The organism is Cetobacterium sp. ZOR0034 (assembly GCF_000799075.1).
GTDB lineage: Bacteria > Fusobacteriota > Fusobacteriia > Fusobacteriales > Fusobacteriaceae > Cetobacterium_A.
In genome coordinates this window covers 1-102,363 of sequence record NZ_JTLI01000001.1, presented here as the reverse complement: position 1 = coordinate 102,363, position 102,363 = coordinate 1, and the positions used below count along the sequence as shown (strand labels likewise).

Sequence of the window (102,363 nt, the reverse complement as noted above, 5' to 3'; positions counted from 1 at the left end):
TGCCGCTTATCGGAGTCGAACCAATTACCTACTGATTACAAGTCAGTTGCTCTACCAGGTGAGCTAAAGCGGCATCCCTTAGACATTTATAATTATACCCTATGATATATAAAAAGTCAACATTTTTTTTAAAAAAAAGAAGTAGAATATTTCTCTACTTCTGACTTCCTTTGATTTTACTAGGTTTTTCAATTATTTTTTTAATTGAATTAATAACTCTCTATATTGTTTTATCATAACTTTCGTCATTGACTTCTTTATTAATTGATACCATTTAAATTGAACTGACTCCATTCCTCTAACAGCATCTGCAACCATTCTTGTTAGAAACTCTTGCTCTTCATATGAAAGTTTTAGCTCCATTCTATCTTTAGAATCTGCTATAGATTTTACATAATCTAAAAATTGTCCTACATTTTGCATTCCACTATTTACATCAAACTGCTTTTTTATTTCTTCTATAAATTTAGATAAGAATTTTTTTGTACCTTTATCTAAAGTTACAGAATATTTTCTCTTTCCTTTTCCAATTTTTTGAATTGAATTCATCATTCCCATCATAGATGACATTGAATTCATTTGCATAGGATTCATGTTATTTGGGTTTAATTTTTGTGCCTTCATCAGTTTCCTCCAAAATTTTATATTTTTCCAATAAGTTTCTCTATTGCTTCTTTTTTTATAGCTCCCTCTCGAAGTATTTTGGGAACATCTTTTGTTAAATCTATTATTGTTGACTCTACACCTAAAGGAGATTTTCCTCCATCTATAATTATATCTACTCTTTCCTTAAAGATTTCATTTAACTCTTCATAACTTCTAGGAGTAGACTCTCCAGATATATTTGCACTTGTTGTTGGAAGAACTCCACCTACAGACTCTATTATATACTGTGCTAATTTTAAAGCTGGTATTCTTACTCCAACAGTTTGTCCTCCTGAAACCATTATATCTGGTACACTATTTCTTTTATTTAAAATTATTGTCAATGCTCCTGGCCAAAATTTTTCTGCCAACTTTACGACAATCTCTTTTTTCTCTTCATCTACTATTGCTACTTTTTCTACATACTCAACTTTACTTAAAAGTGCTATCAATGGTGAATTAAAGGCTCGTTCTTTAGCCTTATAAATTTTTTCAATTCCTTCTAGTGATTTCAAACTTGCTCCAACACCATAAACAGTATCTGTTGGATATATTATTATTCCATTTTCATCTAAGATTTTTTTTATAAATTTTAAATCAATGTTGTCTTCTTTATATACAATTCTTTTCATAATAAATCCTTTTCCTTAATATTTATTTATTATAAAATAATTCTAACATATAAAAATAAAAAAAGCTAGTATAATACTAGCTTTTCTATATGCTTTTACTTTTCAAATAACTCAGATACAGATTCGTTATTAACGATTCTTCTAACTGCCTCTGCAAGAATTTCATCTACAGATACAACTTTTATCTTATCTATTTTCTTAGATTCTGGAAGTGCTATTGAATCTGTTATAATAACCTCTTTTAAACAAGAAGCTTGTAATCTTTCAATAGCTGGATCAGAAAATACTCCATGAGTACAACAAGCATAAGCTTCTACAGCGCCTCTTGCCATTATAGCTTCAGCTCCATTTGTTATTGTTCCTGCAGTATCAATCATATCATCAATAAATATTGCAACCTTACCTTCAACCTCTCCAATTAAGTTCATTACTTCTGACATATTTGGTTTTGGTCTTCTCTTATCAATAATTGCTATTTTACAATCTAGCCATTCTGCTAATTTTCTAGCTCTTTTTACTCCACCGATATCTGGAGATACTACTACCACTTTTTCTCCTGATAATCCTCTAGCTATAAATGACTTAGCTAGTAAAGGTAATGCTTGCATATGATCCACTGGAATATCGAAGAATCCTTGGATTTGATCAGCATGTAAATCCATAGTTACGATTCTTGTCGCTCCTGCTGTTGTTAATAAATTTGCCACTAATTTAGACGTGATCGGCTCTCTAGGTCTTGATTTTCTATCTTGTCTAGCGTATCCGTAGTAAGGAATGATAACGTTTATCGATTTAGCTGATGCTCTTTTTAAAGCATCAATAAATATTAATAACTCCATTATATTCTCGTTTACTGGCTCAGATGTAGATTGAACAACAAATATATCTCTACCTCTTACCGTTTCTCCTACACAAACATAAACCTCTCCATCTTTAAATCTAACAATCTCAACATCTCCTACTGAAGTCCCATATTTCTCAGCTATTTTTTTAGCTAACTCCACGTTTGATGTTCCGGCAAAAATTTTTACCCCAGGTCTTTCCATTTTTTCTATTTCCTCCAATCAAATTTTATAACTTGTTTACTTCTTGATACCGCTAACGCATTTTCTGGAACATCTTTTGTTATTACAGAACCTGCTCCAACCAACGCATTTTCTCCTATATTTAAAGGAGCCACCAACATGGTATCACTTCCTATAAAAGCATTTTTTCCAATTGTGGTTTTGAATTTATTTTTACCATCATAGTTACAAGTTATTGTACCTGCACCTATATTAGTTTTTTCTCCGACTGTAGCATCTCCAAGATATGTTAAATGTCCTGCTTTAACACCCTTTTCTAATACTGATTTTTTTATTTCTACGAAGTTTCCAATATGAACTTCCTCTTTCAGATGTGATTTAGGTCTCAAGTGTGCAAAAGGACCTATTGTCACTCTATCCTCTACAACACTTTCTTCTAACACTGAACTTTCAACTCTTACATTATTTCCAATGTTACAGTCAATCACTCTTGTATTCCCTAAGATCTCACAATTTTGACCTATTACTGTATCACCTTGCAATAAAGCTCCTGGATAAATTATTGTATCTTGACCTATTTCAACACTTTCCTCTATGTAAACACTATTTTTGTCAATGAATATTACTCCATTTTCCATATGTTTTTCATTTATTCTATTTTTCATTATACAGTTTGCTTTTTCTAACTCTATTTTAGAATTTATACCTAAAATTTCATCATTATCCTCTAATAAAAAGGCCTCTACTTTTTTTCCATCCCTAACATTTATTGCAATTACATCTGTTAAGTAGTATTCTCCTTTTTCATTTTTATTATCAATTCTATCTAAAGCTGATAATAAGTCTTTTGATTCAAAACAGTAAACACCCGCATTTACCTCTTTTATAGCTCTAATCTCTTCAGATGCTTCTTTTTCTTCAACAATTCCTATAACCGTTTCATTTTCTTTAACAATTCTACCATATCCAAATGGATTTTCATATATAGAAGTTAATATAGTTGTTGTAGCTCCTGTTTGTTTATGATAGTTATATAACTCTTTTAAAGTTTCCTCTCTTAACAAAGGAGTGTCTCCACAAAGTATCATTACTGTCCCATCAAAATCTTTCAACTTATCTTTAGCTTGAATTACTGCATGGCCTGTTCCTAATTGCTCCTCTTGAACTACATACTGCATATTTGGAAGTACTTTCAATACCTCTTCTTTTTTATGCCCCAATATAAGTATATTTTCAATAGAACCAATTTTACTGCATGTATTAACGATTTTTTGTACCATCGGTACTCCACAAACTTTATGTAAAACTTTTGGCAGCTCAGATTTCATTCTTGTTCCTTTTCCTGCTGCTAAAATCAGTGTCTTTAAACTCATCATACCCTCCATTTTATTCAACTTTTACATTGTACCACAAGATTTAACATTTTTGCAAAAAAAAATATTTATAATTATTGAAGTTTTTCATAAGCTTCATTTATCTCTTTAAATTTTCTTTCGTGCATCTCTCTAATTTCGGCATCTGCATTTGCATATCTATCTGGATGATGTTTTTTTGCTAACTCTCTATACGCTTTTTTTATCTCTTCAGGTGTAGACCCTTCCTTTACTCCAAGAATCGCATAGTATTTACTTTTGTCTTCAAATGTTCCAAACGGATTGTTTTGGTAACCACCTTGATAACTTCCACCATACTGATTTCCTTGATTTCTAAACATATCCTCGAAATCTTTTTGAGTATAAGATTGATAATAAAAAGTTTTTTTTCTTGGATTTTTTTTATTTATAAATTTGTTTATAAAGTATCTAATCACTAAAAACATAAGAATTACTGGGAAAAACTGAATTACCATAACTCCAAAAAAAGAAATTAGTAACATTATAAAAAATAGTGCTGGCAATGCTGAGATTGCTCTATTCATCCCAAACAATATTGCTATTACTAAAAAAATAGCCGCTGTTAAAACTAATGCTATTGATATCATTATTTTCTCCTTGATTTTTTACTATATTATAAAATAAGGGAATAGATTTTCTATCCCCTATTTTTATTTACCCTTAATTTTATCTTTTAAATACTCTATCTTTTCTTTAATCTCTTTATCTCTTGGGTCAATTTCATAGGCTGCAATATATTCATTTAAAGCCTTTTTATATCTTCCTAAAAACTCATACTCTTTAGCAAAATCAAGATGTGCACTATAAATATCTAAATCTAAAAATATTGCAAAATCATAACTATTTATAGCCTCTATTATTTTTCCTGCTCTAGAATACGCATTACCTAATAAGAAGTATACAAAAGCATCCCCAGGCTTTTTATCTAAAAATATATTAAAATATTTTATACTTCTTGTATAGTTCCCCAACTCATAATTTAAATATCCAATAAACCCAATTGTTTCGCTATCTTTTTTTCCTAAAGCTCTTAATTTTTCATAGATTTCTAAAGCTCCATCACAATCTCTTTTATAAAAAAGAATTGTTCCTAACTTTTCTAAGTTTTCAATATCATTAGGTTTTGTTAAAAGCTCAAATCTAATCTCTTGTTCCTGGTCTAATAACTCTTCTTTACTTATATCTATTCTCTTTAGTATTTTTTTTCTTAGCATTTTAATCCCCCTTAGGTTTTTTAAAACTACTCTCCTGAAAAATTATATCATATTTTTGCTTTTTATTTAAGAGATTTTAAAATAGTTTTAAATAAAAAAAAGAGCCTAAGCTCTTTTTTAACTATCTTATAATGCTGCTTTTGCAGTTTCTGCTAATTTAGCGAACTCAGCTGCATTGTTTAAAGCGATATCTGCTAATACTTTTCTATCTAACTCGATTCCTGCTCTCTTTAATCCGTTCATTAAAGTTGAGTAAGTTAATCCGTTGATTCTTGCAGCAGCGTTGATTCTGATGATCCATAATTGTCTCATCTTTCTCTTTCTAACTTTTCTATCTCTTGTAGAGAAAGCTTCCGCTCTCATTACTGCTTGTTTAGCTTGCTTGAAAACGTCACCTGACGCTCCTCTAAATCCTTTAGCAGCTTTTAAAACTTTTTTATGTCTTCTTCTTCTAACTATTCCAGTCTTAACTCTCATTTACTTATCCTCCTAAAATTGGTTCTTTAACAATAATATTCCTAAAGAATTATTATCTTCCTACTCCGTATGGTAATAATCCTTTTAAGTGTTTCTCTAATGTAGAAGTGATTACTGTATCCTTCTTTAATCTGTTCTTTCTTTTTCTTGTTTTCTTAGTTAAGATATGGCTCTTTCCTGGCTTCTTAACAACGAACTTTCCTGTTCCAGTTACTTTAATTCTCTTTCTAGCACCTCTATGAGTTTTCATTTTTGGCATTGTAATGTTCCTCCTCTCAAATCTTCACTATTTTTTTGGTGATAAGATCAAATATTTTTGCTTATCATTATATTTTTTATCAACATCTGCGATTTCAACGAATCTTTCAGATATTTGATCTAACATTTCAATTCCTTGATCAGCGTACATTCTTTCTCTTCCGTACTGAACAAGAGTTATTTTAACCTTGTTGTCCTTCTCTAAGAACTTTGTAACATGAGCTATTTTTGTATCCATATCGTGCTGATCTATTCTAGCTCTAAACTTAACCTCTTTAACAATAACTTGCTTTTGGTTTTTCTTAGCTTCTTTAGCTTTTCTAGTTTGCTCGTATTTATACTTTCCATAATCCATTATTTTACATACTGGTGGCGCAGCATTTGGAGATATTTCAACTAGATCTAATTCCTTTTGCATTGCTAATTCTAAAGCTTCTACAGCCGACATGATTCCTAATTGTTCACCAGTTTCAGAGATAATTCTTAACTCTCTACCTCTTATTTTTTCGTTGATTCTAACTTTGTCCGAAATAATAGACACCTCCTATTAACTATCAAATAAAAAAAACAGGATATAAAATTCCTGTTAAACTCAAATAATTATTAAGGCTAGCCCTAAACAAAAATTTAAATACCTTTATGTAGGTCATGCCCCACAAGGTGAGAAACAGGAAGTTTCTTCTTGATAAATCTTATTAATTGTCTTTAATAATTATAACATAATTATACAAAAAGTCAACTTTATTTTTTATTGATTTTATTGAGGTCCTCTTTATTTTGAGGACCTCTAATTATATTACTCTTCGCTTGAAGAAGTTCCATACTTTTCTATAAGTTCTTTATTCTCATTTTTTTCTTTTTCTAATTGAACTTTTTTTATAGAAAGTTTTATTCTTTTCTTTTCAGAGTCAATCTCAACTATTTCAGCTAAAACATTATCTCCTACATTGAATACATCTTTTAAATTTTTGATGAAATCTCTAGATGCTAACTGAGTTGGAATAAATCCATCTACTCCCTCTCCTAATTTAACAAACATTCCAAAGTCCTGAATATTTTTTATCTCTTTTTCTATTCTATCTCCAACTTTATAATTTTCTAAAGCAGTTTCCCAAGGATTTTTTGTTAAATCTTTGATGCTTCCTTTTATTTTTTGTCCTTCTAAATTTAATTCAGTTACTTTAAACTCAACTTTATCTCCTTTAGAATATCTTTTATTTCCTGACCATGCAAAATCAGAGTTATGAATAAATCCATCTACTCCTTCTTCAACTTCAACAAAAATACCAAAAGGCTTTACTTCCACTACAGTTCCTGTTAAAGTAGATCCTACTGCATACTTTTCTGTTGCATCTTTCCATGGGTTTGCACTTAATTGCTTTATTCCTAATTTTAACTTTCTTTCAGTTGGATTCAATTCAGTTATAACAACTTTTACCTCATCTCCAACTTTAACAAAAGCATTAACATTAACTTTTTTATTTGCCCAAGAGAAATCAGAGGTATGGATTAACCCTTCTACACCTGGTAATAACTCAACAAAAGCTCCATAGTTAACTACTCTAGTTACTTTCCCTGACACTTCAGAACCAACAGCATTTTTTTCCGCTAGTATTTCCCACGGGTTTCTCTTTAATGCTTTTATTGATAATCTTACATTTCTTTTTTCTTTTTCAATTTCTATAATTTTAGCTTCAATTACATCACCAGTTTTATATAACTTTTGTAAATCCACTGTTTTTTTCCAATCTATTTCTGATATATGTATAAACCCTCTTACTCCATCTAACTTTACTGTTAGTCCAAAATCTAAAACCTCTAAAACTGTAGCTTTAACAACACTGTCTAAAACTAACTTATCTATCGCCTCTAACTCTTTAGCTGCAACAATTTCTCTTCTAGATAAAAGAATCTTTTTACCTTTTTTATCCTCTTTTACATCCTTTATTACAACAGAAACCTCTTGTCCTAAGAAAGAATCTCCTTGGTCAAACGGAATCTCTGATAATGAATTAGGTAAGAATCCTTGTTGGAAGAATAGCTCAACAACATATCCACCTTTTACTCTTTTTAAAATTTTTCCTGTTACAATCTCTGCGTTATTGTAAGCTGCATTTAATTTTTCAGAACCGATTTCCATATCGATTCTTCTTTTTGATGCAATTAAAACCAGAGAGTCATCCTCTTCTAATTGTGAAACTATTAGAACTTCAACTTCGTCTCCTACAGAATATCCTGCTAATTCCTCTGTTCTTACTCTTACAGCTTTCGGTTCTCCGGCTACCTCTAAATATGTGAAGTTTCTGTCTGTATTTACAATTGTTCCAGTTACTTTTCTTTTTAGCTCCTCATCCTCTTTTATTGGCATATACTCATTTAGTAATGCTTCAAAATCTTCATAGTAATCAAAGTTAGACATTAAAGTTCCCCCTTATTTTATTTTCTATTTTTTTTATGATATCTTCTGGAGTTGATGCTCCCGCTGTTATCCCTACTTTCATATTTTCTGAAAATAAAGTTAAATCTAATTCCTTTTCATTTTGAACTAAATAACTATTTGTATTCTCAGCTAAAGCCACCTCTAGAAGTTTTTTACTGTTCGAGCTTTTCAAATCTCCTATTACAATAACTATATCACATGTTCTAGATAACTTTCTAGTTGCTTCTTGTCTTTCGCTTGTCGCTCCACATATCCTATCAAATATCTGAGCATTTGAATAGTATTTTTCTAAATATTCTTTCATCTCTTGAAACTTTTCTTTGTTTAAAGTTGTTTGAGTTAAAACTGTATATCTTTTACTTCTATCCAAAGAACTTTCTTTCAATTCATCTATATTTTTTAAAACATGTATCTTTTCTCCAAACGAAATAATACCTTTTACTTCAGGATGGTCTTTATCACCAATAAATATAATCTCGTCTCCTTCATGTTCTCTTTCTATTAGAATCTCTTTTATTTTATCTACAAAAATACACGTAGCGTCCTTTATTTCAACTTCTTTTCTCTTTAATTTCTCCATTATTTTAGAAGTTGTTCCATGAGCTCTTATTATCACTACGTCTCCTTTTTTTAACGGATCTTTATCTTCTAAAATATCTTCTTCATCTAAAGTTATAAAACCAATATTTTCCATCTCTCTAACTACATCTTTATTATGTACAACCATACCTAAAATATATTTATTTACATTTTTTCTTTTAGCTATTTCATAACAAGTTTCTACTGCTTTTTTTACGCCAAAGCAAAATCCCATTTTTTCAGCTCTTATTATTTCCACTGATTTTACTCCTCATTAAACTTTTTTACTTCAATTAAGTCTATTAGTTCCGCGATCATTTCATCCTCATCGCTACCATCACACTCTAAAGTTAAAACTCTTCCTTGCTCTGCTGCAAGAAGCATCAACCCCATAATACTTTTTCCATTTATAACTTCATCTTCAAAGATAACATTTATATCTGCATCATATTTACTTGCTGTTTGAACAAATAAAGAAGACGGTCTAGCATGTAATCCTGCTTTATTTTTTATTGTTACTTCTACTTTTTTCATACTATATTTCTCCCTTCTATTTTATTTAAATATTCATTTAGTATTTCTTTTATCTCTTCTGAATCTTTTGCTTTCAACATCGCAAATTTTACATCTTCTAATTCAGAAACTCTAATTTTCCTAACCAGATTTCTAATTTTAGGAATGTATGCTGGTGCCATACTCAAATCTCTTACTCCTAAACTCATCAAAGCTATTACAGCCTGATCTTCTCCAGCCATTTCACCACATACAGATATTTTTTTATTTTTTTTCAAAGCAGCAATCGTAACCATCTCAATAGCTCTTATAACAGCAGGATCATAGCAATCGTACAGCTTCTCTGCAATCGGACTATATCTATCTGTAGCTAAAATATACTGTGTTAAATCATTCGTTCCTATCGAAAAGAAATCTACATAATCTGCAAATATATCTGCAAGCATTACGTTTGATGGTACCTCTACCATCATTCCAATCTCTATATCATCTTTAAAACTCTTACCCTCATTTAAAAGTTCTTCTTTACACTCTTTAACTAAATCCTTTGCCTCATTTATCTCTTTCAAATTAGTTATCATTGGATACATCATTTTTATATTATGATGCTCCGCCGCTCTTAAGATTCCTTTTATCTGATTTTTAAACAACTCTTTATTAGATAGAGTTAATCTCATACCTCTACATCCTAAAGATGGATTTTCCTCATCTACCATTTTATAATATGATAACTTTTTATCTGCACCAATATCTAAAGTTCTAATAATTATTGGTTTATTAGGCTGGCTCTCTTCAAATTCATGAGCTATATTTTCATATATCTTACGCTGCTTTTCTTCGTCAGGAAACTCCTCTGCATCCATATATATCAACTCTGTTCTTAACAAACCTATTCCATCAGGTTTTTTTCTACAAACTTGAGCTATATCTAAACGTCCTCCTATATTTAAATGTAAATAGACTCTTTCTCCATCAAGAGTTATACTTTCTTTATCTATTGATTCTTCGATTTCTTTAATTTTATTTCTATATCTATTTTTATCCTCTTCACATCTATTTAGTGTTTTTATATCAGGGTTCGTTATTACTTTTCCTTCTAAAGATGTGGTATCTAATATAATTTGATCTCCCCAATCAACTGAAAATATATCATTTCCACCCATCAAAGTTGGAATCTCTAACGCTTTTGTTAATATTGCTGTATGAGATGTCTCTCCCATATATTCCATTATTATTCCGTTTAATTTTATACCACTATAATAAATTTTTAAAAGTTCTGACGGAAGTAACTCTCTCAAAACAAGAATTTTACCATCTAAATTAGAATCAACACTGTCTTCTGATGTCAAATTCATTATAATTCTCTCACTGATATCTTTTATGTCTAAAGCTCTTTGTTTATATATAGGGTCTGCTATTTTTTCAAACATCTCTATATATTTATTAGAAACTTTTTTCACTACAGATTCAGAGTTATTTCCCTCTTTTTTTATTCCTTTTTTTATATCTGTTATAAACTGTGGATCATCTAACATCATTATATGAACTGTTAATATTTGCAAATCCTCTTTACTTATTTTTCCTTCTAAATTACTTTTAATTTGTTTAATATCATTTTTTGCTTTCTGAACTGCACCTAAAAATCTTTCAATCTCTTCATCAATTTTATCTGACGAAATTTTATAATTTTCAATATCTATCTTTTTTTTTCTCTCTATATAGGGTTGTCCTATAACTATTCCAGGGAAAATACTTTTACCTACGATAACTCCCATTTTACTCACCCCTTGACTATTAATTCTCTAAAAAAATTATACCGTATTTCTCTTTTTTTTTAAACTATTATTTATTCTTAATTTTTTATTTTATAATTCTTTTTTTATTTTTTTTTAAAAAGTTATTGACTTTTATTTTATTTTGTATTATATTAATTTCAAGTTTAGCACTCCACAACAACGAGTGCTAATAAAAAATTAAAAAGGGTGATTCTATGGTTGTCAGTGATAGAGAAAAGCTTGTTCTTAGTGCCATTATAGATTTCTATTTACTTTCTGGAGAAACAATTGGTTCTAGAGCACTCGTAAAAAAATACAATATCGATCTATCCTCTGCAACAATAAGAAATGTGATGTCTGATTTAGAGGACATGGGATTTATCGTGAAAACCCACACTTCTTCAGGTAGAATTCCCACTGATAGAGGATATAAATTTTATCTAGAAGAACTCTTAAAAATTGAAAAACTTTCAAGAGAAGAACAAGCTAGAATAAATTCTGTTTATGAAATCAAAATGAGAGAACTTGATTCAGTTTTGAAAAAAACTTCAACTCTTCTTTCAAAGTTAACTAACTATGTCGGAATAGTAATCGAGCCTACTCATAAAAAAGAAAAGATAAAAAAAGTTGAACTTGTACATATCGATGATTATATGGCTATGGCTGTTATTGTTATGGAGAACAAAAGTGTTCGTACAAAAAAAATCTTTTTTGACGAAATGTGCAGTCAAGATGAACTTGCTAAGCTTTCTCAAAGAATTAATAATGAAATTAAAAACCATCTTATCGAATCTCATGAAATCGAAAAAATTATAGATTTTGTATATAGTGAGGTAGAAGGAAAACTTTTCTTAGAAAATTCATCTGAGATTTTCAAAGATAAGCAAGTCAATGAAATTAGTGATGTTCTCGACATTTTTTCAAAACGTGAAAAAATCAAAGAACTTTTCGAAGAAGCAATAAGTTTAAAACCATTTAAAGAAGGAGAAGTCAATGTCATCTTCGGTGAAGAACTCGCTGTAAAAGGTTTAGAAGATTATAGCTTTGTTTATTCAGTTTATAATATGGATAACTCTCCTGGAGTTATTGGAGTTATGGGCCCTAAACGTATGTCTTACTCAAAAACAATGGGACTTATTCAACATGTCACTAAAGAAGTTAACAAAGTTATCAAAGAAATAAGTAACGAAGGAGATTATAATGACAGATAAAGATATAAAAGATGAAATAATTGAAGAAACAGTAGAAACAGCTGAAAACACAACTGAATCTACTTCTCAAAACACTGAAATGGAAACATTAAAAACAGAACTTGAAGATTGGAAAAACTCTTACTTAAGAAAACAAGCTGAATTCCAAAACTTCACAAAAAGAAAAGAAAAAGAGTTTGAAGATTTAAAAGCTTTTGCTTCTGAAAAGATTGTTGTAAAAGTTTTAGATATAGTTGATAACTTAGAAAGAGCTATTGCAGCTTCTTCTGAATCAAAAGATTTCGATTCATTAGTTAAAGGAGTTGAATTAACTCTTTCTCAAATGAAAAGTACTGTTGCTAGTGAAGGTGTAGAAGCAATCGAAACTGATAAAGCATCTTTCGATCCTCATCTACACATGGCAGTAGCTGTAGAAGATTCAGCGGATCATGCTAACGATGAAATAATCGCCGAATTCCAAAAAGGTTATAAAATGAAGGGTAAAGTTATCAGACCCTCAATGGTTAAAGTTTGTAAAAAATAAATTGAAAAAATTAAAAAAATTCAGATATATTAGGAGGTTTTTTAAATGGCAAAAATTATAGGAATTGACTTAGGAACTACTAACTCGTGTGTATCAATAATGGAAGGGGGATCTACTACAGTAATCTCTAACGCTGAAGGAGCTAGAACAACTCCATCAGTTGTAAGTATAAAAGAAAACGGAGAGATTATCGTTGGAGAGATTGCAAAAAGACAAGCAATAACTAACCCTACATCAACAATCTTATCTATCAAAACTCATATGGGAAGCGACTACAAAGTTGATATCCACGGAAAAAACTACACTCCACAAGAGATTTCTGCAATGATTTTAAAGAAATTAAAATCAGATGCTGAAGCTTACTTAGGAGAAACTGTAACTGAGGCTGTTATCACTGTTCCAGCTTACTTTACAGATGCTCAAAGACAAGCTACAAAAGATGCTGGAGTTATCGCTGGTTTAGATGTAAAAAGAATTATCAACGAACCTACTGCTGCTGCACTAGCTTACGGATTAGAAAAAGCTGGAAAAGAAGAAAGAGTATTAGTATTTGACCTTGGTGGAGGAACATTCGACGTTTCAATCCTTGAAATCGCAGACGGTGTAATTGAAGTTATTTCAACTTCAGGAAACAACCATCTTGGTGGAGACAACTTCGATGATGCTGTAATCAAGTATTTAGTTGAAGAGTTCAAAAAAGAAAATGGAATCGATTTAGGTAATGATAAAATGGCTTACCAAAGACTTAAGGATGCTGCTGAGAAAGCTAAAAAAGAACTTTCTACATTAATGGAAGCTCATATCTCTTTACCATTCATAACTATGGATGCTACTGGACCTAAACATTTAGATATAAAATTAACTAGAGCTAAGTTCAACGACTTAACTAGAGATTTAGTTGAAGCTACTCAAGTTCCTACAAAGGATGCTTTAAAGTCTGCTGGATTAAATCCATCTGATATCGATGAGATATTATTAGTTGGAGGATCAACAAGAATTCCTGCTGTTCAAGAGTGGGTAGAATCATACTTCGGTAAGAAACCAAACAAAGGAATCAACCCTGATGAGGTTGTTGCTGAAGGAGCAGCTATTCAAGGTGGAGTTTTAATGGGAGACGTTAAAGATGTATTACTTCTTGATGTTACTCCATTATCTTTAGGAATTGAAACTTTAGGAGGAGTATTTACTAAGATTATCGAAAGAAATACTACTATCCCTGTAAAAAAATCACAAGTATTCTCAACTGCTGTTGATAACCAACCAGCTGTTACAATCAACGTTTTACAAGGAGAAAGAGCAAAAGCTGCTGACAACCATAAGTTAGGAGAATTCAATCTTGAAGGAATCCCAGCTGCACCTAGAGGAGTTCCTCAAATCGAAGTTACTTTCGATATCGATGCTAACGGAATTGTTCATGTTTCTGCTAAAGATTTAGGAACAGGAAAAATCAGTAACGTTACAATCTCTGGTTCTACAAACTTATCTGCTGATGAGATTGAAAGAATGAAAAAAGATGCTGAAGCTAACGAAGCTGAGGATAAAAAATTCAAAGAGTTAGTTGAAACTAGAAATAAAGCTGATATGTTAATCGCTTCAACTGAAAAATCAGTAAAAGATTACGCTGAAAAAGTAACTGAAGATGAGAAAAAAGCTATTGAAGAAGCTATCGAAGAACTTAAAAAAGTAAAAGATGGAGAAGATAAAGACGCTATTGACGCTGCTATCGAAAAATTATCTACAGCTGCTCACAAATTAGCTGAAGAAATCTATAAAGATGCTCAAGCTAACCAACAAGGTGGAGCTAATGCAGGAAATAACGCTCAAGATGACGTTGCAGATGCTGAGATAGTTGACTAATATTACTAATTAATATATACTTTACTTAAGGGATAGAGCTACTCTATCCCTTATTTTAAGAAACGGAGGATTTTTTTAAATGGCTAAAAGAGACTTTTATGAAGTTTTAGGAGCTACCAAAGGTGCTTCTGATGTAGAGATAAAAAAAGCTTATAGAAAAGCTGCTATGAAATATCACCCTGATAAATTTAGTGGAGCTAGTGAAGCTGAAAAAAAAGAAGCTGAAGATAAATTCAAAGAGATTAACGAAGCATATCAAGTGCTTTCAGACGAAAATAAGAGAGCTCAATATGATAGATTTGGACATGCTGCTTTTGAAAATGGTGGAGGCGGTGCTGGAGCTGGTGGATTTGGCGGTTTCGGTGGCGGATTTGAAGATTTAGGAGATATTTTCGGTTCATTCTTCGGTGGTGGAGGTGGATTTGGCGGTTTCGGTGGATCTCGTCAAAGAGGACCTGAGCCTGGAGAAGATTTAAGATACAATCTTGAATTAACTTTAGAAGAAGCTGCTAAAGGTGTAGAAAAAACATTAAAATATAAGAGAACTGGTTCTTGTGGAACTTGTCATGGTACAGGAGCTGAAAAAGGTTCTAAGATGAATAAATGTTCTAAGTGTAACGGTACAGGAACTATTCATGTTACTCAAAGAACTGTTTTTGGAAATTTCCAAACAACTCAAGAATGTGATGCTTGCCATGGTAAGGGAGAAGTTCCTGAGAAGAAATGTAAAAAATGTCATGGTACTGGTATCGATACTGAAGTCGTAGAAAAAACTATCAAGATTCCTGCTGGAATTGACGATGGACAAAAATTAAGACTTTCTGGAATGGGTAACGCAAGTACAGAGGGTGGACCTAATGGAGATCTATATGTTTACATCTCTGTTAAACAGCATCCATTCTTTGAAAGAAATGGAGTAGACATTATATGTGATGTTCCCGTAACATTTGCTAAAGCTGCTCTTGGTGGAGAAATCGAAATACCTACATTAAACGGTAGAAAAACTATTAAGATTCCTGCTGGAACTCAAAATGATAAACTGTTTAAAATGAAAGGGGAGGGAATTAAAAATCCTAGAAGCCCTTATACAGGTGACCAAATAGTTAGAATTAAAATTGAAGTTCCTGTTAACTTAAATTCTGAGCAAGAAGATTTATTAAGAAAATTTGATGAAAGTTTAAAAGATAAAAATCATAAAGATAATAAAAACTTCTTCGATAAACTAAAGAACTTCTTCTCTTAAATTTTATTGAAAAGAGAATAACCTTATGGTATACTTGTCTTAGAAAAATATTATTTAAGGGGGCTATAATATGAACGAATTATTTGCTAAGTATGGTGGTATGATTCTTACATTTGCTATTTGGGCAGCTGTATTCTACTTCTTACTTATCTTACCAAACAAGAAAAAGCAAAAGAAACACCAAGAGATGTTAGACTCATTAAAAGAGGGAGTTGACGTTATAACTTCAGGAGGAATAAAAGGTACTATTACTAATATCGGTCCTGAATTCTTAACTATTAGAGTTGATAAAGGTGTTAACATCCAAGTGCTTAAGAATTCTATAACAAGAGTTTTAAAATAAAAATATTTACAAAAGGATGGGATGGATAACTTTCCATCCTATTTTATTATTCTAAATCGATGGAGAGCAATTATGAAAAAATACCTTATATTTCTTATGGTTTGTTTATTTTCTCTAACTATTTTTGCTAACGGTACTATTCAAAGAGTTAGAATGAACAACAACCCTGCGCAGTTAGTTTTTGATATTTCAAGTCAAGTTAAACCTAAGTTTAATAGCAACTACGACGAATATAATCGTCTACTTTTTTTAGAAATTGAAAAAGTTAAAATGAATACCAAGTTTAATCCTTCAAGCTATATTGGAAAAAGTATTGAAAAAATAGATTTAATTGATTATGGTACAAATGTCGGATTCTTTATTAAATTAAAAAAAGGAGCTGGTCACAAAGTTTACTCTTTAGCTAACCCTCACAGAATTGTTGTAGATTTAAGACCTACAACCTCTTCTAAAAAAGAGTTTACAATAGCCATTGATGCTGGACATGGTGGAAAAGATCCCGGAGCAATCGGTTTCAAAAAATATAAAGAAAAGGATATTGCCTTAGCTGTAGCTAAAAAATTACAAACTAGATTATCAAAGGATTTCAACGTTATTATGACAAGAAATACTGATGTATACCTTACTCTTTCTGAAAGAAGTCGAATAGCCAACAGAGCTAAAGCAGATCTATTTGTAAGTTTACATCTGAATGCATCTAATAATGCTTCTGCACAAGGAGCTGAAATCTTCTATTTTTCAAAAAAATCCTCACCGTATGCTGAGAAAATAGCAGCCTATGAAAATAGTTTCGGTGAAAAATATGGAGAAAAAACTGGAAGTATTGCTCAAATTATGGGAGAATTAGCTTATAACAAAAATATGGAAAAATCTATTAATATTGCAAAACCATTAAACTCCTCTTTAGCTAAAAGATTGAATTTGAGAGATCGAGGTATTTACGGAGCTAACTTTGCTGTTCTTAGAGGATTTAATGGACCCGGAATTTTAGTAGAATTAGGTTTTATCACAAATAAAGATGATGTCACAAAATTATCAAAAGATGCGAATCAAAATGTTATGGCTGATGAATTAGCAAATAAAATTAGATCATTTTTCTATTAGGAGGAATCTATGTCGAATAAACTAAAAATTTTTTTAGTGGTTTTAGCATCTATTACTATTGCAACTGGAATATATTCAAATGAATTAAATAAAAAAAGTGAAATAGTTACTCCTATTTCTACTCCAGCTAGAGAGGCTATTAGACAAACTGAAGTCACTACCCCTATTTTCTATCCTGATTTAAAAGCTGGTAAACTTTCTTCTCAAGATATTATTTTGGATTCTAACTTAAAATACAAAGAAAATATTTTAAAAAATATCATTGAGCAGCTTACTTTAAAATTAGAAGAAATTAATATTTTAAAAAAAGAAAGCTTTAAATACGAAGTATATGTAAAAAATAGAATTATTTACTTAGATTTAGATTCTAAAATTTTATCCTCAGCAAAAAATCCACAAGAGGAACTACTTATAATCTACTCTTTTGTAAATAGTCTATTAACTCCTGGAGGAGCTGATACAGTTGTTCTTCTTATAAATGGAGTTCCTACAGATAAAGTTAACTTTATCAACATTAATAAAAGTTATAAATTAAACAGTAATATATAATTTTTTTAGGAGTTTCATTTTACTGAAACTCCTTTTTCAAAATTTGGAGGACGTTTATGAATATAGATTTTTTCAAAGAAGAAACTAAAATTATTCTTTCTAAAAAAAGATATGAACACTCTCTTAGAGTTTTAGACACTGCTCTTGCTTTAGGAAAAATTTACAACGTTGATTTAAATAAACTTGCTATAGCCTCTATTCTTCACGACTATGCTAAAGAATTTAAAAGAGAAGATCTTATAAATATTTCTAAAGAATACTTTCTAGATGAAGTAGAAGATTATCTTTCAAATGCTGAAATTCTACACAGCTATGTCGGGGCATATATTGCAAATGAAAAATTTAAAATCACAGATTCTGAGATTTTAAACGCTATTAAATATCACACAACCGGACGTAAAGATATGAGTATAATCGAAAAAATTGTTTATTTGGCTGATGCCATTGAACCTAAAAGAGATTACCCATATGTTGAAAAAATTAGAGATTTATCTTTAATAAATCTAGATAAAGCTATCTTATTAGAGGTAAATAAAAAAATTGAGTATCTTTTAAAAGAGAACCATGTTATTCATGTAAACTCTATAGAGATGCGTAATTGGCTCTTAAATATGAGCTAATAGGAGGAATTAAAATTATGAAACAAACAAAATTAGATAAACAACTTGAACAATTAAAAAAAGTTTTAAAGGGTAGTAAAGCCCTAACTTTAGATGAAATTACAAAGGCTTTAGGGTGGTCACCTAAATATAAAAAAGATAATAGAGAGATTCTTGAACACTGGTTAGAAACTGGTGAAATCATGAAGAATAAAAGAAATAAATACAACATTCCTGAAAATTTAGGTTTTGTTAAAGGTAAATTTTCAAATATCAAAGGGAAATTTGGATTTGTTGATACTGATACAGAAGGATACTTTATTCCTAGAAGTAAATTTGGAACAGCGTTAGACGGAGATACTGTTTTAATAAATGTTACTTCGCCTGAAGGAAAAGGTAAAAAAGAGGGAGAGATTGTAAATGTTCTAGTTAGAGAAAAAAATACAATCATTGGAATATTTGAAAAGAAAGAAAACTTTGGTTTTGTTAGACCTACACAATCTTTTGGTAGAGATATCTATATTCCTAAAAATTTCTTTAATAAAGCTAAAGATGGAGAACTTGTAGTTGTTGAAATGACTTTCTGGGGAAGTGATGAAAAAAAACCAGAGGGTAAAATAGTTGAGAAAATTGGAAATCCATTTGATACTGATAATATGATAAAAGCTCTAATTTTAAGAGAAGGTTTATCTGAAGAGTTCCCTGATGATGTTTTAGCTGAAGCTCGTCAAATTCCAATTATTATATCTCCAGAAGAGATTAAAAAGAGAAAAGATTTAAGACATCTTCCAATCATAACAATTGATGGTGATGATGCAAAAGATTTAGACGACGCTGTTTATGTTGAGAAATTAGATAACGGTTACTACAAACTTATCGTTGCAATAGCTGATGTTTCTCACTATATTCCAACAGGTTCTAAATTAGATAAAGAAGCTGAAAAAAGAGGAAACTCAGTGTACATGGTTGATAGAGTTCTTCCTATGTTCCCTAAAGAGATTTCAAATGGAATCTGTTCTTTAAATCCACATGAAGATAAACTGACTTTCTCTGTTGAACTTTTAATTGATTCACACGGAAGAGCAATCGATGTACAAACTTACAAATCAGTAATCAACACAGCTCATAGAATGACTTATACTAATGTAAATAAAATTATTGCTAAAGATCCTGAGATGACAGAAAAATACTCTGATATTGTTGATATGCTGTTTACAATGTTAGAACTTTCTAAAATTATAAGAGCTATAAAATATAATAGAGGTTCAATTGATTTTGACCTACCTGAAGTTAAAGCTGTTTTAGATGAGAATAAAAAAGTTAAATATTTAAAAAACATTGAAAGAGGAGAGTCTGAAAGAATAATCGAAGATTTCATGATTATGGCCAACGAAGCTGTAGCAGAAAAACTTTTCTGGTTAGAGATGCCATCTGTTTACAGAGTTCATGAAACTCCTGACCCTGAAAGAGTTAAAAATCTAAGTGATACTCTTTCTAAATTTGGATATAAAATTCACTCTTTTGAAGATCTGCATCCAAAAAAATTCCAATCTATAATAGAAGATTCTGAAGCCAGAGGAATAAATATGATTGTACATAAGATGATTTTAATGTCACTTAAACAAGCTAGATACGGAGTTGAAAACTTAGGTCACTTCGGATTGTCATCTAATTACTATACACACTTTACATCACCAATTAGAAGATATGCTGATTTACTAATTCATAGAATTCTAAATATTGCTTTAAATGGATACCCTACTAAAAAACAATATGGTACTTTAATAAATTATCTTCCTGAGGTTACTACTCATATATCTCAAACAGAAAGAAAAGCTATGAAAATAGAGGATGAAAGTGTTAAAATAAAAGTGGTTGAGTATATGCTTGATAAAATCGGAGATGAGTTTAAAGCAACTATCGTTGGATTCAACAATAAAAAGATATTCTTTGAAACAGAGGAGCACGTAGAATGTTTCTGGGATGTAACTACTGCTCAAAACTTCTATGAATTTAATGAAAACGACTATGTGATGAAGGATTTAGATACTGGTAGAGAGTTCCATTTAGGAGATAAAATGGAGATTTTAACTGTTAGAGCAGATTTACAAATGCTTGAAATTGAAGTTATTCCTACTGAGTTTCATCAAGAGTATACAGGGAGAAGAAAAGAAAGGAGATTTTAATTATGATATTAGCTAATAACAAAAAAGCATTTTTTGATTATTTTATTGAAGATAAGTTCGAAGCTGGTATTGAACTTGTTGGAAGTGAAGTTAAATCTATCAAAGCTGGAAAAACAAGTATAAAAGAGGCTTTTATTAGAATAATCAACGGAGAGATTTTTATAATGGGAATGACTGTAGTTCCTTGGTCTTTTGGTAGTGTTTATAATCCCGAAGAAAGAAGAGTTAGAAAACTTCTTCTGCATAAAGGAGAAATAAAAAAACTGCATGAGAAAGTTACACAAAAAGGTTATACAATAGTTCCTTTAAATATACACCTTTCAAAAGGATATGTTAAAGTTGAAATTGCCTTAGCTAGAGGTAAAAAGAATTATGATAAACGTGACTCTTTAGCTAAAAAAGATCAGCAAAGAACAATTGAAAGAGCTGTTAAAGATAGAGATTAAAATTATAAAAGCAGATGATTTACGTCATCTGCTTTTTTTATTAGAATTTATATATCGCTGCTAATCCAATTGCACTAACACGCTTTTTATATGTTATATCTTTTAAATTCTTATCAGTTTTGTATTGAACAAATGAGTAAGTTCCCATTATATCAAGCTGAGAATTATACTTGTACTTAGCTCCCATCGAATACATATCAGCATCTAAAACATAATCTGTATCTGTGTAAGTTTTCTCATTTGCTCCAGTATTTGTATACTGATATCCTGTCATAAGAGTCCACTTCTCATTTAGTTCATAGTCTACTCCTACCGCCACTTCATAACCATTATCGTAGTGATCAAAGTTTCCTAAATCATCTCCAGCTTCTTTTATAAAGTAGTAGTTACCTGAAGCTAATAAAGTAGTTTTTTCTGTTACTTTATAAGAGGCTCCTAAAGCTGCTACTGCCGGTAAATTTCTTCTTCCACTTCCCTCTGACATCCACTGCTTTATAGCTGGATCTTTTCCAATTATATCATAAAACTTATCTCCCAATACCCCTACAGAATCCTTAAAACCTTTTCTTAATTTAGATTCTTTATTATCAAAATCTAACTTTGTTTCTGTTTCATATCTCATAGCTAGATTAAATTTGTCATTTGGATGATAGTTTAATCCAAATATTCCAGAAGCTCCAAAAGCTGTTCTTTCTGAATCTATATCAAACTTAGGATTTACTTTTAAGTTTGGAATATCCTTGTATGCAATTTCAAAGTTTCCTTCACCTTTAAACTTTCTTTCTGCATCAATCAATCTCAATCCAACTGCTCCACTCCAAGTTTCGTTAAACTTTCTTGCTATTCCCCCTTGAAAAGCAACATAATATGATTGTCCATGAATTGTGGAACCTGATAAAAATTTTGCTTCGAATTTTTCACCTAACATTCCTTCAAATTTATCTGCTATCTCAGGAAAAGTAGCTATTCCTCCACCATAAGCAACACTACCTCCACCAGCTATCGCTCCTGCATGGAAAAAGTATGCTGTATCTCCAGCTTTTTTTACAATTTGTACACTTGGAACAGCTGGTGATGCTTTATCACTTTTAAACTTTTCTCCATTATACTCCATACTATAGTCTTTCAAATGTGTTTGATTGTTAACTTGAATATACGTTCCATCTTCTAACCAAACTAGTCCCGCTGGATTATAATAAGCTCCTGATACTCCAATTTTACCTACCATAGCTGGATGTGCTAAATACTCTGCATCTTGTTGTGAAAGATAATCTATACTTCCTGCAAAACTATTTACTGATAGTATTACTCCTAATATCATTAATTGTTGTTTAAATTTCATTCTCTCTCTCCTTCGTCATTTCTAAAGCTTTATTTATTAGTAGGTTTCCCATTTCTATAACCTCTGTTTTAAATGTTTCAAATTCTATTTCTGGATAAAAACCTGTACAAATTAAAGTTGCATATCCATGTGAAAAATACCAACCTTTTTTTATAACCCATTCAATTATATCTACAGGAAATTGATTATACTCTTTATTGTTATTAAATCCATTGTAAATAAGATTTCTAAAGTCATCCATAATCTCATCCATAAACTCTCTAGGTAATCCTTCTCTTAAAAAAATAGTTCTAAATAGTGCTTTCTCCTCTTTTGCAAAAAGACATATCCCTATCCCTATGTTTAAAAGAGATAAATCTGTATAATCACGTTTTGTATATTCAAAAAGTTTTGTTTTTGCTTTTTTTGAAAGTTCATTCTTTAATTCATCCATAGATTTAAATGCTGAATAAATTGCGATTGTAGAAACTCCCAATTTTTTTGCTACATTTCTTGCTGTAACCTCTTTTAAGTTCTCATTATTTAAAATTTCATATGCACTCTCTAATATTTCATCCCTACTAAAATTAGGTTTTCTTCCCATAATAATTCTCCTATATGTTATGTTATTTTTAAACACATCCTATATTATATCTCATAAAACAAACAAATACAAACACTTTATTATATATCACTGTTATGAAATTGTTTGCCATTTTACAAAACAGTGTTATGAAATTGTTTGAATATAACAAAAAGAGGCTAGTTTTCTAGCCTCTTCCATATGAGAAATTATTAAAATAAGTTACTATTTTTATTAAGCTTTTATAACTTTATCATTTGATTGCATGAATTCTAAGTATTGCTCTTTTGTCATAACTGGTTTAAAGTTATCTAAAATTTCTTTTGCTTTTTTACCTTCCGCAAATAATAGATCTACAACTGTTAAAGCTAAAGCCTTAGCTGGCATTAAAATTGCAATTTCATCATCAACAGTTTTAAACTCTCTTGTATGAAGAGCTCCATTAATTCCACCGAACATAGGATGTAACGTTGGCATTATGTGTGATACATCTCCAAAATCAAATGACCCTGTAAAGTCTCCACCTTTTATCATATCATCTTTCAATCCTAAATACTCTAAGTTACCCTCTAAAACATCTTCCATTGAATCATGCTTTAATATTGGTAAATATCCTGGAAGTTCAGTTATTTCTATCTCTGCACCTACAGCATATGCTCCTGCTGTTAATCCTCTATTTACTTTTTTATTAGCATCAATCATTCCTTCGATTGTTCTAGCTCTTACATATGCTTCCATTCTTACATCAGCTGGTACAGAGTTAACTATATCTCCACCTTTTGTTATAATAGGATGGAATCTAACTCTATCGCTATCTTTAAACGTTTCTCTTTGAGCGTGTACATTATTAATTCCTAACATCGCTGCATTTAAAGCATTTATCCCTTCGTGAGGAGCTGATCCTGCATGAGATTCTTTTCCTATAAATTTAACAGTTTTTCCTATAAATCCATTACTCACTGGTCCTGTTAAAACTTTTTTATCTCCTAAATCTAAAGCGTGGAACATTACAGCCATATCAACATCATCAAATGAACCGTTATATATCATCTCTTGCTTTCCACCGAAGTATTTTATCTTTCCTTCTTCTCTTAATTTAGTTCTATACCCTAACTCTACGAACTCTTCTGCTGGAGTTGCCATAAAATCTACTTTTCCACCTAGCTCTGCTAAAATACCAGATTTTACAAGTCCTGTTGCTGCACCTAACATTCCAGCAATTTGGATATGATGACCACAAGCGTGAACTGCTCCTAACTCATTAGAATCAGCATGATCACTACATGATATTGCATCTAGTTCTCCTAGAATAGCAACTTTAGGACCCTCTATATCTTTATTAGATCTTGCTCTACATCCTGTGTATGCAATCCCTTCTTCAACTTCTAACCCTAACTCATTTTTAAAGTAGTTTGAAACTATCTCTGTTCCTTTAAACTCTTTATATCCAAATTCTGGATTATCATACATAGCCTTTCCAGCTTGTAAAATAACTTCTCTATTTTCATCAATAGCTTTTATTACTCTCTCTTTAATTTCATTTAAGTTCATAGTTTTCTCCTTAACCCTAAGTAAATCTTAATCGATTTTTATAATTAAATTGCTCCTTGTAACTTTAATACCGTTTGAGCTATTAAAGCACATGCGAAGAATATTGTAGTAAATACTACTACTGCGATTATTACAATCTTCCAAGACATCGCTTTCAGTTGCTCTATTTTATCTCCCACAGATATTCCTGCAAAAGCTAATAGAGGTGTACAAAGTGGCATAAATTCAACTGTTCCTATTTGTGGTGCAAAGAATTTTGCAATTGGTAACGCTGGAATACTTACAATCATTCCAACTATTGTTGATAATGCATATGCTGGTAGTGGGAACTTTGGAAAAGCATCCTTTACAGCAAAACATAGTAATGCTAAAGCAATGATTAAAAACATTCCTGGTATTGCACCTATAAACTGTTTTTGTAATCCTATAGCTTGCCCTGCTAATACGATAACTCCTGTTATCGACATAAGTATAAAGTATAATATATATTTTTTAAGATCTAAACTACGCATTTTGTTTCACTTCCTTTTTTGCAAACTTTGGAGATAGTTTTTTATAATACCACTCTGTGAATGGTAATGATATAAATACAAGGATATTAACTCCTGTTAATCCTGATAACATATTACTTGTTGATGCGTATGCAAATACCTGTTCTGCATACTCTGGTCCAACAACTTCAGCTAACGATGAAGCTGCTGCTGTCATCATACTTCCACTTCCTACCCCACAAGCCATTCCTAAAGCTAACGGATGTAACCCTGAGTAAATAGATAATGATCCTAAGATTCCAAAGTATATTGTTCCTACAATTGTTCCTGCTAAGTATACTCCTAAAACTCCACTTCCTTCTGGTGAGGCTATTCCATATTTTTCTCCAATTACTCCAAGTGAAGCTTCTCTACTAATACTTGATCCAGCTCCTATTGCTTCTCTATTTAATCCTAATTTTAAAGCCAATGGAACTGCTACTAATGGAGCTAAAACATGTCCAAACTCTTGAGCTAAAAATGCTGGTCCAGCTTGGATAATTTTATCTAAATTAGGACCTACGAAAGTTCCTAACTTTATCCCTAACATTAAAAGAATCAACATAACCATATCACTAGCTATCTTCATCTCTTTCTCTCCAATAATCTCTCTCAATTTTGCTACTTTTTTTCCTAATAAATCTGGTGTTAATGCCATTCCAATAATAACCGCAAATAACATTGGGAATAACGCTACTTTTCCCAATTGAATTTTTCCAATTTTCTCACAAACTAGTGAAATAATTGTTACAACTAAAAAAACATTAATTGTGTTCTTGTTCATAGTACTCACTCTTCCTTAATTTAATTTTTTCCCTATAAGACTTTGTCTTTAATAGGCCCTTAATTTCAACAATGAAATAATACTATTTTTTTGATATTATGTCAAGGTTTTTTTCGAATTTTTTATTTTAAAACAAATTTTATTGTTCCATTTCAGAACTTTAAGTGTTTGTAAACTTAAAAATAAAGGAATAAAAAAAGGATTTGGTCCTTTAATATCCCAAATCCTTTCTATATAACTTATGTTAAAATTTAAATTTTATAACTCTTCTAGGACGCCCAGCTTTAGAGCATACTTCATACTCAAAAATCTCTGCAAATCCATTATCAATTATTGGTTTTACAATTCTATTTACACTTCTTTCTGTTATTTCTAAAAGTTCTGCCAACTCTTTACTTGTAAACTCTTTCTTTCTAAAACTTTCTTGTAACGCTCTTATCTTAGAAAGATATTTTGCTGTTATTCCAATTTTTTTCGCTTCTTTTTCTATACTATCACTTATTTTTGTGACATAGTCATATCTATTTTTTTTATAAAGAGGGCCTCTTATTTTATTATCAGAAAAAAGATAAACTTCACCTTTTTCATTCATCAAACTTATATTTAAGGCTTTTTTTGCATTAACAGATGCTTCTTGAATACTCTCAGCATAGCCTACTCCTACAGATATTTTCCCACCTAAAATAGAAACTTCATTCAATAATTTTAAAAAGCTCATCTCACTATCTTTAGTTTCTAAAATTCTCTGAGTTGTAAAAAATATGTATTCATCTTCTAGTAATTCTTGAAAACTCCCATGTAACTCTTTAGAATATTTTAAAAATATTTGATTTAACTTCATTCTAAATGCACTTTTGTCATAATAGTTCTCATCTTTTCTAAGTTTTTTTGCAACTTTTAAAATTTTAACTCCAATTCTGTTTTTAGAATTTTCATTTATTTTTATATCTTTCAATAAAACTTCCATCTGATTTACTATCTCATTTTTAGTAGCTTGCAATCTATAAACTGGTTTATTCTTTTTTTTGAAATAATCATAAACATAACCAAATGCTGTTAATACAAATTGCACTTCTCCTCTAACAAAATTTTTGATATGCTCATCTAAAAAATCAGACTCTGTTTTATCAACTTCATACTCCTGAACATTTATACTTTTCAAAGATATCCCAAACTCTTCTAAAGTATCTAATAAAACGTCTCTCTCTACTATATCAAAACCTATTTTCAAATTACTAATTTCTGAATAATCTTCTCTCAATTCCCAAAGAGCCTTCAAAACACTCCCTGCTTCTCTATTTGAATAAACCATTGGAACATCTATATTTAACTTGCTCACAATCTCTGAATGAACTCCTATTCCTGTAGAAAAAATACCTTGAACTCTTCCCTTAAGTTCCTTTAAATTTTCTACGAAACTACCTAGTTGTTCTATCTCGTATGCTATAAACTGTATCTGAGGATATTGAGGTTCCAAAGTTTTTAAAATCTTTTTTACGGAATCAGGGTAACCCACAATAGCAATTCTCATTTACTACTCTCCCTAAATAAAAGTTTTACTTTCCACAACACTTTTTAAATTTCTTCCCAGAACCACAAAGGCAAGGGTCATTTCTTCCTATTTTTTCCTCTTTAACAATAGTTCCTTGAAGTGGTAACCACCCAAAATACATCCATTGTCCATCAACTTTTAAAAATTGACTTTTTTCATGATGAACAACATCTTGTCCATTCTCTTTATAAAAAGCTTTAAACTCTACAATACCTTCTGAGTCCTCTTCTTTTCCACCTTCTGTTGAAACTATCTCTAATCCTAACCACTCAGAATTTAAAGCCCATTTTTTTGTTTCTTCAACATCCATATCAGACTTACTATCTGGATGATGAGTATCCACTATAAACTCTATATTTCCAGTTTCAAAAGCATTATATCTTGCTCTCATTAGCTCTTCAGCGGTTTTAAAATTATTTACCATCTTGATTTGGCTCCTCTACTTTTTTTAATGTGTCTAATTCTTTTTCAATTTTTTTAACCTTTTTATAAATCTCATTTATTCTGAACTCTAAAGAGTTTAATATCCAAAATTGGAAATGACTAGCTCTTTGTGACTCATAAAACATCCAAATTAGTTTTATAACACTAAATAAAATCGCAACTTGAACTGCTAATGTTGGAGTAATTCTATTAAAAATACCTCCTAAAACTAACAATGCAACTATTATAGCAATCAATAAACTATTAACTATCTTATTTTGTTTACTACTTGAACCGCCTATTTGACCAACAATATTTCTAATTCTTTCCTTTTCTTTTTGGAACTCCTGTAACTCTTCCCTTAATTGCTCTTCCCCTCTCAAATTTAGTCCTCCTTATTTTATACTCCCCAATCTCTAGGATATCTAAACTCTCTTCCTATAGTTCTAGTCGATACCTTTGCTATTAGAGGTAGTTTTCTTTTGTACTGTGACATCTTAATCTTCCAAATGATTTTGTTTACAATCTCTTCAGAATACCCAGCTTCAATTATATCCTCTTTTTTTTCTCTCTCGTCTATTAAAGAATATAAAATTTCATCAGCTAAAGCATATGAAAATCCTAATTCACTCTCATCAGTTTGCCCTTCCCATAGGTCCGCACTCGGTTTTTTATCAATAAGTGCTTCTGGTACTCCCATATGTCTTGAAAGTTCCCAAACTTGTGTTTTATAAAGATCTCCTATAGCATTTATAGCTGATGCGGCATCTCCAAACTGTGTACTATATCCTAATAACATCTCTGTTTTATTTGATGTCCCTAAAACTAAAGCTCTCTCTTTTGCTGAGTAGTCAAATAAAATACACATTCTTTCCCTTGCCATTCTATTACCTTTTCTCAGTCCATCCATATCTGGATTCATATCAAAATATGGTTCAACCATTGGAGTTATCTCGATTAATTTTGATTGTATTCCTAAATCTTCTACTACTAGTTTTGCGTGTTCTACACTTTCTTTACTAGAAGTTTTATAAGGCATTAGTATCCCTAAAACATTTTCAGGCCCAAAAGCTTTGGCTGCTAAATAGGCAACTAATGCTGAATCTATTCCTCCTGATAATCCTAATACCACTTTAGAAAATCCAACTTTATTAGCTTCCTCCTTTAAGAAATTAACTAATATATTTTCAACTAAACTTAAATCTAAATCCAATTTATGACTCATTTTTATCTCCTACTTATATAAGTTTTTAATCTGCTCTGCTATATCCATATCTAAACCAAACTTACCTAACTTTGAAGCTCTATAGTCTCTAAGTACTGTATATGTCGCTTGTTGTACATTAGGATTTCCACCTTTTTGTAACATATTCATTCTTACTGCTATTGATTCTATTATTGCTCCTGTTACTTGTTCAAAGTCTTCGTCTAAAAGTTTATATTTATCTTTTAAAACATTCTTTTTACCCATTTTTAGCATCTTTTCAATTAAAAGACATGCCACTTCATCGATTGGAAGAATCTCATCTCTTATTGCTCCCGTTATAGCTAAGTTATATCCAACCTCTTGATTTTCAAATTTAGGCCATAAAATTCCAGGAGTATCTAATAATTCTAGACCCTCTTTTATTCTTATCCATTGTTTTCCTCTAGTAAATCCTGGTTTATTTCCTACTCCAGCACTATTCTTACCAACAATTCTATTTATAAGTCTAGATTTACCAACGTTTGGTATCCCAGCAATCATTAATCTCGTGTTAACTTTTCTTAATCCCTTTTTAAGCATCTTATCTTTTTTCTCTTTAGATACTTTATCAATAATTGTATATAGAGTTTTTATATTAAATCCTGTCTCTGCTGAAAGTTCTAAAACTTCATCTGCAAAGTTATTTTCTTTAAAGAACTTTTTCCAGAAATTTAACTCCTCTTTCGTTACTAAATCAGCTTTATTTATAACAATTACTCTTTTTTTATTTTTAGCAAATCCAGCTATATCAGGATTCTTACTTGATAAAGGAATTCTTGCATCCACAACTTCAAGAACGATATCAATTAAAGGCATATTTTCCTTTATTAAGTCCTTTGTTTTTTTCATATGTCCTGGATACCAGTTAATTTTTGTCATTGACATTTTTTCTCACCTCTATTTTTCATTACCCTTTATTAAAAGAACTATCTCTCCCTTTATAGGATTTTGAGATAACTTTTCTATTAACTCTGTAGTTGTCCCTCTTAAAATTTCTTCATATATCTTAGTAATCTCTCTTACTATTACAACCTCTCTCACACCAATAAAAGTCTCTATATCTCTTAGTGTTTTTTCTATTCTGTGCGGAGATTCAAAAATAACTATTGTTCTCTCTTCTGTAGCTAATGATTTTAAAAGTGTTTGCCTACCTTTTTTCTTTGGTAAGAACCCTTCAAAACAAAATCTTCTTGTTGAAATTCCAGCTACTGAAGCTGCTGCTGTCATTGCACTTGGTCCAGGAATTGGAATTACCTTTATTCCTCTTTTTAAAGCCTCATCAACAACTTCAAATCCAGGATCCGATATACAAGGTGTTCCTGCATCTGTTACTAACGCTATTTTATTTCCATTCTCTAACATATTTGCTATATTAGAAACTTGGTGCATCTTCGTATGCTCATCATATCTATATACTATCTTCTCTATTCCTAAATGATTTAATAACTTTTTTGTAACTCTTGTATCCTCTGCAAAAACAAAGTCTACCTCTTCAAATGTTTTTATCGCTCTTAAAGTTATATCATCTAAATTCCCTATAGGCGTGGCTACTATGTAAAGCATTTTTTACCTCATTTCCTCTTATTTTTTTAAAAGCTTATCCATCTCTTCAACAGCTTTATCTAATTGGATATCACCTTTTGAAATAATCTTTTTAGCTTCCTCTTCTCCCTTTACTTCTTTTATAATCTCATTTCTATTCTCTTTAGTCTCATCTTCATTTATGTTTGTTACAAACCCATTGAAGAATAGGAAATCATCTTTTTCCTCAACTAAAATATCTGGTTCGATTCCTGTTCCATGAATAGAAACTCCACTTGGAGTATAGTACTTAGCTATTGTTAATTTTATTCCATCTCCATCCGGTAATGGTAAAAGTGTTTGAACACTACCTTTTCCAAATGTTTTCTCTCCAATTAAAAGACCTCTTTTATAATCTTTTACTGCTCCTGAAACTATCTCAGATGCCGAAGCACTTCCTTCATTTATTAATACAATCAGTGGGAAGTCTCCAAAATATTTACCTTCTCTGTAAGCTACCTCTTCATCTCCTGTTTTACCTTTAGTACTTACAATTCTTCCTTCTGGTATGAACATAGATGAAATTTTTACAGCTTGACCTAAAGATCCTCCAGGATTACTTCTTAAATCAAAGATTATTCCTTTTGCACCTTTTTTAATTAATCCTTCTAATTCCTTACGAAGATCTTTATAAACATCTTCTCCAAATTGAGTCAATCTTAAATATCCAATGTCTTTTCCAATCATCTTGCTTTTAACATATTTTAATTGAATAATAGATCTTTTTAATTCGACCTCTTTAGTCTCCTTAGCTTCCTCTCTATAAACTGTAAGCTTTACTGAAGTTCCTGGTTCACCTTTTAATTTTTTTACACTTTGTTCACTCGTTAATTTATAAGTACTCTCTCCATCAATAGCTATAATTTTATCTTTAGCTCTTATCCCTGCCAAATACGCAGGTGTATCTTCTATTGGAGAAACAACTAGTAAAGGTTCATCTGCTTTTTTCTGTATTACCATACCTACTCCAGCATATTTACCCTCAATATCCTCTTTAAAACTTTCTAGTTCCTCTTTTGTAAAATAATTAGAATGTGGATCATCTAAAGATTCCATCATTCCTTTTAAAGCTCCTTGCATCAAAGTTGTATTTGTAGGATCTTTTTCAGCTCCTACATGATTTTCTTTTATTATGTTCATAATATCAGAAAGTTCTTTTAACTCTTTTATATTTGCAATAAATCCATTATCTACAGAATATGATGGCACTGTATTTGCAATCATGATTCCTGATAAAAGTAGTGCTACTCCAGTATTTCTTAACAGTTTTATCATAAGGCTCCTCCCAAGTTCTTTCCTAGCTTTACAACTGACTCTATGTTAATATGAGATTCTTCATCCCCTATCTCAAATAAAGAGATATATTCAACATTTCCTTTTGTTCCTGTTATTGGTGAGAAATCTAAAGCTTTTAATCTTAATCCTGATTTTTTAGCTTCCTCTATTACCATCTCTATTGCCATTATATGTTTTTTGCTATCTTTTACTATTCCACCTTTTTCAATATTTTCTTTTCCTACTTCAAATTGTGGTTTTATTAAAGCCATTAATTTTGTTTCGTCTTTAAAGAATTTTATTAGGTGTTCGATAACTTTTGTAATCGATATGAACGATACATCCATAACTATATAGTCCACTTTTTCATTATCCAACTCATCTAAAGTTAAATCTTTTATATGAGTATTTTCTAAAGATTTTACTCTTTCATCATTTCTCAATTTCCAATCTAACTGATTTGTTCCAACGTCTACAGCATAAACAAAAGATGCTCCATTTTGTAAAGAACAATCTGTAAATCCACCAGTTGATGAACCTACATCTAACACTTTTTTTCCTTGTAAATCTAAATTGAAAACAGTGATGGCTTTTTCTAATTTCATTCCACCACGACTAACATATTTACAAGCGTCACCTTTAACTCTAATTACTGGTTCCTCATCTATTTTTATAGATGTTCCAGGTTTATCTATTTTTTTATCGTTTATTATAACTAAACCAGCCATAATAGCTCTCTTTGCTTTTTCTCTAGTTTCATAGAATCCCTTTTCAACTAGTAGAACATCTACTCTTTCTTTCATTACTGCACTTCCTTCTCAAAAATCTTGTCATCCTCTAAATAATTTAATAGCGGATTCTCTAAAATAAGATTTTCAAATCCTAATCTATCAACTGCTTTTATTAGTTTTTCAGTTTCTCTAACTCTTTTCGTAAAGAAATCATCACCGATAGGAATTTTTTTCTTACTTTTATAGTATCCCAATAGCTGTTTTGTATTTTTTAATCTTAATTCATGCTTGGCTCTTTTTAAACGATCTTTTATAACGCCTGTTGTGCAATTAAATTTTTTAGCTACATCGTCTATATTCATTCCATCATTCATAAGTCTTAATATCTTATCAGCTCCGATAGGATTTATTCTATGATATTTTGCAGAATACATATCCGCTCTATGAACTATATGAGCTTCCTTTGTATTTGGTTGTATCTTACCCCATTTTCCATGATGAGATATAACTATGTGAGTTATATTCTTTTTTATCTTATCGACAATCTTTAAATTTAAAGATTCCTCTATTTCAGATAAAACTTTCTCAGCTTCTTTTATGATATATTCAGGTTTTTTTATCATCATTTGCGAATGAGATAGTTTCTCATCAGCTTTTCTAATGCTTCCCTTACTCAAATCATGTATTATAACTCCAACTACAATTGAGAAAAATTCTACTTTTTCTCTTGCTTCTCTTAAATCTCTGTAATCTCTTCTTATCTCTTCAAAAGATATTTTTAAAACGTCGTACGTATGCGTAGTTACTTTAACTCCTTGATCATCATGGTGGTCTAAATCTAAGACCATCTCATGGTTTAATAGAAGTTTTATAAACTTCAGTGCATTACTATTTTTCGCCATTAATGCTACCCTCAATTCTCTCTATTAGTTTTTTACCTCTTAGACCATAATCCTCTAACAGTATGTTTCTTGACCCATGAGGTATTGCTACACTATTCAATGCTATTTTATTTATATTAATTTTTATTTTTTTCTCATTTAAAAATCTTAATATTTCATCACCAAATCCACCTCTTTCATAACCATCCTCAAAGGTGAATATATTCTCATACTTTGAAAACTCATCTAAAATAAAGTTTTCATCTAGAGGTCTTATAGATGAACAGCTAACAATAGTTCCTCCTAAACCTCTTTCTAAAAGTTCTTTTTCTATACTTAAAATCTGTTCTAACATTGCTCCTGTTGTTAAATAAAGATTTTTTTCTCCTCTTTTTACTTCTTGCCATTTTCCAATTTCAAATTCAAAATCAGCCATTCCTTCTAACTCAAAAGCATTTCCTCTAGGGAACCTTATTGCTAAAGGTGATTCTTCAAAATTTTTGGAAAACTCTAAAATACTTTTCAGCTCTTTTCCTGTTGTTGGAGCTAAAACTTTATAGTTTGGCATAGTTAAAAACATATTGATATCATGAATTCCTTGATGTGTTTTTCCATCTTCTCCTACAATTCCAGCACGATCAACTATGAATCTCACTGGTAGATTTTGTAATCCAACATCATGTATCAATTGATCGATAGCTCTTTGGAAAAATGTCGAATATATTGCTACATATGGCTTTTTTCCTGATATAGCTAATCCTGCCGAAAATGTCACACCGTGACCCTCTGCTATACCTACATCAATACATCTTTCTTCAAATCTATTTTGAAACTCACCTAATCCTGTTCCTTTTACCATTGCTGCTGAAATGGCATATATATTTTGATCCTTTTCAGCCAACTCTACTAATTTTGATCCAAAAATATTAGAATATGTTTCGCCACCTGATTTAACCTCACCTGTTTCTGGATTGAATGGCGATATCCCGTGAAACTTTTCTTTGTTTTCCTCTGCTAATTGGAACCCTTTTCCTTTTTCTGTTTTTACATGAATAAAAACTGGTCCCTCCATCTCCTTAGCTCTGATTAAATTCTTTATCAACTCTTCTAAATTATGTCCATCAATCACGCCTAAAAATTGATAACCTAATACTTCCGATATACTCGAAGGCAAGAAAAACTGCTTTACTGAATGTTCAATTCTTTCTAAAACACTTTTCACTTGGTTCCCAACTTTTCCTTTGCTCATAACACTTCTGACATCTTTTCTTATATTCATATAAGCGTTACTTATCATCAATTTACCGAAAAAATTAGAAAGTGATCCTACATTTTTTCCAATAGACATCTCATTATCATTTAGTATAACTATTAAGTTTTTTAAATTTTCACCAATATTATTTAAAGCTTCCAAAGAGTGTCCATTAGCAATCGATGCATCACCTATAACAACTATAACTTTTTGATTTGGATTTGCTTTCGCTATTCCAGCTCCTGCAGATAAAGCACTTCCTGCATGTCCAGCTATAAAGAAGTCGTATTCACTCTCTTTAGGATCAGAGAATGGACCAATTCCACCTTTTGTTCTTAATGTTTTAAATCTCTCTTTTCTACCTGTTAATAATTTATAAACATACGACTGATGCCCTACATCAAACAATAATTTATCTTGAGGAAGATTAAAAACTTCCATAATTGCTTGTGTCAGCTCTACTACACCTAAATTTGGTGCCAAATGCCCACCATTTTTACTTGTTATTTCTACCAATATATCTCTTATCTCTTGGCTTTCATTTTGTAACTTACTAATATATTGTCTGTCTATCTTCATTTTTTCCATCCTTAAGCTTGTATATAACCCTTAAATACAAAGGCTACTACTACTCCTAATATAGCCCCCACTAATACTTCTAATGGACTGTGCCCTAAAAGTTCCTTTAGTTTTTCATCATGTAATCTCTCTCCAACTTTTGCCGCAAATCTATCCAGCAAAGTGTTTAAAAGTCCAGCATGTTTTCCAGCTGCTCTTCTTATCCCAGCTGCATCATACATAACTACCCCTGCCAAAACAAACGAAATAGCAAATATTGTACTCTGTGTTCCATGAGCTAATGCTACCGCTGTACTTAATGATGACATAGTTGAAGAGTGGGAACTTGGCATTCCTCCAGTTTCAAAAATTCTCTTTATATTTAATTTTTTATCAATAAATATTGTAGTTATAACCTTATAAAACTGGGCAATGAACCAAGCTATAAACACTACGTCTAGAATTCTATTTCCTAAAATTATTCCTTTTTCCATAGTTTCCCCACTCTCTTCTTTTTTATTTTACTGCTTTTAATTCTAGTGATATTGTCGGTTTATCTTGATTTTCTTTATAGAATATTATAGTTCTTCCTATTATTCCTACAACTTCTGCACCAATCATATCTGCTATTTGATAAGCTACTTCATTCTTATCAGCTTCTGAATTTTGAAGTATTTTTACTTTTATTAACTCTCTAGGAATTAGTGCATCTAAAACACCTTGTGCTAAAGTTTCAGAGAATCCCTCTTTCCCTATTCTGAATATTGGCTCTAAATTGTGAGCTCTCTTTCTTAAAAATGCTCTTTTTTTGCTTGTTAAACTCATTTTCTCTCCTCTTAATCTCTCTTAAATTTAATTATATTTATACATCCATAATTATAGGTAAAATAACTGGTGTTCTTTTTATTCTATTATAGAAGAACTTACTTGCTAGGTCTCTTACACTATTTTTTATAACTGTCCAATCTTTTATTGCTCCATCTTCAAATTCTTTTAATTTAACTCTAATTTGTTCATTAGCTTCATTTAAAATCTCATCTGAATCTCTTGAGTAAACGAATCCTCTCGTTACTATGTCAGGTCCACTTAATACTTTTCCTGTTTCTTTATCTAGAGCAAACACCACAATAACTACTCCATCTTGAGATAATTGTTGTCTATCTTTTAAAACGATATGTCCTATATCTCCTACACCAAGTCCATCAACTAAAGTTGCTCCTGCATTTACTTTTCCTTTAATTTTAGCACTTGATTTAGTTACTTCAACTTTACTTCCATTTGTTGCTATCACAACATTATTTTTTGGAACTCCAGTTTCAATCGCTGTTTCTTTATGAGCTTTTAGCATTTTAAACTCTCCGTGAACTGGCATAAAATGCTTTGGCTTAATAAGGTTAAGCATAAGTCTTTGCTCTTCTTTACTCGCATGACCAGAAACATGGATTCCTGCTATTTTCTTAAATACAACTTCAGCGTCATATTTTAAAAGATTATTTATATTGTTTGATACAGCTCTTTCGTTTCCTGGAATAGGAGTAGCCGATATAATTACTGTATCTCCCTCTTTAACTTTAGTATGCTTATGCATATTTTTGGCGATTCTTGAAAGAGCAGCCATAGGCTCTCCTTGTGTTCCTGTACAAAGAATAACAACTTTATTGTCTCTCATTTTATCAACATCAGATAAATTTATCATTATATTTTCAGGAAGTTTTAAATATCCTAAAGATGATGCTATATCAAATACTTTTATTAAACTTCTTCCATCGATTGCAATTTTTCTTCCATGCTCGTTTGCTATGTTTACGATCTGCTGTAATCTATGTACATGAGAAGCAAATGCAGCTATGATTATTCTTCCTTTAGCTTTTGCGAATTCAACTTTAAAGGCTTCTCCAACACTTCTTTCTGATGGTGTAAAGCCATCTATCTCAGAATTTGTTGAATCTGAAAGTAATAAATCTACTCCCTCTTCTCCAATTTGAGCCAGTCTTAAGAAATCTACTCCGTCTCCTCCTACAGGAGTTAAATCTATTTTGAAATCTCCAGTATACATAACCCTTCCAGCTGGAGTTGTAACAACTACTGCGTAAGCATCAGCTATTGAGTGAGTAACACTTATAAACTCAACTTCAAAGTATTTACCTACTTTAATTTTATCTCTACCTTTTACTTCTCTCATTTTAGGAAGAATTTTTGAAACCTCTCCACTTTCAAATTTAGATTTAATTAAAGCCAGAGTTAATTTCCCTCCATGAACAGGAACGTTTCTATCTATCTTTTGATATAGATATGGAACCGAACCTATATGATCCTCATGACCATGAGTTATAAATAGACCCTTTATCTTATCTTTGTTACTTTCAATATAGCTAAAATCTGGTATTACTAAATCAATACCCAACAATCCGTCATCAGGGAAAGTTACTCCTGAGTCAATTATTATTATCTCATCTCTATACTGAACTAAAGTCATATTTTTTCCAACCTCATCTAGTCCACCAAGAGGAATAACATACATTTTCTCTTCTTTCTCAGTTTTAACCACCGGTTTTTTTACCTCTTCCTGTACTTCAGCTTTTTTTGGAGCTCTTCTTCTTGGAGGTTGCGGTTTTTGCTCTTGAACTTTTTTAGTTTCTTGAGTTGTTACTATTTTCGCTTCTACTTGCTTCTTTGTTTCAGTTACAACATTTTCTGTCTGAGCTACTTGAGTTTTATCAGTTTGCTTAGGCTTGTTGTAATATTTTCTACGTCTTGGTTTTTTCTTTGCTACTTCTTTCTCCTTTTCAACAATGTTCTCTAAATTCATTTTATTTTATCTCCTCATTGTAATATTCCAAATATTTATCTACAAATTTTTTAGCAACTCCTCCAGCAACACTTCCTCCTCCTCCTGCTCCTTCTAAAAGAACAGTAAAAACTATTTCAGGTTGTTTATCTGCTGGGAAATATCCTGCAACAAGAGCATGTGTTTCATCAAATCTTGAGTTTTGTGCTGATCCACTTTTTGCTCCTACAACTAATCCTTTTGTTCTTAATGCTTTTGTTGTACCATTATTTTTTTCGACAGTGTTTATCAAAGCTTGATTTAAAGCATCATAATACCAACTAGGATAGTTTGTTTCATATAAAACCTTTGGTTTTATATCTATCTTCTCTTTTCCATTTTCCATGTAATCTACAACATGAGGAACATATGCTTTTCCACGATTTGCAAGTCCCATATACGATACAGCTACCTGCATAGGTGTTGCTAATAAGTATCCTTGACCTATAGATAAAATTATAGTATCCCCTTTAAACCACGATTGTTTAAATCTAGATCTTTTCCATTTTTCACTTGGAAGTATTCCTGATCTTTCACCAAAAACATCTATCTGTGAAAGTTTTCCATAACCAAAGCTACCTGCAACTTCAATTATAGGTTCATGTCCAAACTGATCTGCATATCTATAATAATATGGATTAACTGATTCAACTATCGATTTATCAAAGTCAACTGTTCCATGTCCACCTTTTTTCCAAGCTCTCCAGCTCCACTTTCCAATACTATAAACTCCATTGTCATAGATTTTAGTTTTAGGGTCTAGTCCATTGTTAAAAAATGCAAAAGCTGAGAACGGTTTAAAAACAGATCCTGGTGGATATTCTCCTGAAATACTTTTATTTGTTAAAGGTTTTCTCGAATCATTTGTTATCTCATCCCATTCCTCTTGAGAAATTTTAGAGCTAAATGTTGTTAAAGAGTAAGTTGGATAGCTTACCATAGTAAGAACTTTTCCTGTCTGAGCCTCTAACGCTATTATAGATCCTGATAGATTTTCCTCTTCAAATATTTTTTCCATATACTCTTGTAGTCTCATATCTAAAGATAGATGTAGATTATATCCTGGTGTTGGATCTTTACTTTTTTCTATCTTTTGGGCTCTATTTAAAGCATTTACCTCGATATAATCGTATCCTGGTTTTCCTTTCATTTGTAAATCATAAACTTTTTCAATCCCTGTTTTCCCTACGATATCCCGTGGCGAATATCCTTGTTCTTTAAGTGTTTCATACTCTTTTTCTGTAATTTTTTTTACATACCCAATTGTATGTGCTGCTAATGAGTCATATATATATTTTCTCTTAGAATAACTTTGAACTTCTAAATATGGATAGTCTCCGATTTTTTCCATTAACTTATGAGCTAACTGTAAATCCAAATCATCGATCAAAATATTTTCTTTTGTGTACGGAACAATCTCTCCATATTTTATTCTTCTTTGTAAATACTCTGGAGCATACCCTGTAGCTTCAGCCATCTCTTTTAATTGCTCTTCATTTACAGTTCTTTGGTTTAAGTATACCAATCTATACCCTAAAGTATTTGTTACAACAAGTTCTCCATTTGAATCATATATGTTTCCTCTTTCAGCGTCAATTTTTCTTAATTTAACTCTATTTTTTTGAGCTAAATAGTTGTACTTATCTTTTTTTATAATTTGTAAATACGCCATTCTACTTCCTAGTAAAACAAAAACTAGAAATACGAACACCTTATATATTTCTCCTCTAAATTCAAAGCTTTTCCCTAACTTTATTCCAAGATCTTTTTTCACTTAGTTGCTCTCCTCATATATAACAAATTAATTATAAAATAAAATATCGAAAGAAACAGTATATCAACTACAACAAAAGGTATATCCACATAAAATTTCCAAGTTACAATCTGTAAAAGAGAAAGTACATAGACGTTTCCTATGTTATAATCAAAATTTATAAAGTATAGGTGATAAAAAACTATATTCAATCCTACAAATAAAAATGCATATGCAGGCTCTCTTGAATGTAGAGCTAATATAACTGCTAACACGGGAAATAAAAATGCTATTTTTTTATCTTTTCTATACGATAAATAAGCCAAATAAGGCATTATTAAAAAACCTTTCGATGTTGTTTGAGGAATGTTATCCAATATAAAAATAAATAAAATTGAGATAAAATCTAGCATTTTCACTCCTTATGATTCCTTAGTCTATTAAAATATTTATTCTATTATTTAAAGCATTATTCTCTAACATATTTGTTATGTTTAATCTTTTTGCAATTTTTAGTGCTGTATAATAATCCTCTTTATTGTATTCAATAACTGATTTATCTAAGCTTTTAGTTTCTTCTTTCAATGAAAGATTTTTATATCCCGAAGCTTCTAAATCTTTCAGCGCTGACTTAGCTTCTGCCGAAGTTCCTTTGATATCTATTTTAAAATCTATATCTTTCTCTCTACCAAGAACTAGAACAACACTTGCTAAAGTTGGCATTCCTGTATCCTCTTTAATCTTGAAATATTTTTCATTTATATTCGCCAAAACATTTTCAATATTCTCTTTACTGATTTCATTAATTTCAATTAGACTATACTCTGTGTTTTTTTCATAGTTTGCTGCAGTATATGTTAGAGATAGTTTATTTTTTAAATTCTCACCTGTTTTTCTAGCATACCCACCAACACCATTTGCATTTAATATATCTACAACTAAATTTGTAGAACCTTTTAAATTTCCACCATATAAATCAGCAAATAAAGATTGTGTTCCTGATGTTAAAATATACTTTTTATTATCTATTACCATCTCAGGAATATTTCTAGCGTTTTTTACATTTAAAGCTACCTCACTATATCTTACAACCTTATAGTTTTCAACTTTTTCAGGCAAAAAATTATTTATAGAATCTATTACCATTTTATAATTCTTAGAGTCCACCAGTTTTTTTATTGTTGTCTCTTTATCTATTTGTACGTCAAATGGTATTTTAACTGCTAATTTATCCTCATAGACAACAATTATATTATTTTTTCCTATGATTGCATATCTATCCCAGTCCTCTAAATTTTTTCCACTTCTATTTAAATTATATGTCAAAAATGCTCCTAACATACCAATCACTATAAGGGCTAATAAAAGCCCTCCTAGTGTTTTTCCTGTTTTTGTTTTTTTCTTTTGTCTATTAAGCCCTTTTTCCCTTCTCATCTGCGATTAGTAACTCCTTTTCTAAATTTGAAATCTCTACTTTTACTAATTCATTTACATTTGATGTTGCATTTGACGTTTTCACTCTCAAATAATTTTGGCTATATCCATATGAACATCCATCATCTTTTATCTCTTCTACTAAAACTTCTAATTCCTGTCCTAAGTACTTTTCTCTTCTCTCTTTAGACATCTCTTTTCTTAAAGTTTCCAAAATCTCTGCTCTTTTTTTCTTTACATTTCCATCTATTTTATCAGTGAATGTATTTGCTAAAGTTTTTTCTCTATCTGAGTATTGGAAAACATGTAAATCTGAGAATCCTATACTTTTAATTACTTCATAAGTATTGTTAAACATTTGATCTGTTTCACCTGGGAATCCAACAATAACATCAGCTGTATATTCCATATTCTCAACATTCTCTCTTAATTTAAGTAATCTCTCTTGAATAAGATCTGCACCATAATTTCTTCTCATTCTCTCTAAAACTGTATCATCACAAGATTGTAGAGATATATGTAGATGTGGCATCAATTTTTTATTCTCTCTCATTATCTCTATAAATCTATCAGAGATTTTATCCGGATACATCGACCCTATTCTAACTCTTTCAACACCCTCTTGCTTTACTACTGTTTCTAATAAAGTTTCTAAATTTACATCTGAATCTAAATCTTCTCCATAAGCACCTAAATTAATACCTATTATTATAAACTCTTTAAATCCTTCTTTTGTTAAAACTTCAATCTCTTTGCATATGCTTTCTAAAGAACGAGATCTACTCTTTCCTCTTCCAAAAGGTATTTTACAATAAGAACAGAAATTATTACATCCATCTTGAATTTTTATGTACGCTCTAGACATCTCTCTTAACGTCGCAAATTCATACTCTTCATATTTTCTTTCTTCAAATATATTCTCTGTTAAAACTTTTGATTTTTTGTTCTCGATATCTTGAATAAAATCTACAAGACCACTTTTATTACTATTTCCTACAACAAAATCTATCTCTTCGATTTCTAATAACTCTTTTGAATTTGTTTGAGCATAGCATCCTGTTACTATTACAATAGAATCCGGATTCATTTTCTTTGCTCTTCTTAAAACATTTCTTGTCTTTTTATCAGCTACACTAGTTACTGTACAAGAGTTTACGATATAAATATCCGATTTATTTTCAAACTCTTCCTCTTCATACCCTACTTTCATTAACTGATTTTTTATACTTTCGCTTTCATATTGGTTAACTTTACATCCTAATGTGTAAAATGCAACTTTTTTTGTATCAATACTCATTTACTAATATTCCTCCTACTATAATTGAGGCAGTCTCAGCTCTTAATATTCTCTTCCCCAGAGACACAGGTGTAACACCCTTTTCTTTTAAAAACTCAATCTCCTCTTTTTCAAATCCCCCCTCTGGACCAACTATATATAAAACCTTTTTAGGTTTATTTTCAATTTTATTCAATATATTCCTTAAAGAGTTCTCCTCTTCACACTCATAAGGAACAACAGCTAAATCATAACTATCTATATTCAACTCTGATAATTTTTTAGGTTCTTGAATCTCTACTAACTTTACTGCTTGGCACTGCTTTGTCGCTTCTTTTACAATTAAGTCCCACTTATCTTTTTTTTCTGTTATTTTAGCTACACCTCTTTTTGTTAAAAGCGGTATTATTCTAGTTACTCCAATCTCTGTTAACTTTTGAATCGTTAAATCCATTTTGTCATTTTTCAAAATACCTATTGCTGCATCTATCTCTACTGCAGATGAGAATCTGTCCTCATTTTTCTCTATAATTTTTGCTTCGATAACTTTCTTTTCAATTGATAAAACCTCACAGATATACTCATACTCACCATCTACGGCTCTTATTACCTCACCTATTTTTATTCTAAATGCATTTTTTAGATGATTAATATCATTTTTATCAACAATTTCTATTATTTCGTTTGCTATATTTTCATTAGATATTATAACACTTATCATTATAAACTCCTATATCATATCCTTATTTTTTATCAGCTCTGCTAAAGTTGTTCCTTCTAAAATTTTTGTCATAGCTATATCTAGCTTACTCCAAATACAAGACGTTGAACATTCATCATCTATACAAGAACAATTTTTACTTTTATTATTTTCATTACAATCAATAACCTTAACTTCCTCATCTAAAATTTTATAAAGTTCGTGTAAAGTTATATCTTCTGGTTCCATAGAAAGTTTATATCCTCCATTTGGTCCCCTTTTCCCTTGAATTATATTCTCATTTTTCAATTTAAATAAAATCTGCTCTAAATATTGAACCGAAATATCTTCTGATTCAGAAATCTCTTTTATACGAGCTAAATTTCCTTTTTGAGAAGCCTCTGCAATATATACTAATGCTTTTACACCATATCTAACCTTTGTACTTATTTTCATCCTCATTACTCCTTTATCTCAAAATGATTATAAGCTTTCTCTGTAACCATTCTACCACGACTAGTTCTTTTTATATAACCAATTTTAACTAAGTAAGGCTCATAAACCTCTTCAATTGTCCTTCTGTCTTCTCCTAACATTAAAGCTAGGGTTTCAATTCCTACAGGACCACCACCATAATTTTCAATTATAGATTTTATTATATCTCTATCGAGCTCATCTAATCCTTGTTTATCAACGCCTAAAATATTCAATGCTTTAACAGTACTATTAAAATCTACAACACCATTTCCTTTTATTTCACAATAATCCCTTACTCTTTTTAAAAGTCTATTTGCTATTCTTGGAGTTCCTCTGCTTCTTAAAGCAATCTCCTTTGCACCATCCTCTTCGACTTTCACTCCTAAAAGAGCTCCACCTCTTTTTACAATTCCTTGAAGCTCCTCTTCTTTGTAGTAATCCATTCTATGAACTACTCCAAATCTATCTCTCAGCGGAGAACTTAAAAGACCAGCTCTTGTTGTTGCTCCTATAAGCGTAAATGGTGGCAGCTCTATTCTTATAGATCTTGCTGAAGGACCTTTTCCTATTATTATATCCAACTCTCCATCCTCCATAGCTGGATATAATATCTCTTCAACCGATGTATTCAATCTATGAATTTCATCTATAAATAAAATATCATTCTCTTCTAAAGATGTTAAAATAGCTGCTAAATCCCCTGCTTTATCAAGTATTGGTCCTGAAGTTATTTTTAAGTTAACTCCCATTTCGGTTGCAATTACTCCAGCTAATGTCGTTTTTCCAAGCCCAGGAGGTCCATATAAAAGAACGTGATCTATACATCCACCTCTTCTTTTAGCTGCTTCTATAAAAATTTCCATTTTTTCCTTTAAAGATTCTTGACCAATATATTCAATTAAACGTTTTGGTCTTAAACTCTTTTGAACTTCACCTTCATGATCTAACTCTTCATTAGAAACTACTCTATCCATTTTTTCTCCTTAAATAAACACTGTTATAACAAATTGTGCAACCCCTATAAGTCCACCTAAAATTGCTCCAACTATTTCTATATGTTTCAACTCTTTTTTAGCTAAAGAGAATGTTATTCTTTCTAACTCTTCTAATGAGAATGCGTCAACTTTTTCAACTATAATCTCTTTAAAATCTACATTTTTTTCTAAAGTTTCAAATAACATTCCTATTATTTGATCTTTATTTTCCATAATAGAATTTTTTATTATCTCTTTTATTTTATTTAAAGTTGATTCATTTAAAAACATAGCTAACATAGGGAATTTTGTTGTTATCTCTGTTGCAAGTTTTCTTTCTAAAATATCATCTATAACTTTTTCCATTTGAACTTCTATATTTGCATTACTCAATCTTTCTGTTATATCCGCCATTGAAATCAATTCATTTTGAATAGTATCCGCTAAGCTTACACCTATCTCATGTCTTCTTTTAGGAATCAGACCTTGAATTTTAAAAATTCCTAAATTTATTTCTTTATATGGTCTAAATAACATTTTTATCGCAATATAGTTTGTAATCCATCCAATCATAGATCCAATAACAATTAAAAGTACCGCTTTTACTAACATTTCCTCACCTTTTCAATTCCTTATCAGTTTTATAAATTATTATTTATTATACCATTTTATATTTATATATCCAATACATTTTTTGCCCTTTTCCCTCTCCAAAATTTATACTTTTTTATTTTTTTCTTGTATTATTTTTCATTTATGCTATAATGATTCAAAATAATTAATTGAGGAGGAAGAAGTGAAACAAAAAATAGTTTTTAATACAAATGCATATTACTACTATTATTTAACCTAGGATTGGTATTTTGTTTCATGAAAAATACGAATCCATTTTGTGTTACTTTAATAGTAGTGAGTGGATTTGTTACATAGACCTGTTTATTTCAGCCTGTGGTAAATCCACAGGCTTTTTTGTTTTTTATATTAAAATTTTAGGAGGAGATTATTATGTCTATTTTAGAAAGTGTTGTTAATTTTTTAAATTCTATCCTTTGGGGAAAGAATCTACTTGTTGTTTTGCTTATTTTTTCAGGAGTATTTTTTACAGTTAAAACAAATTTTGTTCAATTACGTTTTTTAAATCATATGGTTGAACTACTAACTTCAAAATCAAATAGTAATTCAGAGAATTTATCACCTTTCCAAGCTTTCTGTATAAGTACAGCTACTAGAGTTGGAGCTGGAAATTTAGCTGGTGTTGTTAGTGCTATCTCAATCGGAGGGGCTGGAGCAATATTTTGGATGTGGGTTGTTGCATTCTTAGGCGCTGCTACAGCATTTATCGAAACTACTTTAGCTATGATTTTTAGAGAAAAAGACAAAAATGGACAATTTTTTGGTGGACCTTGCTTTTTCTTAAAAAATGGTTTAGGTAAAAAATCATGGGGTGTCGCTTTTGTTATAACAGGGATTATTTGTTGGGCTGGTGTATTACAGGTTGTTTCAAACTCTGTTACTGAATCTTTCAATGTAGCTTTCAGTTTAAATCCATTTGTTGTTTCTATCGTTTTAACATTAATGGCAGCTCTTGTTATTTTTGGAAAAACAGATAAAACTGCAAAAGTTTTAGATAAGATTGTTCCTATAATGGCTGTTCTATATCTTGCAATTGTATTTTTTATAATAGTTAAAAATATCGGACTTATCCCTAATGTTTTATCACAAATATTCTCTGAAGCTTTCGGTATTAGACAAGGAATTGGAGGAACAATTGGAGCGGTTATAATGCAAGGGGTAAAAAGAGGATTATTCTCTAATGAAGCAGGTACTGGAAGTGCACCTTGTGCTGCCGCTAGTGCCGATGTTGCTCACCCTGTACAGCAAGGTCTTATTCAAAGTTTAGGTGTTTTCGTTGATACTTTTGTTATATGTACAGCTACAGCTTTTGTAATGCTTCTAACGAAATCATCAGTTATTGAAGGACTTGGTGGAATGGAACTTCTACAAAAATCTTTCAATTACCATCTAGGTTCTGTTTTTGGTGAGATTTTTGTTGCAGTTATTCTTTTCCTTTTCTGCTTCTCTACACTTTTAGGAATCTGTTTCTACGGAAAAGTGAATGTAAGGTTTTTAACTGAAAAAGAGTGGGGACAAACAACATTCAAAATTTTTGCACTTAGCATGATTTTTATTGGTGGAATTCAACAAAATATCTTTATGTGGAATCTCGCTGATTTAGGTTTAGCTCTTATGACTATCATCAATCTTTCAGGAGTTTTCCCTCTTTCTAAGATTGCCTTTGACTCTTTAAAGGAATACGAAGCTAAATTCAAAATAATAAAAGTTTAACAAAAAAAGATAGAGATAACTTAATCTCTATCTTTTTTTTATTGTAATCTTCCCTCGACCTGATCTTTTTGATTCGTAAAGAGCTTCATCCGCACAGTTAAAATTATTAATTATGCCTTCATCATATTTCAAATTAATTACTCCAATGCTCGATGATAAAGGTATATCTCCTATTTTTACACTTTTTATCTCTCTGTTTATATTTTCGCAAATCTCAAAGGTATCAATTCCATCCTCTATTAAGAATGCAAATTCATCTCCACCAATTCTATAAATATATTTTAGTCCTGAATTTTTGATGGCTTTTGCAGTAACCTTCAATGCAAAATCACCTTGATTATGACCTTGCTGATTATTTATCTCCCTCAAAAAATCTAAATCCAAAAGCGCTATATCATATTTTTTCTCTTTATCTTCAAAAATCTTTCTAATTTTTTTATCATAAGCATGTCTATTTCCAACACCTGTCAAACCATCTTGATACGCTTTTTTCATCTCTTTTCTTTCGTATGTTATATCTCTTATGACACAAACTAATATAGCCTGTTCTTCTGCATCTAATCTTTGTTTTGTTACTCTAAAGTATCTACCATTTATTTTCTCTTCTAGTATAAACTTACCTTCTATCCAAGCTTTTTTATCCCCTTTTACCCATTCTTTAACTAGAACCTCTGAGAATAATTCGCTATCAGTTTTTCCTATCAAATCAATCTTTTTAACACCTATATACTCACAGAAAGATTTATTACCATATATATATTTACCAGAAAAATCTTTGTAAAAAATAAAGTCCCCTAAATTATCTAGCATCTCATCTAGCAATCTTTTGTTAGATATTAAAATTTTATCTAAAGTTTTCAATTTAAAAAATTCTATCGTTATATAATTTTCATTTTCATGTTGTAGATTTTTTATCTCAATACTCATTGAAATTTTTTCAATCTTATCGTTTATCAAAGCTTCATACTCTATATTTTCTATATAGATATTTTTTATCTCACCATCTAAAACCTTTTTTATATTATTTTTTATGTTACACTTTCCGCACTTTCGAGTTTCTAAACATCTCTTTTTCTCTAAACTTTGATGAATACACTCAAAAAATTCACCACATCTTTTCCCAGGAGTGTGGCTAAAAATATTTTGTAATATCTTATTTGTATAGCAAACTTCGAACTTTCTATTAAGAACTATAATTCCATTTTTATGCTCATCTAAAATCTTTTTAAACACCTTATTCCCACCTCTCAAAAAAATAAGGAGAAAAACTCTGTTTTTCTCCTTAATCAATTTTACTTTGCGTACTCAACAGCTCTAGTTTCTCTTAAAATAGTAACTTTTATCTGTCCAGGGTATTGCATTGTTTCTTCGATTCTTTTTGCTATATCTCTAGCCATTTTTGTTGCTGCATCATCAGACACAACTTCTGGATTTATGATTATTCTAATCTCTCTTCCGGCTTGAATTGCATATGAAGATTCTACTCCTTCAAATGAAGTTGCAATCTCTTCTAATCCTTCTAATCTCTTTAAGTATGTTGATAGTGTTTCTCTTCTAGCTCCTGGTCTAGACGCTGATATTGCATCCGATGCTTGAACTAGTATAGCCTCTACAGTTTCAAATTCAACTTCATTGTGGTGAGCCATAACAGCATTTACAACTGCTGGTTTCTCTCCAAACTTCTTTAAGAACTCTCCACCAATTATTGCATGTGAAGCCTCTATATCATGATCTAAAACTTTTCCTACATCATGTAAAAGTCCCGCTCTTTTTGCTAATTTTGTATCCGCTCCTAACTCTGCAGCTAGATTAGCAGCTAATTTAGCAACCTCTATTGAGTGTGTTAAAACGTTTTGTCCATAACTTGTTCTATACTTTAGCTTTCCTAAAGTTTTTATTATTTCCATGTGCATTCCAGGAATTCCTAACTCTAATAAAGCTTGTTCTCCCGCTTCAACGATATCCTTATCAATCTCTTTTCTCGATTTATTTACAACCTCTTCAATTTTACCAGGATGTATTCTTCCATCGTTTATTAATTTTTCAATTGCTCTTCTTGCAACCTCTCTTTTCACACCATCAAAACTTGATAAAACTACAGCTTCTGGAGTGTCATCAATTATGATATCTACTCCTGTTAGAGCTTCTATCGTTCTTATATTTCTTCCTTCTCTTCCAATTATTCTACCCTTCATTTCATCGTTTGGTAAGTTTACAACAGATACTGTCGCATCTGCAACAAACTCAGATGAAGCTTTTCCGATAGCTGTCGATAAAACTCTCTTTGAAAGTCTATCTTTTTCATCTTCTAATTTATTTTCGAACTCTCTTATAGCTAAAGCCGTCTCATGAACTAAATCATCCTTTAATTTAGAAATTAACATATCTTTCGCTTCATTTTTTGTCATCTCAGATATTTTTTCTAAAGTTTCCTCTTGAACTTTTTTCAAATCCTCTATTTCGCCTCTTTTATTTTCTAAAGCAGCATTAACTTCCTCTAACTCTAAAGCTCTACTTTCAACTTTTTCTATTTTAGCTTCTAAAGTTTCCTCTTTTTTAGCTAATCTAGATTCTTTTTGTAGTAACTCATTCTTTGCAATTTTTATATCTTTTTCAGCTTCCTCTTTCATTTGGTAAGCTGTTTCTTTCGCTTTTATCTCTATCTCTTTACTCTTAGCTAAAGATTCCTTTTCGGCTCTTTCTAAGATGTCTTTTGCTTTTATTTTAGCTTTTAACTTTTCATCCTCTAAGTTATTAAGCTCCTCTATTTTTTTATCTATAGTAGATTTTTTATACATAACACTGAATATTATTGCAAACCCAACTATAGCTAATCCAACTCCTAATATTAAGTTCATTAGTCTCTCCTTTTTTGTAAATATTATCTATAACTAGCTATTGCTTCCTCTTCAGTTGCATAAATATCAAATAATTCATCTAATCCTATCATTTCAAATATAGTTTTTATATGATCGTTTAATCCAACTAACTTTATATCTCCACCTAAGTCTCTTACAACTCTTAATTTCCCTCTTAAAATTCCCATTGCTAAACTGTTAATATGAACTAAATCAGCAAAATCTATAACAAACTTATTTATATCAAGCTCTATTTGCTTAGCTATTCTTTCTTTTAATTTTGGAGCAACTAACGCATCTAACTCTCCGCAAACCTTTATCACTCTTATATCTTCCACTGTTTTCTCAATTATTTCAAAATTTGTAGTCATGTTAAATCTCCTCCTTAACTCTCTTCTCAACTTTTATTTTTGTTCCATTGATTTTTTTCTCAACTTTAAAATTATCTGCCATAGCTTTCGCTAAGAAAAGTCCCATTCCGCCTTCATCTTTACTAATTTTAGATTCGTCAAATCCAACTCCGTTGTCCTCTACTACTAAATGGATAACATCATTATTCTTTTGAAGTTCTATAATTATATCACCAGATTTATACTCATAGCCATGCTCTATTACATTTGTAGCTAGTTCATCAACAATAGATAATATTTTCATAACATCTTTTTGTTCTACTTTTTGATGCTCTAAATATGTCTTAGTCATTGCTCTAATGATAGAAAGATTCTTTAAAGAGGATGGAACATACAGCTTTATTTCATTCTGCATTTTTTCACCTTCTCTCTGTAAATTTGGTTATTCTCCAATCACCATTTAAATATTTATACTCTACATTAAAATAAAAGATCTCTTCACCAAACCTTAAACCTATTGTATTCTCACCTTGGTTTTTTGTAATTTCTGGTTTTGTAAAGTAGAACTTAACTTGCGACAAGTCATATTCTGACAACTTATTTATTGCATATCTCTCTTTTAGTGAGACATCTAAGCTTTCTTTTAGGCTCGTCGAATTGTTTAACTGTAAATCTTTTTGAATAAGCTCTAACTTTGATATTAACTTATCTTCAACATTTAAAAAATTTTCATCTTTTGCCTTGTCTAAATTTGAACAAGAAGCAGTCAAAATAATTAAAAATACAACATAAATTTTCTTTATCATTCAACACTTCCTTTTAAAGCTTTTCTGTACAATGATACCATACGAATACTTTTTTATCAAGACTATTATTTTGGTTATTTTTACCTATTTACAGGCGCATTAAGGGTTTATAAGGCATTAAATTTTTGTAAAATATCTGAAAAAATTTCATCTTCGGACATTTTATCCAGATCATACCAAATATAGTCATGATCATTTTTAAACCATGTGAACTGTCTCTTTGCATAATTCCTTGAATTTTTCTTAATTAACTCTATTGCTTCTTCTAAACTTATCTCATCATTCAAATAAGAAATTATCTCTGAATAGCCTATTATATTTATTTTTTTTAAATTATCTCCATACTTTTCATAAAGTGATTTGACCTCTTCTAAAAGACCGTTTTTCATCATTATCTCTACTCTTAAATTTATTCTTTCATAAAGATAATCTCTATCTCTTTCTAAGGCAACTTTTAAAAACTTACAACTGTTTCCTTTTATATTTCTTTTAGATAATACTGAAAATTTTTCACCTGTTTGATAAAAAACTTCAACCGCTCTTTCTACTCTTCTTTTATTATTTGGATGAATACTTTCTGCACTCTCTGGATCAATCTCTTTTAAAATTTCAAATAGTTTTTCTCCATCTTCATTCATAAGTTTCTCTCTTATAACAGAATCACTTTCTGGAAGTGCAGACAATCCCCTTACAACAGAGTCTATATAAAGTCCCGTTCCTCCTACTAAAAGTACATTTTTATCACCTAAAGAATTTAGAACTTCATCACCTTTTCTTTGATAATCACCAACGCTATATTTTTTTATAGGTTCAACAACATCCAACATGTGATGAATAACTCCATCCATCTCATTCACAGAAATTTTTGCAGTTCCAACATCCATACCTTTATATACTTGAGCTGAATCAGCAGAAAGAACATCTGCATTTAAAGCTTTAGCTAACTTTATTGATAAATCCGTTTTTCCAACTCCTGTAGGCCCGGCTATAACTATTCCTTTCATAATTTCTCACCTCTTATTTTTTTTTAATAAAAAAGCTGAACCTAGTGGCTCAGCTCAAATAAATAACTCATTACTCAACAAATTCAAACTCTGTATCAGCAATTCTTACTGTATCTCCGTCTTCTACGCCAGCATCTCTTAAAGCTTCTTCTAATCCTAAAGTTCTAAGCATATGTAAGAATGTAACTACTGATTCATCATCATGAGTTATGATATACTTAGCTAATACTCCATCAACTATTGATCCATCAACAACGAATACTCCATCCTCGTCTTGAACAACAGTAAATGGTTCTTTTCTTACTCTATTAGCTTTTAATACATCAACAAGATCAGCTTCCTCTTCTAGTTCTTCTCTCGGTGTTTCTTGTAAAACATGCCAAGTTTTATTTAGAACCTCTTTTAATCCATCACCTAAAATAACAGATACAGGGAACACTTCGTTTCCATGAGACTCTACATATTTTTTAAACTCTTCATATTTTTCCATATCCCAGATTAAATCCATTTTATTAGCTAAGATAATTTGTTTCTTAGTAGCTAATTTCTCACTAAACTTTGTTAACTCATTATTTATTCTATCATAATCTTCAATAGGGTCTCTTCCTTCTATTCCTGCAACATCTACTATATGGTATATTATTTTACATCTTTCGATATGTTTTAAGAATTTATCTCCTAACCCAACTCCTTCGTGAGCTCCCTCTATTAATCCTGGGATATCCGCCACAACGAACGATCTTTCCTCTCCAAGTCTTACTACTCCTAACTTTGGTTCTAATGTAGTGAAATGATAATTTCCTACTTTAGATTTAGCCGCAGATATCTTGTTAATTAAACTTGATTTTCCTACTGAAGGGTATCCTACTAAAGCAACATCCGCTAAAAGTTTTAATTCTAACTTAACTCTTAACTCTACTCCCTCTTTACCTTTTCCAGCCATCGTTGGTGTTCTTCTTACAGAGTTTTTGAAGTTTGTATTACCTAAACCTCCTCTTCCTCCTCTTAAAAGAACTCTTTCCTCTCCTGGAGTACTCATATCTAAAAGTAATTTTCCTGTTTCCATATCTCTAACTTGAGTACCGATTGGAACTTTTATAACTAAGTCTTCTCCAAACTTTCCAAACATATTTTTCTTTCCACCGTTTTCACCGTTTCCTGCTTGGAATAACTTTTTGTATTTGAAGTCTATTAAGGTATTGATATTAGAATCCGCAAGGAAAACTAAATCTCCTCCTCTTCCTCCATCTCCACCGTCTGGACCTCCAAACTGAATACATTTTTCTCTTCTAAAAGTAGCGGCTCCATCTCCACCGTTACCAGCTTTTACCGTTATTATTACCTCATCTATAAACACAGTTTATCTCCTCCAAATATATTTCATATCTATAATATAAATTCTAATTCATTTCAAGTCGTTAATTCTTATATTCTACACCTTTTTCTAATATTTTGCAATTAATTTTACCATGTTTTTGTCACTTAATATTTTTGATGTTTTATGTTAAAATTAGGTTATATATTTTTTATTTGGGAGGATTTTTATGAATAGTTTTGGTACTCTTTTTAGGGTTCATATTTACGGGGAATCTCATGGCTCTGGAGTTGGAGTTTTAGTAGATGGTATCCCTGCTGGTATAAAACTTTCTACAGATGATTTTATTACAGATCTTTCCAAAAGAAAATCTGGTAAAATCGGAACAACACCTAGAAAAGAAACAGATATACCAAATTTAATCTCTGGAGTTTTTAACGGCTTTACAACTGGAGCTCCAATAAATATTTTCTTTGAAAATAGTAATACAGATTCAAAAGTTTATTCTGATTTCAAATCTCATCCTAGACCCGGGCATGCTGATTTTGCTGCGACTCAAAAATATTCAGGATTTAATGATATCAGAGGTGGAGGCCATTTTTCAGGTAGATTGACTCTTGGACTTGTTGCCGCTGGAGTAATTGCAAAAAAAATATTAAGTGAAAGTTCATTTGAAACAGATATTGAAACTGTTGGAACTTTATATAAAAATGAGTTTGAAGAGAAGTTAGAAAGTTATCTTATTGAAACTGGATCATCTGGAGATTCTTTGGGTGGAACAATCTCTTTAGCTGTAAAAAATCTTCCAATCGGTCTTGGAGAACCTTTCTTCGGGTCGGTTGAATCAGTTTTGGCCTCTATGATTTTCTCTATTCCTGGTGTAAAAGGATTAGAGTTTGGTGCTGGATTCAAAGGATGTGAATTATTGGGTAGTCAATTTAATGACAATTTTATAAACTCTACTGGAAAAACTGAGTCTAATAATAATGGTGGAATCAATGGTGGAATCACAAATGGAAATGATCTTCTTTTAAAGATCGCTGTAAAACCTACGTCTAGTATTTTTAAGGTTCAAGATACATTTAACTTTAAAGAGAACTCTATTCTTCCACTAAAAATAAATGGAAGGCATGATGTTGCATTTCTTTTAAGAGTTCCTATAGTTTTAGAAAATGCTGCGGCTATCGCATTAGCGGATTTATATTTACAACACAAAAAATAATTTTTAACGAGGAGGATTTTAAATGTCAAAAAGAGTTGATTATATCGATTGGGATGAATATTTTATGGGAGTAGCTATTCTTTCAGCAAAGCGTAGCAAAGATCCTGGAACACAAGTTGGAGCTTGTATTGTAACTCCAGATAAAAGAATAGTTGGTGTTGGATACAACGGATTCCCAGCTGGATGTTCTGATGATGAGTTTCCTTGGGATAGAGATGGGGACTTTTTAAATAGCAAATACGCTTATGTTTGTCATGCTGAACTAAATGCAATTTTAAATAGCACTAAAAATTTAAAAGGATGTAGTATCTATGTTGATCTGTTTCCTTGTAACGAATGTGCTAAAAGTATAATACAAAGCGGAATAGCTGAAATTGTATACCTTTCTGACAAATACAATAATACAGATTCAAATCTCGCTTCAAAGAAACTTTTAAATGCTGCTAATGTTAAACTTAGACAGTTAGAACCTAAGTTTGATGAACTTGTTTTAAATTTCAAAACAAATGATTAGGAGGTAAAAAAATGGCGACTGCTTTAACTAGATTAGAAGAGTGGATCAATTCAATGACTCACTATTTTGGAGCTATTTTAGCTCTGATTGGAACTGGTGCTCTATTGGTTCACTCTCTTAAAAGTGGAAATGTTGGATATGTTGTTGGTTCTATGGTATTTTGTTTCTCACTAGTTTTACTTTACACTATGTCTGGAACATATCATATTCTTTACGTTGGAAATCTAAAAAAATTCTTTAAAATACTAGATCACTCTGCTATATACATTTTAATCTCTGGTTCATATACACCGTACCTTTTAGGTGTTTTTGATGGTAGAACCAAATGGACACTTTTCTTTATTCAATGGGGAATGACTTTAGCAGGAATAATTTTTAAAGTATTTTTTGTAGGTAGATTTAAAGTTATCTCTACTTTAATCTATTTATTCATGGGTTGGATGGTAATGTTTGTATTTAAAGATTTAAAAGCTTTAGTTACACCACTTTCTTTAAATCTTTTAATTTGGGGCGGAATCAGTTACTCAGTTGGAACTATTTTTTATCTTATGAAAAATAAAAAATTTACTCACGGAGTTTGGCATCTTTTTGTTTTAGCAGGAAGTGTTTTCAACTACTTCTCTGTTTATTTTTTAATATAATATTTTACAGGGGGATAAACTTTGCAAGATTTAAGTTCAAAATTTGAAAAACAAAGTACCTTGATGACTATTTTAAAATTTAGTATTCCTTCATCTTTAGGAGCTATCATAGGAATGCTTTGTGTTTTAACAGATAGATATTTCATCGGTCAAGTAGCAGGAAGAGAGGGCATGGCAGCAGTTGCCCTCGTTTTCCCTTATGCTATGATTATCAATAGTTTTAATTTTGCTTTTTCTGGAATTGCCATAATAGTTGGTGTAAAGCTTGGAGCACAGGATAAAGATGGTGCTGAAAAAGTTTTATGCACAGGATTTTTATGGATATTTATAATCGGAATTTTTTTAAGTATATTTCTTTTTACTTTCAACAATCCTATTTTAAAAATTTTAGGTGCTAGTCAAACTAATATGTCATCAGCTATTCAATATACAAATTTCTTAATTCCTATAGCTACTTTCCAAATTCTTTTAGGACAAAGTACTTTAATTAGAGGAATTGGAGATTCTGTTACAGCGATGGGAGTAAATATTTTTACTGGTCTTTTTAATGTTGTTTTAGATTATATTTTTATTATCAAACTTGATATGGGAATTGGAGGAGCTGCTCTTGCAACCCTTATAGCAACAGCACTAAGTGCAGCATACGTTATTGTATATTTTATGAGATCGAATGTTGTTTCATTCAAAAGAAAAAATATTTCTTTAAATCCTAAGATATTGATAGAGATTTTTAAAATTGGAAGTCCTAGATTTTTCAATCAACTTTTACAATCTTCGGTTATTACTGTAACTAATAGAGAGGCAGGTATATATGGCGGTGATATTGCCACTGCTGCTATTGGAATAATCTCTATCTGTAGAAGTGTTATAAATACTAGCTTACAAGGATTTAATCAAGGAACAGCTGCCATAATTTCATATACATTCGGATCTGGAAATTATAAAAGAGTCAGAGAAGTTCTAAAAATTCAACTTTTAACAGTTTTAAGTGTATCTACTTTACTAATTCTACTAATGATGATTTACACTGAAAATGTTGTTAAATTCTTTATAAAAAATGACCCAACTCTTGTTCAGTTTACTATATCTGCAATGAGAATAAATCTATTTTTGATGCCATTTACAGCACTATTTTTAGCTTGTAATAATTTCTTCCAATCTATAAAAGAAAGTGCTCTTGCAACAAGATTTTTCTTGATTAGAATTCTTATTTTAAATATTCCACTAGTTTATATCTTAGGATATTTCTTCAAAGAGGTTGGGGTTTGGTTAGCTTTCCCAATAGCTGATACATCTGTTGCTATTGGAATGTTTTATCTAACTATAAAAAAAATGAGAAAGATGAACAATGAGAATTGAGTTTAAGAAAAATTTATGGTATAATAATCCTACAATTGAATAAATGGGGATGCAAAGGTTTCGACAGGGTTGTGAGGTTATAGGTAGCAGGCCAGGTTGACCGCTGTGAGAGGTCAACTCATCGTTTAGATGGAAACAATAATTACGCTTTAGCTGCATAATGTCAGCTCACCTCTGAACATTCTCTTCTGTAGGAGCGTTCAATCAAGGTGTCACTTAAATACAGATTACCCTAAGTAATTTCTCTAAGCTATAGGGGACATTTTAGAGGATAGCTTTAGTTAGCCCTGTTTGCGGGAGTAACTATTGCGAATCTAAATAGCAAACTAAGCTTGTAGAAGCTTATGGCGCTTGCAATTTTGGACACGGGTTCGATTCCCGTCATCTCCACCAATGAATATATCAGCTAAGATTTAGTTGTTGAGATAAAAAAGACCACATTAAGTAAAAACTTAAAGTGGTCTTTTTATTTTACTCTAAAGGGATACCTTTATTTTCTTCGTAACTATCTGTTAAAATTTTTACTCCTTTTATCTTACTCTCATCAGATATAAGTGGTAAAACCGTTGGATTACTTGGATATTTTTTTCCATTGAATTTCATCTCTACCATCCCAGGTTCAGCTCCCCCTCCAGATACAGAAAGTATAATATCCTTCCAACCTTTTGTTTTTTTATCACTGATAACTATTGGTATTCTAAGCTGACTAAATTTAGAAACCGTGTCATATCCCTCACTTCTCTCTTTTAAAACCAATCCTGAGTCGCCACCAGTTCCACCTATCATAGGTCCATAAGCATATACTATAACCTCATTTTTTCCATCGCCATTCAAATCAACTCTATTATACATATAATTGATTTTATCCTCTCCACGTTTCAAATCAAACTCCCTTATCAGAGATTCTTCAATCTCACGATCTCTAACACTCTCTGATTTTAAACTTTTCATCTCACTTCCAAATAAGTTCATACCAATCGCTGCCGTCAAAAATAATAAACTAATTTTTTTCATCTAACGCCACCATCCTTATATTTTAAGAAAAGAGCGCACCAAATATTGGCACGCCCCTTCAATTTAAATTTTATATTACTCTAACTAAGAACCCTTTTAAATACTCAGTTTCAGGTACTGCTACTGATATCGGGTGACACGGACTTTGGTGCAGTTGATTAACGATTATCGCTTTTACTCCTGCATCTTTCACTGCAAACGCCAATGCCATTCTTAAATCAGCACTTGTTACAGCTCCACTACAACTGTAGATAGATAAGAATCCACCTTTTTTTGTTAGCTTCAATCCATTTAAAATTATATCCTTATAAGCTTTTAACGCTTTATCTAAATCTCTTCTGTTCGGAGCTAATTTCGGAGGATCTAAATTTACTAAATCCCATTGACGTCCCTCTTTCACTAAGTCTCTTAAGACATTGAAGATATTTCCTTTTATAAACTCAACATTTTCATAAGCCCTTAAGTTTTTTCTAGCTACATTTAAAACATCCTCACTCACATCTATTAAAGTTGATGAGTTAGCACCATTTACCATTGCATGAAGAGAGAATCCTCCTGTATAACTACATACATCTAAGAAATCCTTTCCTTTTGAAAGATTTCCCATTAAAACTCTATTATCTCTTTGATCTGAATAGAATCCAGTCTTTTGTCCTTTTAAATCTATTGTAAACTTAGCTTTTCCTTCATATATTTCAATCTCATCTGGAACCTCACCAAAAAGTACTCCTGAAACTTCTGGAAGCCCTTCTAACTTTCTCCCATCCCCTTCACTTTTTTCGTATATTCCCTTAACATTAGGAATCTCTTTTTTCAAAGCTTCTACTAAAAGATTTTTATCTCTCTCCATTCCAAGAGTTGAAGCTTGAACCACTAAGTAGTCACCAAAACGATCCACTATAACTCCAGGTAAAGAATCAGATTCACTATGAATAAGTCTATAACCATTACTATCTATAGAGATCATCTCTCTTAAAGTGAAAGCTTCTCTCACTTTTTCACAATACCAATTCAAATCTATCTTTTTATCGATATTTTTTTCAAGCATACGAACCATTATTTTTGAGTTCTTATTGTAGTGTCCATATCCTATAAACTCTTTCTTCGAGTTATATACCTCTATAACAGATCCACCCTCTGGTTTTCCCTCTATCTTTTCTACAGCTCCAGAGTACATCCACGGATGACCACTATACCATAATCTTTCTCTATCCTTTTTTATAAAAATTTTACTCAACTTCTCACATCCTTCTAAACAAAAAATAAATTAATTTTATATTCTATTTTATAACTATATTGAGAAAAATACAATTAATTTCGAGAAAATAGAAGAGTATCTCCTACTAAAAGTACCACATCACCTTTAGGAGTTACATAGCTATCTCCTCTTTTAATAGAAACAATTAACATTCCCGGTGGAAGTTCTAACTCTTTAATCTTTTTATCCACATATTCAGAGTCTTCATGAAGTAACATCTTCTTCAGTGCCAACTCCTCTAACTCATCTACCTCAATTACATTCTCTGTTTCAATCTCCTCTTCGAATAGATTTAATTTTTTTCCAACATACTTCAACGTCATTCCCTGAAGCAAAACTGAAAATACGACAATATAAAACGTTAGATTAAACATTCCTTGAGCATTAGGTAATCCCTCTGTAACAGCCATAGTTGCAAATATAATAGGAACAGCTCCTTTTAACCCAGCCCAAGATATAAAAAGTTTCTCTTTCGAAGAAAATTTAAATGGAAGTAACAGTCCATAAACAATAAGTATTCTAACAACAATAATCATAATTACAGAGAGCAAACTTCCTACTGCTATATAGCCTAATAGTTGACTCGGAAAAACAAGAAGACCTAGCATCACAAACATCCCAATTTGCATAAACCAAGTTATAAGCCTCATATTTCTGATAGAGTTTAATTTATAGTTAAACTTTTTGTTTCCAACCATTATCCCGGCTATATATATAGCTAAGAACCCATTCCCATCAAAAACTGTGGCTAAACCAAAGCATATAAACAGCATCGCTATAAGATGAATCGTTAAAAACTCCTCTCTCACTATTTTTATATAGTTCGCTAAAGGAAGAGTTATTACTCCAAAGATATAACCTATCATAGCTCCTAAAGTTATCTGCTTCAATAAAAATATAACTCCTATAACTAACGATGGATTTTCCCCCTCTTTAAAGAATGAAAGTAAAAATAGTATCAGTGCATAAGCCATAGGGTCATTACTTCCAGATTCAATCTCAACAACAGATTTAACATCTTTTTTTAACTTCGAATCTCCTAATATCGACATAACCGCTGCTGCATCAGTTGACGAAACCATCGCACTGAAAAGTAGTGATTCTTTCAAAGTAAAATCAGTTAAATAGTATACTGCAACACTAGATAATCCAGCTGTTAAAAGTACACCTAGAGTTGCCAAAGTTCCACTCGGACATAGTGATTTTCTAACATCCGCCTTATCAGTTTCCAATCCACCTGAAAATATTATAAACATCAATGCTATTGTCCCAATATTTTGAGCAACCAATGCATTATCAAAATAAATTCCACCGACTCCTTCTGAACCAGCCAACATTCCTACTAATAAAAACATTATTAACAAAGGAATCTCCAGTTTTTTAGATATTCTTATTGAAAATAAACTAATAAGTATTATAATTCCTACTACTAATATTTCAACACCCATCTATACACCTACCTTGAAATAAAATATATAAATATATATTCTAAAAGTTTAAAAGACATTATACCTAAAAGTAGCAAGTATGATCCCACGAACATAATTAAAAAAAGAACTTTAAAAGATTTCTCCATAAAACTCTCTTTTTTTTGTAAAATTTCATTTTCTTCAGTTATTAATAGTTTTTTCATTTTTTCCTCCAATTTTTATATAATATTCATTTTCTGAAAAAACTATTTTTTAAATTCTTAAAACTCGATTTTGATCTCTATTTAAAATTGTATAGGTTAAACTTTTATACGAATATCTTTTTGACAACTCTTCATCTATTAAACTAACTCTTAAAATTGGAGTAAAATTAGAATTAATCAGATAGATTTGAGTATCATTTTCATCTATATCCTCATCTTTTTTGTTTCTATTTGAATTATTTAAAAACTCAACATTTTTTTTAGAAATATCAAGCACTATATATTTATCTTTTTTCTCATTTTTTAACTCTTTTATTTCAGAACTTACAAAAGTATATAGGTTCGCTTTATTTTTAGCTTCCTCCCTAATACCTCCAAAAATTGAAATAATAGAAAGAAGCAAAAATAAAAATATTTTTTTCTTCATATTTTCACCTCTAGGCTTATTATACATCTAAAAAAAAACCATGTAAACTACTGTTTACATGGCCTAATAATTAATGACCGCAGCTACATCCACATCCACCAGATGCTTGACCTTTCTCGTCAACAAATCTAGCGATTTGATCTAATCCTACGTAAGATTGTGTTCCACTACATTTTTCTACTACTAAACAAGGTACAGATCTGATTCCATACATTGCTGCTAACTCTTGGTTTTCCATTGCGTTTATAACTTCTACACCCTCTGTATCTGCTAATAACTCTTTTGCTGGTCCACAGTATTGACAAGTTGGTGTTGTAAATAACATCATTCTCATAATTTCATTCCTCCATTTATACCTATTCTGTATATAATCATATAATATAAAACTTTAGTTTAAAAGTCAAGAATTTTATTTTTCATATTCTAATAAAATAATCGGATCCTCTATATAAAATGCAGGGCATCTCCACTGAGGCAAATTTTCCAAAACATACCCTTTTTCTTTTGTAGCAATCAGTATTTTTTTCTCGGCTTTATTTATTGTTTCCATACTCAAAGTTATTCTTTTATATGGATGATTTGAACTTTCAGTTATAAGAGTTGGTTCCTCTACCTCTACGTCATCTAAGGTAAAAATAGATCCTGTATGACCATCTTCGCCAACTCCTAAATAAACTGCATCAAACTTTATATCACCTTTAAAATATTTTAATAATCTTTTTTCATAGTCTATCTTAGAGTCTAATGGAGTTTTCAAAATCTCTACTTTATGGATATTTTTTTCTGGAATTTCTATCTTATCTAAAAGATTCTTTTTCAACAGATTATAATTACTATGTTCACTATCTAAAGGAACAAACCTCTCATCTACTAAAAATATATTTATCTTATCCCAATCTATATCCTCTTTCGATAATTTTGTAAAAAAATCTTTTGGTGTTCTTCCTCCTGAAAAAGCAATATTGACAACATCTTTTCCATAAGTCGTTTCTTTAAATATATCTATAGCTTTTTTAAATAAATCCACTTTTTTCGAAACCTTTATCAACCTCATAAAACTCACCCCTTATTAAAATATTTTTACTCTATATATTTTTCTCTATAACTTTCTTGATAATTATATTTCGGAGTTCCTTTTTTATTTTTAGCACCAACTAATGAATAACTACCATCTTTATTTTGTATTCTTAATTTTACATTATCTTTTAAAATATCCTTTAAAAATTGTGTAACTTTTTTTCTATCATCTTTATTTTCCAATGGAAATATCGTTTCAACTCTTCCATCTAAATTTCTTCTCATGCAATCTGCACTTCCTAAATATAGCTCCTCATCTCCATTATTTTCAAAATAATATATTCTATCATGTTCTAAGAATCTTCCAACTAAACTATACACTTTTATATTTTCACTCAACCCTTCAACACCACTTCTTAAACAACAAGCTCCTCTAACGATTAAAACAATTTCAACCCCTGCTTTAGATGCATCATATAACTTCTCAATTATCCCTTGATCTGTCATACCATTTACTTTTATAGTTACTTTTCCTGATCCACCTTTTTTTACATTCTCTATCTCTCTATCTATAAGTTTATATAGATTTGCTCTTAAATGTGTTGGAGCAACGATCAACTTTTTCCAATCGTCAATTTTAGAAAATCCTGTAAGTTTATTAAATAGATGACTAGCATCCACACCCATCTCCTCATCTTTAGTGAAGAACGAGTAATCAACGTACAATTTTGCTGTAGAATCATTATAATTTCCTGTTCCTAAATGGATATATCTTTTTATTCCATCCTCTTCTTTTCTAATAACTAAAAGGCACTTTGCATGGGTCTTTAATCCACTCAACCCATATATAACATGACAACCTGCTTCTTCTAGCTCTCTGGCCCATTTAACATTTCTCTCCTCATCAAACCTTGCTTTTAACTCTACAAGCACAGTTACTTGCTTTCCATTTTCAGCAGCTTTTTTCAAATACTTAATTATTGGAGAGTCTCCACTTACTCTATAAAGAGTCTGTTTTATAGCTAAAACCTTAGGATCTTGAGCTGAAACTCTAACCATATCAATTACATGTTCAAAACTTTCAAAAGGATGCCTCAACAATACATTTTTTTTAGATAAAACTTTAAATATATTCTCTCCTGCTAGTTCTTTATAGTATCTCGGAACATTTCTAGTAAACCTTAGCTCATCAGCCCCACTTACATCTACAACTCCCCATAAAAAAGTTAAATCAAGTGGCCCCAATACAGGGTAAAAATTATCCTCTTCTAACTCAATCTGTTCTTTCAAAAACTCTAAACTTTTTTTAGAAACCCCATCAATGTATTCAACTCTAACAGGATTTCCCCACTTTCTATTCTTTACCTCTTTTTCAATTTCTGAAAGCAAATCTTCAGCACCATTATTATCATCTATTCCTAAATCTTCATCTCTAGTTATTCTAAAATATCCGATATCTATTATCTCATATCCATTAAAAAGTTTCTTCAGATTATTTTTTATAACTTCTTCTAATAAAATGAAATTATTTCCACCTGGTAACTTTATCAATCTATTTATTACTCTTGGTACTTCTACAATTGCAAAAGATATACCATCTTTCTCTTTAACATTCAAAATCAAGTTTATAGCCCCACTATTTAGATGTGGAAATGGCCTAAATGTATCAATAGCCATTGGTGTCAAAATTGGAAAAATCGTTTCATTATAATAGTTCTCTATAAATCTTAACTCTTTTCCAGCTAATTCATCATAATTTTTAATTGAAACTTTTCCTTCATTTTTTATTTTTTCCATTATAGAAACATAATAATTATACTGCTTACTTACAACATCTGTAACCTCTTTTTTTATCATTAGTAACTGCTCTTTTGGAAGAAATCCAGCCATATCTCTTAACTCTAAATTTGACTCCTCTTGAGCTTTTAACCCTGCTACCCTAACTTTAAAAAACTCATCAAAGTTCGAACTTACAATGGCTAAAAATTTCAATTTTTCTAAAAGTGGGTTTTCAGCACCTTCTGCTTCTGATAAAACTCTTTTATTGAACTCTATCCAGCTCAGCTCTCTATTGTAAAAATCTTTTCCAGTATAAACTACCATTACTCCCCAAACCTCCTATTTATTTTAAGCTCTATATCTAAATCAAACAAATATTTAAATAGTTTCGACTGTTTTTCAAAACTACTTTTCTCCATATAAAAATCTTCATCCGTATCCATCTCTATGAATAAAACATTTGATTCTAAATTAATCTTTTCATTATATAGCCTTTGCTTCTTTCCTCTATCTAAAGCTGTTGCAATCTTTATTATTGCTACTATCTTCAGCAATTTTATTAACTCTTCCCCTTTAAATTCATAGTTATAAAGTTCTTCTAGTTTTGCACTCGCAGTATGAGCTCTCACTATAAACGCTATTTTTTCAATAACCTCTTTATTTAATCCAAAAATTGTTGTATTTTCTAAAATATAAACCGAATGTTCACTATGATTTCTAAAAGCTATAGCCTTTCCAATATCATGAAGATAGGAAGCTACAACAAAATATCTATACTCCTCTTTTCCTAAAGAATGAAATTTTTTTAAACTATCTAAAAGCTTTAAACCTAAATCTTTGACAAATTCAGAGTGTGCTTTATCAAAATCAAATCTCTCTCCTAGTTCTACTACTGAATCTAAAGTTATTTTCCATAAAGTTTCATCAAAACTTTTTTTCAATTCTGGATAAAATTTTTCTAAAGCACAAATATCTTTTATATTAAAATCTAAAAACTTAATCTCTTTAATTTCAAAGTAATCACAGAAGCTTATTATTAAGCAAAGTGATATAACCATCAATTTGGCCATTGATAAAGTACATCCATATTTCAAAGCTATCTCGTTATATGAATGCTCTTGAATAAATTTTAATTTGTCTTTTAAATCAGATAGGGATACATCTTTAAGATCTTTTTTAGGAAATAGAATTTTTATTACCTTTTCTTCAAGTTCTCCTTCTAGAATCATTTTTTTTATAATTTTACGACCAATACCTCTTCTTACAAACTCTACATAACTCTCCATATAGTCGCATATAAAATCAAAAGCTTTTTTCGAGTTGATACCGTTCTCTTCTAAAATAGTGTATAACTTTTCAACTCCCAAATTAATATTTTCGTTTATCGAAAGTTCCCCTTTATAAAATAAATATACATTTGAACTAAATGATTTCATATTAAAAAATAATCGACTCTCTTTTTTTGAAAAAATATCTTTTTCAGAATATATAACTTTTTTTATAGAAAGATATGTTTTCTCACTTAAATCTATATTTTCTACTGGCAAATTCACTTTTAACTTTATTTGATCAACTAGCATTGGAAAATTATTTATATTTTTAAAAAAATCACTAAAAATAATTTTTTTCTCTAAAACACCATAATCTTTTGAAAGATTGTTCATTTTTTTTAAAATTTCACACATTTTTCTCATTTTTTCTAAAGATAACTCATTTTTTTCTCTCATCTCTTTAAATATATTTATATCCTCTGTTATCTTTTCTAAAACTCTATAGCCGTTCTCTTTTTTTTCATATATTCTCATCTCTATAAATGTTGAGTTAATCTCAATTACCGCATAAGTTAACATAACTTTCCCACCCTATTTCTTCAATTTAAACTTTAGCTTTTTATCAAATGTATTCACGAATTTTTTTTGAGAAATAAATAGATCAATGACTTTCAAGTCTTCCTCGTCTTTTTCTTTTATGTAAAATACTATTTCATCTTTGGTTATATCTACATCAAAGTTATGCTCATCTAATAACAAATCATCACTAAATATATTCGTTATATTCAATATTTTTGAAAGCATCATAAATTCATCAATCTCAGAGTCCTCAAAGATATCTTTATATTTCTCTAAACCTCTATATTTTTTATTTCCTCTAGCTACAATAATTGCTGCAGCAATTAATTCATTTTGTTCTACACCCTTTATCCCTAAGTTTAGTATCATATACGCAGAATGTAAAGGGTAGTTTACATAGTTTATACATTTCCCTATATCATATAGATAAGTAACAATTTTAATTATCTTTTCATTTATTGAATTAAATCTATACTCTTCATTTAATTTTTCAAATATTTTCTTAAAAATTTTATATTGCTTATCTTTTGCAAAAGGATTTACATTTAGTATTTCAATTATATCTTTAAATCCATCTTCAAAAGGATTTTCTACAACTTTTCCACACTCACTTAAACGTTCATAGAGAACTCCTTCTCTAATCCCATATCCACTTATTATAAGCTCTTTTAATTTAAAATATGTCAACACCTCTTCTACAGCTATAGCAGCTCCAATAAACATATCTGCTCTAGCTTTAGACAATCCTTGAACATCTTGTTTTTCTTTATAATCTAACTCTTTTAATTTATTAACTACCTCTTCTACACCTTTAACACTAACTTTATAATTATGTAGAAGTTCTAATGGGTAGTTATTCATATACAAATGTACTCCTCCAATATTTCTAACTGTTCCCCCAACTCCTATCAATGGTAAATTCTTCAAGTTATCTTTCCAATTCACTACCTCAAATTGCTCTCTTATAAAATCTCTTAAAGTCGCTTCATCTTTTTTCCCCAATTTATCTTTTAAATCAACTACCTCTGATAGAGTTACTGCTCCAAAATTCAAACTAACTCTTTCTAAAGCTTCTCTTTCTTTAAAATGAACTATCTCTAAACTTGATCCACCCAAGTCTATAACCACGCCTTCTTTTATATCCAATGTGTTTATAGCCCCTTCAAATGAAAAGTATGCTTCATCTTCACCTTTAAATACAATCACATCTATTCCTGTAGTTTTAAGTATCTCTTTCAATAGTCTTTCTCCATTAGTTGCAATTCTTAAGGCAGCTGTTCCAAAAGCCACTATCTCATCTACATTATTTTTTAAACAAACTTTTTTAAAGAGTTGTATAGTTTTTAAAGCTAGATTTATTTTTTCTGGTTTTAACTCTTTTTTCTCGTTGATTCCTTCACCTAGCCTAATTGTTTCCTTTATATCTTCGATAGGTATAAAAGCTTTATTCGGCGTTATCTCATAAATAACCATTCTTATCGAGTTCGATCCAATATCCATTACACAAATTCTTTTTCTTAAGTTCATCCTACCCCTCCGATATTTTTTTATTTTTAAGGATTTACTGCTCAATTATACATATTCCTTTCAAAATAAAATTCAGTCTCTTTATTTTGATTTTATAAAAGGAAATGTTATCAATTATATGTACTCTAACTATATGATAATATAAATTAAAGGAGGCGTCTATGACTTCAAATAATAATTCTACAGATCTTGTTAATATAAGAGATCTTTTACCTGAAGATATTCCTATTCTTCCACTTGTTATAAGACCTATTTTCCCAAATATTTTAACTCCAATTGCATTTACTGGAGAGGATTTTTTACAAGCTATTAAAGACGCTGAAGAACACTATAACGGCTTCATTGGACTTGTTTTTGTTAAAGATATAGACGACAACGATTATTTCAATTCTACACTTTATGACGTAGGAACTGTTGTAAAAATTAATAAAGTTACCTCTATATCACAAGATTCTGTGCAAGCTATTGTTTTTGGAGTAGAACGTTTTAAAAAGAAAAAAGTTGTTATTGGAAACTCTAGAATCTGCTGGAAGGTTAAGTATAATAAAGAATCTGCTGATTCTTCAGTCGAATTAAAAGCTTATATGTTAGCTATTATGACCTCTTTAAAAGAGATATTTGAAGTTAATCCTATTTTAAAAGAAGAGTTAAAACTTTTAGTTTCACAAGCTTCATATGATCACCCTAGTATTTTTATAGACTTTGTTTCATCTATGCTAAAAGCTGAGGCTAAAGACTTACAAGAACTTTTAGAAGAGTTTAATATTAATAATAGATCCCAAAGACTTTTAACGATGTTGAAAAAAGAGCTAGAGATTTCTCAACTTCAAGCTAAAATATCTAAGCAGATAGAGGACAAAGTTAGCAAGCAGCAAAAAGAATATTTTTTAAGAGAACAATTAAAACTTATCAAACAAGAACTAGGATTAGAAAAAGATGAAAAATCAGCTGTTGTTGATAAAATTGTTGATAAAATAAATCATATTCATCTTTCATCTGAAGCTGAAAAAATAGTAAACGAACAACTTGAAAAACTATCTATTTTAGATCAAGGTTCACCTGAGTATCATGTGGCTAGAACATATGTTGAATCTATTGTTGAGCTTCCTTGGGGAGTTTTTTCCAAAGATAGATTGGATATTAAAAAATCTAAAATGATTCTCGATAGAGATCATTATGGTTTAGAGGATATTAAAAATAGTATCCTAGAGTTTGTGAGTACTGTCATAAAAACTGGAAATGTAAATGGCTCTATTCTTTGCTTAGTTGGACCTCCGGGAGTTGGTAAAACATCTATTGGTAAATCTATAGCAGAATCATTAAATAGAAAATTCTATCGATTCTCTGTTGGTGGAATGGTTGATGAAGCTGAGATAAAAGGTCATAGAAGAACCTATATCGGTGCAATGCCTGGAAAAATTATTCAATCATTAAAACTCGTTCAGACTTCAAATCCTGTGATAATGATTGATGAAATTGATAAAATTGGAAATAGTTTTAGAGGAGATCCTGCTTCTGCTCTTTTAGAAGTTTTAGATCCTGAACAAAATAAAGACTTTTTAGATCATTATCTTGATATCAGATACGATCTCTCTAAAATTCTTTTTGTTACAACAGCTAATCAACTAGATACTATTCCTAGACCATTATTGGATAGAATGGAGATTATTCATCTCTCTGGTTATATTCTTGAAGAAAAACTTCAAATTGCACAAAAATATCTAATTCCTCAACAATTAAAGGCACACGCCCTAGATAATAAAGAGATTACAATCAGTAAAAATGCCTTAAAATTTATAATTGATAAATATGCTCGAGAAGCGGGTGTTAGGACTCTTGATAAATGTATTCGAAAAATAATGAGAAAAGTTAATCTCAAAATTGCTGAGGGAAATACTGATAAAGTTAGAATTAATGAAAATAATGTAGAATCATATTTGGGAGTACCAATATTTACAACTGAAGAATTATACCAAAAAGAAATCCCAGGAGTAACTCTTGGACTAGCTTGGACCTCTCTTGGCGGTGCCACTTTATATATAGAAGCCACAAGTATAAGTAATAAAGATAGTGGCCTTAAACTGACTGGGCAACTTGGCGATGTTATGAAAGAATCTGCAGAAATAGCATACTCTTATATTCGTTCTCTTTTATTTAAAGAGGAGAAATACTCTCCAGAAATAAAAGAATACTTCGACAAAAACAGAGTTCATTTACATGTCCCTGAAGGTGCGACTCCTAAGGATGGTCCTTCGGCTGGAATTACTATGGCTTTAGCTCTTTACTCTTTAGCTACTAATACACCTATAAAAAAAGGTCTTGCTATGACAGGAGAGTTAACTTTAACAGGAAAAGTTCTTCCTATCGGTGGCGTTAGAGAAAAAACTATTGCTGCTAGAAGAGTTGGTATTTTCGAACTTATTCTTCCTAAAGATAATAAAAAAGATTTCGACAGACTTCCAGATTTCTTAAAAACTGGAATAACTGTAAACTATGTAGATTATTTCACTGATGTCTTAAAATATGCCATAAAATAGATAAAATAAAAAAATAGAAGTGCAAACTTTGCACTTCTATTTTAATTTAATCTCTTTTATAATCTCCCCACTTAAATCTTTTATATAGAAAATATCATTTTCAAATAATCCATAGCTATTTTTATTTCCACCTTTCGGAAGTGTAATTGAACCTGGATTTAATATATATATTCCATTTTGATACTTAGCTACTGGTAAATGTGTATGTCCATATATAAGTACATCCCCTTCAGATATATTTGGAATTTTCTCCTCATTATATATATGTCCATGAGTTGCAAAAATTCTTTTTTTCTCTAAAAATAAAACAGTATAATCACTCATAATTGGATATTCTAATAGCATTTGATCCACTTCACTATCACAATTCCCCCTAACAGCAATTATCTTGCTTTTATATCTATTTAACATTTCTGAAACCTCTTTTGGATTATAATCCTGTGGAAGAGGATTTCTTGGTCCATGATATAATTCATCTCCTAAGATTAAAAGATAATCAGCTTTCTCTTTTTCATAAGCTTCTAATGCTTTATTAAGATAATAGCTTGATCCATGAATATCAGATATTACAAATATTTTCATACTTTAAATCACCTCTTATTTTTTTCTAATTATATATTAATTTCATTTAAAAAAAAAGGAATTTATTAATTTATTTTTAATAATATCCTAGAAAAGGGTTGCCTTTTGAATAGTAAAATGGTATACTTCTTGTCGAGTATACTTTAAATTTGTGTATTCATACTTAATATTTTTAAGGAGGTTATTATGGCTCATAGAATTAATGAAGATATCTGTATCGGATGTGGAACTTGCGAAGCAATCTGCCCAGTTAGTTGCATTTCTGAAGTTGATGGTGGAAAAAGAAGAATCGACGAGGACCAATGTATCGATTGTGGTGCTTGTGCAGGTGCTTGCCCTGTTGAGTGTATCGCTCCAGCTGAGTAATAATATTTAATGAGAGATCATAAATGATCTCTTTTTTATTTTTCAAATCCTACTCTGTATACCGAATCTACTTAATTTCTATACATTTTTGTATTTTTTTATTTTTATGGTATAATAGTAATAAAAAATGCTTGGAGGTCAACGTGGAAGACAAATTTTTAATTGAATCTTTAAATAGCCTACTTAAAGATGATCTTTTTAAAATTTTAGCTAAATTTAATATAAAAATCGCTAAAAGTACTGTAAAAGGGAAAATTATAGAAAAAATTGTTGAGGCTTATGAAAGTAATTCAAATACTTTTTTAGAAGTTTTTTCTAAAGATACATTAACTTACCTTTCTCAATTTAACACTGAAAATCATAAGGTAAGCGAAAAAGACTTCTTCGAATATGAAGAGTTTTTATTACCTTTACAAAGTTTTGGATTTATTTCTAAAACTGTTGTAAAAGAAAAAGATAATAACCACTATGTTATTTCAACTTGGTTTATTGAAACAATAAACTCTTTATCTGAAAAAGATGAAAATAAATCACTTATAGATTTCTATCAAGAGTTAGAGATGCTAATTTTAGGAATGATTAGATTCTATGGTGTTATTGATGAACATAAATTGTTAGATCTTTTAACTCCTACATTTAATGATATCACTCTTGAAAAAATACATACTTTTATTGATTCAAGATGGATTTTAAATGTATTTATCTCTAAATTAGAAGATTCTGGAAGCAAAACTATATATTTAATAGCTGATTCTGTATCTGAACCTGTAGATATTCTACATGAAACTATTAAGTATGAAGGATTAGAGTATAAAGTACTAAGTAATGATGAGTATAAAAACTACTGGAACTATTTCTACATCGAAAAAACTCAAGAAGTTGCCGATTTAATAGCTCTTTTAATGTCACATAAACTACAAGGTCCACAAATTGGTTTTGAAATTACAACTATTATTGACAGATTAAAAAATAATCTATCAGTTGAATCTATAGTTGAAGATATAAAAACTAGAATTACATTTGAAAACTCAAATGCTGAATCTATATTCTTAGCTCTAATAACTAAAATATCAAAATCATTACCTCTATGGATTTTAAAAGGTCACTCTTATACTGAAATATTTGGAGAAAATCAACCTCCTAGAACGGTTACTAAGATTGGAAGAAATGAAAACTGCCCTTGCGGATCAGGTAAAAAATACAAAAAATGTTGTGGAAAATAAAAAATAGGAGCTAGCTCCTATTTTTTTATTTAATTATATTTGGTTTAGTCAATTTCTATACCTTTATAGTATAGTATATTAAAGATTTTGTCAAGAAAATATTTTTATGCTTTAAAATAAAAAAAGGTTGGAAATTTCCAACCTTTTTAATTAATTAAAAACCTGGTAATAAAACTGAAGCTCCTGGTCCAATTGGTAATCCACTTAACATCCAAACTGCTAAGAATACTGACCATCCAATTAAGAACACTATTGAATAAGGAAGCATTACTGATATTAACGTTCCTAGTGAAGCTTTTTTATCGTATTTTTGCATGAATACAATTATCATTGCAAAATATGACATTAAAGGAGAAATTATATTTGTAGTTGAATCTCCTATTCTATAAGCTAATTGTGTAAATTCAGGTGAATATCCTATTCTCATTAACATTGGTACAAATACTGGTGCTAAAATAGCCCATTTAGCTGATGCTGATCCCATAAATAGGTTTAAGAATCCTACAATTATAATGAATCCTATTACTAGTGGAATTCCACCAATTCCTGCAGCTTCTAAGAAATCTGCACCTTTTACTGCTAATATTGTTCCTAAGTTTGTATACCCGAAGTATGCTATAAATTGAGCTGCGAAGAATACTAAGACAATATATCCTGCCATTCCTTGCATTGATTTCGTTAACATATCCATTACATCTGAATCACTTTTAATTGTTCCTATTGATTTTCCATAAGCTAATCCTGGAAGAGCAAAGAATAATACGATTACTGGAACTAATCCATTTCCTAAGAAGTTATGTCCTAATGCTAAATAAATTGGTACTAATAAAACTAGCATAACTACTGTTGCTAATCCTGCAGATCTTAATGCTTTTTTCTCTTCAGGTGTAACCTCTTGGAATTCATTTCCACCCTCACCAGTATATTTTCCTAATCTTGGTTCTACTATTTTATCATTTATTAACGTTCCTAAGAATGTAATTATAAATGTTGATGCCATCATAAAGTACCAGTTTGCTGTAGGTGCTACATAGTAAGTAGGATCAAGTATTCTTGCTGCCTCTGTTGAAATTCCTCCTAGAAGCGGATCTATAGTTCCTATTAGTAGATTTGCTGAGAATCCTCCTGAAACTCCAGCAAATGCTGCTGCCAATCCTGCTATTGGATGTCTTCCAAATGATATAAATATAAGTGCTGCTAATGGTGGTAATACAACATACCCCGCATCTGAAGCTACGTTTGACATTATCCCTAAAAATACAACCATTACTGTTACTAATTTTTTTGGTGTAGAAAGTGCTACTTTCTTTAAAATAGCTGCCATTAATCCCGATCTCTCAGCTATTCCTATACCTATTATTGCAACTAAAACTGTTCCTAAAGGTGCAAATCCAGTAAAGTTATTTACCATTGAAGTAAATATATAGTTTACTCCTTCTTTTGTCATTAAAGATTTAGTAGCAATTACCATCTCTTCTGTTTTCATTGTTTTTCTATTGATTCCAACGAAATCAACTGACCAACCTAAGGCTCCACCTATTCCTGAAATAATTACAACCATTACAGCTAATATTGCAAATAATGTTGCTGGATGTGGTAAGGCATTCCCTCCCTTTTCAATTATATTCAAGAATTTGTCTATAAAACTCTTGTTTTCAGTTCTTTTTAATTCAGCTTGCATAATCCCCTCCATATTGATAATTTATTTTCATTTTATATCAAAATGCTTAATAAACTTTCCAGTATTGTATAAAGAATATCATACTTTTGTCCAAATGAAAAAGATTAATTTTATATATCTTTTATAAATAAAATATATATTGTTCGTCAATTCGTGCTTTTTATGAACGATTTTTTATTTTTTTAAAAAAATTTATTTTATTTTTTTAAAAGTTTTATCTAAAGTTGTTAAAACTTCACATGAGTTTTTTCCAACTAAAATGTCATCTTCTATTCTAACTCCACCAAAATCTGGAACATAAATTCCAGGTTCTATTGTTATAATCATCCCTTCTTTTAATACCTTATTTTCAGCTTTAAAAGAGATTCCTGGGTACTCGTGTATTTGTAATCCAAATCCATGACCTAATCCATGACCAAAATTATCTCCATAGCCTTTTTGTTTTATAAAATCTCTTGCTATAGCATCTAATTCATGTACAGTAACTCCTTCTTTTACCGCTTTTATTGCTCTTTCATTTGCTTCTCTAACTATTTCATAAATTTCTAAGTGTTTTTCTGTTGGATTATCCCCTACATAGAAAGTTCTTGTTATATCTGAGGCATATCCCTTATAAAAACATCCATAATCTATTGTCAAAAAGCCTTCTTCTACTAATTTTTCACTAGCAACACCATGGGGTAAAGCCGATCTTTCATTAGATGCTACAATTATATCAAAAGAAGCTTTTGAAGCACCTAACTTTCTCATCTGATACTCTAACTCGGCTGCAATTTCTCTCTCTTTAACTCCAACTCTAATTTTAGACATACTTTCTTTCAACGCTTGCTCTGCAATTTTTACAGATTCTCTTATTATTTCTATCTCTTCTTCTGATTTAATCTCTCTCTCTTTTGTAAAAGTGTCATCTAAATATATAAATTCAACTTCAGGAAAATTACTTTGGAACAATTTAAATTGATCAAGTGTAACACTTTGATTTTCAATTGCTATTTTCTTTATTTTAAACTCTTCTAATAATTCTCCCACTTTTTTTAAAGCTGAGATATTTTCACAAATTAATTCAAAACCATTTTTTTCTACTTCACTCTTTCCTTGAGATACATATCTAAAATCTGTTATAAAAAATCTCTTATCTTTTATAGCTATCGCTACTCCTGTTGTTCCTGTAAAACCTGTAAAATATCTTACATTTAGTAGATTTGTTACTAAAATTGCCTCTACCCCTTTTTCATCCATTAATCTTTGTAACTTCATTTTTTAACCCCCTTAAAATATTATTTTTCCTCCAGCAATAACCAAATCATCACTATATATAACTAGATGCTGTCCTTTAGCATTTTGTGGATTCTCCTCTTCGTATTCTAAATATATCTTTTTATTCTCTTTAATTACTTTTCCATAAAAACCTAAACTAGAAAACCTGGGTTTTACGAATACTCTCATCTCTAAAAGAGTTTCTAATGGAATTTGAGTTTTAAAATCTGCTAGTTCAACTTTTTTTCTATATAACTCTACATAATCACCTAAAATTATCTCATTTTTTTCTGGAATAATATCTATGATAAAATATACTTTTGAAAATAGAACTCCCAATCCTCTTCTTTGACCAATTGTGTACAACTGATATCCTTGATGTTGTCCTAAAACATTCCCATTTTTATCAACATAATTTCCTGGCTCTATTTTATCACCTAAAGCTTTTTTTAAAAACTCTAAATATCCTTCTTTTGCAAAGCAAATACCCTGACTATCTTTTTTATCGTGAACTTTTACTCCATAATTTTTAGCTTTCTCTCTTACCAATGTCTTTTCATACTTTGCTAATGGAAACATCATTCTCTCTATTATTTCTGAATCTATTCTATATAGCATATAACCTTGATCTTTTCTTATATCTTTTGGTTTTTTAAATAAACTTTTTTCAAATCTATTATCCCTACTTACCTCACAATAGTGACCTGTACCTATGTAGTAAGCATCTTTTAAATTTGCAATTTCAATCAGCTTCTTCACTTTTATGATCTCATCACAAACGACACACGGAGACGGTGTCATTCCTTTTGAATATTCATCAATAAAATATTTTACAATTTTTTCATTGAATTCATCTACTATATCTAAAATAATATGCTCTATATCTAACTCTTTTGCTAAAGATATAGCATCCTTCAAATCCTGTGACTCTCTTTGCTCTTTGCTCACAACTAAAGTCACACCTATAACTTCAAAACCATCCTCTTTTAACATATATGCCGAAGTTGAAGAATCAACTCCACCACTCATTCCTAATACTATTCTTTTTTTATTCATATACTCCTCTATTTTTTTGCTATGTGAATTGAACCAATATTATATCTCTTTATTTCATTTCCTACAAATACCTCAAGAGTTCCATCTTCTAAAATATCTCCAGCAATTCCGCTTTCCTCTTTATCGAATGTAACAATATCAATTCTTCTTCCATACAGATAATTTACTTTATTTATTTTTTCCAGAATTTCTTTCCAACTTCCATTTTTAAACTCTTTAAAATTTTCAAAAAAATCTGAAACTATAGTCATTATAACTTCTTCTAGGTTATATTCTTTTCCTGTTTTTTCTCTTAATGACATACCTCTATCTTTAGCTTCTTCTAAATTTAAATTATTAACATTAAGTCCAATTCCAATTATATAGTGATCTTTTATTTTTTCAACCAAAATTCCACTTATTTTTTTCTCTTCTAAATATAAATCATTTGTCCATTTAAATTTATAATCTAAATCCTCTATTTTTTTTAAAGAATATAATAAAGAATACCCTACTAAAAGTGGAAGTTTCATATACTCATCTTCAGATATTTCGAAATCATGCTTTAAAGCAAAAGAAAATAGTGCTGCTCCTTCTGTTGAAACCCACTTATTTCCTCTTCTTCCTCTTCCAGCATTTTGAACTTTAGCTATTGCTAAATCTTTCTCTAATATATCATCTTTCTCTCTTAAAAATCTATTTGTTGAATCTATCTCATCAAATCTATATATTCTCATTCTTTCTCCTTAAAATAAAAAATTAGGCAGAACTCTGCCTAATTTTTTTAGTCGTTATATCCTTCTGGATTTTCTTTATGCCATTTCCATGCTGTTTCAATTATTGATTCTAACGAAGCATATTTAGGTTTCCATTTTAATTCGTTCATAGCTTTTTGAGAACTCGCAACTAATTTTGCCGGATCTCCAGCTCTTCTAGGAGATACCTCAGCTGGTATTTCATGCTTTGTAACTTTTCTAGCTACATCTATAACTTGTTTAACCGAGAATCCCTCTCCATTTCCTAAATTATAAATTGTACTATCTCCACCATTTTTTAATCTATCTAATGCTAAAATATGAGCATCAACCAAATCCATTACATGAACATAATCTCTAATACAAGTTCCGTCCTCTGTTGGATAGTCATCTCCATATATTCCTATTTTTTCTCTTTTTCCTAAAGCCACTTGTAAAATTATTGGAATTAGATGTGTTTCAGGACTATGGTCTTCTCCAATCTCTCCTGTTGGATATGCTCCAGCTACATTGAAGTATCTAAGAGCTGTATATTTTATTCCGTAAGCATAGTCATACCATTTTAATAGTTTTTCAACCATTAATTTACTTTCACCATATGGATTTGTTGGATTTGTCTCATCCGTTTCAAGAATTGGAATATTTTTTGGTTCTCCATATGTTGCCGCTGTAGAAGAGAAAACTATATTTTTTACTTCAAACTCTCTCATTATATTTAATAAATTCATAGTTCCAAGGACATTATTGTCAAAATATTTAGCAGGATTTGTCATACTTTCTCCAACTAATGAATCTGCAGCAAAATGTATAACTCCTTCTATTTTATTCTCTTTAAATACTCTTTTTAAAAATTCTATATCTCTTAAATCTCCTAATGCCAACTTTATATTCTCAGGTACTGCTTCTACATGCCCCGTTTGCATGTTATCTAAAACAACAACCTCTCTTTTTGCTTCTAATAAAGCTCTAACCGCATGACTTCCTATATATCCGGCTCCACCACAAACTAATATTGCCATCTTTCTCCTCCTATGGTTTTTCTTTATTATATTTTCTTTTTAATGTCCAGTCAATCCTTTTAAATCTGTTTCTATACAATCTTATTTAATTTATTAAAAAAAGATATATTTTGTAAAAATAGCTAGATTAAAATCTAGCTATTTTTATTATCTTATTTTATTTAAAATTCCCATTCCATATACAGGACCAGTATGAGATGCTATAGTTGCCCCAATCTCCATTCTAGCTCTATAATCTAACTTCTTAGTTTTTTCAGCTATACTTCTTAGTTGGTCTGCTGCTTCTAACTCATTACGAGTTCCTCCCCAACCAGTATACATTATAATAGAATTCTTTTCGTTTTTAATAAGTTTCTCCATATAAGATAAAGCTCCTCTTTCACCAAGTGCTTTAGCCTCGATACAAACTTCCCCGTTCTCTAATTTTAAAACAGGTTTTATTTTTAAGAATCCACCAATAACTGATGATGCTCTTCCTATTCTTCCACCTTTTTCTAGATAAGATAACTCTTTTACAACAAAGTAAACTTTCATTTTGCTCTTTGTTTCATCTATCCATTCAATAATTTCATCAAATGATTTTCCATCTTTTACCATTTTTGCTGCCTCAATAACGATATGAGCCAAAGCAAATGTTACAACTTTAGAATCTACTATAGCTATATCATCCTCTTTGTTTAACATACCTCTTGCTACTCTTGCAGCTTGTTGAGTTCCACTCAATTTACTCGAAATATGTATAGAGATAATCTTTTTATATCCTCTCTCTAACAATTTCTCATATAACTCTTTGAACTCTGCTGGTGATGGTTGAGATGTTTTTGGAACAACTCCCTCTTTTAACAATTGTTTCCAGAACTCACCTTTAGACATATCTACACCATCTCTGTAATATGTATCTCCAGCCAATTTGATTTTTAACGGTATAATATCAACATCTAAGCCTTTTATCATTTCTGGAGTTAAATCAGACGTAGAATCTGTTACAATTGCTATTTCAGGCAACTCAGGGTTTCTATTAGTTATATATATATAGTATGGGTAATTTTCTTGCCCTATTACTAAATCTGAATATCTAACTGTCGACTTAATTCCTTTTAAAACTTTATTAGCTTCCTCTGTTGAACCTTTTCCTATACACGCGAATATATTTAAAGTTTCGCTATTTACACACATCTTATAAACAGTTTCTATTAAAGTTTCTAAAGTTGCACCTTTAGCTTTTATTTTTCCATTTACTAAAGCTATATAATCACCTTGAGATATGATCAACTCATCAACTTTCGTATCTCTTACTGCTTGAGTTATCTCTATTGATGTATTAAATGGAAGTTGTTTTAGAATTTCATCCATTCCAAACTCTTTATTTTTTACAACATACTCACCCTCTAGCATAGTTTTAGTTTCTAAAACCATTACCTCTTTTGAAGCTCTTTCTGCAGCAATTTTTGCTGATGATATAATATTTTTGTTATTTGGTAAAATAACTATTTTATCAGCTTTTATTTTATTGATTCCCTCTTCTATATCAGCAACACTTGGATTTTGTGTTTGTCCACCTATTAAAACAGCTGTTGCTCCATTATCTAAGAATAAGTTTCCTAACTCCATGTTATCAACAATAGCAAAATAAGCTATCGGTTTGCTATTTTCATTCTGAACTAAAACTTTTCCTTTTTTATCAACTTTATAATGCTCAGCATCAGCTAATAGCATATTTTTATGTTGAATTTCCATATTATCAATTTTTATATTTGATAAATTTCCTAATTTTCCAGCTATTTCTAAAACTAGCCCTGGATTATTTGTATGGATATGAGTTTTTGTTTTCTTTGATGTCTGTGCACAAACCATTGAATCTCCATGATTTACAATTTTTGATTTATAATCATCTAAATCAAAATCTCCAGATTCTATAACAAACTCTGTACAATACTTAAATTTAATATCTTCAAAAACATGAGTTCCTGAATGTTCCATAATATCTTTTCTTTTAGCTTGAGATTGAACTATTCTCTCTAAATCATGTAACATATCTGGATCTGTAACAGATTTTTCAAATCCTTCTAAGATATAGAATATTCCTTGCCCTCCTGCATCTACAACTCCAGCTTCTTTTAACTTAGGTAATTGATTTGGAGTTTCTTGTACCGCTTCTTGAGCAGCTTCTTTTAAATATACTAAGAACGGAATAAAATCATCTGAAGGTCCTGTATACTTTTCAGCCTCTTCTGCAACCCTTCTTATTACAGTTAACATCGTTCCTTCAACAGGTTCACTTACTGCTTTATATGCCTTTTCTTTAGCAATTCTAAAAGCAATCTTAACATCTTCTACTCCAACTTCCTCTTTGGTTCTAACACCATCTAAGAATCCTTGAATTATTTGTGATAAAATTGTTCCTGAGTTTCCTCTAGCTCCTAAAAGAATAGCTTCTGATACAATATCTGCTAACTCTTCCATATCCGGTTCATGGTTTAATTTTATTAACTCATTCTCCACCGCTTGCAATGTCATTGACATATTTGTTCCTGTATCTCCATCTGGAACAGGATACACATTTAAATCATTTAGAACATCTGAATATTTTGATAACCATCTACTTGCTGCAATTAACAATTTTGTTAATCTTGTAGAATTCAATACCTTAACTTCTATATTCATTATTTTCCTCCATTATTAGAATGTAGGTGGATTTACCACCCAAAGAGCTCTTGCTCTTTTATCTGTATTATTTTTAAATCTATGCTTTTGACTAGATTTAAAGTAGAAGCTATCTCCTTCGTGTAAGTTGTGTACAGCTTCCTCTATATATATATCAATACTCCCTTCAAGAACAAATATAAACTCCTCTCCAGGATGTGTATAATAGCTTCTTCCGCTTTCTCCTCCTGGCCCAATCTCATATAAAATTGGCTCCATGCTCTTCTCTATATTTGATGATGTTAAAAGTGATAATGTTGTATTCGAATCCACACTCTCTACAAATTTTCTCTCTTTTGCTCTAATTAAATCAGAATTTTTCTTTACCTCTTCATCTTCAATTAGATAACTAACTCTTACGTCTAATGAGTTTGCTATTTTCTTCAAATTTTCAATTGAAGGAGATGCTTTTCCTTGTTCTATTTGTGATAAAAAGCTAGCTGATAAATCGACCATTGTTGCCAACTCTCTTAATGATAATGATTTTTCATTTCTGCTCTTTTTTATTCTCTCTCCTATACTCACTTTCTATTCATCCTCCTCTAACATTTTATATAGTTCAAATAGACTATGGAGAACTGTTTTTCTTCTTATTCTCTCTCTATCCCCCGTGAAATTAAATCTAAAACTTGTTATCTTATCTTTCACTCTAACTCCTACATAAACAAGACCAACAGGTTTTTCTTCCGTTCCCCCATTTGGACCAGCAACTCCTGTTGTTGATATTCCAACATTTGTTTCTAATCCATAAACCATTGCTTCTGCTACTTCTTTACTTACAGCTCCATATCTCTTTATTATATTTTTATCAATATTTAAACGCTTCGCTTTTGATTCGTTACTATACGTTATCAATCCCTCTGTGAAAAATTGTGATATTCCTGATACACCGACAATTGTAGATGCTAACATTCCTCCAGTACATGATTCTGCAACTGATATCGTATAATTTTTATTTTTTAAAAACTCAAATACTTTCTCTTCTATTTTTTCATCATCTTCAGTTATAATATATTTTCCTATACTATTATATATCTTTTCCTTAATTTTTTCCACTGTGTTTTTATAGCTCTCTAATGTTTGCATTCTCACTATTATACCATAATCTTTTACTAAAAACTCATACTCTATATTTGGATCTATAAAAAACTCTTTTATTTTCTCTTCTAATATAGATTCTGGAATTCCTGATACTATTATATCCTTTATATATATTGGGTCTATACTCTCACAATAGTTATTTGTATAATATTTCAAAAACTTAGGAAACATATTATAAAGTTCTTTAGGAACTCCTGGAAAAGCTGCAATCCCATCAATAAAAAATGCTGGTGCCATTCCCACATCATTTTTTATTGAAACTGCTCCTTCAGGTTTTTCAACTTCTTTATAGTTCTTTTTTAAGAATTCGATATTTAATTTTTTAAATTTCTGTTTTATCTCTATTAATTCCTCTTCATCAACTAACATCTTTTTATTTAAAAATTTACTGATTGCTTCTTTTGTTAAATCGTCATCTGTTGCACCTAGACCACCAGATAAAATAACTAAATCACTCTTTTCTTTAGCAAATTTAATCGCTTCAAGAATTTTTTCCAAAGAATCCCCTACAGTTAATTTAAAATCTATTTTTATTCCTACTTTATTTAATTCGTTAGCCATAAAAATACTATTCGTATCCAATGTAGCTCCATTTAATAACTCTGTACCCACCATAAGTAAAACACATCTCATTTTTATCTACCTCTTAGAAAAATATAGTCCAAATACAAACCATTAAAAAGTTTCCAATTACCCCTGCTAAGAAATCATCTAAAACAACACCTACTCCATTTCCAAAGAACTGTGATTTATAAATAGGTCCAATTTTTGTTATATCAAAAAATCTAAATATTACAAATCCTAATACTATAGCTACTATTGTTTCAAAAATTCCAACTGGATTTATTAAAAATAACGTTGTTAAAAAACCTAATACCTCATCTATTACTACTTTTTGTGGATCTTTTTCTTTGAATATATCTCTTTCTGCAATATCACAAACATAAACTGATATCGCGAAAAACGTCATTAAAAACATAAAGTAAAATGAGTTATATATCATATTGTTTGGAAATATTCTTTTTAATAAAACTAAACCAATATATATAGGAATTCCACCCAAAGTTCCAAATGTTCCTGGGGCTACAGGCATATCTCCCAAACCGAATACTGTTGCTAAGTTTCTAACTAACTTTATATTCACTTAAAACACTCCTTTTTCATAATTGTAAGGTCTATACTCTCCGTTACCATCTAATATATCCTTTATTTCACTCTCTGTTTCTGTTGTAAACTCTAAAACTAACTCCGAAATTCCAATACTTTCTAAATACTCTTTATCTTCTAATATATTAAGTGGATGCTCTAAATATATTTCACTATTTCCAATATCATTTTGAATAACTGTGAATCTATCCCCTTGTTCATTTTCAATAATTTTTTGATTTTCTGTAGCTATTGATAACTCTGTATACATAGCTCTAGGTCTTCCGTAAGCTAAAATAGCTTTTTTAACTGTCGTTTCTCCAATCTCTTCTAATCTTCTATAGCTAACCTCTGGAGAAACTATTATCGTATCTACATTTGTTAACGTTGAAAAATGATCAAACGCATAACGATTAGATATATTTAAATTCCATCCTAAAGTTATTTCTGAATTTTTATTTTCCAATGCTTGATATAGATTAGTTGCCAATTTATTATATAAATCAACTTTAGTTAGAATCCCCTCTCTCGCTACGTCATAACCTTTATTATAAATTTTTGTTACTCCTAAGTTTTCTAAAACGCTCTTTTGACTATCGTTTGAAACAATAGCTGATATTATCGCCTTTTTTTCTTTTGATTCAAGTCTTGAAAGTTTTATAATCTCTTCAGAAACTTCTCTTCTATAACTTAGAATTAATTTTTCTAAAAGTTCTTTTACAACATCTCTTTTCAGCTGTTTTATAACAGATATTGGTAAGAATATATTTTCATCAATCTCTATATTTTTTACAATCCCTTTAAATGTCGTATCACCAATTTCCAGAATCTTTTCTTCTATAACCTCTTTTGAAGTACCTTTATTTTTAGCTAGTTCAATAGAAGTATCTGAAGATAATTCAGCAGTTATTAATTCTAATCTATTATTTAAAGTCGAAACTTTTATTTTAGGAACATCTCCAAGTTTAGCTGTAAATTGGAACTCTATTAAATGTTTTTTATCTGTTGTTTTTAATTTTTGTTCTATTAAATCACTCACTTCTTTTGAGTAATTTCTATAAACATACTTAGTTCCAACTGGTAAATCTCTCAATACTACCGTTTCTCCAGGATTAGCATCCTTTCTTCCTCTTTCGAATTTAGTATCAATTTTATTTATATAAGTTCCACCGATTTTTTCGTAATCTTTAGATAAAAATGTAACTCCATCACCTAAAATTATTCTCTCTTTTAATTTCAAGTGATTTTCTTTTAACTCACCTAAATTTTTACCTAAATGGCTTGCAAACTCTCTATTCATTATTTCAGGTCTATTTTTATAAAAATACCCTGTGCTGTATCCTCTATTAAATATTTGTGAACTTTTTTCCTCTACATTTTTTCCCTCTATTAGCTCTTTATAATAGCTAACTGTTTGGAATACATAGTTAGGTTCTTTCATTCTTCCTTCTAACTTAATACTATCAATACCTATCTCTTTTAACTTTTGAATCTCTTCAAATCCATATAATTGATCTTTTGGACTTAATAAATATCCTTCTTCCTCTCCATTAGAAGAATATTTTTTTCTGCAAGGTTGAGCGCACATACCTCTGTTTCCACTACGTCCACCTATAAAGCTGCTCATATAACAATTACCAGAATATGATATACAAAGTGCTCCAGAAACAAATATCTCTAGTTCAATTTCACTCTTTTCTCTTATCTCTTTAATCTCCTCAAATGATAACTCTCTTGGTAGAACAACTCTTTCAAATCCTATAGATTTCAAGTAGTTTGCCTCAATATGATTTGCTACCGTCATTTGAGTACTTCCGTGCAATTCAAGTCCTGGATAGTTTTCCTTTATAAATTTTGCTAATCCAAAATCCTGAACAATTACAGCGTCTAATCCGTGTTTGTAAAGTTCTCTCAAATTAATTGAAATTGCTTCAATTTCTACATCCATCATTATCGTGTTCAAAGTTAAAAATACTTTAACACCTCTTTCATGAGCATAATCTAAAGCTTCTTTATACTCTTCTAAAGTTAGATTTACAGCATTTCTTCTAGCTCCAAATCCTTTTAATCCCATATAAATCTCATCAGCACCTGCTTTTATAGCAGCATAAAATCTTTCAATACTTCCTGCTGGAGCAACTATTTTCATATCTTTCCTCTCTCTATACTCTCTATTATTTTTTCTACTTTAATTTTTAATTCTTCTAAAGTTCCATTATTTTCTATAATAATATCAGCTTTTAAATTTCTTTCCTCTCTTGAAATTTGTTTTAAGATAATCTTTTCTATGAGCTCATCATCTATTCCATCTCTTTTTTTTATTCTTTGAATCTGTAATTTTTTCTCTATATCCACAACGATAACCTTATTGCAATACTTATCTAAATTAACCTCAAACAATAACGGTACATCAAAAATTACTATCTCATTACTTTCGAAAAATTTTAAAAATAACTCCTCATAAATTTTTAAAACTTTTGGATGAACAATTGAGTTTAAAATTTCTAATTTATCAGAGCTATTAAAAACTATCTTTTTTAATAAATCTCTATTTATAGAATTGTCTTTTAAATTTATAAACTCTTTTCCTAATTTTTCTTTAATTTCCTCTTTTACTAAATCACTTTCTAAGATATTTTTAGCTATCAAATCTGCATCAAAAATCTTTAATCCCATAGATGAAAATATCTTGCTAACTGTCGATTTACCACTACCTATACCACCAGTTAATCCCAATATCATTATTATCTCCTTAAAATCGAATATATTATATTTTAACATATTTTCTGACTTTTTTTGTAAAAAAAAAGAGTGAAATTAAAATTTCACTCTTGGTTTTATATTTAATTAAGCTGCAGTTACTTCTTTAGCTATTGGACCTTTATTTCCTTCTTCTACAACGAATGAAACATTTTGTCCCTCTTCTAAAGTTCTAAACCCTTCCCCAATAATTCCAGTAAAGTGTACGAAATAATCTTTCCCCTCTTCACATGTTACAAAACCAAATCCTTTTTCTTTGTTGAACCATTTTACTGTTCCTTTTAACATTTTAACCTCCGAATAATAAAAAAAGTATAGTAAGTCCCCCTAGGCACTTTATGGATATATTATACATTAAAGAGTTCTTATTTGCAATACATTTTGTTTGTTTTTTGAAGAAATAAATACTTTTTAAGCTCTTATTTAAAATTTAGGACATTTTTTTTGTTTTGTTTAATATTGTAGGATTTTAATAAAAAAAAAGAGAACTACAATGTAGTTCTCTTTTAAAACGAATTAGAATTATACTAATTCGATTATAGCCATCTCAGCAGAATCTCCCTTTCTTACAGAAGTTCTGATGATTCTTGTGTATCCACCGTTTCTCTCAGCATACTTTGGAGCTAAATCGTTAAATAACTTAGCTACAGCCTCTTCGCTTCTTAAGAAAGCGAAAGCTTGTCTTCTGTGTGCAAGAGTTCCTTTTTTACCAAGAGTTACCATTCTCTCAGCAAACTTTCTAAGTTCTTTTGCTCTAGTAACAGTAGTTTCTATTCTATCTGATAAAATTAGAGATATTGTTAAGTTCATTAACATAGCTTTTCTATGATCAGCTCTTCTCCCTAACTTTCTATATGATTTATTGTGGTTCATTAGTCAGTTAGCCTCCTTATCTAATTATTCTACAGATCCATTTCCATTTAGATCGAACCCAAGTTCTTTCATTTTTTCAAGGATCTCATCTAGTGATTTTCTTCCTAGATTTTTTATTTTTAGAAGTTCGTTCATTGTCATTTTAGCCAATTGTCCTACTTCTTCTATTCCAGCTTTCTTTAAACAGTTAAATGATCTAACTGTTAAATCTAGCTCTTCTATTCTTGTATTCATTACATCATCATTTTTGTTTGTTGATGTAGGTGTTTCCTCTTCTTCCTCAAGATCTACTCTTAAGTGGTCCATTCTATTTCCTAAGTCTAGGAATGGGTCTAAATGATACTTCAGAAGTTCAATAGCGTAAGAGATTGCATCTCTTATTTCTACACTTCCATCAGTTTCGATATCTAAAGTTAACTTGTCGAAATCAGTCATTCTTCCAACCATTGTATCCTGAACTGAGTAAGAAACTTTTTTGATTGGTGTATATATAGCATCAACTGCTATAAAATCTACAGCCCAATCTTTTTTCTCTATCTCTTCAGCAACAACAAATCCTTCACCAGTATCAACTATAAACTCCATATCGATCTCTCTATCTGTAGTTAATGTACAGATGATTTGATCAGGATTTACAATTTCTAGTCCAATATCTGGTATTATATCAGCAGCTGTAACAGTCTTAGGTCCCTTTGCAGAAAGAGTCATTTTTCTTTCTCCAGCAGTTTCTGCCTTTATTACTACCTCTTTAACATTTAGCATTATTTCAGTAACGGCCTCTTTAACACCTTCCATAACTGAAAACTCGCTTAGTACTCCATCAATTCTAACTCCTTTAATGGCAGCACCTGGTATAGATGATAGTAAAACTCTTCTCAAAGCATTACCAATTGTATGTCCATATCCTCTATATAAAGGTTCTATAACATATTGACCTGAAAAGTCACTTGTTTTTAATTCGGTAATGTTAATACCCTTAGCATGTTTTTCTATTTTTAACATTTAATCAACTCCTGTCAAAGGATTTATTATCTTGAATAGAACTCAACTATTAAAGCTTCGTTTAGATCGAAATCTAAGTCGTCTTTAGTTGGGTTCTGAAGAACTTTTCCTGCGAAGTTAGCTTTATCTAACTCTAACCATGCTGGAACTGCTTTCTCTTCTATTGCAGTTTTGATTAACTCAATGTTCTTTGAGTTCTCAATTACTGATACTACGTCCCCTGCTTTTACTCTGTAAGATGCAATGTTAACTCTTCTTCCGTTAACAGCAACGTGTCCATGAGACACAACTTGTCTAGCTTGTCTTCTAGTTTTAGCGAACCCTAGTCTGTAAACTACGTTCTCTAATCTTCTCTCTAAGTATTGGATTAAAGTTAAACCAGTAACTCCATCCTTTCTTGAAGCCTCATCATATAATTTTCTGAATTGCTTCTCCATTACATTGTATATAAATTTAGCTTTTTGCTTTTCGTTTAACTGAATTGCATACTCTGTAGGCTTTTTGTTTGCATTTGGTCTTGGTCCTCTGTTAGAAGATTTGTTTACTCCTAAGATAACTGGATCAATTCCAAGAGCTCTACATTTCTTTAAAACAGGTTGTCTATTTCTTGCCATCTCTTTATTGTTCCTCCTTACACTTTAATAAATTACTACGATAATGAGCTTAAAAAGTGTTATTACACTCTTCTTCTTTTTGGTGGTCTACATCCGTTGTGTGGAACTGGAGTTACATCAGTTATTTTTGTAACTTCTAATCCTGCTGCTTGTAGAGATCTGATACATGCTTCTCTACCTGATCCAGGTCCTTTCACTTTTACTTCAACCTTCTTCATTCCGTTTTCCATTGCGATTTGAGCTGCTTGCTCTGCTGCGATTTGAGCCGCGAATGGAGTTCCTTTTTTAGTTCCTTTGAAACCAGAAGTTCCTCCTGATTTCCAACTTACTACTTTACCATCCACATCAGTAATTGCTACTATTGTGTTGTTGAAAGTTGAGTGTATATGAGCTACTCCGTTAGGAATATTTTTCAATTTCTTTTTGATTTTAGCTACTTTTTTCTTAGCCATTTTTTAAGCTACCTCCTTACGATAAAATTCCGTTTTTAACTATACTATAATTAGCTTAAAACTATCTCTTTATAGGTTTTTTAGGACCTTTTCTAGTTCTTGCATTTGTTTTTGACTTTTGTCCTCTTACTGGTAAGTTCATCTTGTGTCTTGAACCTCTGTAACATCTGATGTCCATAAGTCTCTTTATTGCAAGTCTGATCTCTTTTCTAAGATCTCCCTCTACCTTGATAGTTTCAACAATGGCTCTGATTTTGTTTAACTCTTCTTCAGTTAAATCCTTTACTCTAGTGTCAAAGTTTACTCCTGCTTCTGTTAATACTTTTTGTGAAGTTGGTTTTCCAATTCCGTAAACATAAGTTAAAGCAATCTCTATTCTTTTGTTTCTAGGAATATCTACTCCTGCGATTCTAGCCAAAATTCTTCCTCCTCTTCCGAAAATTTTATATATCCGTCAGTATATAAACTGACTAAGACTTTCTTCGGTATGCCTCTTTCGAGTACTAGCTCTACAGCCTAACATACCTTTACAGTACTTCCCATGTCAGTACTAGTTTGCAAAACTTTTCAAGTTATCCTTGTACTTGTTTGTGCTTAGGGTTTTCACAGATAACTCTGATTTTCCCGTGTCTCTTGATAACTTTACATTTGTCACAAATAGGCTTAATTGATACTCTTACTTTCACTTAATTACCTCCTCTCGTGATCATAACTTTACTTTTTTCTGTATACTATTCTTCCCCTAGATAAATCATATGGAGAAATTTGTACCGTTACTTTGTCTCCTGGTAAAATTTTAATGTAGTTCATTCTCATTTTTCCAGAAATGTGCCCTAAAATTGTGTGTCCATTCTCTAATTCTACTTTAAACATCGCATTTGGAAGGGCCTCTAATATAGTTCCTTCTAATTCGATAACATCCTTTTTCGACATACTACCTCCTATCGAACAGAAATTCATATTATTTTAACATTTATTTTACAAAAAGTCTAGCTAATTTTTAACTATTTTTTGATGTATTTACTAGTCTAATTCCGTTAAAATAACTGGCTTCCCATCTATTACGGCAACAGTGTGCTCGAAGTGCGCCGAACGCTTTCCATCTCTTGTCACTACTGTCCACCCATCATCGATTATATTCACTTTGTAGGTACCAATATTTACCATCGGTTCTATAGCTAAAACCATTCCTTCCTCGATTTTTAAACCTCTACCTTTTCTTCCGTAGTTTGGTATACAAGGATCTTCATGCATAGCTTTACCCACTCCATGCCCAGCAAAATCTTTTACTACAGTAAATCCATTTGCTTCAACATATTTTTGGATTGCATTTCCTACATCTCCTAATCTGTTTCCTGCAAATACCTGCTCTATTCCAATTCTTCTTGCTTCTTTTGTAACATCGATTAATTTTTGTGACTCGTCATCAATCTTTCCTACAGGGAATGTAATTGCTGAATCTCCATAGAAACCATCCATTCTAGCCACTACATCAACACTTATAATATCCCCTTCTTGAAGAATTCTACTTTCTTTTGGAATCCCATGAACTACTTCTTCGTTTACAGAGATACAAGATCCTGCAGGATAAGGATTTATTGGTCCACCAACTCCTACAGTTGCTAGTTCTGCTCCATTCTCGATTAGATAGTTTTCAATAATTTTATTTAATTCATATGTTGAAATACCCGGTTTTATAAACTGAGGTAAATACTCTGAATATAATTTAGCAATTAATTGACATGGTTTTTTGATTTTTTCAATCTCTTCTCTAGTTTTTATTATAACCATATTCTTCCTTTCTAGATATCTAAAAATTATCCTAAAATATTAAAGATTTCCTTTGCAATTTCATTGATCTCTTTAGTTCCATCTAATTCAACCATTACTCCTCTTTCAGTATAGAAGTTAAATAATGGTGCTGTTTGCTCGTGATAAGCTGATAATCTGTTTTCTACAGTCTCTTTGTTATCATCTTTTCTTACTATTAAATCTGCTCCACAGTAATCACATTTATCCTCTACTTTTGGAGGGTTATTTACAACATGGAAAGATGCTCCACAGCTTGGACAAACTTTTCTTCCTACAACTCTTCCAACGATTAATTCGTCTGGAACATTTAAAGAAATAACTTTGTCTAAGTTCATGTTAAGATCTTTTAAAAGTACCTCTAAAGCTTCTGCTTGAGCTAAAGTTCTTGGGAACCCATCTAAGATAAATCCTTTTTTACAATCTTCTTGAGATAATCTATCCTTTATTATTCCTATTATTGTTGAATCTGGAACTAATTTACCTTCATCCATAAATTTTTTAGCTTCCATTCCCATTTCAGTTCCTTCTGATATCGCTGCTCTTAGCATATCTCCAGTTGAAATTTGAGGAATTCCATACTTATCAATTATAAATTTTGCTTGAGTTCCTTTTCCTGCACCAGGTGCTCCAAATAACATTATGTTCATTTAGTTTCATCTCCTTTATTTTAAATAAAAAGGGCACGACTTATGCCGTGCCTAGATTTTATAAAAATCCTTTATACTCTTTCATGATAAGATGAGCATCTATCTGTTGTACTGTATCTAGTGCAACCCCTACTACTATTATAATCCCTGTTCCACCAAAGAATACTGGTAGTCCAAAAGCCTTAAATAGGACCATTGGTGCAATTGCGATTAAAGCTAAGAAAATAGCTCCACCCCAAGTTATTCTAGTTACAACTCCTTCAAGATAATCAGCTGTATCTGCTCCAGGTCTAATACTTGGAATCGTACCTCCACCTTGCTTTAAATTTTCTGCAACCTTTTCAGGATCGAAAACTATAGAAGTGTAGAAGAACGAGAAGAATATAATTACAGCAGCAAATAGTATTAAATATACAGGATGCTGGTCACTAAATATTCTAGCAAGTACTACTTTTCCAGAAAACTCTCCTGGAAGAACGTTTACTACTAAAGAAGGTATCATCATAACCACTGAAGCAAATATTACAGGCATAACACCTGAACTATTTAATTTCAATGGGATATATGAGTTCTGACCCATTCCATTATTTCCAGCAAATCCTCTTCCTACATAGTGAACTGGTATTTTTCTTTGTCCTAATTGGAAAACAACAATTCCTGCAATCGTTAAAACTGCAGCAACCCCCACTAATAACAAAACAGGAATAAGAAACTTACTCCCTCTCATATCTTGTATAGTTTGAATAACAGCTCCTGGGGCTCCCGAAATAACATTTAAAAAGATTAGTAGCGAAACTCCATTACCTATCCCTTTGATAGATATTTGTTCCCCTACCCACATTAAAAATATTGTTCCTGCCGTTAAAGTTGTTATCGTTGATAAGAAAAATGTAAACCCTGGTGTTGTTACTAATCCTACTGATTGTAACCAAGTGCATACTCCAATTCCTTGGACTATAGCTATTACAATTGTCAGATATCTTGTCCATTGAGTAATCTTGTTTCTTCCTGATTCTCCCTCTTTTTGAATCTCTTCAATTTTAGGAATAATTACAGCAAGTAAGCTAAATACAATTGATGAATTGATATATGGTACAATTCCCAATGCAAATATAGATACTCTTTGGAATGCCCCACCTGAGAACATATTAATATATCCTAGTAAATCACTCTGCGCAGTCATTTGAGCCAAACGATCAATGTCCACACCAGGAGCAGGGATATATGTCCCTACCCTAGCTACTAGGAACATTAATAAGGTGAAGATGATTCTCTCTCTCAGTTCCGGAATTTTAAATATACCTCTAAGCTTCGTTTCAAACTTTTCAATTAAACCCAAAATTCTTCACCTCACATTGAAATAACTAGTTCTTATTACTTGTTATTTTTTGCTACATCAGCAAAAGTTTTTACTTCTATAATTTCTACAGATCCACCTTTTGCTTCGATAGCTGCTTTTGCAGAAGCAGAAACTTTATGAGCTTTTACAGAAACTTTCTTTTCTAGCTCTCCGTTTCCTAAAACTTTGATTCCTGCAAGAGTTTTCTTGATAATTCCAGCTGCTACTAATAGCTCAGGAGTTACTTCAGTTCCCTCTTCGAATCTATTTAAATCACATAAGTTTATTACTGCATAATCTTTTCTGAATATAGCGTTAGAGAATCCTCTCTTTGGAGTTCTTCTATATAAAGGCATTTGTCCACCCTCGAAGTAAGGTTTTACCCCTCCTCCAGCTCTAGAGTTTTGACCATTGCTTCCTTTTCCAGCAGTTTTTCCTAAACCTGAAGACTCTCCTCTTCCGATTCTTTTTCTAGCTTTTCTTGGTACAGAAGGCTTTAATTCATTTAATTTCATTGATTATTGCACCTCCTCTACTTTTATTAGGTAAGAAATTAGAGCGATTTTCCCCATTAATTCTGGAGTCACGTTATGCTCTCTAACATCATTCATCTTCTTAAGCCCTAGCGACTTTGCAGTAGCTATATGGTTAGGCTTTCTTCCGATTATGCTTTTTACAAGCTCTATTCTAAGCTTTGCCATCTTTTTTTACCTCCTAGCTTAAGATTTCCTTTACTTCTTTTCCTCTTAAAGCTGCAACTTCTTCAGCAGTTCTTAATGCTGCTAATCCTTCGATTGTAGCTCTTGCAACGTTGTGCTTGTTTCTTGATCCTTTTATTTTTGTAAGGATGTTGTGTACTCCTGCTAACTCAAGAATCTCTCTACAAGATGATCCTGCGATAACTCCAGTACCTTCATAAGCTGGTGCCATCCAAATTGATGTTGCTCCCCACTTACCAACGATTTCATGAGGAATAGTAGTTCCTTTTAACGAAACCTTTACCATGTTTTTCTTAGCAGCAGCGATTGCTTTTCTGATTGCATCAGGTACACCATTCGCTTTTCCTAATCCCATTCCTACGTTTCCTTCAGCGTCTCCTACAGCAGCTAAAACTGAGAAAGATATTGTTCTTCCTCCTTTAGTTGTCTTAGAAACTCTAGAAATCTTTAATAATTTCTCTTGAAATTGTTTTTCTTCTTTAACTAACTTAGACAAGTGAAGTCCTCCTCTCTACAAGAATTAGAATTTAAGTCCTGCTTCTCTTGCAGCCTCTGCAAGGGCAGCTACTCTTCCTGTGTATTTATAACCAGATCTGTCAAATACGATAACAGATATATTTTTTGCTACAGCTCTTTCAGCTATTAGCTTTCCAACAAGCTTAGCAGACTCGATGTTTCCACCGTGTTTTACATCTCCTTTGATCTCTTTAGCTATTGTAGATGCAGAAACTAAAGTTACTCCATTTACGTCATCAACTAATTGAGCAAAGATGTTGTTGTTTGATCTATATATAGAAAGTCTTGGTCTCTCTGCTGTACCAGAAATTTTGTTTCTGATAGATAAGTGCTTTCTTCTTCTAATAGCGTCTCTATTAACTTTCTTAAACAACGTTTTAACCTCCTTATTCTCAGCATACTAACTATATTTAGTTAGTATTATGATTTCTTACCTTCTTTTCTTCTGATTACTTCGTCAGAATACTTAACCCCTTTACCTTTGTAAGGCTCTGGAGCTCTCTTAGATCTGATGTCAGCAGCAACTTGTCCTACTACATCTTTCTCTATACCTTCAATGTGGATAGTTGTATTTTTCTCAACTGTCATTTTGATTCCTTCAACAGCATCGATTACAACTGGGTGAGAGTAACCTAAAGCCATCTCTAATCCAGCATTTTTCTCAGTAGCTCTGTATCCAACCCCTACTAAAGTAAGAGTTTTCTTGAACCCTTCAGAAACTCCAACAACCATGTTGTTTAATAGAGCTCTTGTAGTTCCATGTATAGCTCTTACAGCTGGTAAGTCATTTGGTCTAGCAACTGTAATTTCGTTGTTCTCTACGTTTATTGTTAACTCTTCGTTAAAATTCTTAGTTAAAGTACCTTTAGGTCCTTTTACAGTAACTACATTTCCTGCAGCTACTGTAACTTCTACCCCAGCAGGTACCACTATGATCTTTTTACCTACTCTTGACATATGGCTACCTCCTAGTTATTACCAAACGAATGCAAGAATTTCTCCACCAACGTTTTCTCTTCTAGCAACTCTATCTGTTACGATTCCTCTAGAAGTTGAAACGATAGCAATTCCTAAACCTGATAATACTCTTGGCATATCTTCTACAGAAGAATAAACTCTTCTTCCTGGCTTAGATATTCTCTTGATTCCTTTGATTACTCTTTCTTTTCCGTCATACTTTAAGTATACTCTTATATTCTTTTTATTTCCATCTGTTACAATTTTGTAGTTAGAAATATATCCCTCTTCTTTTAAAATCTCAGCGATTTTCTCTTTCATGTTAGAGTGAGGAACATCTGTTTTCTCGTGCATTACAGCATTTGCATTTCTAACTCTTGTTAACATATCTGCAATTGGATCTGTTAAAAACATCTATTAAATCCTCCTTTCATCAATTACCAAGATGATTTCTTTACACCTGGAATAAGTCCAGCACCTGCTAATTGTCTGAACTTAACTCTCGAAATTCCGAATTCTCTCATGAATCCTCTTGGTCTTCCATCTAATTGACATCTATTTTTCTTTCTAACTTCTGAAGAGTTCTTAGGTAATTTGTTTAGCTCAAACATAGCTTCCATATCTCCCTCGTTGATTCTCTTCTTCAGTTCAGCTCTTTTTTCAGCATATTTATCGCATAAAGTTGTTCTTTTTGCTTCTCTAGCGATCATTGACTTTTTAGCCATTTATTCTTAACCTCCTCACTATTTACTTTTTGAAAGGCATTCCGAATGCCTTAAGTAAAGCTCTTCCTTCTTCATCTGTTTTAGCTGAAGATACTATAGTGATAGACATTCCTAAAAGCTTGTCAACTTTATCAAACTCGATCTCAGGGAAAACTAATTGATCTCTTAATCCTAAAGAGTAGTTTCCTCTTCCGTCGAATGAATCCGCTGGAACTCCTTCGAAGTCTCTTACTCTTGGAAGAACTACATTTACTAATCTATCTAGAAAATCGTACATTCTCTCTTTTCTTAAAGTAACTTTTGCACCGATTGGCATTCCTTCTCTTAACTTAAATCCAGCTTCTGATTTTTTTGCTTTTCTTACAACTGGTTTTTGTCCTGTGATTATTGCTAAATCAGCCATTGCAGCATCGATTAACTTAGAGTTTTGAGTTGCCTCTCCTACTCCCATGTTAACAACGATTCTGTCTAATTTTGGACATTCCATAACGTTTGATAATCCTAACTCTTTCATTAAGTTAGCAACTATTGTATCGTTATATAACTTGTGATATCTAGAAACGTATTTAGACACTTACGTTCTCCTCCTCTCTTATAAAGTTTCTCCAGATACTTTAGAGTATCTTACTTTTTTACCGTCCACAAACTTGTATCCAACTCTAGTTGGTTTACCAGCTTTCTCATCAAATAACATTACTTTTGAAGAGAACATTGGAGCTGGTTTAGTTACAACTCCACCTTGTGGGTTTATTTGTGAAGGTTTCATGTGCTTTGTAACCATGTTGATGTTCTCAACAACGATTTTTCCTTTTTTAGGGAACACTTTTACTACCTTACCTGTTTTACCTTTATCTTTTCCAGATATTACGAAAACTGTATCTCCAGTTTTTACATGTAATGAATCTGGTACAAATTTAATCTTAGGTTTAGCCACGACAATTAGCCTCCTCTCTCAATTATATTACTTCTGGAGCTAGTGATACTATCTTCATGAAGTCTTTAGCTCTTAATTCTCTTGCAACTGGTCCGAATATTCTTGTTGCTTTTGGTTCATTGTTATTGTTTAAAACAACAGCTGCGTTGTCATCAAACTTAATGTATGATCCATCTTCTCTTCTTAATTCTTTTTTAGTTCTAACAATAACTGCCTTTACTACGTCTCCTTTTTTAACGTTTCCACCAGGTATTGCTTCCTTAACTGATGCCACAACAATGTCACCGATTCTACCGAATCTTCTTCTAGATCCTCCAAGAACTCTTATAACCATAAGTTTTTTAGCTCCCGAGTTATCAGCAACATTAAGGATAGTTTGTTGTTGTACCATTAAATTATCCTCCTCTCAACAATAATTTGGATTATTATCTAGCTTTCTCTATAATATCAACTAGTCTCCATCTCTTATCTCTAGATAATGGTCTAGTTTCCATGATTCTTACTTTATCTCCAGTTTGAGCTACGTTGTTCTCGTCATGTGCTTTGAACTTCATAGTCTTCTTAACTCTCTTTTTATAGATTGGGTGTAATGTCATTGTTTCGATAGCAACAACTATCGTCTTGTCCATCTTATCTGAAACAACGATTCCTTCTCTTAATTTTCTCTCGTTTCTCAAGATTTTGACCTCCTCTTCTTAAGAATCTATATTGTAAACAAAAGATTTAATTATCTTTCGTTTAATATAGTGTTTATTCTTGCGATCTCTCTTCTTACTTCTCTTATCTTAGCAGTGTTAGTTACTTGTCCTAATGAAAGTTGGAACTTTAGGTTGAATAATTCTTCCTTAAGCTCTTTACACTTTACTACTAAGTCTTCAGTAGATATTTCTCTTATTTCCTTAGCTCTCATTAGTTCTCACCACCATTCTCTCTTTTTACAATCTTACATCTGATAGGAAGTTTCATAGAAGCTTTTCTTAAAGCTGCTATAGCTTTCTCTTCAGTAACACCAGATACCTCGAACATTATTCTTCCAGGTTTAACTACTGCTACCCAACCTTCTACGTTTCCTTTACCTTTACCCATTCTCACTCCAGCTGGTCTAGCAGTGATTGGCTTATCAGGGAATATTCTTATGAAAGTCTTACCTTCTCTTTTGAATGTTCTGTTGATTCCAACTCTACAAGACTCGATCTGTCTGTTTGTTATCCATGCTGGCTCAAGGGCTTGTAATCCGTAATCTCCGAAAGCAACAGTGTTACCTCTTTGAGCTGTACCCTTCATTCTTCCTCTAAACATTTTTCTATGTTTCGTTCTTTTAGGCATTAACATGATTACGCTTCCCCTCCTTCCTTCTTAGTTGGAAGTACTTCACCGTGGAAGATCCAAACCTTGATTCCAAGAGCTCCATAAGTTGTATGAGCTGTAGCTGTAGCGTAGTCGATATCTGCTCTTAGTGTATGTAGAGGTACTTTACCTTCTACTACCCACTCAGATCTTGCGATCTCAGCACCATTTAATCTTCCAGAAACCATAACTTTGATTCCTTTTGCTCCAGACTTCATTGCTCTCATAACAGCTTGGCTTACTGCTCTCTTATATGCTACCCTTTTCTCGATAGATGTAGCGATGTTTTCAGCAACTAAAGTTGCATCTTTGTTAAATTCTTTAACTTCTTGAACTTTAACTGTAACTTTTCTTCCAGTTAATGTCTCAAGTTTAGCTCTTAAAGATTCTATTTCAGAACCTTTTCTTCCGATGATTATACCAGCTTTAGCTGTGTGTATTAAAACTACAACGTGTGATGGAGAAGTTCTCTCGATTTTTACCTTCGAAATTCCCGCGTGGAAGTAGTTCTTTTTGATCATTTCTCTGATCTTTGTATCTTCATGGAAGAACTTTGCGTATTCTTTTTTATCTGCATACCAGATAGAATCCCAAGTTCTTGTTATTCCAAGTCTCAGTCCTCTAGGGTCTACTTTTTGTCCCACAGTCTTACCTCCTTACTACTTTTCAGACACTGCCACAACAATGTGTGCTGTTGGTTTTCTTATTATATCTGCTCTTCCCATTGCTCTAGGCATGATTCTTTTTAGAGCTGGTCCGTCATTTATCATTATAGTTGATACTACTAACTTTTCTTCGTCCATATTGAAGTTGTTAGTTGCATTAGCAATTGCTGATGCTAGTGTTTTCTTTATAAATCTAGCTGCTTTTTTGTTAGTAAATTCTAACGTATCTAAAGCTTCTAATGCTGATTTTCCTCTCACTAAGTCTGCTACAAGTCTAGCTTTTCTTGGAGATAATCTTACGAATCTAGTTATTGCTCTAGCTTCCACTAGTCCAACCTCCTTTTTCTACTATCAATTTATTCTATTAAAATCGATTATTTTTTCTTTTTCTTTTTGTCTACACCGTGACCATAGTATGTTCTAGTTGGTGCGAACTCACCTAGTTTATGTCCAACCATTTGCTCTGTTACATGAACTGGTATATGTTTCTTTCCATTGTAAACACCGAAAGTTAATCCTATAAAGTTAGGGAATATAGTTGATCTTCTTGACCAAGTTTTTATTACCGCTTTTATATTTTCAGTAGCAACTGCTTCGTCAACTTTCTTCATTAAGTGGTGGTCACAAAAAGGTCCTTTTTTTAATGATCTAGCCATTACCTATTAGCCTCCTCTCGAAAATTACTTTTCGTTTCTTCTTCTTACGATAAACTTGTCAGAAGTTTTTCTTCCTCTTGTCTTAACACCATGAGCTGGTTTACCCCAAGGAGTCATTGGAGATTTTCTTCCTACTGGAGCTTTACCTTCTCCTCCACCGTGTGGGTGATCACAAGGGTTCATTACAGATCCTCTAACGTGAGGTCTTCTTCCTTTGTGTCTGTTTCTTCCAGCTTTACCTAGTGAAACTAGGCTGTGCTCAGAGTTTCCTACTTCACCGATAGTTGCCATACATTCTCCGTGAACTAATCTTAATTCACCTGATGGTAACTGAACGTGACAGTAAGTTCCTTCTTTTGCAACTAGTCTTGCTGCAGTTCCTGCAGATCTAACTAATTGTCCACCCTTTCCTCTTTGTAACTCAACGTTGTGTATCTGTGATCCAACAGGCATCTCTTTTAATTTAAGAGCATTTCCTGGCTTTATTTCAGCATTTGAACCAGCCATTACGATATCACCTTTCTTAAGTCCCTTTGGAGCAAGAATATATCTCTTTTCTCCATCTGCGTACGATAATAGAGCGATGTTTGCCGTTCTATTTGGATCGTACTCAAGTGATACTACCTTTGCAGGTACATCTAATTTATTTCTTTTAAAGTCGATGATTCTGTAAAGTCTTTTGTGTCCCTTGTCTCTATTTCTACAAGTTCTGTGTCCATAGTTATCTCTACCATAAGCAGATTTTAATGGAGTAGTTAAAGACTTTTCAGGTCTAACTTTATCTAAATCTTCGTTAACTAATCTAGACATATGTCTAGTACCATTAGTTATAGCATTTAACTTTCTAATTGCCATCTTTGTTAACCTCCAAAATTTCCTGACCTATAATTATCTTTAGCTTTATCCTTATTTTATTATTATAAAGAACTAAACTTCTAATTATTTTTCAATTATACTTCTGCGAAGTAAGTTATTGTGTTTCCAGCAGCTAATTTAACAATAGCTTTTTTCTTAGCTTGAGTCTTGTAAAGTTTCATTCCATGTCTTTTAGTAACTGGCTTTACATTGATTGTAGCTACAGATTCAACTTTTACGTTAAATATAGTTTCGATAGCTTTTCTGATCTCAACTTTATTTGCTTTTGGACTTACCTCAAATGTGTACTTGTTGTAATCTCTTCTTAAAATCTCAGTTTTTTCAGTGATTACAGGCTTCTTTACGATATCGTAAGCAGTCATTATGCAAGCACCTCCTCGATTGTCGTTAACGCTTCCTTAGTTACGATAACTTTCTCTTGCTTTAATAACCAGTAAACTCCAATCTCATTTGGTTGAAGAACTACTGCGTTCTCTAAGTTTCTAGCTGATAAGTATAAGTTGTAATCAGCTTCTGTAGCAAGGTCATTTACAACGAATAATTGCTTTGTGTTAGCTGTTAAAGCGTTAGTTAAAGCGATTATTGTTTTTGTTTTTGGAGCTTCGATAGTTCCATCAAGAACTAAGATTTCTCCAGCTGCAACTTTCGCAGAAAGTGCTGATCTTAAAGCAAGGTTTCTTACTTTTTTGTTTACTTTTTTCTCGTATGATCTTGGTTGTGGTCCGAAAGTAACTCCTCCACCTACCATGTGTGGAGCTCTGATAGAACCTTGTCTAGCTCTTCCAGTTCCTTTTTGTTTGAAAGGCTTTCTTCCTCCACCTTTAACCATAGCTCTAGTTTTAGTAGCTGCAGTTCCTTGTCTAGCAGCTGCTAACTCTGCAGTTAATACTTCATGTAATACTGCTTGATTAGGCTCGATTCCAAATACAGAATCTTTAACTTCTACAGTACCAGTTTGGTTACCTGCTAAGTCATATATGTTTAAAACTGCCATTATTTTCCTCCTTCCTCATCTACTAACTAATTATTTCTTTACAGCCGGTTTAACAACGATATATCCGTTCTTTGGACCAGGTACTGCACCTTTAATTAGTAGTAAGTTGTTTTCTGCGTCAACTTTAACAATTTTTAAGTTTTGAACTGTTACAGTTGCATTTCCGTATTGTCCAGCCATTTTTTTGTTCTTAAGAACTTTTCCAGGCCAAGACGACATTCCTATTGATCCTCCAAGTCTGTGGTTTCTTGAAACCCCGTGTGAAGCTCTGTTTCCACTGAAGTTATGTCTCTTCATAACCCCTGAAGTCCCTTTACCTTTTGAAGTACCAGTAATGTCTACGAAAGCAACTTCTGCTAAAGTATCCACTTTGATCTCTTGTCCAAGTTCGATTCCTTCTACTGAATCAACTTTTAACTCTTTAACAAATCTTAACGGCTTTACACCAGCTTTGTTAAAAATTCCCATTAATGGCTTTGTAGTATTTTTTTCTCTTTTTTCGTCAAATCCTAATTGTAAAGCTGTGTATCCGTCGTTCTCTGCAGTCTTCTTTTGAAGAACAAAGTTAGGTCCAGCTTCAACAACAGTAACTGGAATAAATTTTCCATCTTCGAAAATTTGAGTCATTCCAATTTTTTTTGCTAAAATTCCTGACATGTGTTTTACCTCCATCAAATAATATATTGGTTGACAACTTGCCCTCGTGGTTCCACCACTTTTCTTTAAAAAAAACGCCAACTTGTATTATTCTGTAAGGATAATTTAATTCTTAGCATCAAATTACCCGAAAATCAGCTGTCTGCTTTTTTCATCAGAACCTTTTCAACAAACTATTACGCTTGCTTTATTTCGATTCCAACACCAGCTGGTAAGTTAACTGCTGTTAAAGAAGCAATTGTCTTAGGGTTAGAGTTTTTAATCTCTACCATTCTTCTGTGCACTCTCATCTCGAATTGCTCTCTCGAGTCTTTGTTTACGTGTACTGATCTAAGTACAGTATATTTTTTTATTTTTGTAGGTAGTGGCATAGGTCCTGCAATTTCTGCTCCAGATTTCTTTGCTACTTCTACTATCTTTTTAGCTGATTGATCTAATAAAGTGTGATCATAAGCTTTTAAGTAAATTCTTAACTTGTTAGAAGCCATTTTACTTTTCGCACCTCCTTAAAAGTTTCGATTAAAAGAATTAAATAATTCTTTTGTACACTCTGGTAATTATATCACATTTTTTACAAAAAGCAAATGTTTTTTGCTTTTATTTAAAAGTTTTTTTACTTAGCTTTTTTAGGATTATAAAAGGGGACTAAGTCCCCCTTTATATGAACTAAATTTCACTTAGTTTTTAATTCTTGATTTAAGTAAGATTACTTAGTAATTTCTGCAACAACTCCAGAAGCTACCGTTCTTCCTCCTTCTCTTATCGCGAATC

Annotated in this window: 118 protein-coding genes, 1 tRNA gene, 1 other RNA gene and 1 other annotated feature; of the genes, 19 read left to right on the top strand and 101 right to left on the bottom strand. The window is 31.1% G+C overall.

The window, feature by feature from the left end; translation table 11 throughout:
• The 14 genes from L992_RS00590 to ptsP form a co-directional block, all read right to left on the bottom strand.
• A tRNA-Thr gene (locus L992_RS00590) sits at positions 1-73 on the bottom strand.
• Positions 74-192: 119 nt separating this feature from the next.
• Positions 193-624, bottom strand: a complete 432-nt coding sequence (locus L992_RS00585; protein WP_047381377.1) for a hypothetical protein — start codon at positions 622-624, stop codon at positions 193-195.
• A 17-nt stretch (positions 625-641) separates the two neighbouring features.
• On the bottom strand, positions 642-1,277 hold the full coding sequence (locus tag L992_RS00580) for an L-threonylcarbamoyladenylate synthase (protein WP_047393906.1): 636 nt from the start codon (positions 1,275-1,277) through the stop codon (positions 642-644).
• Positions 1,278-1,372: 95 nt separating this feature from the next.
• On the bottom strand, positions 1,373-2,323 hold the full coding sequence (locus L992_RS00575) for a ribose-phosphate pyrophosphokinase (protein WP_047381381.1): 951 nt from the start codon (positions 2,321-2,323) through the stop codon (positions 1,373-1,375).
• Positions 2,324-2,328: 5 nt separating this feature from the next.
• Positions 2,329-3,675, bottom strand: a complete 1,347-nt coding sequence (gene glmU / locus L992_RS00570; RefSeq protein WP_047393904.1) for a bifunctional UDP-N-acetylglucosamine diphosphorylase/glucosamine-1-phosphate N-acetyltransferase GlmU — start codon at positions 3,673-3,675, stop codon at positions 2,329-2,331.
• Positions 3,676-3,749: 74 nt separating this feature from the next.
• Positions 3,750-4,283: a J domain-containing protein gene (locus tag L992_RS13870; RefSeq protein WP_304412940.1), complete on the bottom strand. Its 534-nt coding sequence runs from the start codon at positions 4,281-4,283 to the stop codon at positions 3,750-3,752.
• 63 nt (positions 4,284-4,346) lie between these two features.
• The gene (locus tag L992_RS00560) at positions 4,347-4,910 is read right to left on the bottom strand and encodes a tetratricopeptide repeat protein (RefSeq protein ID WP_047381387.1); all 564 of its coding nucleotides are present in this window, start codon (positions 4,908-4,910) and stop codon (positions 4,347-4,349) included.
• A 126-nt stretch (positions 4,911-5,036) separates the two neighbouring features.
• A complete protein-coding gene (rplT, locus tag L992_RS00555; protein WP_023050246.1) occupies positions 5,037-5,387 on the bottom strand; it encodes a 50S ribosomal protein L20 in 351 nt (116 codons plus the stop codon).
• 52 nt (positions 5,388-5,439) lie between these two features.
• On the bottom strand, positions 5,440-5,646 hold the full coding sequence (gene rpmI, locus L992_RS00550) for a 50S ribosomal protein L35 (RefSeq protein ID WP_047381390.1): 207 nt from the start codon (positions 5,644-5,646) through the stop codon (positions 5,440-5,442).
• 27 nt (positions 5,647-5,673) lie between these two features.
• Positions 5,674-6,186, bottom strand: a complete 513-nt coding sequence (infC, locus tag L992_RS00545) for a translation initiation factor IF-3 (RefSeq protein ID WP_047381392.1) — start codon at positions 6,184-6,186, stop codon at positions 5,674-5,676.
• Positions 6,187-6,198: 12 nt separating this feature from the next.
• Positions 6,199-6,335: a sequence feature (ribosomal protein L20 leader region), on the bottom strand.
• Between the two features lie 106 nt (positions 6,336-6,441).
• Positions 6,442-8,064: a S1 RNA-binding domain-containing protein gene (locus L992_RS00540; protein ID WP_047393897.1), complete on the bottom strand. Its 1,623-nt coding sequence runs from the start codon at positions 8,062-8,064 to the stop codon at positions 6,442-6,444.
• Positions 8,057-8,923: a 4-hydroxy-3-methylbut-2-enyl diphosphate reductase gene (gene ispH, locus L992_RS13630; RefSeq protein ID WP_047381397.1), complete on the bottom strand. Its 867-nt coding sequence runs from the start codon at positions 8,921-8,923 to the stop codon at positions 8,057-8,059. The genes L992_RS00540 and ispH overlap by 8 nt, the downstream gene beginning before the upstream one ends.
• A 5-nt stretch (positions 8,924-8,928) precedes the next feature.
• The gene (locus L992_RS00530; RefSeq protein ID WP_047381399.1) at positions 8,929-9,198 is read right to left on the bottom strand and encodes an HPr family phosphocarrier protein; all 270 of its coding nucleotides are present in this window, start codon (positions 9,196-9,198) and stop codon (positions 8,929-8,931) included.
• Entirely contained in the window at positions 9,195-10,952 is a 1,758-nt protein-coding gene (gene ptsP / locus L992_RS00525) for a phosphoenolpyruvate--protein phosphotransferase (protein ID WP_047381401.1), read from the bottom strand. Before ptsP ends, L992_RS00530 begins: the two co-directional genes overlap by 4 nt.
• Positions 10,953-11,167: 215 nt before the next feature.
• Here ptsP and hrcA point away from each other — a divergent pair, with 215 nt between their 5' ends.
• The 10 genes from hrcA to smpB all read left to right on the top strand — a co-directional run bounded on the left by hrcA (position 11,168) and on the right by smpB (position 21,013).
• Positions 11,168-12,163: a heat-inducible transcriptional repressor HrcA gene (gene hrcA, locus L992_RS00520; RefSeq protein WP_047381403.1), complete on the top strand. Its 996-nt coding sequence runs from the start codon at positions 11,168-11,170 to the stop codon at positions 12,161-12,163.
• Entirely contained in the window at positions 12,153-12,686 is a 534-nt protein-coding gene (gene grpE / locus L992_RS00515) for a nucleotide exchange factor GrpE (RefSeq protein WP_047381405.1), read from the top strand. Before hrcA ends, grpE begins: the two co-directional genes overlap by 11 nt.
• 45 nt (positions 12,687-12,731) lie before the next feature.
• Complete coding sequence (gene dnaK / locus L992_RS00510; protein WP_047393894.1) at positions 12,732-14,543, top strand: molecular chaperone DnaK; 1,812 nt, start codon at positions 12,732-12,734, stop codon at positions 14,541-14,543.
• Between the two features lie 79 nt (positions 14,544-14,622).
• A complete protein-coding gene (gene dnaJ / locus L992_RS00505) occupies positions 14,623-15,786 on the top strand; it encodes a molecular chaperone DnaJ (protein ID WP_047393892.1) in 1,164 nt (387 codons plus the stop codon).
• 70 nt (positions 15,787-15,856) lie between these two features.
• Complete coding sequence (yajC, locus tag L992_RS00500) at positions 15,857-16,129, top strand: preprotein translocase subunit YajC (RefSeq protein WP_047381412.1); 273 nt, start codon at positions 15,857-15,859, stop codon at positions 16,127-16,129.
• 72 nt (positions 16,130-16,201) lie between these two features.
• A complete protein-coding gene (locus L992_RS00495; RefSeq protein ID WP_047393889.1) occupies positions 16,202-17,233 on the top strand; it encodes an N-acetylmuramoyl-L-alanine amidase in 1,032 nt (343 codons plus the stop codon).
• 9 nt (positions 17,234-17,242) lie between these two features.
• Positions 17,243-17,782, top strand: a complete 540-nt coding sequence (locus tag L992_RS00490) for a GerMN domain-containing protein (RefSeq protein ID WP_047393886.1) — start codon at positions 17,243-17,245, stop codon at positions 17,780-17,782.
• 56 nt (positions 17,783-17,838) lie between these two features.
• Positions 17,839-18,402, top strand: a complete 564-nt coding sequence (gene yqeK / locus L992_RS00485) for a bis(5'-nucleosyl)-tetraphosphatase (symmetrical) YqeK (RefSeq protein WP_047381419.1) — start codon at positions 17,839-17,841, stop codon at positions 18,400-18,402.
• A gap of 17 nt (positions 18,403-18,419) precedes the next feature.
• A complete protein-coding gene (gene rnr / locus L992_RS00480; RefSeq protein WP_047393884.1) occupies positions 18,420-20,567 on the top strand; it encodes a ribonuclease R in 2,148 nt (715 codons plus the stop codon).
• Positions 20,568-20,569: 2 nt separating this feature from the next.
• Positions 20,570-21,013: an SsrA-binding protein SmpB gene (smpB, locus tag L992_RS00475; RefSeq protein ID WP_047381423.1), complete on the top strand. Its 444-nt coding sequence runs from the start codon at positions 20,570-20,572 to the stop codon at positions 21,011-21,013.
• 40 nt (positions 21,014-21,053) lie between these two features.
• On the opposite strand, the gene L992_RS00470 is transcribed toward smpB, so the two are convergent.
• From L992_RS00470 to L992_RS00345, 26 genes are all read right to left on the bottom strand, one after another.
• A complete protein-coding gene (locus L992_RS00470) occupies positions 21,054-22,355 on the bottom strand; it encodes an OmpP1/FadL family transporter (RefSeq protein WP_047381425.1) in 1,302 nt (433 codons plus the stop codon).
• On the bottom strand, positions 22,345-22,938 hold the full coding sequence (locus L992_RS13045; protein ID WP_052193867.1) for a TetR/AcrR family transcriptional regulator: 594 nt from the start codon (positions 22,936-22,938) through the stop codon (positions 22,345-22,347). The genes L992_RS00470 and L992_RS13045 overlap by 11 nt, the downstream gene beginning before the upstream one ends.
• Before the next feature lie 213 nt (positions 22,939-23,151).
• Positions 23,152-24,468 carry an amidohydrolase gene (locus tag L992_RS00460; RefSeq protein WP_047381427.1) on the bottom strand — a complete coding sequence of 439 codons (1,317 nt, stop codon included), beginning with the start codon at positions 24,466-24,468 and terminating at the stop codon, positions 23,152-23,154.
• Positions 24,469-24,512: 44 nt separating this feature from the next.
• Positions 24,513-24,980, bottom strand: a complete 468-nt coding sequence (locus L992_RS00455; RefSeq protein WP_047381429.1) for a hypothetical protein — start codon at positions 24,978-24,980, stop codon at positions 24,513-24,515.
• Positions 24,973-25,782, bottom strand: coding sequence for a DUF3100 domain-containing protein (locus L992_RS00450; protein ID WP_047381431.1), 810 nt, complete (start codon positions 25,780-25,782; stop codon positions 24,973-24,975). Before L992_RS00450 ends, L992_RS00455 begins: the two co-directional genes overlap by 8 nt.
• 244 nt (positions 25,783-26,026) lie before the next feature.
• Positions 26,027-27,313, bottom strand: a complete 1,287-nt coding sequence (locus L992_RS00445; protein WP_047381433.1) for a hypothetical protein — start codon at positions 27,311-27,313, stop codon at positions 26,027-26,029.
• A 25-nt stretch (positions 27,314-27,338) separates the two neighbouring features.
• On the bottom strand, positions 27,339-27,758 hold the full coding sequence (locus tag L992_RS00440) for a YchJ family protein (protein ID WP_047381434.1): 420 nt from the start codon (positions 27,756-27,758) through the stop codon (positions 27,339-27,341).
• Complete coding sequence (locus L992_RS00435) at positions 27,748-28,140, bottom strand: hypothetical protein (RefSeq protein WP_047381436.1); 393 nt, start codon at positions 28,138-28,140, stop codon at positions 27,748-27,750. The genes L992_RS00440 and L992_RS00435 overlap by 11 nt, the downstream gene beginning before the upstream one ends.
• Positions 28,141-28,157: 17 nt before the next feature.
• Entirely contained in the window at positions 28,158-28,982 is an 825-nt protein-coding gene (locus tag L992_RS00430) for an NAD+ synthase (RefSeq protein WP_047381438.1), read from the bottom strand.
• Positions 28,983-28,991: 9 nt separating this feature from the next.
• On the bottom strand, positions 28,992-29,888 hold the full coding sequence (gene ylqF / locus L992_RS00425; protein ID WP_047381440.1) for a ribosome biogenesis GTPase YlqF: 897 nt from the start codon (positions 29,886-29,888) through the stop codon (positions 28,992-28,994).
• A gap of 12 nt (positions 29,889-29,900) precedes the next feature.
• Complete coding sequence (gene rsmI, locus L992_RS00420; protein ID WP_047381443.1) at positions 29,901-30,566, bottom strand: 16S rRNA (cytidine(1402)-2'-O)-methyltransferase; 666 nt, start codon at positions 30,564-30,566, stop codon at positions 29,901-29,903.
• Positions 30,567-30,584: 18 nt separating this feature from the next.
• Positions 30,585-31,859 carry a S41 family peptidase gene (locus L992_RS00415; protein WP_047381445.1) on the bottom strand — a complete coding sequence of 425 codons (1,275 nt, stop codon included), beginning with the start codon at positions 31,857-31,859 and terminating at the stop codon, positions 30,585-30,587.
• Complete coding sequence (locus L992_RS00410; protein ID WP_047381447.1) at positions 31,856-32,662, bottom strand: TlyA family RNA methyltransferase; 807 nt, start codon at positions 32,660-32,662, stop codon at positions 31,856-31,858. The genes L992_RS00415 and L992_RS00410 overlap by 4 nt, the downstream gene beginning before the upstream one ends.
• The gene (locus L992_RS00405; protein WP_047381450.1) at positions 32,662-33,492 is read right to left on the bottom strand and encodes an HD domain-containing protein; all 831 of its coding nucleotides are present in this window, start codon (positions 33,490-33,492) and stop codon (positions 32,662-32,664) included. The genes L992_RS00410 and L992_RS00405 overlap by 1 nt, the downstream gene beginning before the upstream one ends.
• Positions 33,479-35,302, bottom strand: a complete 1,824-nt coding sequence (gene dxs / locus L992_RS00400; protein WP_047393881.1) for a 1-deoxy-D-xylulose-5-phosphate synthase — start codon at positions 35,300-35,302, stop codon at positions 33,479-33,481. Before dxs ends, L992_RS00405 begins: the two co-directional genes overlap by 14 nt.
• Before the next feature lie 11 nt (positions 35,303-35,313).
• The gene (locus L992_RS00395) at positions 35,314-35,775 is read right to left on the bottom strand and encodes a divergent PAP2 family protein (RefSeq protein ID WP_047381454.1); all 462 of its coding nucleotides are present in this window, start codon (positions 35,773-35,775) and stop codon (positions 35,314-35,316) included.
• Between the two features lie 22 nt (positions 35,776-35,797).
• Positions 35,798-36,106 carry a ribosome assembly RNA-binding protein YhbY gene (yhbY, locus tag L992_RS00390; protein WP_047381456.1) on the bottom strand — a complete coding sequence of 103 codons (309 nt, stop codon included), beginning with the start codon at positions 36,104-36,106 and terminating at the stop codon, positions 35,798-35,800.
• A 37-nt stretch (positions 36,107-36,143) separates the two neighbouring features.
• Positions 36,144-38,090 carry a ribonuclease J gene (locus L992_RS00385; RefSeq protein ID WP_047393879.1) on the bottom strand — a complete coding sequence of 649 codons (1,947 nt, stop codon included), beginning with the start codon at positions 38,088-38,090 and terminating at the stop codon, positions 36,144-36,146.
• 1 nt (position 38,091) lies between these two features.
• Positions 38,092-39,882, bottom strand: coding sequence for a penicillin-binding protein 2 (gene mrdA / locus L992_RS00380; RefSeq protein WP_047393876.1), 1,791 nt, complete (start codon positions 39,880-39,882; stop codon positions 38,092-38,094).
• Entirely contained in the window at positions 39,879-40,274 is a 396-nt protein-coding gene (locus tag L992_RS00375; RefSeq protein ID WP_047393874.1) for a hypothetical protein, read from the bottom strand. Before L992_RS00375 ends, mrdA begins: the two co-directional genes overlap by 4 nt.
• Positions 40,275-40,293: 19 nt before the next feature.
• Positions 40,294-41,295: a hypothetical protein gene (locus tag L992_RS00370; protein ID WP_047393871.1), complete on the bottom strand. Its 1,002-nt coding sequence runs from the start codon at positions 41,293-41,295 to the stop codon at positions 40,294-40,296.
• Complete coding sequence (gene mtaB / locus L992_RS00365) at positions 41,273-42,592, bottom strand: tRNA (N(6)-L-threonylcarbamoyladenosine(37)-C(2))-methylthiotransferase MtaB (RefSeq protein ID WP_047381466.1); 1,320 nt, start codon at positions 42,590-42,592, stop codon at positions 41,273-41,275. The genes L992_RS00370 and mtaB overlap by 23 nt, the downstream gene beginning before the upstream one ends.
• The gene (locus tag L992_RS00360; protein ID WP_047381468.1) at positions 42,582-43,292 is read right to left on the bottom strand and encodes a 16S rRNA (uracil(1498)-N(3))-methyltransferase; all 711 of its coding nucleotides are present in this window, start codon (positions 43,290-43,292) and stop codon (positions 42,582-42,584) included. Before L992_RS00360 ends, mtaB begins: the two co-directional genes overlap by 11 nt.
• Before the next feature lie 9 nt (positions 43,293-43,301).
• Complete coding sequence (locus L992_RS00355; protein WP_047381470.1) at positions 43,302-43,727, bottom strand: Rrf2 family transcriptional regulator; 426 nt, start codon at positions 43,725-43,727, stop codon at positions 43,302-43,304.
• Positions 43,728-43,732: 5 nt separating this feature from the next.
• Positions 43,733-44,722: a Holliday junction branch migration DNA helicase RuvB gene (ruvB, locus tag L992_RS00350; RefSeq protein WP_047381472.1), complete on the bottom strand. Its 990-nt coding sequence runs from the start codon at positions 44,720-44,722 to the stop codon at positions 43,733-43,735.
• Between the two features lie 9 nt (positions 44,723-44,731).
• Positions 44,732-45,334 (bottom strand): DUF445 domain-containing protein, encoded by a 603-nt coding sequence (locus tag L992_RS00345; RefSeq protein WP_047381473.1) that lies wholly within the window; start codon positions 45,332-45,334, stop codon positions 44,732-44,734.
• 393 nt (positions 45,335-45,727) lie between these two features.
• Here L992_RS00345 and L992_RS00340 point away from each other — a divergent pair, with 393 nt between their 5' ends.
• Positions 45,728-47,068: a sodium:alanine symporter family protein gene (locus L992_RS00340; RefSeq protein ID WP_047393868.1), complete on the top strand. Its 1,341-nt coding sequence runs from the start codon at positions 45,728-45,730 to the stop codon at positions 47,066-47,068.
• A 27-nt stretch (positions 47,069-47,095) separates the two neighbouring features.
• Here L992_RS00340 and L992_RS00335 read toward each other — a convergent pair whose 3' ends face one another.
• The 7 genes from L992_RS00335 to obgE form a co-directional block, all read right to left on the bottom strand.
• Positions 47,096-48,301 carry a diguanylate cyclase gene (locus L992_RS00335; RefSeq protein WP_047393866.1) on the bottom strand — a complete coding sequence of 402 codons (1,206 nt, stop codon included), beginning with the start codon at positions 48,299-48,301 and terminating at the stop codon, positions 47,096-47,098.
• 59 nt (positions 48,302-48,360) lie between these two features.
• Positions 48,361-49,926 (bottom strand): ribonuclease Y, encoded by a 1,566-nt coding sequence (gene rny, locus L992_RS00330; RefSeq protein ID WP_047381478.1) that lies wholly within the window; start codon positions 49,924-49,926, stop codon positions 48,361-48,363.
• 23 nt (positions 49,927-49,949) lie between these two features.
• The gene (locus L992_RS00325; protein WP_047381480.1) at positions 49,950-50,297 is read right to left on the bottom strand and encodes an STAS domain-containing protein; all 348 of its coding nucleotides are present in this window, start codon (positions 50,295-50,297) and stop codon (positions 49,950-49,952) included.
• A gap of 1 nt (position 50,298) precedes the next feature.
• Positions 50,299-50,691 (bottom strand): ATP-binding protein, encoded by a 393-nt coding sequence (locus L992_RS00320; RefSeq protein WP_047381482.1) that lies wholly within the window; start codon positions 50,689-50,691, stop codon positions 50,299-50,301.
• Between the two features lie 4 nt (positions 50,692-50,695).
• Positions 50,696-51,082, bottom strand: coding sequence for a hypothetical protein (locus tag L992_RS00315; RefSeq protein WP_047393864.1), 387 nt, complete (start codon positions 51,080-51,082; stop codon positions 50,696-50,698).
• 107 nt (positions 51,083-51,189) lie between these two features.
• The gene (gene miaA, locus L992_RS00310; RefSeq protein WP_197053364.1) at positions 51,190-52,086 is read right to left on the bottom strand and encodes a tRNA (adenosine(37)-N6)-dimethylallyltransferase MiaA; all 897 of its coding nucleotides are present in this window, start codon (positions 52,084-52,086) and stop codon (positions 51,190-51,192) included.
• Positions 52,087-52,156: 70 nt separating this feature from the next.
• A complete protein-coding gene (obgE, locus tag L992_RS00305) occupies positions 52,157-53,443 on the bottom strand; it encodes a GTPase ObgE (RefSeq protein WP_047381487.1) in 1,287 nt (428 codons plus the stop codon).
• Positions 53,444-53,630: 187 nt separating this feature from the next.
• On the opposite strand from obgE, the gene L992_RS00300 reads away from it, so the two are divergent.
• The 5 genes from L992_RS00300 (at position 53,631) to ssrA (ending at position 57,530) form a co-directional block, all read left to right on the top strand.
• Positions 53,631-54,623 (top strand): chorismate synthase, encoded by a 993-nt coding sequence (locus L992_RS00300; RefSeq protein WP_047393858.1) that lies wholly within the window; start codon positions 53,631-53,633, stop codon positions 54,621-54,623.
• A gap of 22 nt (positions 54,624-54,645) precedes the next feature.
• On the top strand, positions 54,646-55,137 hold the full coding sequence (locus L992_RS00295) for a cytidine/deoxycytidylate deaminase family protein (RefSeq protein ID WP_047393855.1): 492 nt from the start codon (positions 54,646-54,648) through the stop codon (positions 55,135-55,137).
• A gap of 11 nt (positions 55,138-55,148) precedes the next feature.
• The gene (locus L992_RS00290) at positions 55,149-55,778 is read left to right on the top strand and encodes a hemolysin III family protein (protein WP_047381493.1); all 630 of its coding nucleotides are present in this window, start codon (positions 55,149-55,151) and stop codon (positions 55,776-55,778) included.
• A gap of 21 nt (positions 55,779-55,799) precedes the next feature.
• Entirely contained in the window at positions 55,800-57,137 is a 1,338-nt protein-coding gene (locus L992_RS00285; RefSeq protein ID WP_047393852.1) for an MATE family efflux transporter, read from the top strand.
• Between the two features lie 45 nt (positions 57,138-57,182).
• Positions 57,183-57,530, top strand: a transfer-messenger RNA (tmRNA) gene (gene ssrA, locus L992_RS13260).
• A 78-nt stretch (positions 57,531-57,608) separates the two neighbouring features.
• On the opposite strand, the gene L992_RS13040 is transcribed toward ssrA, so the two are convergent.
• From L992_RS13040 to L992_RS00240, 10 genes are all read right to left on the bottom strand, one after another.
• A complete protein-coding gene (locus L992_RS13040; protein ID WP_052193865.1) occupies positions 57,609-58,151 on the bottom strand; it encodes a hypothetical protein in 543 nt (180 codons plus the stop codon).
• 70 nt (positions 58,152-58,221) lie between these two features.
• Entirely contained in the window at positions 58,222-59,388 is a 1,167-nt protein-coding gene (locus tag L992_RS00275; RefSeq protein WP_047393850.1) for a class I SAM-dependent rRNA methyltransferase, read from the bottom strand.
• A gap of 74 nt (positions 59,389-59,462) precedes the next feature.
• Positions 59,463-60,857, bottom strand: a complete 1,395-nt coding sequence (locus L992_RS00270) for a potassium/proton antiporter (RefSeq protein WP_047393848.1) — start codon at positions 60,855-60,857, stop codon at positions 59,463-59,465.
• 8 nt (positions 60,858-60,865) lie between these two features.
• The gene (locus tag L992_RS13405) at positions 60,866-61,042 is read right to left on the bottom strand and encodes a hypothetical protein (RefSeq protein ID WP_156110618.1); all 177 of its coding nucleotides are present in this window, start codon (positions 61,040-61,042) and stop codon (positions 60,866-60,868) included.
• 49 nt (positions 61,043-61,091) lie between these two features.
• The gene (locus tag L992_RS00265) at positions 61,092-61,469 is read right to left on the bottom strand and encodes a hypothetical protein (RefSeq protein WP_047381499.1); all 378 of its coding nucleotides are present in this window, start codon (positions 61,467-61,469) and stop codon (positions 61,092-61,094) included.
• Between the two features lie 70 nt (positions 61,470-61,539).
• Positions 61,540-61,803, bottom strand: a complete 264-nt coding sequence (locus L992_RS00260) for a glutaredoxin domain-containing protein (protein ID WP_052191840.1) — start codon at positions 61,801-61,803, stop codon at positions 61,540-61,542.
• A gap of 75 nt (positions 61,804-61,878) precedes the next feature.
• Positions 61,879-62,523, bottom strand: coding sequence for a 6-phosphogluconolactonase (pgl, locus tag L992_RS00255; protein WP_052191839.1), 645 nt, complete (start codon positions 62,521-62,523; stop codon positions 61,879-61,881).
• A gap of 26 nt (positions 62,524-62,549) precedes the next feature.
• Positions 62,550-64,589: a polyphosphate kinase 1 gene (gene ppk1 / locus L992_RS00250; protein ID WP_052191838.1), complete on the bottom strand. Its 2,040-nt coding sequence runs from the start codon at positions 64,587-64,589 to the stop codon at positions 62,550-62,552.
• Positions 64,589-66,115: an HD domain-containing protein gene (locus tag L992_RS00245; RefSeq protein WP_047393845.1), complete on the bottom strand. Its 1,527-nt coding sequence runs from the start codon at positions 66,113-66,115 to the stop codon at positions 64,589-64,591. The genes ppk1 and L992_RS00245 overlap by 1 nt, the downstream gene beginning before the upstream one ends.
• A 12-nt stretch (positions 66,116-66,127) precedes the next feature.
• Positions 66,128-67,642 (bottom strand): Ppx/GppA family phosphatase, encoded by a 1,515-nt coding sequence (locus L992_RS00240; protein ID WP_047384462.1) that lies wholly within the window; start codon positions 67,640-67,642, stop codon positions 66,128-66,130.
• Between the two features lie 161 nt (positions 67,643-67,803).
• On the opposite strand from L992_RS00240, the gene lon reads away from it, so the two are divergent.
• On the top strand, positions 67,804-70,179 hold the full coding sequence (lon, locus tag L992_RS00235) for an endopeptidase La (protein ID WP_047384461.1): 2,376 nt from the start codon (positions 67,804-67,806) through the stop codon (positions 70,177-70,179).
• Between the two features lie 36 nt (positions 70,180-70,215).
• Here lon and yfcE read toward each other — a convergent pair whose 3' ends face one another.
• Positions 70,216-70,761 (bottom strand): phosphodiesterase, encoded by a 546-nt coding sequence (yfcE, locus tag L992_RS00230; protein ID WP_047384459.1) that lies wholly within the window; start codon positions 70,759-70,761, stop codon positions 70,216-70,218.
• 186 nt (positions 70,762-70,947) lie between these two features.
• Between yfcE and L992_RS00225 the strand changes: the two genes are divergently transcribed.
• The gene (locus tag L992_RS00225) at positions 70,948-71,127 is read left to right on the top strand and encodes a 4Fe-4S binding protein (RefSeq protein WP_023049759.1); all 180 of its coding nucleotides are present in this window, start codon (positions 70,948-70,950) and stop codon (positions 71,125-71,127) included.
• A gap of 143 nt (positions 71,128-71,270) precedes the next feature.
• Positions 71,271-72,350: an SEC-C metal-binding domain-containing protein gene (locus L992_RS00220; protein WP_047393843.1), complete on the top strand. Its 1,080-nt coding sequence runs from the start codon at positions 71,271-71,273 to the stop codon at positions 72,348-72,350.
• A gap of 154 nt (positions 72,351-72,504) precedes the next feature.
• On the opposite strand, the gene L992_RS00215 is transcribed toward L992_RS00220, so the two are convergent.
• The 43 genes from L992_RS00215 to rpsJ form a co-directional block, all read right to left on the bottom strand.
• Positions 72,505-74,031 (bottom strand): AbgT family transporter, encoded by a 1,527-nt coding sequence (locus tag L992_RS00215; protein ID WP_047384455.1) that lies wholly within the window; start codon positions 74,029-74,031, stop codon positions 72,505-72,507.
• A 192-nt stretch (positions 74,032-74,223) separates the two neighbouring features.
• Entirely contained in the window at positions 74,224-75,288 is a 1,065-nt protein-coding gene (locus L992_RS00210; protein ID WP_047384454.1) for an aminopeptidase P family protein, read from the bottom strand.
• Between the two features lie 12 nt (positions 75,289-75,300).
• Complete coding sequence (gene mnmA, locus L992_RS00205; protein WP_047393841.1) at positions 75,301-76,344, bottom strand: tRNA 2-thiouridine(34) synthase MnmA; 1,044 nt, start codon at positions 76,342-76,344, stop codon at positions 75,301-75,303.
• Positions 76,345-76,352: 8 nt separating this feature from the next.
• Complete coding sequence (locus L992_RS00200; RefSeq protein ID WP_047393838.1) at positions 76,353-77,060, bottom strand: biotin--[acetyl-CoA-carboxylase] ligase; 708 nt, start codon at positions 77,058-77,060, stop codon at positions 76,353-76,355.
• A gap of 47 nt (positions 77,061-77,107) precedes the next feature.
• Entirely contained in the window at positions 77,108-78,097 is a 990-nt protein-coding gene (gene galE / locus L992_RS00195; RefSeq protein ID WP_047384447.1) for a UDP-glucose 4-epimerase GalE, read from the bottom strand.
• Between the two features lie 147 nt (positions 78,098-78,244).
• Complete coding sequence (locus L992_RS00190) at positions 78,245-80,761, bottom strand: DegV family EDD domain-containing protein (RefSeq protein WP_047384445.1); 2,517 nt, start codon at positions 80,759-80,761, stop codon at positions 78,245-78,247.
• Positions 80,762-80,776: 15 nt separating this feature from the next.
• Positions 80,777-81,325 (bottom strand): helix-turn-helix domain-containing protein, encoded by a 549-nt coding sequence (locus tag L992_RS00185; RefSeq protein ID WP_047384444.1) that lies wholly within the window; start codon positions 81,323-81,325, stop codon positions 80,777-80,779.
• Positions 81,326-81,328: 3 nt separating this feature from the next.
• Complete coding sequence (locus tag L992_RS00180) at positions 81,329-82,534, bottom strand: CinA family nicotinamide mononucleotide deamidase-related protein (RefSeq protein WP_047384442.1); 1,206 nt, start codon at positions 82,532-82,534, stop codon at positions 81,329-81,331.
• 13 nt (positions 82,535-82,547) lie between these two features.
• The gene (locus L992_RS00175; RefSeq protein ID WP_047384441.1) at positions 82,548-83,045 is read right to left on the bottom strand and encodes a phosphatidylglycerophosphatase A; all 498 of its coding nucleotides are present in this window, start codon (positions 83,043-83,045) and stop codon (positions 82,548-82,550) included.
• Positions 83,046-85,196 carry a U32 family peptidase gene (locus L992_RS00170; protein WP_047393835.1) on the bottom strand — a complete coding sequence of 717 codons (2,151 nt, stop codon included), beginning with the start codon at positions 85,194-85,196 and terminating at the stop codon, positions 83,046-83,048.
• Positions 85,193-85,789, bottom strand: a complete 597-nt coding sequence (gene coaE / locus L992_RS00165; RefSeq protein WP_047384437.1) for a dephospho-CoA kinase — start codon at positions 85,787-85,789, stop codon at positions 85,193-85,195. Before coaE ends, L992_RS00170 begins: the two co-directional genes overlap by 4 nt.
• A gap of 105 nt (positions 85,790-85,894) precedes the next feature.
• Positions 85,895-86,095, bottom strand: a complete 201-nt coding sequence (locus L992_RS00160; protein WP_047384435.1) for a cold-shock protein — start codon at positions 86,093-86,095, stop codon at positions 85,895-85,897.
• Between the two features lie 234 nt (positions 86,096-86,329).
• On the bottom strand, positions 86,330-86,680 hold the full coding sequence (gene rplQ, locus L992_RS00155) for a 50S ribosomal protein L17 (protein WP_023050832.1): 351 nt from the start codon (positions 86,678-86,680) through the stop codon (positions 86,330-86,332).
• A gap of 24 nt (positions 86,681-86,704) precedes the next feature.
• The gene (locus tag L992_RS00150) at positions 86,705-87,682 is read right to left on the bottom strand and encodes a DNA-directed RNA polymerase subunit alpha (RefSeq protein WP_047393833.1); all 978 of its coding nucleotides are present in this window, start codon (positions 87,680-87,682) and stop codon (positions 86,705-86,707) included.
• Between the two features lie 26 nt (positions 87,683-87,708).
• Positions 87,709-88,296: a 30S ribosomal protein S4 gene (gene rpsD / locus L992_RS00145; protein WP_047384432.1), complete on the bottom strand. Its 588-nt coding sequence runs from the start codon at positions 88,294-88,296 to the stop codon at positions 87,709-87,711.
• 62 nt (positions 88,297-88,358) lie between these two features.
• A complete protein-coding gene (rpsK, locus tag L992_RS00140) occupies positions 88,359-88,748 on the bottom strand; it encodes a 30S ribosomal protein S11 (protein ID WP_047384429.1) in 390 nt (129 codons plus the stop codon).
• A gap of 61 nt (positions 88,749-88,809) precedes the next feature.
• On the bottom strand, positions 88,810-89,166 hold the full coding sequence (gene rpsM, locus L992_RS00135) for a 30S ribosomal protein S13 (RefSeq protein WP_023050828.1): 357 nt from the start codon (positions 89,164-89,166) through the stop codon (positions 88,810-88,812).
• A 154-nt stretch (positions 89,167-89,320) separates the two neighbouring features.
• The gene (gene rpmJ / locus L992_RS00130) at positions 89,321-89,434 is read right to left on the bottom strand and encodes a 50S ribosomal protein L36 (RefSeq protein WP_040407302.1); all 114 of its coding nucleotides are present in this window, start codon (positions 89,432-89,434) and stop codon (positions 89,321-89,323) included.
• Between the two features lie 28 nt (positions 89,435-89,462).
• Positions 89,463-89,681 (bottom strand): translation initiation factor IF-1, encoded by a 219-nt coding sequence (gene infA / locus L992_RS00125; protein WP_040407300.1) that lies wholly within the window; start codon positions 89,679-89,681, stop codon positions 89,463-89,465.
• A 90-nt stretch (positions 89,682-89,771) separates the two neighbouring features.
• Complete coding sequence (gene map, locus L992_RS00120) at positions 89,772-90,539, bottom strand: type I methionyl aminopeptidase (protein WP_047384427.1); 768 nt, start codon at positions 90,537-90,539, stop codon at positions 89,772-89,774.
• A 26-nt stretch (positions 90,540-90,565) separates the two neighbouring features.
• The gene (locus L992_RS00115) at positions 90,566-91,207 is read right to left on the bottom strand and encodes an adenylate kinase (protein WP_047384426.1); all 642 of its coding nucleotides are present in this window, start codon (positions 91,205-91,207) and stop codon (positions 90,566-90,568) included.
• Between the two features lie 58 nt (positions 91,208-91,265).
• Positions 91,266-92,546, bottom strand: a complete 1,281-nt coding sequence (gene secY, locus L992_RS00110) for a preprotein translocase subunit SecY (RefSeq protein WP_047384425.1) — start codon at positions 92,544-92,546, stop codon at positions 91,266-91,268.
• A gap of 35 nt (positions 92,547-92,581) precedes the next feature.
• A complete protein-coding gene (gene rplO / locus L992_RS00105) occupies positions 92,582-93,061 on the bottom strand; it encodes a 50S ribosomal protein L15 (protein ID WP_047384423.1) in 480 nt (159 codons plus the stop codon).
• A 3-nt stretch (positions 93,062-93,064) separates the two neighbouring features.
• Complete coding sequence (gene rpmD, locus L992_RS00100) at positions 93,065-93,247, bottom strand: 50S ribosomal protein L30 (RefSeq protein WP_047384421.1); 183 nt, start codon at positions 93,245-93,247, stop codon at positions 93,065-93,067.
• A gap of 13 nt (positions 93,248-93,260) precedes the next feature.
• Positions 93,261-93,761 (bottom strand): 30S ribosomal protein S5, encoded by a 501-nt coding sequence (gene rpsE, locus L992_RS00095; RefSeq protein WP_047384418.1) that lies wholly within the window; start codon positions 93,759-93,761, stop codon positions 93,261-93,263.
• A gap of 24 nt (positions 93,762-93,785) precedes the next feature.
• The gene (gene rplR / locus L992_RS00090; RefSeq protein ID WP_047384416.1) at positions 93,786-94,154 is read right to left on the bottom strand and encodes a 50S ribosomal protein L18; all 369 of its coding nucleotides are present in this window, start codon (positions 94,152-94,154) and stop codon (positions 93,786-93,788) included.
• A 47-nt stretch (positions 94,155-94,201) separates the two neighbouring features.
• Positions 94,202-94,738 carry a 50S ribosomal protein L6 gene (gene rplF, locus L992_RS00085; protein WP_047384414.1) on the bottom strand — a complete coding sequence of 179 codons (537 nt, stop codon included), beginning with the start codon at positions 94,736-94,738 and terminating at the stop codon, positions 94,202-94,204.
• An 18-nt stretch (positions 94,739-94,756) separates the two neighbouring features.
• Positions 94,757-95,152, bottom strand: a complete 396-nt coding sequence (gene rpsH / locus L992_RS00080; RefSeq protein WP_047384412.1) for a 30S ribosomal protein S8 — start codon at positions 95,150-95,152, stop codon at positions 94,757-94,759.
• Positions 95,153-95,175: 23 nt separating this feature from the next.
• Positions 95,176-95,463 (bottom strand): 30S ribosomal protein S14, encoded by a 288-nt coding sequence (rpsN, locus tag L992_RS00075; RefSeq protein WP_047384409.1) that lies wholly within the window; start codon positions 95,461-95,463, stop codon positions 95,176-95,178.
• A gap of 22 nt (positions 95,464-95,485) precedes the next feature.
• Positions 95,486-96,037: a 50S ribosomal protein L5 gene (rplE, locus tag L992_RS00070; RefSeq protein WP_047384408.1), complete on the bottom strand. Its 552-nt coding sequence runs from the start codon at positions 96,035-96,037 to the stop codon at positions 95,486-95,488.
• Between the two features lie 18 nt (positions 96,038-96,055).
• Entirely contained in the window at positions 96,056-96,397 is a 342-nt protein-coding gene (rplX, locus tag L992_RS00065; protein WP_047384405.1) for a 50S ribosomal protein L24, read from the bottom strand.
• Between the two features lie 22 nt (positions 96,398-96,419).
• A complete protein-coding gene (gene rplN / locus L992_RS00060) occupies positions 96,420-96,788 on the bottom strand; it encodes a 50S ribosomal protein L14 (RefSeq protein ID WP_047384403.1) in 369 nt (122 codons plus the stop codon).
• Positions 96,789-96,822: 34 nt separating this feature from the next.
• On the bottom strand, positions 96,823-97,074 hold the full coding sequence (rpsQ, locus tag L992_RS00055; RefSeq protein WP_081982619.1) for a 30S ribosomal protein S17: 252 nt from the start codon (positions 97,072-97,074) through the stop codon (positions 96,823-96,825).
• A 50-nt stretch (positions 97,075-97,124) separates the two neighbouring features.
• Positions 97,125-97,307, bottom strand: a complete 183-nt coding sequence (gene rpmC / locus L992_RS00050) for a 50S ribosomal protein L29 (RefSeq protein ID WP_023050812.1) — start codon at positions 97,305-97,307, stop codon at positions 97,125-97,127.
• Positions 97,307-97,729 (bottom strand): 50S ribosomal protein L16, encoded by a 423-nt coding sequence (rplP, locus tag L992_RS00045; RefSeq protein WP_023050811.1) that lies wholly within the window; start codon positions 97,727-97,729, stop codon positions 97,307-97,309. The genes rpmC and rplP overlap by 1 nt, the downstream gene beginning before the upstream one ends.
• Positions 97,730-97,731: 2 nt before the next feature.
• Positions 97,732-98,388, bottom strand: coding sequence for a 30S ribosomal protein S3 (gene rpsC / locus L992_RS00040; protein WP_047384400.1), 657 nt, complete (start codon positions 98,386-98,388; stop codon positions 97,732-97,734).
• 15 nt (positions 98,389-98,403) lie between these two features.
• A complete protein-coding gene (gene rplV / locus L992_RS00035) occupies positions 98,404-98,736 on the bottom strand; it encodes a 50S ribosomal protein L22 (protein ID WP_023050809.1) in 333 nt (110 codons plus the stop codon).
• A 47-nt stretch (positions 98,737-98,783) separates the two neighbouring features.
• On the bottom strand, positions 98,784-99,065 hold the full coding sequence (gene rpsS / locus L992_RS00030; protein WP_047384397.1) for a 30S ribosomal protein S19: 282 nt from the start codon (positions 99,063-99,065) through the stop codon (positions 98,784-98,786).
• Between the two features lie 24 nt (positions 99,066-99,089).
• Positions 99,090-99,920 (bottom strand): 50S ribosomal protein L2, encoded by an 831-nt coding sequence (gene rplB, locus L992_RS00025; protein WP_047384395.1) that lies wholly within the window; start codon positions 99,918-99,920, stop codon positions 99,090-99,092.
• Between the two features lie 95 nt (positions 99,921-100,015).
• Positions 100,016-100,303 (bottom strand): 50S ribosomal protein L23, encoded by a 288-nt coding sequence (rplW, locus tag L992_RS00020; protein WP_023050806.1) that lies wholly within the window; start codon positions 100,301-100,303, stop codon positions 100,016-100,018.
• Entirely contained in the window at positions 100,303-100,935 is a 633-nt protein-coding gene (gene rplD, locus L992_RS00015; protein WP_023050805.1) for a 50S ribosomal protein L4, read from the bottom strand. The genes rplW and rplD overlap by 1 nt, the downstream gene beginning before the upstream one ends.
• Before the next feature lie 30 nt (positions 100,936-100,965).
• Positions 100,966-101,592: a 50S ribosomal protein L3 gene (gene rplC / locus L992_RS00010; protein WP_047384393.1), complete on the bottom strand. Its 627-nt coding sequence runs from the start codon at positions 101,590-101,592 to the stop codon at positions 100,966-100,968.
• Positions 101,593-101,768: 176 nt separating this feature from the next.
• Positions 101,769-102,080, bottom strand: a complete 312-nt coding sequence (rpsJ, locus tag L992_RS00005; RefSeq protein WP_023050803.1) for a 30S ribosomal protein S10 — start codon at positions 102,078-102,080, stop codon at positions 101,769-101,771.
• Positions 102,081-102,363 lie beyond the last annotated feature (283 nt).

Coding starts and splice junctions, on each gene's coding strand:
- L992_RS00585 (WP_047381377.1), bottom strand. CDS start 624: ATGAAGGCACAAAAATTAAACCCAAATAACATGAATCCTATGCAAATG.
- L992_RS00580 (WP_047393906.1), bottom strand. CDS start 1,277: ATGAAAAGAATTGTATATAAAGAAGACAACATTGATTTAAAATTTATA.
- L992_RS00575 (WP_047381381.1), bottom strand. CDS start 2,323: ATGGAAAGACCTGGGGTAAAAATTTTTGCCGGAACATCAAACGTGGAG.
- glmU (WP_047393904.1), bottom strand. CDS start 3,675: ATGAGTTTAAAGACACTGATTTTAGCAGCAGGAAAAGGAACAAGAATG.
- L992_RS13870 (WP_304412940.1), bottom strand. CDS start 4,283: ATGATATCAATAGCATTAGTTTTAACAGCGGCTATTTTTTTAGTAATA.
- L992_RS00560 (WP_047381387.1), bottom strand. CDS start 4,910: ATGCTAAGAAAAAAAATACTAAAGAGAATAGATATAAGTAAAGAAGAG.
- rplT (WP_023050246.1), bottom strand. CDS start 5,387: ATGAGAGTTAAGACTGGAATAGTTAGAAGAAGAAGACATAAAAAAGTT.
- rpmI (WP_047381390.1), bottom strand. CDS start 5,646: ATGCCAAAAATGAAAACTCATAGAGGTGCTAGAAAGAGAATTAAAGTA.
- L992_RS00540 (WP_047393897.1), bottom strand. CDS start 8,064: ATGTCTAACTTTGATTACTATGAAGATTTTGAAGCATTACTAAATGAG.
- L992_RS00530 (WP_047381399.1), bottom strand. CDS start 9,198: ATGAAAAAAGTAGAAGTAACAATAAAAAATAAAGCAGGATTACATGCT.
- ptsP (WP_047381401.1), bottom strand. CDS start 10,952: ATGGGAGTTATCGTAGGTAAAAGTATTTTCCCTGGAATAGTTATAGGA.
- hrcA (WP_047381403.1), top strand. CDS start 11,168: ATGGTTGTCAGTGATAGAGAAAAGCTTGTTCTTAGTGCCATTATAGAT.
- grpE (WP_047381405.1), top strand. CDS start 12,153: ATGACAGATAAAGATATAAAAGATGAAATAATTGAAGAAACAGTAGAA.
- dnaK (WP_047393894.1), top strand. CDS start 12,732: ATGGCAAAAATTATAGGAATTGACTTAGGAACTACTAACTCGTGTGTA.
- dnaJ (WP_047393892.1), top strand. CDS start 14,623: ATGGCTAAAAGAGACTTTTATGAAGTTTTAGGAGCTACCAAAGGTGCT.
- yajC (WP_047381412.1), top strand. CDS start 15,857: ATGAACGAATTATTTGCTAAGTATGGTGGTATGATTCTTACATTTGCT.
- L992_RS00495 (WP_047393889.1), top strand. CDS start 16,202: ATGAAAAAATACCTTATATTTCTTATGGTTTGTTTATTTTCTCTAACT.
- L992_RS00490 (WP_047393886.1), top strand. CDS start 17,243: ATGTCGAATAAACTAAAAATTTTTTTAGTGGTTTTAGCATCTATTACT.
- yqeK (WP_047381419.1), top strand. CDS start 17,839: ATGAATATAGATTTTTTCAAAGAAGAAACTAAAATTATTCTTTCTAAA.
- rnr (WP_047393884.1), top strand. CDS start 18,420: ATGAAACAAACAAAATTAGATAAACAACTTGAACAATTAAAAAAAGTT.
- smpB (WP_047381423.1), top strand. CDS start 20,570: ATGATATTAGCTAATAACAAAAAAGCATTTTTTGATTATTTTATTGAA.
- L992_RS00470 (WP_047381425.1), bottom strand. CDS start 22,355: ATGAAATTTAAACAACAATTAATGATATTAGGAGTAATACTATCAGTA.
- L992_RS13045 (WP_052193867.1), bottom strand. CDS start 22,938: ATGGGAAGAAAACCTAATTTTAGTAGGGATGAAATATTAGAGAGTGCA.
- L992_RS00460 (WP_047381427.1), bottom strand. CDS start 24,468: ATGAACTTAAATGAAATTAAAGAGAGAGTAATAAAAGCTATTGATGAA.
- L992_RS00455 (WP_047381429.1), bottom strand. CDS start 24,980: ATGCGTAGTTTAGATCTTAAAAAATATATATTATACTTTATACTTATG.
- L992_RS00450 (WP_047381431.1), bottom strand. CDS start 25,782: ATGAACAAGAACACAATTAATGTTTTTTTAGTTGTAACAATTATTTCA.
- L992_RS00445 (WP_047381433.1), bottom strand. CDS start 27,313: ATGAGAATTGCTATTGTGGGTTACCCTGATTCCGTAAAAAAGATTTTA.
- L992_RS00440 (WP_047381434.1), bottom strand. CDS start 27,758: ATGGTAAATAATTTTAAAACCGCTGAAGAGCTAATGAGAGCAAGATAT.
- L992_RS00430 (WP_047381438.1), bottom strand. CDS start 28,982: ATGAGTCATAAATTGGATTTAGATTTAAGTTTAGTTGAAAATATATTA.
- ylqF (WP_047381440.1), bottom strand. CDS start 29,888: ATGTCAATGACAAAAATTAACTGGTATCCAGGACATATGAAAAAAACA.
- rsmI (WP_047381443.1), bottom strand. CDS start 30,566: ATGCTTTACATAGTAGCCACGCCTATAGGGAATTTAGATGATATAACT.
- L992_RS00415 (WP_047381445.1), bottom strand. CDS start 31,859: ATGATAAAACTGTTAAGAAATACTGGAGTAGCACTACTTTTATCAGGA.
- L992_RS00410 (WP_047381447.1), bottom strand. CDS start 32,662: ATGAAAGAAAGAGTAGATGTTCTACTAGTTGAAAAGGGATTCTATGAA.
- L992_RS00405 (WP_047381450.1), bottom strand. CDS start 33,492: ATGGCGAAAAATAGTAATGCACTGAAGTTTATAAAACTTCTATTAAAC.
- dxs (WP_047393881.1), bottom strand. CDS start 35,302: ATGAAGATAGACAGACAATATATTAGTAAGTTACAAAATGAAAGCCAA.
- L992_RS00395 (WP_047381454.1), bottom strand. CDS start 35,775: ATGGAAAAAGGAATAATTTTAGGAAATAGAATTCTAGACGTAGTGTTT.
- yhbY (WP_047381456.1), bottom strand. CDS start 36,106: ATGAGTTTAACAAGCAAAAAAAGAGCATTTTTAAGAAAGAGAGCTCAC.
- L992_RS00385 (WP_047393879.1), bottom strand. CDS start 38,090: ATGAATTTAGAGAACATTGTTGAAAAGGAGAAAGAAGTAGCAAAGAAA.
- L992_RS00375 (WP_047393874.1), bottom strand. CDS start 40,274: ATGCTAGATTTTATCTCAATTTTATTTATTTTTATATTGGATAACATT.
- L992_RS00370 (WP_047393871.1), bottom strand. CDS start 41,295: ATGAGAAGGGAAAAAGGGCTTAATAGACAAAAGAAAAAAACAAAAACA.
- mtaB (WP_047381466.1), bottom strand. CDS start 42,592: ATGAGTATTGATACAAAAAAAGTTGCATTTTACACATTAGGATGTAAA.
- L992_RS00360 (WP_047381468.1), bottom strand. CDS start 43,292: ATGATAAGTGTTATAATATCTAATGAAAATATAGCAAACGAAATAATA.
- L992_RS00355 (WP_047381470.1), bottom strand. CDS start 43,727: ATGAAAATAAGTACAAAGGTTAGATATGGTGTAAAAGCATTAGTATAT.
- ruvB (WP_047381472.1), bottom strand. CDS start 44,722: ATGGATAGAGTAGTTTCTAATGAAGAGTTAGATCATGAAGGTGAAGTT.
- L992_RS00345 (WP_047381473.1), bottom strand. CDS start 45,334: ATGTTAGTAAAAGCGGTACTTTTAATTGTTATTGGATCTATGATTGGA.
- L992_RS00340 (WP_047393868.1), top strand. CDS start 45,728: ATGTCTATTTTAGAAAGTGTTGTTAATTTTTTAAATTCTATCCTTTGG.
- rny (WP_047381478.1), bottom strand. CDS start 49,926: ATGAACTTAATATTAGGAGTTGGATTAGCTATAGTTGGGTTTGCAATA.
- L992_RS00325 (WP_047381480.1), bottom strand. CDS start 50,297: ATGACTACAAATTTTGAAATAATTGAGAAAACAGTGGAAGATATAAGA.
- L992_RS00320 (WP_047381482.1), bottom strand. CDS start 50,691: ATGCAGAATGAAATAAAGCTGTATGTTCCATCCTCTTTAAAGAATCTT.
- L992_RS00315 (WP_047393864.1), bottom strand. CDS start 51,082: ATGATAAAGAAAATTTATGTTGTATTTTTAATTATTTTGACTGCTTCT.
- miaA (WP_197053364.1), bottom strand. CDS start 52,086: ATGAAAGGAATAGTTATAGCCGGGCCTACAGGAGTTGGAAAAACGGAT.
- L992_RS00300 (WP_047393858.1), top strand. CDS start 53,631: ATGAATAGTTTTGGTACTCTTTTTAGGGTTCATATTTACGGGGAATCT.
- L992_RS00295 (WP_047393855.1), top strand. CDS start 54,646: ATGTCAAAAAGAGTTGATTATATCGATTGGGATGAATATTTTATGGGA.
- L992_RS00290 (WP_047381493.1), top strand. CDS start 55,149: ATGGCGACTGCTTTAACTAGATTAGAAGAGTGGATCAATTCAATGACT.
- L992_RS13040 (WP_052193865.1), bottom strand. CDS start 58,151: ATGAAAAAAATTAGTTTATTATTTTTGACGGCAGCGATTGGTATGAAC.
- L992_RS00270 (WP_047393848.1), bottom strand. CDS start 60,857: ATGGGTGTTGAAATATTAGTAGTAGGAATTATAATACTTATTAGTTTA.
- L992_RS13405 (WP_156110618.1), bottom strand. CDS start 61,042: ATGAAAAAACTATTAATAACTGAAGAAAATGAAATTTTACAAAAAAAA.
- L992_RS00265 (WP_047381499.1), bottom strand. CDS start 61,469: ATGAAGAAAAAAATATTTTTATTTTTGCTTCTTTCTATTATTTCAATT.
- L992_RS00260 (WP_052191840.1), bottom strand. CDS start 61,803: ATGAGAATGATGTTATTTACAACACCAACTTGTCAATACTGTGGACCA.
- pgl (WP_052191839.1), bottom strand. CDS start 62,523: ATGAGGTTGATAAAGGTTTCGAAAAAAGTGGATTTATTTAAAAAAGCT.
- ppk1 (WP_052191838.1), bottom strand. CDS start 64,589: ATGGTAGTTTATACTGGAAAAGATTTTTACAATAGAGAGCTGAGCTGG.
- L992_RS00245 (WP_047393845.1), bottom strand. CDS start 66,115: ATGTTAACTTATGCGGTAATTGAGATTAACTCAACATTTATAGAGATG.
- L992_RS00240 (WP_047384462.1), bottom strand. CDS start 67,642: ATGAACTTAAGAAAAAGAATTTGTGTAATGGATATTGGATCGAACTCG.
- lon (WP_047384461.1), top strand. CDS start 67,804: ATGACTTCAAATAATAATTCTACAGATCTTGTTAATATAAGAGATCTT.
- yfcE (WP_047384459.1), bottom strand. CDS start 70,761: ATGAAAATATTTGTAATATCTGATATTCATGGATCAAGCTATTATCTT.
- L992_RS00225 (WP_023049759.1), top strand. CDS start 70,948: ATGGCTCATAGAATTAATGAAGATATCTGTATCGGATGTGGAACTTGC.
- L992_RS00215 (WP_047384455.1), bottom strand. CDS start 74,031: ATGCAAGCTGAATTAAAAAGAACTGAAAACAAGAGTTTTATAGACAAA.
- L992_RS00210 (WP_047384454.1), bottom strand. CDS start 75,288: ATGAAGTTACAAAGATTAATGGATGAAAAAGGGGTAGAGGCAATTTTA.
- mnmA (WP_047393841.1), bottom strand. CDS start 76,344: ATGAATAAAAAAAGAATAGTATTAGGAATGAGTGGTGGAGTTGATTCT.
- L992_RS00200 (WP_047393838.1), bottom strand. CDS start 77,060: ATGAGAATATATAGATTTGATGAGATAGATTCAACAAATAGATTTTTA.
- galE (WP_047384447.1), bottom strand. CDS start 78,097: ATGGCAATATTAGTTTGTGGTGGAGCCGGATATATAGGAAGTCATGCG.
- L992_RS00190 (WP_047384445.1), bottom strand. CDS start 80,761: ATGAATATAGAAGTTAAGGTATTGAATTCTACAAGATTAACAAAATTG.
- L992_RS00180 (WP_047384442.1), bottom strand. CDS start 82,534: ATGAGATGTGTTTTACTTATGGTGGGTACAGAGTTATTAAATGGAGCT.
- L992_RS00170 (WP_047393835.1), bottom strand. CDS start 85,196: ATGAAAATAGTTGCTCCAGCAGGAAGTATTGAAAGATTTTATGCTGCT.
- coaE (WP_047384437.1), bottom strand. CDS start 85,789: ATGATATTGGGATTAACTGGTGGTATAGGTAGTGGTAAATCGACAGTT.
- L992_RS00160 (WP_047384435.1), bottom strand. CDS start 86,095: ATGTTAAAAGGAACAGTAAAATGGTTCAACAAAGAAAAAGGATTTGGT.
- rplQ (WP_023050832.1), bottom strand. CDS start 86,680: ATGAACCACAATAAATCATATAGAAAGTTAGGGAGAAGAGCTGATCAT.
- L992_RS00150 (WP_047393833.1), bottom strand. CDS start 87,682: ATGTTAAAAATAGAAAAACATGCTAAGGGTATTAACATTACCGAATTA.
- rpsD (WP_047384432.1), bottom strand. CDS start 88,296: ATGGCAAGAAATAGACAACCTGTTTTAAAGAAATGTAGAGCTCTTGGA.
- rpsK (WP_047384429.1), bottom strand. CDS start 88,748: ATGGCTAAGAAAAAAGTAGCTAAAATCAAAAAGAAATTGAAAAATATT.
- infA (WP_040407300.1), bottom strand. CDS start 89,681: ATGTCGAAAAAGGATGTTATCGAATTAGAAGGAACTATATTAGAGGCC.
- map (WP_047384427.1), bottom strand. CDS start 90,539: ATGGTTATAATAAAAACTAGAGAAGAGATTGAAAAAATCAAAAAACCA.
- L992_RS00115 (WP_047384426.1), bottom strand. CDS start 91,207: ATGAACATAATGTTATTTGGAGCACCTGGTGCAGGAAAAGGAACTCAA.
- rplO (WP_047384423.1), bottom strand. CDS start 93,061: ATGAAATTAAATGAATTAAAGCCTTCTGTACCAAGAAAAGCTAGAAAA.
- rpmD (WP_047384421.1), bottom strand. CDS start 93,247: ATGGCAAAGCTTAGAATAGAGCTTGTAAAAAGCATAATCGGAAGAAAG.
- rplF (WP_047384414.1), bottom strand. CDS start 94,738: ATGTCAAGAGTAGGTAAAAAGATCATAGTGGTACCTGCTGGGGTAGAA.
- rpsH (WP_047384412.1), bottom strand. CDS start 95,152: ATGTTTTTAACAGATCCAATTGCAGATATGTTAACAAGAGTTAGAAAT.
- rpsN (WP_047384409.1), bottom strand. CDS start 95,463: ATGGCTAAAAAGTCAATGATCGCTAGAGAAGCAAAAAGAACAACTTTA.
- rplN (WP_047384403.1), bottom strand. CDS start 96,788: ATGGTACAACAACAAACTATCCTTAATGTTGCTGATAACTCGGGAGCT.
- rpmC (WP_023050812.1), bottom strand. CDS start 97,307: ATGAGAGCTAAGGAAATAAGAGAAATATCTACTGAAGACTTAGTAGTA.
- rplP (WP_023050811.1), bottom strand. CDS start 97,729: ATGTTAATGCCTAAAAGAACGAAACATAGAAAAATGTTTAGAGGAAGA.
- rpsS (WP_047384397.1), bottom strand. CDS start 99,065: ATGGCTAGATCATTAAAAAAAGGACCTTTTTGTGACCACCACTTAATG.
- rplB (WP_047384395.1), bottom strand. CDS start 99,920: ATGGCAATTAGAAAGTTAAATGCTATAACTAATGGTACTAGACATATG.
- rplW (WP_023050806.1), bottom strand. CDS start 100,303: ATGACTGCTTACGATATCGTAAAGAAGCCTGTAATCACTGAAAAAACT.
- rplD (WP_023050805.1), bottom strand. CDS start 100,935: ATGGCAGTTTTAAACATATATGACTTAGCAGGTAACCAAACTGGTACT.
- rplC (WP_047384393.1), bottom strand. CDS start 101,592: ATGTCAGGAATTTTAGCAAAAAAAATTGGAATGACTCAAATTTTCGAA.
- rpsJ (WP_023050803.1), bottom strand. CDS start 102,080: ATGGCTTCTAACAAGTTAAGAATTTACTTAAAAGCTTATGATCACACT.